Genomic DNA, 115,343 nt, shown 5'->3' on the forward strand with positions numbered 1-115,343 from the left:
ACCGACACAGGTAGGCGAGAAGAGAATTCTAAGGCGCGCGGAAGAACTCTCGTTAAGGAACTCGGCAAAATGACCCCGTAACTTCGGGAGAAGGGGTGCCTCGGTAGGGTGAATAGCCCGAGGGGGCCGCAGTGAAAAGGCCCAAGCGACTGTTTAGCAAAAACACAGGTCTGTGCGAAGCCGTAAGGCGAAGTATACGGGCTGACGCCTGCCCGGTGCTGGAAGGTTAAGGGGAGCGGTTAGGGGTTAAACCCGAAGCTGTGAACCGAAGCCCCAGTAAACGGCGGCCGTAACTATAACGGTCCTAAGGTAGCGAAATTCCTTGTCAGGTAAATTCTGACCCGCACGAATGGCGTAACGACTTGGGCGCTGTCTCAACGAGAGATCCGGTGAAATTTTAATACCTGTGAAGATGCAGGTTACCCGCGACAAGACGGAAAGACCCCATGGAGCTTTACTGCAGCTTGATATTGGATTTGGGTACGATCTGTACAGGATAGGTGGGAGCCTAAGAAGCATGAGCGCCAGCTTGTGTGGAGGCGACGTTGGGATACCACCCTGATCGTATCTAGGTTCTAACCTGGTACCGTAATCCGGTACGGGGACAGTGTCAGGCGGGCAGTTTGACTGGGGCGGTCGCCTCCTAAAGAGTAACGGAGGCGCCCCAAGGTTCCCTCAGAATGGTTGGAAATCATTCGAAGAGTGCAAAGGCATAAGGGAGCTTGACTGCGAGACCTACAAGTCGAGCAGGGACGAAAGTCGGGCTTAGTGATCCGGTGGTACCGCATGGAAGGGCCATCGCTCAACGGATAAAAGCTACCCTGGGGATAACAGGCTTATCTCCCCCAAGAGTCCACATCGACGGGGAGGTTTGGCACCTCGATGTCGGCTCATCGCATCCTGGGGCTGAAGTAGGTCCCAAGGGTTGGGCTGTTCGCCCATTAAAGCGGTACGCGAGCTGGGTTCAGAACGTCGTGAGACAGTTCGGTCCCTATCTGTCGTGGGCGTAGGAAATTTGAGAGGAGCTGTCCTTAGTACGAGAGGACCGGGATGGACGTACCGCTGGTGCACCAGTTGTTCCGCCAGGAGCATGGCTGGGTAGCTACGTACGGACGGGATAAGCGCTGAAAGCATCTAAGCGTGAAGCCCCCCTCAAGATGAGATTTCCCAATTAGTAAGACCCCTTGAAGACGACGAGGTAGATAGGTTGGAGGTGGAAGTGCAGCAATGCATGGAGCTGACCAATACTAATCGGTCGAGGGCTTATCCAAATATATTTCAATGTGCTGCAAATTCGTTTCGTATCTAGTTTTCAGGTGATCAAACATCTGAACCGTTTGGTGGCGATGGCGGAAGGGTTCCACGCGTTCCCATACCGAACACGACCGTTAAGCCTTCCAGCGCCGATGGTACTTGGACCGAAGGGTCCCGGGAGAGTAGGACGTCGCCAAGCGAACAACCATAAAGACCGTTATCGAGTAATCGATAGCGGTCTTTTTTGTTATACAATCATGAATCATTAGAAAGTAAAATTGCGGGATCCCCACATCCAGATATATTCCATGTCGATTGGTGAGGAAGTCTGTTTCTGATTCTAATTAGAGAACCTTTATCGCTTCAGCGATAAAGGTTTTTTCATGTAAGAGGGACCACGTGTTTAGATGGGGGCGAAGATGGTGAAGGCTGTAATAATCATATATAAAAATAAATTAGTACCAAGTCCTAATACTTGGTGTTATAATGGTTATAAAATTGGAGGTGGGAATGATGAGCCAATCGAAGTCGAGAATAACGGCAATCGGGACGTACGTTCCTGAACGGATCTTAACGAATGCGGATTTAGAGAAGATGGTGGAAACGAGCGATGAGTGGATCGTCCAGCGAACAGGCATGCGGGAACGCCGGATTGCGGCTCCCGATCAGTACGTGTCCGATCTTGCCATTAAAGCTGTGGAGGATATGGTTGAACGGTATGGCGTTACCGTGCAGGATGCAGATATGATTCTTGTGGCCACGAGCACGCCGGAGTACTCTTTTCCCAGTACCGCTTCCCGAGTGCAATCAAAGCTGGGCATCGCAAGCACGGGTGCGCTGGATCTGAATGCCGCCTGTGCGGGATTCGTATATGCGCTGCAGATGGCTGACGGATTGATATCCGGGGGAGCCTACCGTAAAATTCTGGTTATCGGCGCGGAAACGTTATCGAAGATTACGGATTACACCGACCGAACGACATGCGTATTGTTTGGGGATGGCGCAGGTGCCGTATTGTTGGAGAGAGACGAGTCTTCGGCTGGGATCATCGCTTCCGTCTCGGGCACTTTTGGCGAAGGCGGCATTCATCTGTATAAAACCGCGCTCTCCGAGCAAATGGACGGTACGGAATTAAAGAGCGGATGCCTTGTCCAAAATGGCCGCGAGATTTATAAGTGGGCCATTCGGAACATTCCGGACGGCGTCCGGGCCCTTTTGTCCAAAGGGGGCATGACCGCGGACGAAGTCGATTGGTTTGTTCCGCATAGCGCCAATCTCCGCATGATCGAGGCGATTAACGAGCGGGGGCCGTTTACAATGGACCGCACCTTGACCAGCGTCGAGTACCGGGGGAATACGTCGGCAGCTTCCATTCCGCTTGCGCTTCAGCTGGCCGTCGACGAAGGGCGCCTGAAAGCGGGAGACCACGCACTGCTCTACGGATTCGGCGGAGGCATGACCTACGCGGGTTCCATCGTCAAATGGACGATATGACAAATCTAAGCTATTTAAACCGCTATCGATAATCGATATGCGGTTTTTTAGTGCTGCGATTTTTCGAGATGTACGTGAATCGTAATATATTCAACTCAAATTCGAAAGTTTGCCTCCTCAAAATTTGGCTCCGCTTTCATTAGACTAAAGAAGAAAAATACGTTCCATGGAAGAGGGGTAGAAGAATGAAAAGGTTTAAATCATGGAGCTTGCTGCTCCTGAGTGTCATCATGGTGTTCACGCTGGCCGCATGTGGAGGCGGTGGCGGGAACGGAAGCAGTACGGCTGAATCTCCGGGGGGAGGCAGCAGCAATGAAGGGACGGACAATACGAAAGAAGGAACCGAATCCACAGAGAAAATCGAGCTCTCCTTCTGGTCGCTCGGAACGACCAACTATGAAGATCTAGCGAAGGAATATACGAAAGAGCATCCAAACATCACGTTCAAATTCCAGAATACGTCGGACCAAACGGCGCACCACAACAATCTGACGACGGCGTTGTCCGCGGGCTCTGGCGCACCCGACATTTTCCAGCTGGAAATTGCCTTCATGGAGCGCTTCATTAATAACCAGGATAAGTTCTATAACCTGTACGACCTCGGCGCCAAAGACTTAGAGGGCAACTACCTGGAGTGGAAATGGAAGCAGGCCACATCGGTTGACGGCACCTTCCAACTCGGGCTGCCAACAGACATCGGCCCTACGGTCGTCTATTACCGTACGGATCTGGCAGAGCAAGCAGGACTGCCAACCGATCCGGACGGCTTCAGCGCTGCGATCGATTCATGGGACAAATTCGCCAGCGTGGCCAAGGATTTCACAAGCAAAACAGGAAAGCCTTTCGCCGATTTGACGGACCTGGTCTACAACGGGGTGCGTGACCAATCCCCGGATCAAATCTACTTCAACAAAGAGGACGGCTCTTTTATCGGAGATACGAACCCGCAAGTGAGAAAAGCTTACGACTTTACGGTAAAAGGAATTCAGGAAGGCTGGATCGGCAACTGGATTCTATGGTCTCCTGAATGGCAAAAAGCGATCAATGACGGCGACTTCGGCGTCATGCTCGGCCCGGCTTGGATTGCCGGTACCATCCGCAATGCGAAAGACACTTCAGGCAAATGGCAGATTGCCCAGCTTCCTGAAGGAGCAGGCAACTGGGGCGGTTCGTTCCTGACCCTGCCGAAGGAAGGCAAGCATTCGAAGGAAGCTTACGAATTCATCTCGTGGGTGCTGAACAAGGAGAATCAGCTGAAATCGTTTAAGGACAGCGGTTTGTTCCCGTCCATCCCGGCGGTGTACAGCGAGCCTTCGTTCACGGAAGAGAAGGACGAATTCTTCGGCGGCCAGGTCATTTCCGAAGCGTATGCCAAATCGGCGGAACGCATCAAGCCGGTTTACTACGGACCGCTTCATGACCAGACCGACACGATCATCAAAAACGCGCTCAAAAACGTGCTGGAGAAAAAGGCCGACCCGCAAAAAGAATGGGAAAGCGCAATGAAGCAAATCAAGACGCTGGTCGATCGCAGCTAGCTTAAACAGACGGATCATTCCAGCTAGCCCGTTCATATCCAATAACCGTCCGAACCCGAGAAGGGATAAAGCGCCCTTCGCGCGGGTTCGGATTTATCCTTACCTACCTGGAGGTGCATCATGGCTGACACAGCAACGGCAGAATCGCCGCAGCCGGTGCCGCAAAGGCGGCGCTTGTTGACGGAGACCGTGCGAAGCCGGTTTACGGCTTATACGTTTATATCGCCATTCTTTATATTGTTCGCAATCTTCGGTCTGTATCCGATCCTGTTTACCATCTATTTGTCCTTCTTCAAATGGGATGCGCTCGGACCGATGAAATACGTCGGCTTCAAGAATTACGAGCTTATTACAAGCGACCCGACCTTCTGGATCGCATTTAGCAACACGCTCATAATGGCTCTGATGGGAACCGTGCCGCAGCTGATTGTGGCATTATTTGTTGCGGTTATGCTCAACTCGGCCTTGAACAGATTCAAGAACACGTTCCGCATCCTGTATTTCATGCCGAACATCACCTCCATCGTTGCGGTGACGCTGGTGTTCAGTACGATGTTCGGAAACAACGGGATGGTCAACTGGCTGCTGAACACCTTTGGTGCGGAAAGCGTGCCGTTCAACTCCGGCTGGTGGGGAGTCAAAATCGCAATATCGTCCATGGTCATGTGGCGGTGGATGGGCTATAACGCCATTATTTTTCTGTCGGGGCTGCAGAGCATTCCGACCGATATTTATGAAGCGGCCAAAATCGACGGGGCCACCCGAGGCCAGCAGCTGCTCTATATCACGCTGCCGCTTCTTCGCCCATTCATTCTGTTCGTCACCTTGGTATCGACGATCGGCGCGCTCCAATTGTTTACGGAGCCTTATGTATTCCTCGGTCAGTCCGGCACGGGTTCTACGCGTCAGGAAGGGGTCACGATGGTCACCTATTTGTATAACGAAGCATTTAAGAACGGATTCTTCGGTACGGCTGCGGCAACGGCGGTTCTCTTATTCATCGCCACCATTCTGTTCTCGGTATTAAATATGATATTGGGCCGCGAAGGCAAAGATTCGGGAGGTAAAAAAGCATGAGCACAGTCGCCATAAGCCGAAAAAAGCCGGATGAACCCGGTGTTGTCGCGAAATTCTTTTTCTATCTTTTCATGGTCCTTGGCGCGCTGGTCTCGGTCTTCCCGTTCTACTGGATGTTCGTCGTGGCTACCAATGACAAGGATGCGGCATTTCACATTCCGCCGCTGCTTACGCCCGGCACGCAGTTTTTCGATAACTTCGCGCGCGTGCTGGAGCGGACGGATTTTTTCAGGGCCTTGATGAACTCGGTGGTGGTGTCTACGGCCGTGACCTTGTCCGTTGTGTTCCTCTGCACGCTGGCAGGTTATGCTTTTGCCAAGTATGAGTTTCCTCTGAAAAAGACGCTGTTTGTTTTTGTCATTGCCACGATGCTGGTGCCTGCCCAGCTGGGCGTGCTCCCACAATACGTCATCATGGCCAAGCTGCACTGGATCGACAGCTACAAAGCGCTGATCGTGCCGGCCATGGTCAATGCCTTCGGCATCTTCTGGATGCGGCAGTACATCGCCTCTGCCGTTCATACCGAGCTCATCGAAGCGGGGCGGATCGACGGCGGCGGACATTTCCGGATCTTCTGGAACATTGCGATTCCCGTTGTCACCCCGGCGATGGCCACGCTCGGGATTCTGAACTTCATGAACGTGTGGAACGATTTCTTCTGGCCGCTCGTCGTATTGAAAAACAGGGAGAATTACACCATTCAAATTGCGCTGCAGCAATTGTTCACCAATAAGGACGGCCTTGATTTCGGCATGATCATGTCGGCCACCTTCACGGCGACGCTGCCGCTTCTCATCGTATTTCTGTTGTTCAGCCGATGGGTGATCGCCGGATTGACATCAGGCGCCATAAAAAGTTAACAAGCAAGGTGAAGTCGACAAGGAATGCGGCCTGTCATGAAGAATAATAGACATAGTAGAGTGGAGGGAGGAAGGATCCATGAAACTCCGCCGAAAGATATTGCTGGCTATTATTCTTCTGGTCTTCATTCCGGTCATCGCGCTGGGCGGGGTATCCTATTACAGCTTTTCGGAAGCGATGGAGAAGAAGTCGAATGATTTCTACTGGATTTCGCTCCTGGAAACGGATCGGAAACTGAAGTTCGCCTTGAACGAAATCACGACGATTTCGAACTCGGCGATTACCCAGCAATCGGTTCAGCAGATGCTGAAACAGCCGGAATACGCGGTTACCTATGAACGGCGGCAGGAGATCAACAATCTGATCAATCATCCGATGATTGCGTCGTTTGCTTTTTATTCGAATGACCGGTTGATGTATAACACGAATGGCGGAATGGAGCTTCAGGAACTGAGGCAGCAGGCATGGTATGAAGCGGTGGAGAAGGCGGAGGGGCGTCCCGTATGGGTCGGACCCGGCGAGAACGGCTCCGCGGCTGACGGCGCTCCCGTTTTGATTCAATCCAGGGTCATCAAGGACTATTACTCGCTGGAGGATATCGGAACCGTGGTGATCTACGTGAAGCCGGATCTCCTGGATCAGGTGTTCTGGGAGGCGGCAACGCTGAAGCAGGGAGATATTTTGCTGGTCAACCAGCAGGGGCACATCGTGTTCAGCAAGTCAGGCGGGCATATCGGGGAGCGGACGGAATTCCCGTTTCTCTCGGATAGTTATAAGACGAATGGAAAAGGCTACTATATCGATCAATATGCAGGCGAAAAATCGCTGATCACATATTCACCTTCCCATAATAAAGATTGGTTTCTGGTCGCCATCACGCCAAGCAAACTGATTTCGGCCGAATCGGTCCCGATTCGCAACCTGGCCTTGATCCTGGGATTGATCTCGCTCGTGTCGGCGTTCCTGTTCGACCGTTTTTTTGTGCGCAGAATGGTGCGCAGCATCATTAGCGCGGTGAACGGGATGAAGCGCGTCAAGCAGGGCATCTTCGTTCCGATCCCGTCGCATAACGTGGCGGAGGACGAGACGGATTTGTTGATCGACGGCTTTAACCGGATGAGCACCCAGATCCAGGAGCTGATTGGGCAGGTCGAGACGGAGCAAGCACGAAAAAAGGAAGCGGAGCTGCAGGCGCTGGTCGCTCAGATCAATCCGCACTTCATCTATAATTCACTGGAATCGATCAATTCGATGGCCGTGCTTCAGGGCAATAAGGATATCAGCAAGATGGTAGTTTCGCTTGGAAAGCTGCTGCGTATCAGCATCAGCGAGCATCATGAGCTTATCCCCCTCAGCATGGAGCTGGAGCATGTCCAGCATTACATGCGGATACAGAAATACAGGTTCGAGGAAAAATTCGATTACGGCATTGAGCTTCCGAATGAACTGAGGCACTACGTTACGCAAAAGCTGATCGTTCAGCCGATTGTTGAGAACGCTTTATATCACGGGATCGAGCCGATGGAGGAGAGCGGACTCATCTCCATCCGGGTGTCCGAGAACGGCGAGGATATCGTGATTGACGTGGAGGACAACGGTCCGGGCTTCGATCCGGAAACGCTGATGAAGCTGTGGAATTCGGATCCGGGACAGCTCAAAAAGTACCGCGAGAACGGGGTCGGATTGAAGAATGTCCATGAAAGGCTGCGGATCCGGTTTGGCAGCCGTTACGGCCTGATGATCTGTTCCTCCCCGGGTTACGGCTCCTTGATACGAATTCGAATACCGAAAATACTGACATGACAGGGGGGGCTGCAGGGTGAGATGGTTTTGGAATTGGGGCTGGATCGTCGGATATGCCGCTCTGTTGGCGCTGTCTGTCGTGTGGGTGACGGTACAGAATCAGGGACCGGCCCAGGAGGAACAGCCCGAGAAAATCACGCTAACGTTCCGGCATTTCTGGAACAAAGAGCATGACAAGCCGGTGCTGGCCGTATTCGAGAGCATCGTCCGCACTTATGAGAAAGCGCATCCAAACGTAAAGGTGAACTTCGAGAGCATCGATCAGACGATTCACCGGGAACAAAAGCTGAAGAGCGAGATGGTGACCGGCACGCCGCCGGATATGTTTGTTTTGTTCGGAGGGGCCGAGATCGTGCCTTATGCCAGATCCAACCGGTTGATGGATTTAACGGATTTTTTGCAGGATACCGGATTGAAGGAGCAGTTCAAGGATCTGCACCATTGGACCTTCGAGGACCGGATCTATGGCCTGCCCTTCGAGGGACACGCAGAGCCGATCTATTATAACCGAGCTTTATTCCGGCAGCTGAAGCTGGAACCTCCAAAGACGCTGGGAGAGATGGACGAAGCTATTCGTGTCCTTCGGGAGAACGACATCATCCCCTTTGCGGTCGGCAACGAAGACAGGTGGCCGGCGGGAATTTTTGCCCATTATTTCATGGATCGCTACGCCGGGCCGGAACTGATTGACCGCCTGGTTGAAGGCGATGATCAGGCCAGCTTTGTGCAAGAGTCGTATTTGGAGGCGTTTGAGCACTTGGAGCTGTGGATCGAAGAAGGGGCGTTCAGTCCGAACGCAAACGATCTTTCCACGGAAGAAGCGATTGCCCAGTTCACGGAAGGAAAAGCGGCGATGTATATGAACGGCAGCTGGGATATCACGCTGCTGCAGAATGAGGATTACCCGGATTTTCAGAATGAGATCGGCGTCATTCCCTTTCCGTCGCTTTTTCCCGGCGAAGAACGCTCCTTGGCAGGGGGATATACGATCGGCATCGGGCTGTCATCGGACTTGGATGAAACGAAAAAGCAATCGGCTCTGGAGCTGCTGGGCATGTTCTATACCCCGGAGGTGCAGACTCGGCTGGTGTATGAAGGGCTGCGCGTCCCTTCGATGAAGATTGACTATGATTCGAAGAAAACCGGGCCGGTTTTTGCCCAAGTCACGGAATTGATGGAGGAATCCGCGAGCACCTTTCTGCCTTACGACAACACGTTATCACCCGAGGTGAACAGTTCGTTCCTTAAGGTGATCGAGGATATGATTGGAGGACGGATCGATGCTGCCGGCGCATTGGAGCAAATTCAGAAGTCCTCGGTAAGGTATTGGAAGCTTAGGCGGAATACGGCAGCAGAGTAAACAGGAGACAGGGGGGAACGTCATGGGCGGATCGGAAGGCAAATTCAGAGTCATGCTGGTCGATGATGAGCCGATCATTCTGCGCAGCCTGAAGGCGGCTATTCCATGGGATGAGCTCGATCTGGAGGTCGTTGGGGAGGCCAAGAGCGGAGACGGCGCATTGAAGCTGGCGCGCGAAGTATCGCCGCATATCATTATCAGCGATATTCGGATGCCGGGGATGGACGGCATTACGCTCATGAAGGAACTGAAGGCGGATCAGGCAAGGCGAATCATTATTTTCATCAGCGGGTACGGCGAATTCGAATACGCGAGGGAAGCGCTGCGCGAAGGGGCTTTCGATTATTTGCTGAAGCCGATCGACCACGATGAACTGACCGAAACGATTGCCAGGGCGGCCAGAACGCTGGAGAAGCAGATTGCGGATGACCAGATGCTCCACTCGATCAAGGTTCTGTCGCTGCTGGCCCGGGAGCGGATGCTGACCGAATTCATCGAAGGGAACCGTAGTCCCCTGCAGCATATGCAGTGGCTGGAGGACAGCGAGCTGGAGCATGGATACACGATGGCCGTCATTCAATTGGATCAATATTTGCGGCTTAACGAGCTGTGGAGCATGGACGAGAAGCGCCTGTGGCTGTTTGCCGTACGGAACGTCCTCGAGGAGTGGTCCTTGCAGCATGGCGGGCTGACGGTATTTCCTTTCCGCAGCGGGGAATGGGTGCTGCTGTTTCCGAACCTGACGAAGGAGCGGCAGGAGGATATCGGCCGGGATCTGGTGCAATTGATCAAGCGGAACACGAAGCTTTCCTGCTCGGTCGGCTTCAGTCCCAGCATGGCCGGGATCGACCGTCTGGGAACGGCTTACGAGACGGCCGTGCGCGCATTGTACCAGCGGTTTTATTCCGGGGAAGAGGGCGTGTTTCTCGGGACGCCCGATTCGGTGCTGGAAACGGCCAGCGAAGCGAAGTATCCGAAGCATCTCGAGTCGCTCATGGTGGAAAGCATCCGCACGCTTCATAAGGAGCGGCTTTTGGAGCTTTTTGACGAAACCAAGGCTTATATCGAGGAGCATGCGTTCAGCAGGGAGATGACCGAGCGGGTGCTGCTGGAGATGAGCGTCGTGCTATATCGGCAGTTTGAGCATATGAAGGTGCTGTTTGAGTGGTCGCTGGAGGAACTGCTGCAGGAGCTTCATGCATCCGGCACGCTTCAGCAGCTGATGGACGTCATCAAGAGCCACTTCAGCAAGTGGATTGCCGAAAGCCGGTCCGGGCAGGCCAAAGACAATGTTCAAGCCGTGATGGGCAAAGCCAAGGAGTATATCGCGGAGAATTACCAGAAGGATCTGACCATCGAAGAGGTTTCGGAGCTGGCGGATTTGAGCATCAGTCATTTCTGCACGCTGTTTAAGGGAACGACGGGCTATACGTTTCTGGAGTACCTGACGGAGTGCCGGATCGAGAAGGCCAAGAGCATTCTGCTGAATACGGACGTGAAGGTGTACCAGGTAGCGCCGCTGGTAGGGTATCAGGATCCGCGATATTTCACCCAGGTATTTAAGAAAATCACGGGGAAAACGCCATCGGAGTATCGGGAAGAGGCGGTCTCCAAGACATAGAATGAACCTTGACCCCATGATATCGAAATCGGATATTTTGCGGATAGGGTTTAACATAGGAGGGAATGAATAACAGATCCATTTTTCCGGGTTCGATCGGGGAAAAGGAGTTCTGTTATTTTTATTTTAAATATCTTAATATTAAGACTTGACGATTTAAGGTTTAAATACTAAACTGAGATTAAGCAAACGTAAAGAAGGCAGCGAAGAACGAAGCTGCTCCCGAATCAGACGGCAAATATGAATATTGAAGATGGTTAACATGCTATTAATAACGAAAAAAACGATAAATGGAGGTTGAAGTCATGAAGTTTAAAGGAATTCATCACGTATCCGCCTTAACGGCTGCGGCTTCGCGGAACTTCGAATTTTATACAAAGGTTCTGGGCATGCGATTGGTCAAGAAAACGGTGAACCAGGACGATGTGTCGGTGTACCATCTGTTTTACGGCGATGAAAAAGGAAATCCCGGCACGGAGCTTACCTTCTTCGAAATTCCGATGGCCGGCCGGACCCGTGAGGGAAACAACAGCATATCGGCGACATCCCTGCGCGTGCCGAACGGCCGCGCTTTGGAATATTGGACCCGGCGGCTGGACGAGCACGGCGTAGAACGCGAGGAGATTAAGGAACGTGCGGGCCGATTGACCCTTCTCTTCAGGGATTTCGAGGGCCAGCGCATCATTCTCGTTTCGGATGAACATAACGAGGGAGTTCCAGGCGGCGTTCCATGGGAAAAGGGGCCGGTTCCGGCGGAATACGCCATCATCGGTTTAGGCCCGGTGCAGCTGACCGTGCCTAATCCCGTGCAGACCGTGAAGGTATTGACGGAGCTGATGGGCTTCCGCTACAAAGGGCACTATGCTTCGCCAGTGGACGGGCAGCCGGATATCCTGGTCTTTGAGACGGGAGAAGGCGGTACGGGAGCGGAAGTGCATGTGGAGGAACGAACGGATCTTCCGCAGGAGCGGCTTGGCCGCGGCGGCGTTCATCACGTTGCATTCCGCGTCGAGGATGAGGAAGAGCTTCGGTCCTGGATTGAACGGATCGGCGATGTGGGCTTTTCGAATTCGGGATTTGTCGATCGCTTCTACTTCCGTTCCTTGTATTTCCGGGAGCCTAACGGTATTTTGTTTGAGGTAGCTACCGATGGTCCAGGCTTTGACACGGATGAGCATATCGACCATCTCGGCGAGTCCCTTGCGCTGCCGCCGTTTCTGGAGCCGAAGCGGGAACAGATCGAAGCCAGCCTGAAGCCTCTCCATACGATTCAATGAAGATGGCGCACATCGCGCAGGCAATACACACGACACCGGGTAATCCTCCGTTTTTGGGGCGATTGCCCGGTGTTTTACTTTGATCTATTCATATAGCCACGATATGGCATTTGCCGCCATGCTGACATGCTCCCTAAGCTCTTGGGGAGCCATCACCTCGATTTCCGCCCCGCAGCTTAGAAGAAATGCCGAAGCCGATTCCAGGGTGTTGAACTCCAAATCGGCCGTTATCCACCCGTCGTGCTGGTTATCCGTATCGCATCGGAGTATTTTTACGTACCGCTCCCGCTCAAAGCGTTTGATCAGATCGACGGTCATGCGAACCTGTGCGGGATACTGCGGGAGATTTTGCATGAACCGTGCCAGCGACTCCTCCCAATACTCGGCTAGATTAAAACCGGCCGGACGCTGGAATGTATCCTCGGACATGACGGCATCCACGATTCTCGAAACGCGATAGGTTCGCAGCTCGCCTTGGGATTCGGCCACCACATACCAGGTACTCCGTTTGGCAACCAGCCCGAGCGGATGAATCCTTCTTTCGACTCGTTCCTCTCCTTTCATGTATTGGATATCCATGATGCGATCCAACCACAGCGCCTCCTGCAAAACCGTAAGATACGGATGCGATTCGCGGTAGGAGTGCCAGCCTGCGCCATCGATATGGATCTTCTCCCGAATGATTTCGGCATCCTGCCGAATGGAGCGTGGGGAGGAAGCCAATAATTTTTGATAGGCAGCATCAAATTGTTTACGGATCCCCAAATCCCCGATCAGCGGGCTGTGGCTGGATACCAGCAGGGAGATGAGCTCGTCCGGCGTCATGCCGGTCAGGTTCGTTCGATAGCTCTCCTCCAGCACCCACCCGCCCTGGGATCCTCTTTCCGCATACACGGGGATGCCCGCCGAGCTCAAGCTTTCCATATCGCGTATAATCGTGCGCTCCGATACCTCAAGCTGCTCCGCCAGATAACGGGTGTTCTTCTTCCCCCCGTTCTGAAGCATCAGCATAATGGATAATAGACGATCCGCCCTCAAGTTATGTCACCTCTCTGTATCTATAGAAGTTAATTGTATTGTAGCATGGATATAAGACAACGGATGTCATATATGTCTGATACGATGAAGGCGTTGAGATACTTTAGTATATAGTTGGAGGTAGCGCTATGAATAAGAATGATCCTAAGCCATTGCAAGGAAAAATCGCCGTCGTGGCCGGAGCGACCCGGGGAGCAGGCCGCGCCATTGCGGTGATGCTGGGTGCCGCGGGGGCAACGGTGTATTGCACGGGACGAAGCGTACGCGGCCAAGCATCGGATATCAAGCGGACGGAGACGATTGACGACACGGCGGAGATGGTGACGGAGCGGGGCGGCACCGGCATTGCCGTGCAATGCGACCATACCGTGGAAGAGCAAGTGAAAGCGTTGTTTGAACGCATTCGTGAAGAGCAGCAAGGCCGGCTGGACATCCTCGTCAATGATATATGGGGCGGCGAGAACCTGACGCATTGGAATATTCCGTTCTGGGAGCAATTTCTGTCCGATGGACTGCTGATGCAGGAGCGGGCAGTGACAGCGCATATGATCACGAGTTATTACGGCGTTCCGCTGATGGTGGAGAACGGCAGCGGATTGGTCATTGAGGTCACGGACGGCTCGACGTACCGGTATCGCGGGAATTTGTATTACAGCCTGGCAAAAATTTCGGCGATTCATCTGGCGGCAGCCATGGCGGAAGAGCTGCGTCCCTATCAGGTAACCGCACTATCCGTGACGCCGGGATTTCTGCGCTCGGAGCAAATGCTGGATCACTTCGGCGTTACGGAAGAAAATTGGCGGGATGCCATGGCACAAGAACCGCATTTCATCGAATCGGAGACCCCATATTTTCTTGGGCAGGCGGTTGCGGCGCTGGCAGCCGATCCGGATGTAGCCGACAAGAGCGGGAAGGCACTGACCAGCTGGGACTTATCGGATGAATACGGGTTTAGCGACATTGACGGGCGTAAGCCGCATTGGGGCAATTACGCGAAGAAGCAGGGACTTCCCATTACTTAAACATGTAAAACAGGGTGACCTATGCCATGATGGCGAATAGGTCACCCTCTTTGGTTACGGAAATTGTCCGTTGCACTTGCGAATACCGCTGTAAGTACGTCTAATCCATGTCATAGCGGAACATCGCAGAAACTACGCATCAACGTTCAATTTCAAGTGGTTATGAGCGGCCGCGTCTCATCGAACCCATGATCAGGCTGACGATAAAGACCAGGATGACGGCACCGATCAATGCAGGCAGGATGTAGAATCCACCCATTTCCGGTCCCCAGGATCCAAGCAGAAGACCGCCCAGCCAAGCACCGACGAAACCAGCAATGATGTTACCGATGATACCGCCGGGGATGTCTCTGCCCATAATCAAACCAGCAATCCATCCAATGATACCGCCAACGATTAATGACCAAAGAAAACTCATGTTAATCACCTCGTATAAGTTATAGTTGTTTGTGCCTTACTATTAACCAAAGACGTGACTTTTAAACCGGGTTGACCAGCAACTTGGATAAAATCATTATTTTCCATTGCAATGATATGCCTCTTCGTTCTTTGATAAATGCGATTTTTTTGATTATGCTTGAAGGGAGTGGTTAGGTTGAGAAAATAAAGGAGCTGGCATGGAACTCATGATAGACAAATGGACAGAAGAATATACAATTCAATCCGTTGACGCAGACTTTAAGGGAGACTGCCGATGGTCTTCGCTGCTCAGTATTTTGCAGAGAGCGGCTGACCGGCATATTGAGGCGCTGGGGATCAGCCGCGAGGAAATGATCGAGCGTGGCATGGGCTGGATGCTGATTACGCTGGAGCTTGAGATGCGGCGGATGCCAAGGGATATGGAAAACGTATATGTGGACACCTGGAGCCGCGGGTCCAAAGGGGCGCTGTGGCATCGGGATTATCGGATCAAGAACGGCGATGGGGAATTGCTGGGCGAGGGCCGCTCGGTATGGGCGCTGGTGGACATTCATAAAAGGAAAATTCTGCGTCCGTCCATGTTTCCGTACGAGGTGCCGATCGGTCAGGAAACGGTTGGAGAGCTGCCAAGCAAAGCCGTATTGCCGGAAGGGGTACAGCTTGATGATGCGTATACGTATTCGGTCCGGTATAGTGGAATCGATACGAACGGCCATTTGAATAACGCCCGGTATGCGGATCTGTGCTTTGACGTGCTGGATGAGCAGGAACTTCGGGAAGGGCTAGTGACCGGCTTCAAGATTACATACCATAACGAGGCCAGACTGAAGGATACGATGCTGATCAAGCGTTCGGCCGAGGAGAACAATCGGGTGTACGTGCAGGGCACATCGCCGGACGGAACCAACTTTTTTGAAGCGGCTATCGTTAGGGAATCATAAACCATCAGGTTGTTCTTTCGGAGGGGAAAGAGCGGCCTGACGCTTCATGGAGGGTGAACGGATGTACAAAATCATGATCGTTGAGGATGACCCCAAGCTGGCGGGGCTGCTGCAATCGCATATCGAACGGTACGGAAATGAAGGAAACATCGTCGAGGATTTCGATCATGTGCTGGAGCAGTTCCATGAGATGAAGCCGCATCTCGTTCTGCTCGACGTGAACCTGCCAAGCTTTGACGGATATTATTGGTGCCGCCAGATCCGGTCGGTATCGACCTGCCCGATTATTTTCATCTCGGCCCGTAACGGGACGCCGGATCAGCTCCGGGCCTTGGAGAACGGCGCGGATGATTATATCACCAAGCCGTTTGCTTACGATATCGTCATCGCCAAAATCCACAGCCAGCTGCGCCGCGTATACGGCGACTATGCGGCAGCATCCGCCGAGCGTACGGTGGAGAAGGACGGGCTTGTCCTCTATCCCGAACGGATGGAGCTGACTCTTCACGATCAGACATCCGTGCTCACGAAAAAAGAAACGGTCCTTCTGGAAACGCTGCTGAGCCGGAGCCCCCGGCTTGTGACGCGCGAGACGATTCTGGAGAAGCTGTGGGACGATACGTTCGTGGACGATAATACGCTCAGCGTGAATATTAACCGGGTGAGGAAACGGTTAGGGGAGTTAGGGATTGAGAATGCGCTGGAAACGATTCGCGGTTCGGGGTACAGGCTGCATACCGTATGGAAGAGGTAGGCAATGAAGAAGCTGTTTTGGCGTGAGCATTTGCCCCTCATTCTGTTTGTAACCGCGGCCTTGTTCGTGGTGCTGCTCGTTTTCTGGTATGACGGCTATGATCATCCGGTGACAGCGGCTTATGCCGTTTTCCTCGGTCTGACTATTCTTGGCGGGTACTTGGCATTCCGGTATTTCACGCACCGGGATTTCTATGAGCGGCTGTCGCAGCCCATCAGGTCGTTGGAGGAATCGATCAAGCATAACGAGTCGGCCCCGCTGCCTACGGCCCTTAGCGAACTTATGGAAGAGCAGTACCGTCAATACCGCACGGTCATGGAAGAGTGGGAGCGCCGGCGGAAAGAGCATATGATCTTCATGAATCAGTGGGTGCACCAGATGAAAACGCCGCTGTCCGTCATTGAGATGATCACGCAGGAGGATGACAACGACGCCTTCAAGAGTTTATCCGAGGAATCCGACCGGATTCGGCGCGGGCTGGAGATGGTGCTCTACATGTCCAGGCTCGAAACCTTCGAGCAGGATTTCAGCGTGGAGCCCGTGAAGCTTCAGGAGGCGGCAGTCGAGGCGGTGCACGAGAACAAGCGTTATTTTATTCACAGTCATGTGTATCCGGAGGTCCGGATCGATTCGGATCTCACCGTTCAGACGGATGCCAAATGGCTTCGGTTCATCATGCTGCAGCTGCTGTCCAACGCCATTAAATATTCTGCCGGAACCGGGCTTAAGGTGACGATGCAGGCCCGCCGGACGGAGGACCACCGCCATGTGGTACTGGAGATCACGGACCGGGGAATGGGCATACCGCCATCCGACATGAAGCGGGTGTTCGACCCGTTCTATACCGGGGAAAACGGCCGCAAGCTCAAGGAATCCACCGGCATGGGCTTGTATCTCGTCAAAGAAGTGGTCCATAAAATGAACCACCAAATCGAGCTGGAATCCGAGCCGGGAAGAGGAACGACGGTGAGGCTGATTTTCTCGGGGTGAGATCTGCTTTGTACAGACGTCTCATGGAGGCAGAGTTCAATTATGGCTGTTGTAGGTGACATTCACGACATTGAAATTATATAAGGCAGTAAAGCATGGGCTGGTAAGATTTGGTTTAATCTCTTATTGAACTTTGGATTGAATCACCTAAATACGTTACCGAAAGCACCTTATCACGGGTAAATGATGGATGTTGACCCATCATGAAGCCCTGAGGTAAGGTTCTTTCTTTTGTTTTAAATAATGAGTAGGTATCGGCACGCACCAGCGAAAGAGGACGAAACGATTCCGAAGAAGCGAAGCGGTCGCCTTTGCCCCCGAATTTTCACCTCGGTGTAATCGTTCAGAAAATTTGGGGGCAACAGCGATCGTAGGAACGTTACGTACTCGTAGCGGCCTGAGAATCGCAACAGTGACATACTCGTAGCGGCCTCTAGAATCGCAATCGTGACGTACACGGAGGACCTTTAGAATAGCAACAATGACGTACACGGAGCACCTCTGGAATCGCAACCGTTACGCACTCGAAGCGCCCTTTAGATTGCGACCGTGACGTACCCAGAGCGGGTCTGCGCATGAATCTTACACCGATGTAAGGTTGGCGAAAGAGTGATCGATAGGAGATGGCCCGCCGGATGCTATACACTAGCCTTACAGGAACGAAATAACGAAAGTGAGGTTTACAACAAGATGGAAATACTAAACGTGCGCAATCTGGGCAAAGTCTATAAGGCCGCAGTGTCCCACGAGGCGCTTTCCAATATCAATCTGAGCATCAACCAAGGGGAATTCGTCGGCATCATGGGCCCCTCCGGCAGCGGAAAAACGACGCTGCTCAACATGATCTCCACCATCGACCGACCTACGTCCGGGGAGATCACCATCGGCGGGGAGGACCCGTTCCGATTATCCCAGGATAAACTCGCCATGTTCCGCCGGCGTGAGCTGGGGTTTGTCTTCCAGTCCTTTAACCTGCTGAATACGCTGACGGTGAAAGAGAATATCCTGCTCCCCCTGGCGCTGGACGGCGTGGATCTGGATGAGATGAACCGCCGGGTCGGCATTTTGGCCGATAAACTGGGCATCACATCGATACTGGATAAGCGGACTTATGAAATATCGGGGGGACAGGCGCAGCGGACGGCGATAGCGCGGGCCATGATCCACGTACCGAAGCTGGTTCTGGCCGATGAGCCGACAGGCAACCTGGACTCCAAGTCGGCCCGCGACGTCATGGAAATGATGGACCGGAGAAACAAGGAAGACCAAGTGACGATGCTGCTGGTCACCCATGACCCGGTGGCAGCAAGCTACTGCAATCGGGTGGTGTTTATCAAAGACGGACAGTTGTACAACGAAATCACGTACGGCGAGAGCCAATCGGCCTTCTATCAAAAAATCATCAACGTGTTATCGCTGCTGGGAGGTTCGGGACATGAATTTTCGCCAGTTCGCCATTAACAATGTCCTGCGCAGCAAGCGCACGTATATTGCCCATTTCCTGAGCAGTGCCTTCTCCGTCATGATTTTCTTTACCTACGGGCTGCTATCGTTTCACCCACAGCTGAAGGACGGCCTGGTCTCCTCCAGCGGTACCATGTCCATGCTGGGTACGATGGGCATGACGGTATCCCAGTACATCGTGTTCGTTTTTTCATTTTTCTTCCTGCTGTATTCGGTGGGGGCTTTCATCAAGGTCCGGAAAAAGGAGTTCGGCATTCTGCTGATCCTCGGCATGTCCCGCAAGCAATTGAACCGGATGCTGTTCATCGAGAATATCCTGATTGGCGCTGCAGCGATTGTAGTCGGCATCGGAACGGGATTGCTGTTCTCCAAGCTGATTCTGCTAATCAGCGCCAATCTGCTGGCCGTGGATAAGGGACTTCCGTTTTATTTTCCGCTCGAATCGCTGATCATTACGGCTGCGGCTTATGCCGTTTTGTTCCTGCTGATTGCGTTGTTCTCCTCGTTCATGCTGCGGAAGGGCACGCTGCTCGCCCTGGTGAAAGCAGAGGAAAGCCCGAAGCCGCAGCCCAAAGCATCGCCTTGGCTGGCCGTGCTGGCTGTCCTGCTGATTGGAACTGGATACGGCATGGTGATGGCTTTTGCGATTCTCCAAATTTTCAATCTGTTCCTGTTGCTTGGAGGCGTTGTATTCGTCATCATCGGCACTTATTTTCTCTTCACCCAGTTCAGCGTGTTTTTCATGCGGTATCTGCAGAGGAAAGAGCGGTTCTTCTTCCGCCGAACCAATCTGCTGACGATCTCGGAGCTGCTGTACAGAATCAAGGACAATGCGGTGATGTTCTTCCTCGTATCGGTCATCTCGGCATCCGCCTTTACCGGGATCGGAACCACGCTTGCGATCGGAGATCCGGGCCTGTCGGCCATGGAAAATCCTTATGCCTATACGTACACCATGTATGAGGAGGACGCTGATAAAGGGAATCGTCATCTTGATATGATCAGGGAGGAGCTCAAGAAGGGCGGATTTCAGTACAAGGAGGCGGAGGTTACTCCGATATTCTCGGATAACGGGGTGAAGCTGATCAAGCTTAGCGAATATAACAGTCTCATTCAGTCGCTGGGTTACCCGGCAGAAGCATTAGACGACCTGGAAGGGATCTTGACTCCGGGAACGGTCTCGGAGAAGAACAGCTACCGAATAGACGGTCCCTTAAATGATCAGTTCGAGGTAGTAAACGGCAAGAAATCGGAAATCGTCAAGGTGCTCAAAGCCGAAACGTTTATTGCCGTACCCGCGACCTACGGCGATACGCTGGTCGTATCCGACCGCTTGTACGAGGATGTGTTCCAGACACAACAGGATCAGGAATACGGTTATGCGGCATTCCATACGTTTTACGTTCAGGATTGGAAGAATACAGGGGATGTGTCCAGATCGATTCAGGAACGTCTTAAAGAGCCGGAAGACTACAGCTATTATCTCAAGTCATTGTACTTGGATTGGAAAAGCGCTCAGCAGCAGAACGGCATTCTGCTTATGGTTAGCGGCCTGGTCGGCATCGTGTTTTTTACCTTCGCGGCAAGCTTTGTATATTTCCGGCTATACGCGGATCTTGCCCGGGACGAACAGCAGTATCGCATGATTGCCAAGGTGGGACTCAGCAAAAAAGAGCTTGGCACCATCATTACCAAGCAGCTTGTCATTATGTTCTTTTTGCCGATGTTAATCGCACTCATCCATAGCGGCGTTGCCTTTGTTGCGCTTCAGCAGCTGGTAGACTTCTCGATCGTAGGGCATAGTTTGAAGATCTTCATCTTCTTCCTGAGCATCCAGATCATGTATTTCTTTATTACTCGCTGGCGTTATCTGGAGCGTCTCAACAAAATGATTCAGTAAAAACCGCCATTTCTTCGTTGAAAAGGGCCAAAACGGGTATGTTATTACAAGAAGCACTTCACAACGAGAAATGGGGGCGATTCCATAATGAATGATCACAGCATGTTAAAGACGGGTGCCGTAGAGACCGAAGAGGTTACGACCGATATTCTTTCCTTGCGTACCGTCATGGTGAACGTCCAAATGATCGGTACGCCGGGAACCGGTGACTGGGTGCTGATTGATACGGGACTCGGAAATTTCGAAGGTTCCATTGCGGAAGAAGCGGAGAACCGATTCGGCAAGCCGCCGGTGGCCATCGTGCTGACGCATGGCCATTTCGACCATGTGGGCAATGTGAAGGAATTGGCCGATCGCTGGAACGTTCCCGTCTACGCACACCCGAGCGAACTGCCGTTTCTTACGGGACAAGAAGACTATCCTCCGGGGGATCCGAGCGTAGGCGGGGGATTGATGGCCCGCGTTGCTCCCATGTATCCGAACAAAGCCATCGATCTGGGATCGAGGATACGACCGCTGCCGGAGGACGGAAGCGTGCCCGGTCTTCCCGAATTCAAATGGCTGCCGACGCCGGGTCATAGCCCCGGACATATCTCCCTGTACCGCGAACGGGACCGGGTCCTCGTAGCGGGAGACGCGGTCATTACGGTGAAGCAGGAGTCGGCGCTTGCCGTCATCGGGCAGGAGAAGGAGCTTCACGGTCCGCCGATGTATTTTACTCCGGATTGGGATCTGGCGCGTGAATCGGTTCGCCGCCTGGCAAGCCTGAATCCCGAAATTCTGGTCACGGGGCACGGCGTCTCCATGCGCGGTGAAGAGCTAACGACTTCGCTTGCGCGGTTGGGCCGGGACTTTGACCGTTTGGCCGTTCCCGAGCAAGGTCGGTATGTGGATAAGGAACCAAATTGAATGAGAACGGATCAATCATCCGTTTCATGATATGAACGTTTTATAGGCTGAACGAGACACCGTGAGGGCGATGACCTTGCGGTGTTTTTTATATGAGACAGATGAACAGACCGGCAAAGTTAATCGCGTATTTTTTATTTTATCGATATAATTCTTATACTAGGCATGCGAGAAGATCTTATATTCATAGCTACGGAGCTTAAGAACTTGTAATACTATATGACCGTATTACAGGGTTTGAACTCGGCGCGGATGATTATATTATTAAACCTTTTGAAATTTTGGAGCTGCTTGCACGCATAAATGTGGTTTTACGTCGAAACACACAAACAACGTTTGGTGATTTATCTCAACCACTAGCCTCGGGATCTATGGCTAAGTTGGATGTTAGTGGTCAACCCAATGTATCGGAAGTGAGATATTCGTTATTTAATCGTGATCCAGATCAAATCAGAATCGTCATTGAAATGAATCGAGATAGTATAATTCAAGTTAATCATGAGTTTATCGGTGATCAACTGATTATTGATTTAAATGATACATGCGATTTCGATTCTCCTATTTAAGAACCCTTGGCAGGTGAGCGGGGGAAAAGGATTGTAGTGATCGATCCTGGACATGGAGGGAGTGATCCGGGAACGACAAGTATTTCTAATAAACATGAAAAAGATTTTAACCTTGCTTTATCTCTAAAAGTGCAAGAACTCCTGTTGAAGGAGCCTGAAATCGAAGTATTGATGACCCGCGATAGTGATGTGTACCCTACCCGAACAGAACGTGTGCAGCTTGCCAATACATTAAATGCCGACGTATTTGTATCTATACATGGAAACAGTGTTCTTGAGTCACCTCAAGCCAATGGTACATAGACTTCAGCCAAGCAGCAGTAAACAGCTGGCTAACGCTATTCACAAGCGCTTAATCAAAGCAATGGGGCTGAAAGACCGCGGTGTGAAAGATAAAATAAAAGTTTCCAAGTCATTAGAGAAACGAAAATGGCTGCGGTCCTATTGGAAATTGGATTCCTGAGTAATATCTCCGTTAAAAAAGCAATGCTATCTACCGTACAATACAAAGCTGCTCAAGCTATTGTCGATGGAATTAAAGAATATCTGAGCATCAAGTAAGGAAAACTGACGGGCTGCCATGGATCATTCAGTAAGGAGTGATACACATTAAGGAGTTTATTTCTTTACAGTATAAGAAGTTTGGACATCCTCTTGAAGTGTTGGAATTAGAACAACGAGTAGACGATAAACAACTTCAGCACGACGAAATAGTGGTTCGAATGATTCTTAGTCCAATTAATCCTTCTGACCTAATTCCGATTCGGGGTGCCTATAAACATCGAATTCAGCTGCCAGCAGTACCAGGATATGAAGGGGTTGGGGTTGTTGAAGCTGTTGGTTCATCCGTAACAGCATCCCTTTTAGGTAAACGGGTACTGCCTCTACGTGGTGAAGGAACTTGGCAACAGTACGTGAAAACGAAAGCCAATCTTGCAATTCGGGTTCCCGTTGAAATTGATAACGAAACAGCAAGCCAAATGTACATTAACCCTATGACAGCGTGGCTTATTTGTGCAGAAGAATTGCGGTTAAAGTCTGATGATGTGTTGATTGTAAATGCTTGCGGTTCTGCTATAGGACGTATTTTTGCACAGTTTTCAAAGGTGTTTGGATACAGATTGATTGCGGTGGTAAGAAATGATAGCCATACCCAGGAACTGTATTCGCTTGGTGCTTGGGCGGTAATTGACACGTCTAAAGAATTGCTTGTCCATCGAGTTTTGGAATTGACCTGTGAGATGGGGGCGACGGCGGGTATTGATAGCATTGGCGGGCAAGATGGACACGACCTGATTGAGTGTATCCGTCCAGGTGGCACAGTATTAAATATTGGTCTTATGTCAGGAACTCATTTGAATTGGGCTCGGATACACCATAAACATTCTAATATCAGAGTGAAACCATATTGGCTTAGGAGATGGATTGAAGGTATCTCCGATGTTCGGTGGCATGAAACTTTTGGTGATGTATTCCAATTGGTGATAGATGGGGAATTGACTATTCAAGCACCAAGAACGCGTTTTAGTCTACGGGAATATGAGAAAGCAATTATAGAAACACAACAAAGTGGTCACATAGGGAAAGTGATTTTGGAACCATTTTCATTTAACTAACGTGCGAAGGGTCTTCGAACGTTTCGGCTGTCACACAATATGGAAATTAACGTATTTGTGCGAAAATGAAAGTGATGGAAACACCAGATTTTTTAAAAAAAGATGAACTGGCGTGAACCTAAGCGCGCTCTCAGGCATCTAACTTATGTAAGGCCGAGGAAGCGCCACAAAGGAGGTCTCATAACGTGAACAATAACAAGAAATCCGATATAGAGCGCGATGTTCGGATTGCCCAGCAGGGGGACCCGGAAGCCTTCAGCAGGCTGATCCTTGCTAACGAGCGTAATTTGTATGGTTTAGCCCGTCTGTATCTGAAGCGGGAAGAGGACTGCGCGGATGCCGTACAGGAAACGATCGTAAAATCCTTCGCAGCTATGCCTTCCTTGAAAGAGCCTGCTTTTTTCAAAACATGGCTGAGCCGCATTCTCATTCATGAATGCCTGCAATTGCTGCGCTCCCAGCAGCGGCTGCGGACGGTTGAACTTGCCAATGGGGGTGCCGATGCACTGCCGTATGAAGCGATCGAACTCAACGAAGCCGTGATCCATCTGGAAGACGATTTACGCAGAGTTATTCAGCTTCACTATTATCGGGATATACCGATCAACCATATCGCCAAGATGATAGGTATACCGGAAGGAACGGTGAAATCCCGTCTGCACCGGGCGCGCGCCATATTGGCGGAAAGACTGGAATCCTCCACGGAAAGGAACGTGAGCCATGACCCGATAGTATGTAAGGAGTCGAGTCTGAATGACTTTGCTCCTATATATAATGCGATTCCGGCGGGAAGGCTTGCCGACTTCAACATGATGCAAGGATCATGGGGGGCAGCCGCTTAATGGGAAAGAATCCGAATGTCAGATGGATGGACGAATCCGATCTTGAGCCATGCTCCGAGCTGATGCTCAAGGTCTTTAACGGCGAACCCTGGTTCGACCAGTGGGACTCTGTGCTGCATGTACAGCAATACCTTAAGGAATTTATGGACAATCCGGTGTTCCTGGGATTCGTTATCGAACAGGAGGGCAGCATCCTGGGAGCCTCCTTTGGCCATACAAAGAGCTGGTACAGCGGCAAGGAGTACCATATCCAGGAATATTTCATCGATACCGGTTTGCAGCGCAGCGGTTTAGGCTCGGCGCTCATGAATGGAATAAAGGCCTACTTACATTCGATGAACATTCGTTGCATGGTACTGCTAACGGGAAAGGGGCTTCCGGCCGAAGATTTTTATCGGAAGCATGGTTTTGAAGTGAAGCAGGACATTATTTTTATGTCCAACAAGTTTTAAGCGGTTTGATATTTCGATTGAAATAGGGGAGTTGTCTTGATGTCGGTGCGTGTTCTTAACTAACCAAATTTTATAGGACTCTGGCAAACGCTTTGCGAAAAAACCTTACTTATGCGAGGTTTATTTGCGATGGCTCGAGCTGGAGTCCACCTGGTTAAGAACACAACAGCCATCCATAATCATATTGACTGTACATAACCGTACCCTGGGTACGGTTTCCCGCTGAAGGGGCAGAAGGTGGACGATGGTTCATGGACTTCTGTCCCTTTTTTATGTCGGTTTATCAGCACGCAGGGGGTCATGTGTGTTCTTTTCCAGGGAAATGCAACCCATACTCAGGAAGAGAGCGTGATTTCACATGATCCAATATATAGAAGAGGTAAAAAAGAAGGTTTCCCTGCAGGAAGGTACCCAGGTCATCGAACAGCTGCTGGCAGCAAGTTATATGCGTCCGGGCATATCCACCAAAGAGCTGGCACGCCATACCTGTCTGCCGATTCCGGTCGCTGCGGCGATCAAGAAGGAGCTCATCAAAGCCGGAGCACTCGTTCAAGAGAGGGGAGTACGCTGCACCTCCGCCGGAAAGCTCTATGTCGAACGAAAGCTGGGATACGAAGGCATCGATATCGATCTGTATCAAACGCTTCTGGCCGGCGAAGCCGATTGGCGGACGGAGCTTTCCGATGTGCTGGCGAGGCTAACGGAGATTCTGGAGCAGCGCCCGCAGGTCGATGTTCAAATCGACCAATCCCAATGCACGGTCGAGACGAGTCTCCGGAGGGCGATTCTGTGCCTGAGGGAGCACAGCCTGATCGGAAAAAACATCCTGTGCGTGGGCGACGACGATCTCGTGAGCATTTCGCTCGGCCTGCTGCTGAAACGGCTCTTCCCGAACGCGAAGGAGCAGAGAGCGGGCCTTACCGTGATGGATATCGATGAACGCTTCCTGCGGTTTATTGGTGACGTGGCTGCAAGGGAAGATGTATCGGTTACATGCAGGCATGTCGACCTCAGACAGCCTCTGCCCCAGGAATGGAAAGGGCAATACGATTGCTTTTTCACGGATCCGCCGTATACGCTCCAAGGCTTGACCTTGTTCTTGTCCCGTGGCCTCAGCGCGTTGAAGCCTGAGAAGGGCTGCCCCATCTTTCTCTCGTTTGCGCATAAATCACCCGACTTCACATGGTCCATGCAGCGCGAATTCGTCCGCATGGGGTTGTCGGTCAGACAGGTGCAGCTTCATTTCAATCAATATATCGGAGCGCAGATGATCGGCAATAGCGGCCAAATGATCGTGCTGACAACGACGGAATATACGGATCCGCCGATGAAGGGTTCTTTTGAGGATGAGCTTTATACAGGCGAGGTTCGGCGGACCGTCCGAACTTACCGATGCACCCAATGTCAGAGCGAGCTGCAGGTAGGCGTGCAGGGCGATTTTACCACGATTGAGGATTTGAAGAAGCAGGGCTGTCCGGCATGTGCCCATCATGCGTTCACCCGGCTGGCGAAGAAAATGATCTGATTCGTTTTTGTGGAATCAATCGCTGGGAGGTTATAATAGGGGAACAGAGGAAGGGGAGGGCTATGAAAGTATTAGTATTGGCTGAGAAGCCGTCCGTTGCGAAGGAAATTGCGAGAGTGATGGGCAGCCGCGAGAAGCAGAAGAATTATTTTGAAGGACCGAAATATATTGTGACCTGGGCGCTTGGACATTTGGTGGGGCTTGCCGAACCCGAGGATTATGATAAGAAGTATCAGACCTGGGCGCTGGAGGATCTGCCGATCCTGCCGGACAACACGAGGCTTAAGGTGTTGAAGGAAACAAGTCACCAGTTCAAGACGGTGCAGCATCTGATGAAGCGTTCGGACGTCGGCGAGATGATTATTGCCACCGATGCCGCCCGCGAAGGGGAACTGCTTGCGCGCTGGATCCTGAAAATGGCGAAGTGGAACAAGCCGTTCAAACGGTTATGGATTTCTTCCCAGACGGATAAGGCAATCAAGGAAGGTTTCGCATCCCTCAAGCCGGGGCAGCAGTTCGACAGGCTGTACGAGTCCGCACGCTGCCGGGCTGAAGCGGATTGGATGGTTGGACTGAACGTGACGCGCGCGCTGACGACCAAATTCAATGCGCAGCTGTCCGCAGGCCGGGTTCAGACGCCGACGCTCGGAATGATCATGGACCGCGAGAGGGAGATCGTGAATTTCCGCTCACAGGAATATGAGACGCTGCAGGCGGATCTCGGAAGCTTTGAGGTTTCGTGGCGTCCGGCCGGCGGAGACGGCCGTTTATTCGAGAAGGACAAGGCCGCCAAGCTGAAGCAGAAGCTGGAAGGCAGCACGGGAAAAATCGTGAGCGTGAAAAAGAGCGAGAAAACCGAACCGCATCCGCTGGCATACGATTTGACCGAGCTTCAGCGGGATGCCAACCGCCGATTCGGGTTCTCGGCCAAGCAGACCTCGAATGTGCTGCAGCGCCTGTACGAGCAGCATAAGCTGGTCACCTATCCGCGCACGGACAGCCGTTACCTGACATCCGATATGGTCGGGACGTTGAAGGAAAGGCTGTCGAGCATTGCGATCGGACCCTATGCGTCCATTGCACGCCCGCTGCTTCGCAAGAATTTGTCGCCAAGCAAACGGGTCGTGGACGACAGCAAGGTTACGGATCACCATGCCATCATTCCTACCGAACAGACCGTGCTGCTGAATCAGTTGTCGGTCGATGAACGCAAGCTGTACGATCTCATCGTGCGCCGGTTCATCAGCTTGTTCTATCCTCCTGCCCGTTACGATAACGTATCGGTAACCGTGCAGATTGAAGGTGAGCAGCTCTATGCGAAAGGGACAACGATCAAGGACAGCGGATGGCGCGAGGTGTATGGCGGCGACTATGAGGATGACACGGACGACGAGAGTGACGATGGTCAGGGCCCATCTTCTTCGGGCAAGCTCCTGCCGGAGCTGAAGGAAGGAGAATCGGTGAAGGTGGTCCGCTGCGTGCTGAAGCCGGGACGGACCCAGCCGCCGAAGCGGTATAACGAGGCGGCGCTGCTCTCCCAGATGGAGAAGCACGGCCTTGGAACCCCGGCAACCCGGGCCGACATCATCGAGAAGCTGGTCAGCTCCGACACGATCGAACGGCAGGGGCAAACCCTCCATCCGACAGGCAAAGGCAAGCAGCTGATCGAGCTGGTTGCTCCGGAGTTGCGGACGCCGGAGCTCACGGCGCGGTGGGAAGCCGAGCTCGAGCGGATTGCGAAGGGGCAGGGCAAGCCGGAACCGTTCCTGCGAGGCATACGGGATATGACCAAGAAGCTGGTCACGGACGTGAAGGGAAGCGAAGCGGAATATAAGCCGCATAATGTTTCGAACAGCCACTGTCCGGATTGCGGCACACGGCTGCTCGAGAAGAAGACCAAGCGCGGCAAGCTGCTTGTCTGCCCGAGTGACGATTGCGGGTACAAGCGCTCAGGCGAGAAACGCCTGTCCAACCGCCGTTGTCCGCAGTGCCATAAGAAGATGGAGATGAAGGAAGGCAAGGCGGGGCTGTTCGTGCAGTGCCTCGGCTGCGGCATTACGGAAACGCTGAAGAAGGATGCCAAGCACGTGAACAAACGCGAGGAGCGGAAGCTCGTGCAGCAGTACAGCAAGCAGGAGTCGATCGGTTCCAATCTGGGTGATCTGTTGAAGGCAGCGCTCGAGCAGAAGGGGAAGGAATAGTCTCTCGAGCGTTAATCTCATAGGGCTAAGATGGATTGCGTTTTTCTTGCCGTTGTTAGCATAACCTCGGGTGCAATGGCCCATTCTACGGACAGGGGGTGATTTGCATGCCGAACCATAAAGCGAGAAAGACCGAAAACCAGCAGAATAAATCAAGCATTCTGGAGGAGAGCAAAACCCTCAAGCCGAAAAAGGCTGCAGACTATGTTCCGAGCCTGAACGAAATATCCAAGAACGAATCTTGATGGCTCGTGGCGGTTAAGAAATGTTTGGGTTGTCATTATGCCGGGCACGGGCCCGTCGGATCTTACGACCGCCGGCCGGTGTCCTCGTAATGGCATCAAGGACAGCGCTTGGCGTCATGCCCCTAGGGCATGGCCGGGCATTGTCTTCATCAGCCTGCGGTTTTATAATAGCGGTAGAACGTATAGCTAATGGCTGATTGGCAAGATCGATCAGTTGAAATGGGGGTGCGTGAACCAACGTGAGACCTGCACTGATCGTTTGGTTTATTTTTATCAATGCGGTAGCCTATCTGGTCATGTCCGAGGATAAGCGGCGTGCCCGGCTGGGACGGGATCGCGTTCCGGAGAGGACGCTTTTTCTGTTGGCCGCCATAGGCGGGGCTTTGGGCGTATGGATCGCGATGTACCGCAAGCGTCATAAGACGAGGCATTTATCATTTAAAGTCGGAGTACCGCTGCTGCTAGTCGCAAACGTTGCATTGTATACGTATTTCTGGGGTTAGCCTCATTGCCATGATTTACATAGGGATGTCGCCGACAGTTAGTCGGCAAGCTCGTTTCATACCGGTATGAAGCTGTTTAATAATAAGTAGTAGGTCTTTTAACAACAGAAAGAGGTGGCCTGTATGCTTTTTACTAAAATTCTTCTAGCTTACGACGGCTCCAAAGCAGCGAATAAAGCGCTCGGACGTGCGGTGGAACTTGCCAAGGTAACGCCGGGAGCAACGCTGGATGTCATTCATGCTTACGATTTTCCTCGTTTCTTCGTTGGGGAAGGGCTTGCCCCGATTCCAGCTTCACTCAATAAAGATGTTTACGATCTGGCCGTGCAGACGACGGAGGAAATCCGCGAGCGGATCGAAAATTCGGGCGTTAACGGTCAAGTGGAGATGATCCAGGGTCCTCCGGCCGAAGTCATCCTGGAGTATGCGGATCAGAACGGGAGTGACCTGATTGTCATCGGCAGCCGCGGTCTTGGGGGCATCCGCGAGTTCGTGCTGGGCAGTGTCAGCCATAACGTGGTGCAGCATGCAACGATTCCGGTACTTGTCGTAAAATAATGGGGAAGGGACGCGAAGGCGTCCCTTTTTGATAGGAACGTATACACTTCAGTCGACTCACCCTCCTGATCTCGCAAGAAAAAAATTCCGTCAAATGCGGTCTATCTTCTTATGAGATCCGTCGATCGATTTTTTTCTTATAGCGCAGTTCATGTTGGGTGTTCGTTCGTGATTATTTGGTCAGAGGAGGCTCCTATGGAAATTATACTTCTTATCATCTTGGTCGTTCTGGTCGGACTTATGGCTTCCAGCCGAATGACGGACTTGGAGAAGCGAATGAAACGGCAGCAGGCCACGTTGAACCAAATCTCAAGCCATTTAGGAATACCCGAGCGGCCGGTGCCTGCGGAAGTCAAACGGCTGGTGCAGGATGGGCAGGATATTAAAGCAATTAAAACCGTAAGAGAAGAATTGGGATTGTCTTTGGTTGAAGCCAAACAATATGTAGATGCCATCAAGCATGGGGAACGGTAGAACAGGCATGACGGAAAATGTCCGATGCTCGATTACAAATGAGGGGTTGCATTCTCCATGGTAAGCTCCCATCGCCCGTCGCGAGACTCGATTCGGTGCAGCCCGGTGTTCGCCGCCGGAAAGAACGGATTCTTATTGGTCCATGCCATATCCTTGATTAGATGATAAATGATGTTAATCACTCCGCCGTGAGTAACCACCAATACATTTTCATGATGATTCGCCGATTCCTGATCCTGGCATAGTTTGGTGAAGGTATCCTTGATCCGCTGGAAATTTTCTAGCGGGCTCTCACCTCCAGGGTATTTCTCGTCCATCCGTAAGCTGGAAAAATACAGCCCGGGAAATTTCTCTTCCGCTAATGCGTGGGGCATTCCGGCGAGCAGACCGTTGTTGGTCTCCCGCCAATCCTCGGAGCCGCTCAAGGGCAGGCTAAGTTTATCAGCAATGATTGCGGCTGTCTGACAAGCCCTTTGCAGATCGCTGCAAATGATCCGGTGGATATTAAAATCATGCTTGTGTTCATCCAAGTACTGCCCCAGCTTCTCCGCTTGCCTGATCCCTTCATCGATGAGCCCGCGCTGGCTCCATCCTCCGCGATACCCTTCTTCGTCCTGACCATGCCTTACGAAATAGATAGCCATTGGTTCCTCCTTAGAAAATAGATTCTGATTTTGCGAGATTCAAATTTAAACGTCGGATAAGATGATTCGTCGTATTAAATTCTATTGACGGATGTTAAGATTTCGACACTCGACTCCATCTTCCTTGCAAGTAATTACAATTAGAGAGCAGAATCCGATCTTATTTTATTCTGCGATAATACTTTTCCCTTACCCTCAATGCAGCAGCAAAAAAGGTTCTCGCTCCAGCGGAGCGGACGAATCGTGGATGGAGAAGCGCCAGCGTTCGCCTTTAAACACGGGAAACATCCATTATAGTTCAATCCAGTTTCCCGTGTTTAACAGCCGATCGGAATCACGATGCGTCAGCGCAGCGCCGACTATGCTCCACATGCACAGCTCATGCCCTTTAATGTTCAGTAGTTGTCTACGTTTTTTAATGCCGCTGTCTCCCGGAAGTTTTGAATCAGCGGCTTTCATCTGCACATACTTTTTGCTGCTGCATTGCTCACTTGCCAGATACGAACATTATTTTTTCTGTAAATCCGATTGTTCGTGTTTAGGTTGACATTAGGTGTCAGAAATTGATAAACTGAGGATGTTGAGGTTCAAAATAACTTATGAAGCATGATTGATGAAATTGAATATGTCTCGTATAAAGCCGGGGATATGGCCCGGAAGTCTCTACCCGAAAACCGTAAATTTTCGGACTACGAGGGAATACAAACGGTGCGGCAACGACGGGGCTTGGCTTCATGTTTGCTTCTTAGGCGGCGGATGCGCAAGGCTCTTCTGCTTGACGCAGGCGGCAGCGTTCGTAATCCTTGTATGTCCGAGACCTGCACAGAACTTTGTGTTTACGGGATCGGACTTTTTTTTCAGCAGTCATATGAATGTCGAATTTCGCAGAAAGCGGGGGTAACTCATGACAGCACAAGTAGGAGTCATTATGGGAAGCCAATCAGATTGGGATACGATGTCCCATGCATGCCAGGTGCTAGACGAGCTTGAAATTCCTTATGAGAAAAAAGTCGTATCCGCTCACCGGACGCCGGACCTGATGTTCCGTTATGCCGAGGAGGCGGAGGGCCGGGGGCTTCGCGTCATCATCGCCGGAGCCGGCGGAGCCGCCCACCTGCCCGGGATGGTCGCTTCGAAGACGGTGCTGCCGGTCATCGGCGTTCCGGTTAAATCCAAAGCGCTGAAGGGTCTGGATTCATTGTTGTCGATCGTGCAGATGCCAGGCGGCATTCCGGTAGCAACCGTAGCGATCGGCAAAGCGGGAGCCACGAACGCGGGGTTGCTCGCAGCGCAAATTCTCGGCACCTCGGATGCAGGGATTCGCGAAAGAGTGCAGGCGCGCCGGGACCGGATCCGGGACGAAGTGCTGGAAAGCAGCGATAACCTATGATGGAGAACGGAGCACAGCAGACGCGAGCATCCGGCAGAAAGCTTTTGCCGGGTTCGGTCATTGGCGTACTCGGCGGCGGGCAGCTCGGACGAATGATCGCGCTGGACGGAATCCGGATGGGATATTCGTTCGTCACCCTTGATCCGACGCCGAACTCTCCGCTCGGCCAGATGGCCGAGCAGGTTACGGCCCGTTACGACGACGTCGAGGCTGCCCGGCAGCTCGCGGCGAAGGCCGATGTCATTACCTACGAATTCGAAAATGTCGATGCGGGCGTGGCCCGGCTTCTGGAGGAGCAGTCTTATGTTCCTCAGGGAAGCAAGCTGCTGTACACTACGCAGCACCGCTTGCGCGAGAAGGCTGCGATCGAAGCGGCCGGCGTGCCGGTTGCACCGTATCGTGAAATAACAAGCTTGGAAGATTTGTTGTCCGCCGCCTCTGAACTTGGACTTCCGTGCGTGCTAAAGACCGCCACGGGAGGTTATGATGGTAAAGGGCAAGCGGTTCTCCGCAGCGAAGATGAACTCGAATCGGCTTACAAGGAGCTGGCTGCCAGCGGGACTGAGCTGGTATTGGAGAAATTCGTCAAGTTCGCATGCGAGATCTCCGTCATTGCGGCGCGTACGCCCAGCGGCATCGTGAAGAGCTTCCCGCCGGCAGAGAACGTGCACGTCAACAATATTTTGCACTTGTCGATTGTGCCTGCGCGCGTGCCGAGCGAAGTAAAGCGCAAAGCATGTCAGCTCGCGGAACGCGTGGCAGAAGGTTTGGGAGCTGTCGGCCTGCTGGCCGTCGAGATGTTTGTGACCGAGCAGGGGGAGCTGTTCGTGAATGAGCTTGCGCCTCGTCCGCATAACTCGGGGCACTACACGATGGAGGCATGCTCCACCTCTCAATTCGAGCAGCATGTGAGAGCGATTTGCGATCTGCCGCTCGGGGATACGACGCTGCTGAGCCCGGTCGTCATGGTGAACCTCCTGGGGCAGCATCTGGAGGAAGCGGTACGGCGTTTTGGAGAGCACGACGCGCTTGCAGAGTCTCTCGGCGTTGTGCCTAAGCTTCATCTTTACGGCAAGAGCGAGGCGAAGGCTAACCGCAAGATGGGACATATCAACCTCTTGTGCGGGGACGTCGATGACGCGCTCGAATGGGTAGAGAAAATAAATATTTGGAGGCAGGATTAAACGATGATTGAACGTTACAGCAGACCGGAAATGCGGGCGATTTGGACCGAGGAGAACAAGTTCAGAGCATGGCTAGAAGTGGAATTGTGCGCATGCGAGGCATGGGCCGACCTTGGCGTCATTCCGAAGGAGGACACCGTTAAGCTTCGCCAGAATGCGACCTTCAATATAGATCGGATTTATGAAATCGAGCAGGAAACCCGCCATGATGTCATCGCTTTTACCCGCGCCGTGTCGGAAAGCCTTGGCGAGGAGCGCAAATGGGTCCACTACGGCTTGACTTCGACGGATGTGGTGGATACCGCGATGGGATATCTGCTCAAGCAAGCCAACGATATTTTGGAGCAGGACATCCTGCGCTTTATCGGTATTTTGAAAGAGAAGGCACTGGCTTACAAGCATACCCCGATGATGGGCAGAACGCATGGCGTGCATGCAGAGCCGACGACCTTCGGTCTGAAAATGGCGCTGTGGCATGAAGAAATGATCCGCAACCTGGAGCGTTTCCGCCATGCGGCTGACGGCGTGCAGTACGGCAAAATTTCGGGTGCTGTCGGCACGTATGCCAATATCGATCCTTCGGTCGAAGAATTCGTTTGCCGCAAGCTCGGCACGAAGGCGGCGCCGATCTCGACCCAGACGCTGCAGCGTGACCGTCACGCGGAATATATGGCGACGCTTGCCCTTATCGCTACTTCGCTCGAGAAATTCGCTACCGAAGTACGCGCGCTCCAGAAGAGTGAGGTTCGCGAAGTAGAAGAGGCATTCGCCAAAGGACAAAAGGGTTCCTCCGCGATGCCGCATAAACGGAATCCGATCGGTTCGGAGAACATCTCGGGCCTTGCCCGCGTCATTCGCGGCCACATGGTTTCCGCTTACGAGAACGTGTCGCTCTGGCATGAGCGGGACATTTCCCACTCCTCGGTAGAACGTATCATCCTGCCGGACGCTACGATGCTGCTGAACTACATGCTGAACCGCTTCGGCAACATCGTGAAGAACCTGACGGTCTTCCCGGAGAACATGAAGCGCAACATGGCCCGCACATATGGCGTTCCTTTCTCCGGCCGGATCCTGACGAAGCTGATCGACAAGGGCTTCAGCCGCGAGCAAGCGTACGACACCGTTCAGCCACGCGCCATGCAGGCATGGGAAGAGCAGCGTCAATTCCGCGAGATCGTGGAATCCACGCCTGAGATCACCGAGGTACTCAGCGCCGAGGAGATCGAAGATGCCTTCAATCCAAGCTGGCACCTGAAGCATGTGGATACGATTTTTGCCAAGCTGGGGTTGGAGTAGGGTTAGAAACGGATAAATCCGCATTCATAAAAGATCTTGAGAAGATCATTTTCTGCAACGGAGAAGGCGGAATTATTTTGTAGAAGCGTTAGCGGTCCCCTTTGCCCCCGGATTTCAACCTTTGAATCATATTTTCAAGGGAATCTGGGGGCAACAGGGATCGGATAAATAATCCGCATTCGTAGTGATGATATGCAGACAATCTCTGGTCTAAGGGGAGGAACACATGACATTACCGGCATTATCGACCGCCACTCATCTGGTCAACGTACCGCTGCTGTACAAGGGCAAGGTTCGTGAACTGTACGACCTGGGCGAGCACGTACTCATTGTAGTAACCGACCGCATTTCCGCTTTTGACTATGTGCTGGAGCCGCCCGTGCCGGCTAAAGGAACCGTGCTGAACAAGCTGAGCGCCTTCTGGTTCGAACAAACGGAGCAGCTCATCCGCAATCATGTCGTGCATACCGACGTGAACCTGCTGGGCGATGCCGTCAAGGACAAGGACCTGCTGGACGGACGCATCATGGTGTGCCGGAGGGCCGAGCGCATCGATATCGAATGCGTCGTGCGCGGGTACATCACCGGCGGAGGCTGGAGGCAGTATCAGTCGTCGGGGGAGGTCAACGGCATTCAGTTGCCGGAGGGCCTGCGCAAGAACGAGGCTTTTCCGGAGCCGATCTTCACGCCGGCGGCCAAGAACGATGTCGGTCATGACGAGGACATCCCGCTTTCCCGCATGAAGGAGCTTGTCGGCGAGGAACTGGCATTGCAGCTGCAGGACAAAAGCCTGATGCTGTACAAGTTTGCCCGCGATTACTGCCGCAAGCAAGGCATTATTTTGGCCGATTGCAAGTTTGAGTTTGGATTGATCGACGGAGAGATCGTCCTGATCGACGAGATCTTCACGCCGGATTCCTCCCGTTTCTGGGATGAGAACAATTATGCGCTCGACATTGAGATCGACAGTATGGATAAGGAGCCGGTACGCACGTATCTTGCTTCGTCCGATTGGGATAAGAACAGTGCGCCGGATCCGCTGCCGCAAGCCGTGGTGGAGGAGACAACGCGCCGCTACAGCGATATTTACAGCCGAATCACGGGTGTTAGCCTGTAAGCTTTGATAAACCATTTCATTCATATATACCGAGGAGGAACAGGATACAATGTTGAAAGCAAAGGTCTACGTCACGATTAAGCAGAGCGTATTGGACCCTCAAGGGGTAGCGGTGCAGGGGGCGCTTCATTCGATTGGGTACAAGGAAGTGGAAAGCCTGCGGATCGGTAAATATATGGAGCTTGAGCTGGGCACGGACAACCGTGAGGAAGCCGAGCAACGAGTGAAAGAAATGTGCGAGAAGCTTCTGGCCAATACGGTGGTAGAGAACTACCGTTATGAATTGGAGGGCTAAACCAATGAGATTTGCAGTGCTGGTCTTTCCTGGCTCCAACTGTGACATTGACTGCTATAAGGCGGTAGAAGAGACGATCGGTCAGCCGGTGGATTATGTATGGCATACGGCAACGGACCTTTCCCCATACGATTGTATTTTGGTGCCCGGCGGATTCTCCTATGGAGATTATCTGCGGTGTGGTGCGATTTCCCGGTTCGCCCCGGTCATGAACGAAGTGGCGAAAGCGGCGGAAGAGGGCAAGTATATTCTGGGCATTTGCAACGGATTTCAGATCTTGACGGAGGCCGGACTCCTTCCGGGAGCCCTGCGGCGCAACGATTCGATGAAATTCCGCTGCCATGACACGGTGCTTAAAGTGAACAATAATACAACGCCGTTTACCCGTGATTACGCGGAGGGACAAGAGATTGTCATTCCGATCGCGCATGGCGAGGGCAACTATTACTGTGATGAAGAAACGCTTCAAAAGCTCCGGGACAACCGGCAAATCGTATTTACGTATCAAGACAATCCGAACGGCTCGATCGAGGATATCGCGGGCATCTGCAACGAGCGCGGCAACGTAATCGGCATGATGCCGCATCCGGAGCGCGCGGTGAGCAGCCTGCTCGGCTCGGATGACGGTAAAGCAATGTTTACATCCATATTACAGGCATGGAGGGATACTCATGGCGCAGCAAACGTCCGTTAAGGAACCGACGGCAGAACAGATCGCAGAGCATCAGATTTACAAGCAGATGGGAGTTTCGGACAGCGAGTATGAGCTGATCTGTTCCTTCATGGGACGCAAGCCGAATTACACGGAAATCGGCGTATTCAGCGTCATGTGGTCCGAGCACTGCGCCTACAAAAACTCCAAGCCGCTGCTTCGCCGCTTCCCGACAAGCGGCCCGCGCGTCCTGATGGGACCGGGCGAAGGTGCAGGGATCGTCGATATCGGCGACAACCAAGCGGTTGTATTCAAAATCGAAAGCCATAACCACCCTTCCGCTGTAGAGCCTTACCAAGGCGCAGCTACGGGCGTAGGCGGCATAATCCGCGATATTTTCTCCATGGGGGCTAGACCGGTAGCGATTCTGAACTCGCTTCGTTTCGGCAAGCTGGAGAGCGATCGCGTTAAATATTTGTTCGAACACGTGGTATCCGGCATAGCCGGCTACGGAAACTGCATCGGAATCCCGACGGTAGGCGGCGAGGTGGTATTCGACGAGAGCTACGAAGGCAATCCGCTGGTCAATGCGATGTGCGTAGGCGTTATCGACCATGACAAGATTCAGCGCGGCGTTGCAAAAGGGGTAGGCAATCCGGTCTTCTATGTCGGGCCTCCGACAGGCCGAGACGGCATTCATGGAGCAACCTTCGCTTCCGTTGAGCTGACGGAGGAATCCGAAGCGAACCGTACGGCCGTTCAGGTCGGCGATCCGTTCATGGAGAAACTCGTGATGGAATCCTGCCTCGAGCTGATCGATTCCGGCATCGTGCTGGGCATTCAGGATATGGGCGCAGCCGGATTGACTTGCTCCAGTGCCGAGATGGCAAGCAAAGCAGGCAATGGCCTGGAGCTGTACCTGGATCAGGTGCCTCAGCGCGAAGAGGGCATGACGCCTTATGAAATGATGCTGTCGGAATCCCAGGAGCGCATGCTGTTCGTCGTTGAGCCGAAACATGAAGCGCAAGCGCGCGAAATCTTCGAGCGTTGGGGCGTTATCTGCGCCAAAGTCGGCAAGGTAACGGACGATGGCCGCTTGAAGCTGATCCACCACGGCGAGGTGGTTGGCGACATGCCGGTTAAAGCGCTCGTCGACGAGTGCCCGATTTATAACAAACCATCCCAAGAACCGGCTTATTATCAAGAGCAGGCTGCGGTGGATACGCTCCGTTATGAAGAAGTGAAGGACTTGGGCGGCGCCCTCAAGAAGGTGCTCGCTTCGCCAAGCCTAGCGAGTAAAGCATGGGTCTACAACCAATACGATTACATGGTTCGCACCAGCACGGCCGTTCGTCCGGGCTCGGATGCAGCCGTCGTAACGGTGCATGGAACGCGTAAAGCCTTGGCGATGACAACGGACTGCAACGGTCGTTACGTCTACCTCGACCCTGAGCTCGGCGGCAGAATCGCGGTCAGCGAAGCGGCGCGCAATATCGTGTGCTCCGGTGCCGAACCGCTGGCAATTACGGATAACCTGAACTTCGGAAGCCCGGAGAAGCCGGAAATTTTCTGGCAGATGGAAAAAGCCGTGGACGGCATGGCGGAAGCTTGCCGTGAGCTTGAAACGCCGGTCATCGGCGGAAACGTCAGCCTCTACAACGAGAATGCCAAAGGCGCGATTTATCCGACGCCGGTTGTCGGCATGGTCGGCCTGATCCATGATACGGATCATATTACGACGCAAGCCTTCAAGGCGGAGGGCGATGCCATCTACGTTCTGGGCGATACCCGTGCCGAACTGGGAGGCAGCGAGTTCCAAGCGATCCTGCACGGGGTGTCGGAAGGCAGACCGCCGGAGCTGAACCTGGATACCGAGAAGAAATTGCTCGGCGGCGTACTGAAAGCCATCCAATCGGGTCTGGTCCAATCGGCGCATGACGTGTCGGAGGGCGGACTTGCAGCAGCGCTTGCGGAAAGCTGCATCAGCGGAGGCATCGGCGCGAGCGTGAAATGGGCAACCGATCTGCGCAACGACGTGGCGCTGTTCAGCGAGAGCCAATCCCGGATCGTGCTGTCCGCGTCTCCTGATGACAAGAATGCGCTGGAGAAGCTCCTGCAAGAAGCGGGCGTTCCATTTACCGCGCTTGGCGTAGTCGGCGGAAACAAGCTTAGCATTAACATTAACGGTGCTTCTGCGCTGGAAGAATCCGTGGAGGCTTTGAAATCCGTCTGGGAGGATGCCATTCCATGTCTCATGAACTGATACCCGAAGGACTGTGGACAGGGGATTACTACAATGAGGGAACAGGTCAGAGCGATATTTTCGATACCTTAAAAGAAGAGTGCGGCGTATTCGGGGTGTTTGGGCATCCCGATGCCGCCTCCCTTTCCTATTACGGGCTTCACGCCCTCCAGCACCGCGGCGAGGAGAGCGCGGGAATCTGCGTGGCCGACGGCGAGAATTTCAATTATCACCGCGGTATGGGGCTGGTAAAAGAAGTGTTTGATAAAGACAAGCTGGAATCGCTGCAGGGCAGCATGTCGATCGGGCATGTCCGGTATTCGACCAGCGGGGACAGCAGGCTGACGAATGCGCAGCCGCTCGTCTTTAAATATCGTGAGGGCAATCTGGCGATTGCTACGAACGGCAACATCGTCAATGAGCCGAAGCTTCGACGCGAGCTGGAGATGGAAGGCTCCATTTTCCAAACGACCAGCGATACGGAGGTCATTGCGCATCTGATCGCGCGTTCGCCGAAGGATTTTGTCGAGGCTGCCAAGGATGCCTTGCAGCGCCTGGTGGGCGGCTTTGCGTTTCTGCTCATGACCAATGACAAGCTGCTCGTCGCCTCGGACCCGAACGGACTCCGTCCACTCACGATGGGTCGTCTGGGCGATGCGTACATCTTCACCTCCGAGACCTGTGCGCTTGAAGTTATCGGAGCTGAGGCGATTCGCGACGTCGCTCCCGGGGAGCTGCTGATCCTCGATCGGAACGGGCTTCGGGAAGAGCGGTACACGGAAGCGGGACGCAAAGCGTTGTGCGCGATGGAATATATTTATTTTTCCCGTCCGGACAGCGATCTGAACGGCTCCAACCTGCATTCGGCCCGCAAACGGATGGGCAGCAAAATGGCCCTGGAATCGTTCGTGGATGCGGATGTGGTCACGGGCGTACCGGATTCCAGCATCTCGGCCGCCATCGGTTATGCCGAACAGACGGGCATTCCTTACGAGCTGGGATTGATCAAGAACAAATACACGGGCCGGACGTTCATTCAGCCGAGCCAGGAGCTGCGCGAGCAGGGCGTGAAGATGAAGCTGAGCGCGGTACGACGCGTGGTCGAAGGCAAACGGGTGGTCATGATCGATGATTCCATCGTACGGGGAACCACGTCCCGCCGGATCGTCAACCTGCTTCGCGAAGCGGGCGCGACCGAAGTGCATGTGCGGATTACGTCGCCGCCGTTCAAGAACCCATGCTTCTACGGCATCGATACGCCGGACCGCAGGGAATTAATCGCCTCCGAGAAAAGCGTCGAGGAAATCTGCCGGGAGATCAATGCGGATTCCCTGTCGTTCCTGAGTCCGGAGGGACTGATATCCGCCATTGGCGGTTATGATGAGCACAGCCCTAAAGGCGGCTTGTGCATGGCATGCTTTGATAATGAGTACCCGACGCAGATTGATTTCAACGGGGAAGAGAAGATGGGCTGCAGCTGCTGATTCTGCGCAGCGGACAGCCATTTTTTCTCGGATACACCCTTTAAGTGAATATTCAAAAAGGTCGGTTTTCAGCACCGAGAAGGTTGGTTTGAACAACCTCTTTAAGCTGATTATTGATTAAGCCCATAAATGATGTGTGAACTGTTACTTTCGTCATAACGAAAAAGGAGTGTTGAGCGCGTGTCTGATACTTACAAACAAGCAGGCGTGGATATCGCTGCAGGCAACGAAGCGGTAGAGCGGATGAAAAAGCATGTCAAAACGACTTTCAGGCCGGAAGTCATGACGGACCTCGGTGGTTTTGGCGCACTGTTCAAGCTGAATAAAGACCAATATGAAGAGCCGGTACTCGTCTCAGGCACGGATGGCGTCGGCACAAAGCTGAAGCTTGCATTCGCGATGGACCAACATGATACCATCGGCATCGATGCGGTAGCGATGTGCGTGAACGATATCGTGGTGCAGGGCGCAGAACCGCTCTTTTTTCTCGACTATTTAGCGTGCGACAAGGTCATTCCGTCCAAAATCGAATCCATCGTCAAAGGGATCGCCGACGGATGCAATCAAGCGGGCTGTTCCCTGATCGGCGGGGAGACGGCGGAGATGCCGGGCATGTACAGCGAAGGCGAGTATGACATCGCGGGCTTTACCGTGGGCATTGTCGACAAAAGCAAAATGATCAACGGGTCGAATATCGCGGCAGGCGACACGGTGATTGGTTTGGCATCCAGCGGCGTGCACAGCAACGGCTTCTCGCTCGTCCGCAAGCTGCTTCTGGAGGATGCCGGCTACTCGCTGCAGCAGGAACTCCCGGAACTGGGCGGACGTCTTGGCGACGTATTGCTCGCACCAACCAAGATTTATGTGAAGCCGCTGCTCGGACTGCTGAAAGAGATCGAAGTAAAGGGCATGGCGCATATCACGGGTGGCGGATTTATCGAAAATATTCCGCGCATGCTGCCGGATGGCGTCAACGTCGATATCGAATACGGCTCTTGGCCGATTCTGCCGATTTTTAAGCTGATGCAGGAAAAAGGCGACATTTCGAACAAGGACATGTTTACGACATTTAATATGGGGATCGGCATGGTGCTTGTCGTTAAGGAGCAGGATGCAGACGGGGTGCTTCAATTCCTCCGCTCCGCAGGCGAAGAGGCTTATGCGATCGGCCGCGTGACCGAAGGCGAGCGCATCGTAACCTTCACGGGAGCTGAGGTGTAATGAGAGCGTTTCGGATGGCGGTGTTCGCTTCCGGAAGAGGCAGCAACTTTCAGGCTTTGGTCGATGCGCAGCAAAGCGGAGCCATGGGCGGCGAGATCAGCATTCTGGTATGCGACAAGCCTCAGGCTCCCGTAGTGGAGCTGGCTAAAGCAGCGAATGTGGATGTATTCGCCTTTCAGCCGAAGGAATATGCCTCAAAGGAAGATTACGAACGGGAAATTGCGGCAGAGCTTCAGCAGCGCGGTGTCGAATTGATTGTCCTTGCAGGATATATGCGGCTATTGAGTCCTTCCTTTGTCGAGTTCTATAACGGACGGATTATCAATATTCATCCTTCGCTCCTGCCTGCTTTTCCAGGCAAAGACGCGATCGGCCAAGCGCTTGCGTATGGCGTGAAGATGACCGGCGTCACGGTGCATTTCGTGGATGGCGGCATGGATACCGGGCCGGTTATCGCTCAGAAAGCCGTTGAAATCAAGGACGGCGATACGGCGGAAACGCTGGCAGAACGCATTCACGCCGTGGAGCAGAAGTTATACTCTGAAGTCGTTTCCTGGTTTGCCCAGGGGCGGATTTCGCTGAACGGGCGGAATGTGACGATTGCCTGATAGGCTTTTGTAATAAAAGCGGACAAGGTCTTACAGTGAATCGACATGTTCGATATTTCTCGGGAAATAATTTGCAATTATGGATCTTCGACAGCATCTACGGTATCAAGACAGGCCTAACTTAGTAGATTTTCATTCAAAATAGGGGGTATGAACGTGGGTATCAAAAGAGCTTTGGTCAGCGTGTCGGACAAAACCGGCGTCGTGGAATTTTGCCGCGAGTTGTCTTCATTGGGTGTAGAGATCATTTCGACAGGAGGGACGAAGAACCTCCTAGCAAAAGAAGGCGTTCCTGTCATCGGCATTTCCGATGTGACCGGATTCCCGGAAATTCTGGACGGACGCGTCAAAACCCTCCATCCAGCGGTGCACAGCGGCTTGCTTGCCATTCGCGACAGCGAGGAGCATCAGCGTCAAATGCAGGAGCTGGGCCTCGATTACATCGATCTGGTCGTGGTGAACCTGTACCCGTTCCAGGAAACGATCGCGAAGCCGGATGTCGAGTATGAAGACGCGATCGAAAATATCGACATCGGCGGGCCGACGATGCTGCGTTCGGCTGCGAAAAACCATGCTTTTGTGAGCGTGGTTGTCGATGCGGCGGATTACGGCAGCGTGATCGAGGAAATCCGCGGCGGCGGCGATACGACGCTGGAAACCCGGAAGCGCCTTGCAGCCAAGGTATTCCGTCATACGGCTGCCTACGATACGCTCATTTCCGATTATTTGTCGAATGTGACAGGGGATCCGCTTCCTGAGCGCTTTAGCGTCACCTACGAGAAGATCCAGGATCTTCGCTATGGCGAAAATCCGCATCAAAAGGCGGCATTTTACCGGAAGCCGCTGGCTCCTGCGGGAACGTTGACGACCGCCGAGCAGCTGCACGGCAAAGAGCTCTCCTACAACAATATCAATGACGCAAACGCGGCTCTGCAGATCGTGAAGGAATTCGACGAGCCGACCGTGGTGGCCGTGAAGCATATGAATCCTTGCGGCGTCGGCATCGGGACGAATGTATTGGAAGCTTATCAAAAAGCTTACAATGCGGATCCGACGTCCATCTTCGGCGGCATCGTGGCCGCAAACCGGACGATTGACGCTCCGACGGCCGATCTGCTGAAGGATATTTTCCTTGAAATTATCCTGGCACCGGACTTCACGCCGGAGGCACTGGAGATTCTGACGAAAAAGAAAAACATCCGTCTGCTGAAGATGGGCGAGTTCGGCTCGGCCAAGGAGCGCCAAAGCACGCTTGCCGTAACAACCATCGAAGGCGGCATGATCGTGCAGGAAAGCGATGTGCATTCCCTCGATGCGGCTGACCTGAAGGTCGTGACGGACCGCGAGCCGACCGAAGCCGAGCTGAAGCAGCTGCTCTTCGGCTGGAAGGTGGTCAAGCACGTCAAGTCGAACGCAATCGTATTGGCGGCTGACGACATGACCGTCGGCGTAGGCGCAGGTCAAATGAACCGTGTCGGTTCCGCGCGCATTGCGGTGGAGCAGGCGGGAGAGAAAGCCAAAGGCGCGGTTCTCGCTTCCGATGCCTTCTTCCCAATGGGCGATACGGTGGAGCTTGCGGCGAAAGCCGGCATTACCGCCATCATTCAGCCGGGCGGCTCCATTAAGGATGAGGAATCCATTAAGGCTGCCAACGAATACGGGATCGCCATGGTCTTTACCGGCGTGAGACATTTCAAGCACTAATTCATGAGCATATAAAGGGAGCTTTGCTACAGCCGTCAGGCTGCTGCTGAAGGATCACCTTTGATTCAGCAACATATAGAGGCGACGCCGCGCTTAGCGCGCGCCGCCTTTACGTTTAAGGGGCGAAAGGTCGACTTATCGCTTTGCCCCGTAAATGATTCATGCGGTGAAACGATATCGCGGGCAATATGAAATGATTCGGGAGGGGTAAACCATGGATATTTTGGTTATCGGAGGCGGCGGAAGAGAGCATGCCATCGTATGGGCACTGGCAAAGAGCCCGAAAGCAGGCACCATTTACTGTGCGCCGGGCAATGCCGGAATCGGGCAGCTGGCCGAAAACGTGCCGATTGCGGTATCGGAATTTGATAAGCTGGCGGCTTTCGCCGTAGAGAAGCAGGTGGGTCTCATTGTTGTCGGTCCGGATGATCCGCTGGCGGAAGGCATCGTGGATGCGTTTGACGCTACGGGCATCCCGGTATTCGGTCCGCGCAAAAACGCGGCCGAAATCGAGGGCAGCAAAACCTTCATGAAGGATCTGCTCCATAAATACAGCATACCGACAGCGGCTTACGCGAAGTTCGACAATTACGAGGAGGCGCTTGCTTACTTGCGCCAGCAAGGCGCGCCGATCGTCGTGAAAGCGGACGGGCTCGCAGCAGGCAAGGGCGTTACCGTTGCGCGGACCATCGAGGAAGCCGAGCAGGCACTCAGCGACATCATGCAATCGAAGGTGTTTGGCGATGCCGGAAGCCGCGTAGTTATCGAGGAGTTCCTGGAAGGCCAGGAAATGTCGATCCTCGCCTTTGTGGACGGAGAAACCGTGAAGCCGATGTCAGCCGCGCAGGATCACAAGCCGGCCTATGACGGGGACCAGGGGCCAAATACCGGAGGAATGGGAACGTATTCGCCATTGCCTCATATTCAGCCGTCCATCATCGAAGAGGCCATTGAGACGATCATCAAGCCTACGGCAAAAGCGATGGTTGCCGAAGGACGTCCGTTCCGCGGCGTTCTGTTTGCCGGATTGATGATCACGCCGGACGGCAGACCGAAGACCATTGAATTCAATGCCAGATTCGGCGATCCGGAAGCGCAGGTTGTATTGCCGCGCCTGAAGACCGATCTGCTTGACGTTTTCCTTGCTGCCGTGAACGGAACCCTGGCTGATCTTGAGCTGGAGTGGGGCGATGAAGCAGCCGTATGCGTCATTTTGGCTTCCGGCGGTTACCCTGCATCGTATCCGAAAGGAATCGCGATCACTGGTCTGGACAATGAGCAGGACGGGACGATCGTATTTCACGCGGGCACTTCTCGTGATGCTGATGGAACCTGGAGAACGAACGGGGGACGTGTCCTGGGCGTTGTCGGTTTAGGCGCAGATATCGCTGCGGCACGCGCGAAAGCCTATGAACGGGCAGAAGCGATTGCGTTCGAAGGCAAGTTTAACCGGACGGATATTGCACTGAAAGCACTGCAATAAGCAAGCTCATTCACTAACAACCATACGTAAAAATAAAGGACTGCCGCAGATCGGTTTCTAAAGATCACAAGCGGTAGTCCTTTCTTGCTGTTATCGGAAATGCATGGGGAAGCCAAGCTTAGAGGCAAGATCCGCTCATGGCAGACCCGGGCACATCTGTTTCTATTTCCCACTATTGTGCAAACGTTTGTTCAACAAGCAGGCATTTATGATGGCTTCTTGTCTCAAATAACGTGCAGAATGACCGGATTGCACAGTATCTGCACAACTATTTTTATGATAACTTACGAAATACAGTGAATACCGAAGGTAATAGAAGATTATATGCCTAAAACGGGGAAAAATGATCTGTGCAAACGTTTTTACATTCGATATTAAATGTTGTATGATGTTTTCAGTGAATGAAGCGCTTTCTCAACGAGATTTTTCCTAAGTATCTCGCCAGATGCTACATAGAAAAAGAGACGCTGAAAATTTTCTGAAATCGTTTGCGCAGATTTCCAACATTTTCTGATCATTTATTGAGAGGGGTAATCATGGAATGAAGATGAAGAAGTTACTTACGCTAGCTGCAACCTTCACGTTGGCGTTCTCCATTACAGCGTGCGGAGGAAATACGGCCGCTCCAGCTACGGAGGCACCTGCTGAGACTCCGCCAGCACAGGAAACGCCGGCCGAAAATACAGAGACACAGGAACTTAAGCCAGAAGAAGGCGCGAAATTGGTCGTATGGGAAAGCCGGGACGAAAGAGCTTACACCGATGCGGTCGCCAAAGAATTTACCGAGAAATACGGCGTTGAAGTGACCATTGAAGAATTGTCCCCAACTGATCAAGTAACCAAGCTTGCGCAAGACGGACCATCCGGCTTGGCTGCCGACGTCGTACTGTTCCCTCACGATAACCTGGGTAAAGCCGTAGCGACAAACCTGGTTCTGCCTAACGATTTTTATGAAGAAAAAACGAAAAGCAACAACACGGAAGCTGCCATCCAAGGCGTAAGCTATGACGGCGTTCTGTACGGATACCCTCGCGCTGCGGAAACTTACCTGATGTACTACAACAAGGACTTGGTAAAAGAAGTTCCGACAACGATGGAAGAGGTTATCGAATTCAGCAAAACCTTCACCGACAAATCCAAGAACAAGTATGGATTCATGTTCGAGACAGGCAACCTGTACTTCGCTTATCCGTTCCTTGCTTCCAACGGTGGATACATCTTCGGTAACGGCGGTGCCGACGTCAACGATATCGGCTTGAACAACGAAGGCGCAGTGAAGAGCATGGAAGTATATGCAAGCCTTAAGGAAATCCTTCCGGTTAAATCCGGCGATATTACGCCTGATATCAAACGCGGATTGTTCACGGCCGGCGATCTGGCGATGGACATTAACGGACCATGGGAGCTTGGCGGATACAAAGAAGCGCTTGGCGACAAGCTCGGCGTTGCTCCAATCCCGACGATCGGCGGTCAGCCTGCCGTATCGTTCTCCGGTATCAAAGCTTGGTACGTAAGCTCGTTCACGAAGTATCCGCAAGCAGCTCGTCTGTTCGCCGACTTCGCAACGTCCAAAGAAGCACAATTGCAATTGAGCGCATTGGTTGGTTCGGTTCCGACCAACAACGAAGCTCAAGAAGACGATCAAATCAAGAACGACGAGTATGTATCGGCATTCACGGAGCAGTTCAAATCTTCCCAACCGATGCCATCCGTTCCGGAAATGGCTAACGTATGGTCTCCTGTAGGCGCTGCGCTGGCTGAGATCTGGGACAACAACAAAGACGTGAAAGAAACGCTGGATAAAGCTGTAACTCAAGTGAAAGACCTCAACAGTGGTGGAGCTGGCGAGTAATAGCGTTCTTATATAATACGAGACAGATGAAGAAGTTCACCCGCCGAACAACCGGCGGGTGATTCCTCGATTATACGGAGAGGAGAATGGAGGGAGCATGCGTCAACATCGTATCACAGCGGCCGTATTATCAGCCATCTGCATGGGTCTGGGTCAGCTTTACAATCGGCAATGGATCAAAGGCGTTATTTTACTTATCGTAGGCGTATTCAGTCTGTATTACTTCATTAACAACCTGGGTGATGCCATCTGGGGAATGGTAACATTGGGAGAACAGGGGAGCCATTTAGAAAAAGTCAACGGCTTGACCCAAATGGTAGCGGGTGACCATTCCATCAATCTCCTGATTGAAGGACTTATCACCTTAATTATGTTTGCGCTCTTTCTTATTGGCTACTATGCCAATATCAAAAACGCATATAACGCTGGAAAACTAAGGGAAAAGGGTGTAACGCCCAACAATTTCAGACAGACCCTTTACTATATTTTCGAATGGAAATTTGCGCAATCTTTCCTGACACTGCCGGCAATCGGTATTTTGTTTTTTACGGTCATGCCGATCATCTTCATGGTCCTGCTGGCGTTTACGAACTATTCCGCTCCAAACAATCTGCCGCCTGCAAGCCTGGTGGATTGGGTTGGCTTCAAAACCTTTACCAATCTCGTTGCACTAAAATCGTGGAGCCACACCTTTTTCGGGGTTCTGACCTGGACGATCATCTGGGCGGTACTCGCAACGGTTACCACGTATTTCGGCGGCGTGCTCGTGGCGCTGCTTATCCAACAAAAAGGAATTCGCTTCAAAGGCGTATGGCGCGTCATCCTGATCATTCCATATGCGATCCCGCAGCTGATCTCGCTGCTTGTCATGCGTAATATGTTTAACGGACAGTTCGGCCCGATCAACCAGTATTTAAGGTACTTCGGTTTGGAAGGACTGCCTTGGCTGACCGATCCGGTCTGGGCTAAAGTGACCGTTATTGTCGTTAATATGTGGGTCGGTATCCCTGTATCCATGCTTCTCGTGATGAGCGTTCTGACCACGATTCCGAAGGATCTCTATGAAGCGGCGGACGTGGATGGAGCGACCGGCTTCCAGAAGTTCAAGATCATTACCCTGCCGATGATTTTGTTCTCGACGGCACCGGTGCTGATTACGCAATTTGCCGGTAACATCAACAACTTTAACTTGATTTTCCTCCTGACGAACGGTAACCCGGTGGTGGGCGACTATCAATACGCGGGAGCGACGGACCTGCTCGTCACCTGGCTCTATAAACTGACGCTGGATCAGCAGCGTTACAGCATGGCATCGGCCATCGGTATTATCATCTTCATGATTATTGCGACCTTCTCGATTTACAATTATCGTCGTACCAGATCATTCAAAGAGGAGGATATGATCCAATAATGGGAATTAAAATGAGAAACGCGATCCGCCTGACGGCAAGCTACATCACGCTTGTCATCATCGCGATCGGCTGTATTTACCCGGCGCTCTGGATTGTTCTGGCCTCTTTCCGTCCCGGAAAGTCGTTGTACAGCAAATCCTTGATTCCAGAATCCTTCACGCTCAGTCATTATAAAGAGCTGTTTACGTCCCAAAGCTTCCTGTTTGGCACATGGTACATGAACACGTTGAAAATTGCGGTGTTCTCCATGATTATCGGGACCATTCTTGTCCTGCTTACTAGTTATGCGGTATCCCGCTTCCGGTTCAAAGGCCGTCAGAATGCGCTATCGGTCATTCTCGTGCTGGGGATGTTCCCGGGCTTCATGAGCATGATCGCCCTGTATATCCTGTTGAACTCCCTCGACCTGCTGAATACGCATGCCGCGATGATCATCGTGTATGCGGCCGGGGCGCCGCTTGGCGGAACCCTCATCATGAAGGGCTTCCTGGATACGATACCGCGAAGCTTGGATGAAGCGGCGAAGATTGACGGAGCCACCAACTTCCAGATCTTCCGTAAAATCATTCTGCCGTTGTCGAAGCCGATGATCACGTATATGGGCCTGACGCTGTTCGTCGGCCCATGGGTAGACTTTATCTTTGCCCGACTCGTGCTCCGGACCAAGGAAAACTGGACGCTTGCCGTCGGTCTGTGGGACCTCGTCAACTCCACCCAGGACAGTAACTTTACGTTGTTCGCGGCGGCATCGGTGCTGATCGCACTGCCGATCACCCTGCTGTTTGTGTTCCTGCAGCGTTTGCTGGTCGACGGCATGACGGCCGGCGCAAGCAAAGGGTAAGCCCAAAAAACGGTTAGCCCAACGCACCGATTTCATCATAAGACACATAGATAGAGAGAACAGCGAAGAGACACAGCCGGTAATTGCCTTGCTGTGTCTTTTTGCATGTATGCATGCAATCAGGGGGTACATAACATGAACATGACAAAGCGTTTTCAATTCAAGGCGGTCGGCATGAAGCTGTTTGTTATTTTTTTTACAACGATCGTGCTGTTATCTTCGGCGCTGGGGTTATTGTCGTATTCGATCTCCAAGGACACGGTAATGGATCAGGTATCCGAAGCGACCTCGGGGCAGATGAAGCAGGCGGCGGACAAGCTGGATTTTCTGTTAGCCCAGTATGAAGCCGCCTCTCGCCAGTGGGCGCTGGACACGGTGCTTCGCGAAGATCTGGTGACGGTCAGCACGGCGGATATCGGCATTCGGGACAAAACCCAGGCCGAGAACCGGATCCGTGAGAAGCTGAACGGGATGGCATCTTCGGATAAACGTCTGCAGGGCATGCGTCTGGTCGCGCCCAATCTTCAGGCTCAAAGCTCCTATAACTCCACGGGCTATTCCGGAATGTCTTCTTCGGACGGGGTGAAGGCGAAGATCGACCGGATTATTCAGGCCGATGGCGAACCGGTATGGTTCCCGACAGAGATCAAGGGTTTTATGGAGAATGAGAATACCGCCACCATGACGATGGGGAGATTGCTGAAAAACCTGAAAAATCCGAATGCGCAGTACGTCCTGCTGATGGATGTCAAGGATGAGGCGGTCGGCGAGGTGCTGGCGAATCTAAAAATAGGGAATAACGGACAGATGCGGATCGTGGCCGAGGATAACCGGATCGTGCACGACATGGACCCGGCCCAGCTGATGCTGCCGTCCGTCATTACGGTTCCTTCAGACGCCGAGGAAGGGGGGATCTATTATACCGCCGACGAGCAGATGGTGGTATATACGCCTTTGAAGACTGCCCCATGGCATATGGTCGGCTTTGCTCCCGTTAGCGATTTCGTGCAGGCCACTGACAAATTGCTTGCCGTGACGCTTGCGGTCATTGTGGCAGCGGTTCTGGTTGCTGTTCTGATCGGCTACTATATGATGCGTACCGTCGGCCGACCGCTGAACCAGATGTGCAGCCTGATGGAAGAGGGAGAGCAGGGGAACTTAAGGGTGCGGACGGAATTCCGCCGTGCCGATGAGATTGGCCGTCTGGGTCAGAGCTTCAACCGGATGATGGGGCAAATCTCCGCTTTGGTCGATCAGACGAATGCGTCGGCGAAGGAAGTGCTGGTTACGGCCGAGGAATTGGCCGAAGCCTCAAGAGGAACGTCGCTTACGGCCGGCGAAATCGCGGCCGCCATGGAACAGATTGCCCAGGGAAGCGGAAGCCTGGCCATGGAGGCCGAACGCGAGAACCAGCTGGCCGAGAACATCGGCGTCCGGATGAGCAAGGTGTCCGATACGAATCAGGTGATTGCGGCCGCGGCGGATCGCGTGCTCCGGGTAACGGGGGAAGGTGCGCAGCATATGGACAGCCTGGTAGAGAAATCGACGCGGATTAACCAGGTGAACCGGGCGATCGTCCAGAATGCGGAGAAGCTGAAGGATAATACCGCATCGATTCACAAAATATTGGAGCTGATGTCGGAGATCACGCATCAGACCAACGTGCTGTCCATTAACGCGACGATTGAAGCGGCCCGCGCCGGAGCGGCAGGCAGCGGCTTCATGGTGGTTGCCAATGAAGTGCGGAGCCTCGCGGATCGTTCCAAGGAGTCGATCCAGACCGTAGGCGCGATGATTCTGGACATTCGGCGCGAGGTGCAGGGCTCCGTGGATGCTTTGACGTCGGCATCGCCGCTCTTTGACGAGCAGCTGCATTCGGTGCAGGAAGCTCAGGGCGTCTTTGATAACGTGCGTCACGAGATGGATGCGCTCTTAACCGAGATCAGCGAGTCTACCCATGCGGTGGAGGTTCTGATCGATTCCCAGCTGGCGCTGACCGACTCCATCTCGGAGGCGAGCTCGATTGTCCAGGAAACCAGCGCCGCCACGGAGGAGGTCGCTTCGATGTCGTCCGAGCAGTTCAAGGTGAGCGAGAAGCTGGTCGGCCTGTCGTCGCGATTGGAGGAGCTGTCGGAGGGCTTGCGTAAGTCTTTGGTGATGTTTAGGACGTAAATGGTTTTCTCTATAGTGAGACGCTGCGAGTACGTATCGTTCCTCCAATCGCTGTTGCCCCCAATTTTCTTTGAACGTTGATTTTTCGGTAGAAAATCGGGGGCAAAGGCGACCACTATCGTTTTTCCGGAATCGATTCGTCCTCTCCGCTAAGTCGTGCTTTGCGAACAACCATTTACGCTATAGTTGGGGGATGGAAAAAAGCCGATGAAGGGGAACATCTTCATCGGCTTTTTTGCTGGTGTGCGTGGTGCTCGGATGGCTGGAAATTAGCGCGGGTCCGTTGAGTTTCCTCGTGCGCTTGGTGAGTTACTACCTGCTGAGCACGCTCACCCTTTGGGAATCGCTCATGCAGTGCAGAGGAAATGTTGAGGTGCTTCCTGCGTAACTAGCTACTGCCTGCTGGAATTATGAACTGCATGAATAAAAACCAGCTCCGGGATCATATCCGGAGCTGGTTTTGTTTAGGTGCCGCTCTTCTATAAGAGCTAGATGTTCTTGTACTTATGGCTGCCAGTTTACGTTAATGGTGGCCGTGCCGCTCGTTGGTGCGGTAAAGGTATGGTTCGAGCCGCCTTCCCATGTTACCGTCGAGCCCTGTTTTTTCAGGAATTTGAATTCGATGGTTTTGCCGGCGGGAACGCTGACGTCATAGTACCAGGTTGGGTATTGGTAGATGACCTGGTTGTACAACGGACCGATGGCTTTGGCCGGGTCCCAGTTGCCGAGCTCGCTTACGCTGCCTGCCAGGTACACGTTCTGGCCGAGCGCGGTGGTGGCGTTGTTCACCACAAAGCGCACGCTGACTTGATCCCCTGTCAGCACTTCGAAGTTGTCATGCACATTGCTTGAAACACCGGCGCTGTTGGTGATTTTGATGTTATATATGCCTCCGGCAACGGCAGGGATTTTCACTTTGATCTGCGTGTCTTCCCAAGCCGTAATGTTAGCGCCGGTAACTGCCGTCGTGCCAAAGTATACCGTGCCTTTGGTTGCTCCGAAACCGCGGCCGTCAATGGTGACGGTTGCGCCCGGTTTAGCCATCATCGGTCCTACGTGCCCGATGGTTGGCGTAGTCACGGCCGTGGTGTACTGCCATACGGCCGTACCGCCCGCTGCCAGCGTAAAGTTGGAAGCGGATCCGCCGGAGCCGACGGTCAGGCTGTTACCGTTCAGGAGGCCGCCCAGCACGTCGGTGTAGCTGCCGGCCGGCAGTGAGGTTACCAATCCCGTAATGGAAGCCGGCGTGTTCACGTTGCGGTTGACGGCGATGACGGCCACGTTGTTGCCGAACTTGCGCTCGTAGATCAGCACGTCGTTGTTGATCCAGCGCTCCTGCGTCGTTCCATAGGCAATGGCCGGATTGGATTTGCGCAGAGGCGCCAGCTTTTTAATTACCTGATAAGCCGTAGTCGAGGTAGAGAAAGAAGGAATTCGGGCCCGGTTGTCGGGATCGTTCCCGCCGGACATGTATTGCTCGGTTCCATAATAGATGGCTGGCACGCCGCGGGAAGTGAGCGTGAAGGCGAGCGCTTGCTCCAGCTTCCGGCGGTTGGCGCTGTTATTGTGGAAACGTTCCATGTCATGGTTATCGATGAACGTGACCTGATCCTCCACCTGGAGGTAATCGGCTGCAGAGCCCTCCAGCATGGATTTCAGTCCGTACATATTGTCGGTGTTGTCCCTGAATACCTGGCGAACCTTCTGCGCGAAACGGAAATCCAGCAGGCTCATGCCGGATTCATTGGCGAACTTATGGTTCTCGGCACTCACTTCGTTCACCCCGAGGAACCATTCGCCGAAGGTGAAGACCGGCTTGTAATTGTTGACGGTGGCCATGAAGCTCTTCTGCCAGCCGAAAGGCATATGTTTTACCGCATCCATCCGAATGCCGTCAATGCCTAGATCAAGCCACATTTTAATGGCATCCTTCAGGTAGGTATCCACCGTGCTGTTGTTGTGGTTCAGATCGGCAAGATCGTACAGGTTTTTGTAAATCCCGTTCTCTGTCGTCGAGAAATCGGTTCCCCCGTTATGATGGAACAAATTCTGCGTATCGCCCGTGTATCCGCCGAGGAGGGTGCCGTTGTTGTACAGCTTGCCGTTCTCCGCGAACGACGGCTGGTCCGAGGAAGCGGGAGACGTGTGGTTCGGCGCGAAGTCGATGATGACTTTGATGTTCTTGGCATGGGCGGCAGCGATGAGATTCTGGAAGTCGGCGATTGTGCCATACGCCGGGTTCGTTTTTTTGAAGTCTCTAGCCCAATAGCCGTGGTATGCGGTGTTGTTCACGCCGGAATAGTTGATGACGCTGTAGATGTTCTCGACCGGCTGGGAGATCCAGATGGCGGTAACGCCCATGCCGGTCAGGTAGCCGTCGTTGATTTTGTTGATGATCCCTTGCCAGTCGCCGCCGCAGTACAGCCGCAGGTTGGTGCAGGTGCCGTCAAAGGCCGGGCCGGTCGGGTTGTTGGCAGCATTGCCGTCGGAGAAACGGTCCGTAAAGATTTGATAAATGACATCCGTGCTGAAATTTTGCTTGTTGGATACCGAGGTATCCGGAGCTGCATGGGCTGGGCCGAGCAAGCTCAGCGCCAGGGACAAGCTAAGGGCAAGGGCGGTTGTCAGTTTGTAGAATTTTTTCATCGTATTCCTCCTATGTAACAGTTATTGAATGGGGGGTGGTTCAATGAGCAAACCGAAGCTGCGGGGAATCACCTCCTGTACCAAAGATAGGGCAACAAAAAACCCCGGCATCTCCTGAAGAGAAACCGGGGTTGTTCCATACCGGGTGTGCGGTGACGGAATGCATAGCCCTTAAATTATGCGAGTGTTTGATTTCAACAATATTGTAAATGAAAGCGTATTCAGGTGTCAATATGTAATATCCAAATAAAAGGAAATTAATATTTTATGATATGAAATTAAATTTTATAGTCCTTATTTATTATTGAAACAAAATTTTACAGGCCATATAATAGGTTTAGCAAGCGTTTACAATTTGAAGATCAGTTCAGGCGAAACTGGCGTGTTTGTTGTTCAGTTGATCCAACTCAAGGCTTGGAAGCAAAGGAGGGAAGTTCAGTGGAGACTCATGTGAAGGCCGGTGCAGAGCAGCTGGGCTTGGGAATCAAGGGAGTGAAGGCGGCGTGTGCTGCCATTGAACGCGAAATAGCCGCGGGTACGATGCCGGGTGCCGTACTGGGCGTTCTGCATGAAGGCAGGACATGGTTCTACACAGCAGGTTATGCCAATCCTAATCCGGTGCAGGGCCAGCCTGTGCCTGTTTGCGAGGATACGTTGTACGACTGTGCATCCTTGACCAAGGTGGCGGTCACGCTCCCGTTGATTCTGCAATTGATCGATGATGGAGTTCTGACCTTGAGCACAAAAGCGAGCGATATGCTGCCTTCATTCGGAACGGCAGGCAAAGAAGAGATAACGGTAGGCCAGCTGCTGACGCATACTTCCGGGCTCCAGGCGGATATGAACCTGCATTCCCATGGCTGGGACAGGGAGCAGATGTGGGATGCCGTTTTTTCAGCGCCGCTTGCAGCCAAGCCGAATACCGAAGTGATTTACAGCGACTTGGGATATCTGACGCTTGGTCGCATCATAGAACGGTCGCTCGAACTGCCCTTGGACCAAGCGTTTAAGCGATGGGTGGCGGATCCGCTGGGCATGCATCACGCAACGCTGACTCCTTCGCCGGGTCAGGCGCACCGTTATGCCGCAACGGAGCATGATGAATCCATCCAGGATCATCTGTGCGGGATCGTCCATGACGAGAAGGCGCGGGCTTTGGGCGGCGTGTGCGGCCATGCGGGATTGTTTGCCACGGCAGGGGACCTGCTGCAGTATGCCCGAATGTGGCTTGCACAGGGCGCGGTTCCGGCGGTGGAAGCTGCGAAGGCGAAAGCCGGCGAACCGAGGCTCCTATCTCGGGCTGCGGCGGCTACGGCCACCCGTCCCCATACGAGTCATATTCAGGGCTCGAGCCGTGGTTTGGGATGGGTGCTGAAAGGGGATAAGATGGACGCCTCGGGAGATTGGATGAGCCCATACTGTTACGGGCATACCGGCTTTACCGGAACCAGCCTGTGGATCGATCCCGAGTCTGATCTTGCGGTCGTTCTGCTGACCAACCGCGTATATGGGGGGCGAAGCAGCAGCGTGGCTCAGCTGCGCGAACAGGTCCACAACGCTTTGAAGGGAGCCGTGTCATGGTAAGACTGGAATACGGCATATGGTTGTCCAGCCATGTCCAGCCATCCAAGCATGCCCCGACTGACGTACCGTTTGCATAGAGAGCAGTGCGCACGATGTACAAAATATGTGTCGTTCGATTCCGCAGCGGCAGCAATCCGAAGCCGAGCTAACGCCGGATGGACATTAAGCAACACCACCTGATGTCGGTACATTTATGGTAGCTGCTGCATAGATATTCCGTCCAGCCTGGAGGATTGGTGAATGGAGATCAACCGGTCGCATGCCGTTAAGCGGCAATCGCTGCCGATCCAAGATTTACGACTATAAGGAGGGATAACGCAATGGCGAGTTTAACCTACAGGTCTTACCGGCCTGGAGACGAGGAAGGGATAACGGCTCTGTGGAACGCCTGTCTGCCGGGAGATCCCGTCACCCGGCTTCGTTTTCGAAATCTGGTGCTGCTCGACCCGAACTTTGATCCGCAGGGACTGCGGATCGCGGAGCAGGAGGGCCGCATAGTGGGCGTCCTGTATGCGGTGCGCCGGAGATTGCCGATGATCGGCACCGAGCTGGACCCGGATCACGGCTGGATCACCTTCTTCTATACCGATCCATCGGTTCGAAGATCGGGGGTTGCGTCGCGGTTGCTGCAGGAAGGCGAAGATTATCTTCGTCATCATGGGCGCAGCAAAGTCTTTTTCTCCTCGTATGCCCCGAATTATATCGTTCCGGGCATTGATGGGGAGCGCTATCCGGAGGGCTTGGCATGGCTTGCGGCCAGCGGGTTTACCCGCAATTACACGGCGGTTGCGATGGACCGCTCCCTGGTTGGTTTCCATATGCCGCCGGAGGTTGCGGAGCTGAAGCGGCAGCGGGAGCATGAAGGCTTTACTTTCAAGCCGGCTCAGGACGGCGATCTAGTGGAGCTGATCGAGTTCGCGACGGACGTGTTTAACCCGGATTGGGGCCGGGCGATTCGCGAAGGATTGCTGCAGCGATTAACAACGGATCAGATTCTGATCGCGCGCGATCAAGGGAAGCTGGTGGGCTTCTGCCTGCATGGCGGATATGAGGGCGTAGCTGAACGATTCGGTCCGTTTGGCGTGGATCCGTCGATGCAAGGGAAGGGTCTCGGAAAAATTCTCTTGTATGACTGCCTTGCCCTTATGCGTGCTCAAGGACTTCACGGTGCCTGGTTCCTCTGGACGGGCGAGCAGAGTCCCGCAGGCCATCTGTACCGCAAAGCTGGCTTCGACGTGACGCGCCGGTTCGATATTATGAGCAAGCCGCTTCAATAGATAGCTTCGACTACATGGATATACAAAGGAGAGATTATATTGACGGAAGCAAAGCAGCATCACATTTTGGCGATTGGCGGGCATGCGGGCGACATGGATCTTACGGCAGGGGCCGTGATCGCCAAATACACGCAGGCTGGCCACAAAGCGACGTTTCTTCATCTAACGCCGGGAGAGAAGGGACATCCCCGTCTGACGCCGGAGGAATACGCAAAGCAAAAGATTGACGAAGCTCACCAATTTGCCGATATCGTCGGCGCGGATGTGCGGTTCCTTGCTTACAAGGATGCCGAGCTTCCGCTGGACGAGGAAGTGAAGTATCAGGTCGCCGACGTCATACGGGAAGTGAAGCCGGATATCATCATTACGCATTGGAAGGAGAGCATTCATAAGGATCATTCCAATACGCATTATATCGTGGAGGACGCCCGCTTCTACGCGGGCTTGAAGACGATTGAGCGCGAGCTTCCGTCCCACTATGCCCAGCATTTATACTATGCGGACAATTGGGAGGATCCGTACGATTTTCATCCCGAGGTCTTCATCGACATTCCGGACGAAGCCTATGAAACGTGGGTGAGAGCCATGAACGTGTACGCTTATGCGCGCGGGGAAACCTACGGCTTCCCGTTCATTGAATACTACAAGGCGCTCACGATCGTACGGGGAGCGCCAATGAACTTCAAGCGCGCGCAGGCCTTCGCTGTTCCGAGAGGCGCGTTGACCAAACGGTTACAATTTTTCTAAATATATGGTTTTTCATCCAATCAACTGGAATAATCGCTAACATTCTCACAAAAAAATTGTGAGAAATACCAAAACATCCACTGACATTATACCTATCTTTTGATATAATGAGTGATGTTACGGGGGAACACGTACGGAATCATATATAGAGAATACAAACAGGAGAGGAAGTCTTCCATAGTGGAGGCTTCCTCTCTTTTCGTTTCGTTCGTCAAGAATTGCGAAGAATGGGGACATAGCGTTTCCGAATGCAGCTCTGGCGGGAAGGCGAGACGGAAGGGCAGCTGTTGCATTTTTCAAAATCCATGGTATGATGTATTTAAAGAATCTTAAATTAAAGATATTTAGGCAGGTTTCAGGGCAGCCTATGATGGGGTTCCCGCCTAGTTTATGATGTGATTTTTAGGGCAGCCTTTGGTCCTATTGAGCTATTCCAGGGTATTCTAACTAACATTAATGGTGTCAAACGGATTCGAAATTGAACCATATAACCAATCGAAAGGAGACAATATAAATGGAACATACGCATATTTACCGCCAGGGAACTTCTTCCGAGGCACCAACCTTACTATTGCTGCACGGTACCGGGGGGAATGAGGAGGATTTGCTGCCGCTGGCCGAGATGGTCTCGCCCGCATCGAATGTGCTCGGCGTCCGCGGAAATGTACTGGAGAACGGTATGCCAAGATTTTTCCGTCGTCTCGCTGAAGGCGTATTCGACGTAGAAGATCTCGTGAAACGCACGCAGGATCTGAATGAATTCCTGAATTGGGCAGCTGCCGAGTACAGTTTTGACCGCAGCCGTATCGTAGCGGTTGGTTATTCGAACGGCGCCAATATTGCCGCAAGCCTGCTGTTCCACGAAGGGGACGCGCTGCAAGGGGCCATTCTCCACCATCCGATGGTTCCGCTGCGGGATAAAACCTTGCCGGATTTGACCGGCGTTCCGGTCTTTATCGCGGCCGGCCGGCGCGATCCGATGTGCACGCCGCAGGAGAGCGAGGATCTGAACGAACTATTGAGCGGGGCAGGCGCGGACGTGAAGCTGCATTGGGAGAACGGGGGACATCAGCTCAGCCGTGCAGAGGTCGGGATGGCCGCTGCCTGGTTTAAGGAGAAGTTCCTGTAATACCGGGCATGCCAAGATCCATGATGCGTTCCCTGTCTAATCAAGTAAAAATGAAAGCGAATATGATCAAAATACCGTCAATACGTTGGCGGTATTTTTTTTATACTTAACCCATCGAATAAGAATCGAGGGGGTCCGACATGGCACAGACAATGGAGACGATGAAGAAGCCTGGCGCCCAGCCGACTCGGGAGGACAAGTCCAGGGGATCCTTGCAGCGGGGAGAGAACCTATGGGGGATCGCATTCGTAAGCCCGATGCTGATCGGCGTTATCATTTTGGTGCTGTTTCCGATATTGGCTACGCTCGTGCTGGGTTTTGCTGATTGGAATTTCGTGCAGGGCTGGGACGGCATCCAGTGGGTCGGGTTTCAGAATTTCCGCCAGCTGCTGGAGGATGACATGTTTATCAAGTCGGTACGCAACAACATCTTGTTTCTCCTGACGGTTCCGGTCTACATGATGATCTCGATGACGCTGGCCATTTTGATCGACCGGTTTGTCTATATGAAGGGCTATTTTAAAGTGGCTTACTTCATGCCCTACATATCCAACATCGTGGCAGTAGCCGTCGTATGGCAGGTACTGTTCCAGCCGTCCTACGGTCCGATCAACGAAATACTCCGGACGCTCGGGATGTCCGATCCGCCCAAGTGGATCGCGGATCCCAATTTCGCGCTGATTTCCATCATGCTGATATCGATCTGGATCTCCATCGGCTTCAATCTGATTATTTATATCGCCGGCCTGCAATCCATTCCGAAGGATCTGTACGAGGCGGCGGACATCGATGGAGCCAACGGCTGGACCAAGTTCAGGCGCATTACGCTGCCCCTGCTGTCGCCGACGTCATTTTTCCTGCTGGTAACGGGGATTATCTCCACGTTCAAGGTCTTTGATATCATTGCCGTCATGACGCAAGGGGGACCGATCGGCTCGACGACCATGATGGTGTGGTATTTGTACGATACGGCATTCGTCAACCTGAAGGTCGGTTACGCATCGTCCATTGCCGCGGTTCTGTTCGGCTTTGTCATGCTGATCACGCTGGGGCAGTGGGCCGCTCAGAAGAAGTGGGTCAACTACTAAGAGGGAGGGTGCTATATGGGGACAAGAGTCGGCGTCGACTGGCGCAAGCTTATCGTCACGATCGCGATGTTCGCGGTGAGCATTCTGTTTCTCCTTCCTTTTATCTGGATGCTGGTGACATCCTTTAAGGTGGAGCGTGACGTATTCGTATATCCGATTCAATGGATTCCGCGGGAGTGGAACGCGATTCAGAATTACAAGGAGGTATGGTTCGGGGATTATCCCTTCTATCTCTATTATTGGAACTCGATCAAGGTCAGCATACTGACCACGATCATCTCGGCCATGGTATCCGCCCTGGCGGCCTACGGCTTCTCCAAAATCCGGTTTGCCGCCGGCAATTGGCTGTTCATCATCGTGCTGGTGACCTACATGATTCCGGGCCAGGCTATTCTAATCCCGCAGTTTATTCTGTACCGCAACATCGGGCTGTTCGACAACCATTTCGGCCTCATTATGCTGGGAAGCTTCAGCGTGCTGGGAACGTTCATGCTCAGGCAATTCTTCATGGGGGTGCATCAGGAATTCATCGAATCCGCCAAAATCGACGGCGCAAACCATCCGCGGATCTTCTGGTCGATTGCGCTGCCGCTGGTGAAACCCGCTGTTGCCACGTATGCGATCCTGCGGTTCATCTGGACGTGGAACGATTATCAGAATCCGCTCATCTTCCTGCGGACGGACCGGCTGTTCACGATTCCGCTGGCGATGCAGAAATTCACGTCCTTGAGCGGAGAATTCTATTCCCTGATCATGGCGGCAGCCGTGTCGGCGATATTCCCGCTGCTGATCGTTTTTATCATCGGCCAGAAGAGCGTCATCGAAGGCATTGCGCTGGGCGGGGTCAAGAGCTAGGGATCTCGGGAATGAACGGGGTAAAAATAGTTCCAACATCAGTAAAGATTGTTTTATGGTTATGATGTAAGCGCTCTATATAATGTGGATAGTCACAGCTAGAATCGTCACGACCTTACATACCGATATCAATGGGGAGGGTTATAGACAATGATGAACAAGAAATGGTGGTCAGGCGTTCTCGCGGCCGCGATGGTGATCGGCTTGCTGTCCGGCTGCGGCGGAGCGAAAGAGAATGCGGCGCAAGGTGATTCCGCGCAAGGCGGGGGCAAGACCAATCTGAGGCTGTACACCTATGGCACGGAGGAAGCTTACAATTGGAAGAATACGATCCAAGCCTATGAAGAGGCAACGCCGGGCGTGACCATTGAGCTGGTCCAGCTCAGCGAGAAGGGGGATACGCAGGAGGCATTCAAGAAGCTTGACCTGGAGGCGGCATCCTCGGCCCAGATGGACATCCTGATGTTCAGCGATCCGGCGGGTTATGCGCAGCGGGTGGCGCTCGGCATGGCCGAGCCGCTGGACGACTTTATCGCGAAGGACGGCTACAGCGTGGAAACGGATTATAAAGTGGATACCCGCCTCGACGGCAAGGTCTATGCGCTGCCCGGCAAGTTTAACCCATGGTATGTGCTGCTGAACAAGGATCACCTGGAGGAAGCGGGGCTGTCGGTTCCGACGGACTGGACCTGGGACGAATATGCGGATTATGCCAAAAAATTGACCCAGGGCGAAGGAGCGTCGAAGCGCTACGGGACGTACTTCCACGGTCCGCAAGGGGGCGGATGGCTGGAATTTCTGAAGCTGATGATGGCCAATCAGCCTCAGGATACCGACTATTTGAAGGCTGACGGCTCTTCCAATCTGGATAACCCGACCTTCAGGCAGACGCTGGAGCTGCGCGTGCGGATGGAGAAGGAGGACCAATCCTCGGTGCCTTATACGGACATGATCTCCCAGAAGCTGAATTACCGGACCCAATTCTTCAATCAATCCGCGAGCATGATCACGATCGGCAGCTGGATGAACACGGAGATCGGCGGAACGGATAAAGTGCCGCTGGACTTCAATGTCGCCGTAGCCCCATTCCCGAAAAACGAGGCAGGCGATCCGACGGGACTTACGCCGGTCACCACGGATTACGTGGCGGTGGCTGCCAAGTCCAAGCATAAGGAAGAGGCTTATAAATTCGTCCGCTGGTACACAACGGAAGGGCAGATCGTGCAGGGCAAGAACATTCCGGCCTGGCAGCAGGTGAAAACCGAGCAGGTGGAAGAGATCATCGACACCATTCTTTCGGCCACGAAAAGTCCGGAGAAGGTAGACAAAAAATCGCTCGTGGACACATTGGTTGCCTCGAAGGCCTCGGCCATCGTGCCGCCGGCGCCTTATCAGGCGGAAGTGTACGAGGCGGTGAACGAGGAATACGAGAAACTGATTCTGGGCAATCAGGATATTGATCAGACCATTGCGAATTCGCAGGAGCGAGTGAACAAAATTATAGAATCCAACAAAAAATGATCTGGTATAATAGACAAAAAAATCGGGACGGAACTCTTCGTCCCTTTTTTTGAATTCGCGTACATCATTCCCGTCACGCCATACCCGAGGTGGATCCTATGCCCGCACGATTGAAGAGCCTGATCCCGAGATCCATCAGGCATAAGCTGATATTGGCTGCGATAACCTGTATCGTCGTTCCCGCCATCGTCAGCTTGATCCTGTATAATTCGTTAACGAAAGAAGCCTTGCGGCAGCAGGCGGTGTCCAATGCAAGCGATGCCCTTCAGCTTGTCCGAGGATCGGTCACGAATCTGCTTCAGAGCAAAATCAATATCGCCAACTACATCCAGATGAATTCCGGTTTGAATTCCTATTTCAAGCAGGTGGTCTCCGGCAATGAAGACCCGGATCCTTATCGCAGGTTCATGGAATCCAACCGGGTATTGGAGCATCTGGACAGCTTGACGGTCGTCGGCGAGAAAAGTTATGTGACCGTCATCCTAGAGAACGGCTCCTATTACATGAATTATTCCGTAAGCGATTACAATCCGCTCGATTACAGGCAGCGCCCCTGGTTCAGCCAGATTTTGGAGCTGCAAGGCTTGGAGTCCCTATGGACGGAGCCGGAAGCCACGATGTTCCGCCCCGACCAGATCGATCATCCGACGCAGCTATCGATGGTGCGCACGCTCCGGCTGCCGGATTCCGAGATATACGGCTACGTGATCGTGACGTTCATGGAGGATCAGATCAGCGGGATCTTCAACTCCCTTTCGGAAGGCAACGATATGGTGCTGCTGGATGCCAAGGGAACCATCGTTTCCGGCACTCATCAGAGCCAGATCGGAACGACCTTTGCATATCACGATGACTTGGATCAAGAAAAGCCGTATTCGATCGTGCCGATGAAAGGGGAGAAGCAGCTGATGGTACACCAGGACATTCCGTTTGCCGGATGGCGCCTGGTGCTGATGCAGCCGTACAAGGATGCGATCGTCAATATCAACTCGATTTTCAACCGGGTGTTTTGGTTCCAGATGTGCTCCTTCCTGATCTTTCTGCTGCTGCTCATTGGACTTGTCCGCGCGTTTACCAAGCCGTTAGTCAAGCTCGGCAAAGTGGCAACCGCCGTACAGCGCGGAAACCTGGAAGTCAGGTCGAATGTTCATGGCAATGATGAGGTTGGACGGCTGGGTCATTTATTCGACGACATGCTGGACCGGTTCAAAGCCATGATCTCGGAAATATCCGAGAACCAGGCGAGAAAACGCAAAGCGGAGCTCCGAATGCTCCAAGCCCAGATCCATCCCCATTTTCTGTTCAATGTCCTGAATTCGATCCGGATGAAGGTCATGAAACGAGGCGATCCCGAAAGCGCGAAGATGATCGGCTCCCTGTCCGTGCTGCTCCGCATGACGATCAGCCGCGAGGAGGACGAGATTGCGCTTCACGAAGAAATCGACCTGATCTCGCATTACGTCGCCCTGATGAACCTTCGGCAGAAGGAGGAGGTCAGGCTGGAGCTGGATATCGCGCCGGAGGCTTTCCTCTTCAAGGTGCCGCGCTTCTTTCTGCAGCCGATCGTGGAGAATGCATTAATCCATGGGCTCAACCAGCAGGCAGGGACGATTCGGATTGCAGCCGCCATGAAGGGCAGGCATCTCGTGCTGGCGGTGAAGGACGACGGCATCGGCATGGATGCTGCGATGAGGGAATCGATTGCCCGGAGAATCCAGGGCGGCTCCGCCGGATCTTCGATGCAGGAGGAGGCAAGCGGAGGCAGCTTCTCCCATATCGGTCTGCAAAATGTGATGGAACGGATGAGCATGGTGTTCGGCGAGGCTTTTCAATGTCGCGTCTACAGCGAGCCTGGCCAAGGAACGGTGATCGAGATGTATATACCGGAAAGAGGGAATGCGGATGTATAACGTGATGCTGGTGGACGATGATTACCCGGTCATTGAGCTGTTGTCGGAGGCCATCTCGTGGAATGAGCTGGGCTTGAATCTGATGGGAAGCTATGAGAACGGAATGAGTGCTTGGGAGGAGGCGAAATCTTCGCCCCCGGACATTCTGATTACGGATATCGGCATGCCAAAAATGAACGGGCTTGAGCTGTCCGCACGCATCAAAGAAGTGAAGGCCGATGTGCGGATCGCCATTTTGTCCTGCCACAACGAATTCCAATATGCCCAGCAGGCCATGCGCCTGAACGTGCAGGATTATCTGCTGAAGGATACGCTCGACCCCGAGGAGCTGGCACAGCTGCTGAGGCGGTTCAAGCAGGCAATGGACGAGGAGGCCCAGAAGGGCTGGGAGCGGTCGCGGATGATCCATCTGGTGGACGAATCCAAGGAGCTGCGGAAGGAACAGAGCCTCAAAAATTTCATACACCAGCCCTTGCTGTCCCCCGAAACATGGCGGCATGAGCTGTCGGAGTACGGAGTGCTGAAGCCGGGTTATCACTGCCTGCCCGCGGTCGGACATCTGGAGGATGTCCGGGATATCAAACACCGCTTCGCCTCCAACCAGACGCTGCATTTTGCCCTGGGCAACGTGCTGCGGGAGGTGCTGGAGCAACTGAATCCGAGTGCGGTGCATGTCATATACGATGCAAAGTCTTCGCTGCTCCTCTTCGCGTATCGGCCCGGCTTGGGCAGCAACATTTACGATGAGGCCGCCGCCTGCCTGAAGGAGGTGCAGCGAACGCTCGAGCGCGTGCTGCGAATCCGCATGTCGTTCCTGATCGGCCGGGGCTGTGCCGATCCAGAAGGTTTAAAGGCAGGGCTCAATGAACTGCTGGCCAGCCGGCATCAACGATTCTATCTGGAGCCGCTTGAGATATCCAAACTGAACGGAGCGCTTGAACAGAAAAGTCTGCATGGGGATCCCGATCTCTTCGTTTATTATGACCGGGCCAGCTCGGAGCTGCGGGAATCGCTGCTCGGCAAAGAGGGCTCCGGCGCGGCGCGCGATACGGTTGATCGGTGGATCTCATGGATTCAAGGCAAGCGGTACGCACCGGAATCGGTCAAGGACTGGGTATTGAAGCTGCTGCTGGATCTGAAGCTGAGGCTTCATCTCCTGCATTCGCTGTCACCCGCCTATACGGCGGATGCGCTGCACAAAGAGATCATGGACATGGATTCCCTGAACGAGCTGAAATCCTGGCTTCACGATTATTTGGAATCCACCATGCAGGCTATGGATCGAGGATTCGGGGGCAGCAGAAGATCGGAAGTAGCGGAGGCCTGCAAATACGTGTCTCTTCGGCTCGACCAGAGGATCACGCTGGATGACGTTGCCGGCTGCCTGCACCTGAATCCGAGCTATTTCAGCCGCATGTTCAAGAAAGAAACCGGCGTCACCTTCATCGAATACGTTACCCGGATGAAGATGGAGCGCGCCAAGGAGCTGCTGCAGCAGACAGACCGCACGGTCGGGGAAATCTGCGAAAGTCTGGCCTACGACAATGTGAGTTATTTCAGTAAGACATTCAAGGCGTATGCGGGAGTAACCCCCGTAGAGTTCCGGAACGGTTGAACGGGAGTTGAAACGGGCGTCTGAACGGGCGTCGAAATGGGGAGGAGGTTTTAGTCCGATGAACAGGATGCAGGAGCTAACAACGATTGCGAACGGGATGGCTCCCGCCGATCTGCGGATGTATTACCTAGGCGGGGACCAGAGGTCATTCTGGGAAGGCATTCAGCGAAGCGGGGATTACGAGCAGGACATATCCGAGATTCGGGAGGAAGGGGAGCGGCTGCTGTCTGTCCCGAACCCGGCGCTGACGTATGACTTATTCACCCGGTTTGCCCGGCAGGGAACGAGGCTGGATTATGAGAAGGTGTATTTCGAGCGTAGGCGCCGGCTGAATACCTTTGCCCTGCTGACACTTCTCGAGCCGGATAAGGAAGCGTACCGGATTGCTCTCCAGGAGATGATCTGGTCCATCTGCGATGAGTATACCTGGTGTTTGCCGGCGCATCTGAACGCGGAATCGCCCGGCGGCATCAAGGGGACGATTGATCTGTTCAGCGCCGAGACCGGGTTTACCCTCAGCGAAATCCGCGTGCTACTGCGGGACCGTCTGCCTTCGCTGCTGATCTCGAGAATCGGGGAGGAGGTTGAAGCGCGGTTGTTCCTCCCTTTCCTAAGCCGTGAGCACGGCTGGGAGACGGCGACGCATAATTGGTCTGCCGTCTGTGCCGGTTCAATCGGCTCCGCGGCGCTGCTGCTTATGGAAAGCGGGGAATCTCTTGCGAAGGTTCTGCTGAAGACGGAGCGGTGCATGGACTATTACCTGCAGGGCTTTGGCTCCGATGGAGCCTGTCTGGAAGGGCTGGGATATTGGAATTACGGGTTCGGGTATTTCGTGTATTATGCCGATTTGCTGCGCAAGCGCACCCGAGGCGAGATGGACTGGTTCCGATCGGAGAAGGTCGGCCGCATCGCCTTGTTTCAGCAGCAGGGCTTTTTGGGAGGCAAGGCCGTCGTCAACTTCTCCGATTCGCAGCCGGAAAGCACGGTACATATCGGCTTGTCTCATTATCTGGCCGGATTGTACGGGGACTTCGAGTCTCCGCCGCAGTCTCTCCGGTCGGGTTACCGCGACGACCATTGCAGCCGCTGGGCTCCGGCTTTGCGCAACCTGATCTGGCGGAACCCCTTGCTGGCGGGAAGCGATTGGGAAGAGGCAAGTTATTATTTGCCCGATGCCCAGTGGCTGATCTCCCGCATTTCCCATGGAGGCGAGGTGTACGCGTTTGCCGCCAAGGGCGGCAGCAACGGCGAGCCGCACAATCATAATGATCTTGGGCATTTTATCCTGTACGGCGCCGGGGAAGTTTGGTGCTCGGATCTCGGCTGCGGCGAATACACGGCAGAGTATTTCGGCGAAGGACGGTATGGCTATGATTGCAACGGCTCCCAAGGCCACTCCGTGCCGATCATCGACGGCCATGTTCAGCAAGAGGGCCCGGATAGCGCCGCGGTTGTATGGGAAGCGGTGACGGGTGAAGCCGTGGATCGGCTTGCGCTTGAGCTGACCTCGGCCTACCGGGTTCCTGCGCTTCAGTCATTCACGAGGACGCTGGAGTGGAACAAGCAGGGGAACCGGCCGGAACTGACGCTGAGCGACCGGTTTACGTTCGGTTCGCCCCCGGAGAGTCTGGTGGAGCGGATCGTCACCAGGATACGGCCCGAGCTGGTACTGATCGATGGCCGGCAGGCTGTTAGGTTGCGGGCACCGGGTACTTATGAGCAAGCAGAGGCAGGAGGACCAGAAGTCGTTCAGGCCTTAGAAAAGAAGAAGGAGCCGATTGCAGCTGAAGAAGGGACCGGGGAGCAGCCTAAGGTACAGGACACAAAGCCGGATCCTGCCTTTTCCGTGGATGACAGGCCCGGCCTGCTGATCCACTATGATAACGACCTTGTGGAGCCTGAGCTGACACGCCATGTTTTCCGTGATCACTTCGGCAAGGAAGCAGCTTGGTATGCCGTGGATTTTAAAGTGAAGGCCCTTGGCTTGCATGCGAATATCGATTTCAGATTTCAATTCATATGAACAGAGGAGTGGAGAGGAATGAAAACGGAGGTCGCTTTGGATTGGTTGACGGAGGCATGGGAAAAATCGCTTGCGAAGACGCGGCGGAACGTAGCGCGGATCGGCGCGAGGTTTCCGCATGCCAGCCAGAATGGCGTCTACCAGCTGGAGCCGCCGCATTGGTGGACAGCCGGCTTCTGGCCGGGCATGCTGTGGCTTCTGTACAACGATAGCGGGGTGGCGGAGCTTAGAACAACCGCCGAGCAGTGCGAGGTCATTCTGGATGACGTACTGAACCAATATGTGCGTCTGGACCATGATCTCGGCTTCATGTGGACGCTGACCAGCATGGCTTCCTACAAGCTGACCGGCAGCGAACAGTCCAAGGTACGCGCGCTCAAGGCAGCCAACTACCTGGCTGCACGCTTCAACCTGAAGGGACAGTATATCCGAGCCTGGAATCCGTGGTCGGAAGGGGAGGATAACTCGGGCCTCGCGATCATCGATTGCGCCATGAATACGCCCCTGTTATTCCTGGCGTCGCAGATCAGCGGCGATCCCCGCTACCGGCATATGGCCGAAGCGCATATGGACACGGTGGTCCGGGACTTCGTCCGGCCGGACGGTTCCGTCTATCACATCGTACGATACGATCCGGTTACCGGTGAGCGCCTGGAAGGGATCGGCGGGCAGGGCTTTGCGCCGGAATCCGCCTGGTCCAGGGGAACGGCGTGGGCGATTTACGGCTTGACGCTTGCCTACCATCATACGGGCAAGTCGATATACCTCGATACGGCCAAAACGGTGGCGCATTTCTTTCTGGCGAACCTGCCGGAAGACCATGTGCCGTTCTGGGATTTCCGCGCGCCGGACGATGCCCGCATCTACCGGGATTCGTCCGCCGGTGCCTGCGCCGCCAGCGGGCTGCTGCTGATGGCTGACAAGGTGGAGCCGGGACAGGCGGCCGTATACCGGACATCAGCGGTCCGGATTCTGAAATCGCTCTACTGGAATTACGGCACATGGGACAACGATGGGGAGGAAGGGCTGATACTCCATGGAACCAGCCACTATCCGGAGGGCAAGAATATCGACGTGCCCCTGATTTACGGCGACTTTTTCTTTGTGGAAGGACTGGCGCGGCTGAGAGGGAAGGGGCCGTTTTACTGGGAATAACGGAGATTGAAGCGGCGCTCTGGAAGGAAATAGTAGAAGTAAGGCAAGGAAGAGGATAAGGGAATTAGAAGAAGCATTCCGGAAATGGAGTGAGCATTTAAGATGAGCATTCAGGTTACTTGGAATTCCGAGGACGGCTTGATCCATCCGGTCGCGCGGAATCCGCTGCGAACAAGACGGGACGTGCAGGAGGCGCTCTCGCAGCTGCTGGAGCCTTTAAGCAAATGCTACAGCGAGGGCAGCGCACGCTTGATCCTAGAGCGTTCGGGCGCCGATGCCTATGCCGATATTGCGGAGATGGAGGGTTTCTCTCGCGTCTTGTGGGGGCTCGTTCCCGCCGCTGCCGGCGGCTCCCATGACGAGCTGTGGGAGCTGTGCCTGCAAGGGATACGCGCAGGGACGGATCCGGAGCATGCGGAGTACTGGGGGCAGGTTAATGACTATGATCAACGGCTGGTGGAGATGGCGGTGTTCGGATTGGCCTTTGCCCTGATTCCGGACCGCATCTGGCAGCCGCTGAGCGAGAAGGAGAAGGCCAACCTCTATCAGTGGCTCGATCAAATCAACCATCATCCTTGCTATGATTGCAATTGGCTGTTCTTCCATGTATTTGTCAACGTTGGTTTCCGCAAAGCAGGCTTACCCTACGATGCCGGACAGCTGGAGAACAATCTCCAGCGCATTGAGGAATTTTATCTGGATGCAGGCTGGTATAGCGACGGGATCGGGGGGCACTGTGATTATTACGTGCCGTATGCTTTTCATTTCTATGGCTTGATCTATGCGCAGCTGATGGGAGACGAAGATCCGGAACGCGCCGGGCGCTACAGGGAGCGGGCGGCATTGTTTGCACGCGATTTCATCCAATGGTTTGCTCCCGACGGGGCGGCCGTTCCTTACGGACGCAGCTTGACGTACCGCTTTGCGCAGTCGGCCTTCTGGTCGGCTGCGGCTTATGCCGGGCTGGACGGGTTTAGTCCGGGCCAGCTGAAAGGACTGGTCCTTAGAAATCTCAGATGGTGGTTTCAGCAGCCTATATTCGACCGGGACGGCGTGTTGACGGTGGGCTACGCTTACCCGAACCGAATCATGTCGGAGAACTATAACGCGGCTGGCTCCGTGTACTGGTCGCTGAAGACGTTCCTGATCCTGGCTTTGCCGGACGGGGATCCGTTCTGGTCGGCAGAGGAGCAGGAGCTGGCGGAGACAGGACGTATTTCGGTACAGGAGCCTGCACATCTGGTGCTTTGCCGCGAGCCGCAGACCGGCCACGTGGCTGCGTTCAATACGGGCCACCCGTCTACCAACGAGCATACGCATACTTCCGCCAAGTACGAGAAGTTCGTCTACTCTACCGCCTTTGCGTTCAGCGTGCCGAGGGCGGAATGGGGACTGGCCCAGGGAGCTTTCGATTCCATGCTTGCCCTTAGCGAAGGCGATCGGCTGTTCCGGGTCAAGCGCTTATGCGAGGAGACGCGGATTCAGGAGCATGTGCTGTACGCAAAATGGAAGCCGTGGAGAGACGTCGAGGTAAGGACCTGGATAGCGGCAGGGCTGCCATGGCATATTCGCATCCATCGGATCAGTACGGAACGAATGCTCGATGCTGCCGAGGGCGGGTTTGCTTTAGGCTTGGGATTACTGAACAGCTCCCGAACGGGAGACGGGGCAGCATCGGCTTCCGGCACCTTCGGCACGAGTGCCATCTATGGCATGCTTGGTTACGATACGGCAGAGCTCATCTATCCCCATGCCAATACCAATCTCCTGCGTCCCCGCACCGTCATTCCTACGTTGAGGGCGGCGCTCGAACCCGGAACCCATTGGCTCATCGCGGCCGTGCATGGCACCCCCAGCGCTTCCGGCACTCCCTCCATTGAGGAGCCTTCCATGGAAGACGTGAAAGAAAGGCTGGGCGTAGAGATAGGACAGCGTGAGATTAAAATTACGACGCAGACGGGGAATATCATCGTGATTCCGATGGACTAACGGGCTTGCCGTCATACGCCTTCAATATTAATTTAAACCACGAAAGCCGGGGGAATGATGACCCCCGGCTTTCGTGCGCTTCATATAAGCACCTCATCCTCCCTGATCGTGGCGATGGGCTGCAGAAATTGGTGATCAAAGGGCCGCAGCTCTGTCCCTGCCCGAGCTTTATTCACCCAATCCGGGTTGACCAAGGCGCTGGTGCCGATCGCAACGAAATGCGCATGGCCAGAAGCCAAGATTCGTTCTGCGACCGCCGGCTCGCCGAGTTTGCCGTTCGCGATGACGGGAACGCCGCCGTATGTTGCGGCAAGCTCGGCCAAGGTGGTCTCGCCCTCAGCGAAAGCGGGGGCGTAAGCTTTGTACTCCGTCGTGTGAATGTAAGATGGCGATGCCCCGCTCAATTTACCGAATATCGTTTGGGCATCCTCCACTCCCTGTGCCCACTTATGATGGAAATCGTTCACTTTGCCTTGGGAAACCCGAACGCCCACGATATAATCCGGGCCAACGGCTGCCCGAATGGCTTCCAACACCTCAACGACAATTCGAATCCGATTCTCCGTGGCCCCGCCGTATTCATCCGTTCTGCGGTTGGTGTAATCGGTTATGAATTGATCGAGCAGATAGCCGTTTGCCGCATGGATTTCAACCCCGTCGAATCCAGCAGCCTTGGCTCGGAGTGCCGCTTGCGCAAAATCTTGGATCGTTTGTTTAATCTGAGGCTGCGTTAACTCCCGAGGGGTGGCGAATTCGCCGCTTCCTCCATGATCCTCAAGCATGGCGCCCACCGGCTTCACCGCAGAAGGCGCAACCGGGACGAATCGCTCATGCTGAACCAAGGCGCCGGCGTGCATCAGCTGCGCGATGATTTTGCTCCCCTCCCGATGAACAGCTTCGATGACAGGCTTCCAGGACGCGGCCTGCTGGTCATTGGCCATGCCGGGTTGGTTGAGATAGCTCTGGCTCTGTACGGCATCCGGATAAAGGCCTTCCGTAATGATCAGACCGAACCCGCCTTTTGCGAATCTCTGATAGTATCGGATCATTCGGTGGTTAGCCAGGCCATTCGGATCTGCGCTCGTTCTAGTCATAGGGGAGAGCACGGCCCGATTGGGCAGTTTCAAAGATCCTAATGAAGCTTCGGTTAGCAGGTTGGGATATGAATGCATGGTTTTGTCCTCCTCAATTGCTGATCAGTCTTATGGCGACCGACGCTTGTAAGTGTATGATCTGATTGTATTTCGCATGGTCTATACTGTAAAATGATAGAAATTAATATATGTATCAATAAAAATGATACCGAGAAGGTGAACTGGATGGACTTAACGGATCTGAGGATGATTGCCGCCATTGTGGAGGAAGGCAGCGTATCAGGCGCTGCCGAGAAGATGGGGTATGTGCAATCCAACGTGACGGCGCGCATACGCAAGCTGGAATCCGAGCTGGGTGTTCCTTTGTTCGATAGGCATCCCAAAGGAGTCTCGCCCACGGAGAAGGGGCTCGTTCTCTACCGATATGCCAAGCAGATTCTTGACATGGCTGAGGAAGCTGTTGCCGCCGTGAAGGAGCCGCTCTATCCAAGCGGTCCGCTTGTGATCGGCGTCGTGGAGACGATGGCGACATCGCAATCCTTTATTCAGGCCTTGTCCCACTTTCAACGAACCTATCCGGAGGTCGCGCTATCTCTCGTTAGCGGAACATCTCCACAGCATTATGAAGGCATGCTCAGCCGAAGATTAGATGGTGCGTTCATTACCGGTGATTATGATATGTCGCTGCTGGAGAGCGAGCTGGAAATCCGGGAGGAGGTGTCGCTGCTTGTTTCGTCGGAGGAATCCGAAGCAGAGGGGGCATTCGAGGCATTCGCACTAACGGGCGCTTCTTGGATCGTATTTCCTAAGGGATGTCCGTTCCGGAAGTCTAACGAAGAATGGCTTAGCAGCGAAGGGATCGCCGCAGCGAACATGATCGAAATCAGCACCTTGGAAACGATGCTCAGTTGCGTACGGGCCAAACTGGGCTGCGCGCTTCTACCGGCATCGGCGATTCCTTGGTCCGATCCAGGATTAAGGACCTACCCCGTACCGGAAGAGTATCGCAGCGCCACGACCCGGCTGCTCCGTCGCAATGAATCATTCCGCAGCAAGGCGTTTGCCGCTTTCGCGGAATGCGTCAGAGAAGCGGGCGGTCTGAATTCCACTGGAATTCATGCCTCCTGAACTTGAAAACATCACCAGTTTGCGAAAGCTTGCCAGAAAAGGGCGGGATATTTTCATGAAAAGTGATACAATGATAGAAATACGTAAATAAGGGTAGCGGATGGATCAACGTTTACCTGGCAGCGAAGTGGGAGTGTGATCGAGAGAATGGAAGAGACGTATACGGCAAAACGGGCAGTCAGCATGGAGGACATCGTGCGCGCACACCACGTGCTTCGCGAAGTGATCGTACGCACGCCGCTGCAGCGGGATGCAGTACTGTCAGCCAAGTATGACTGCGAAGTCTATCTGAAGCGCGAGGACCTGCAGGTGGTTCGCTCCTTCAAGATCCGCGGCGCTTACAATATGATTCGCAGCTTGTCGGAGGAAGAACGCAGCAACGGCATTGTGTGCGCAAGCGCGGGCAACCACGCGCAAGGGGTGGCTTTCTCCTGCAACGCGCTGAATATCAAAGGCAAGATTTACATGCCGAGCACGACCCCGAACCAGAAGGTGAAGCAGGTGAAGCGTTTTGGCGGGGGCAGCGTCGAGGTCATTCTGACAGGGGATACCTTCGATGATGCATATGCCGAAGCGATTAAGGCATGCGACGAGTACGGCATGACCTTTATCCACCCGTTCGATGAAGCGAAGATCATCGCGGGCAACGGCACGATCGGGATGGAGGTTATGGAGGAGCTGGACGCGCCTGCCGACTATATGTTTGTCACCATCGGCGGCGGCGGTCTTGCAGCCGGCGTGGCAACGTACGTCAAAACCGTCAGCCCAACGACGCAAGTCATCGGCGTTGAACCGCTTGGCGCAGCGTCCATGATCGAGTCCAAGAAGCAGGGCGAAGTCGTCACCATGCATGAGATCGACAAATTCGTGGATGGCGCTGCAGTGAAACGCGTCGGGCAGCTGACGTATGACATCTGCTGCGAGTTGGTGGACGATATCGTGACGGTACCGGAAGGCAAGGCCTGCACCACCATCCTGGAGCTGTATAACGAGAATGCGATCGTTGTGGAGCCGGCGGGGTCGCTGGCCGTCGCGGCCCTGGATATGAACCGGGACCGGATTCGCGGGAAAACGGTCGTCTGCATCATCAGCGGCGGCAATAACGATATCGACCGGATGCAGGAAATCAAGGAACGCTCCTTGATTTACGAAGGGCTGAAGCATTACTTCATGATCAACTTCCCGCAGCGTGCGGGTGCACTCCGCGAGTTTCTGGAGGAAGTGCTCGGTCCCGACGACGATATCGCGCGCTTCGAGTATACGAAGAAGCATAACAAGGAAGACGGGCCTGCCCTGGTGGGCATCGAGCTCTTGAGGCCGGAGGATTACGGCCCGCTGGTGGAGCGGATGCAGCGCAAGGGACTGGATTACACGGAGCTGAACAAGAACATGAACCTGTTCAATCTGCTGATTTAAGAGGTACATGGAACACCATAAAAAGCCGGATTCCCCTAACGGGAACTCCGGCTTTTCTAGTTATTTCATGTATGGCCCTCTTGTGGTCCATGGCGTCACCCGCCGTTAACGCCAGGATGGCTCAGTCAATCGGAACCGCCTTGGCACGGTACCGCTCCACTTCCTGGTTCAGCTTGTCATTGTTGCTTTCCAGCACGTCGGACCAGGACTTGAGCTTTTTGAGAAGCGCGCTTTTGGAAACGGCGTCGCTGTCCTTCAGTACTTTACCGAATGCTTGCCGCACTTCCGGGTCCAGCAGATTGTCCTCGTATTTGAACAGCGGCGTGTTGTTATAACCGTAGTATAAGCTAAGCTCGGTGAATCGAAGCTTCAGCTTCACGTCCGCAGTCCGATTGGATTTGGGGTGCGCACTGATAAAGGCCTCTTGCGTTAGTCCCCGATCGATGACCTCGCTCCATGGGATCACCAAAGCGGCATCACTGACGGCAGGCTTCTCGGATTCAACGACCATGATGTCGATATAGGCCTGAATATCCTTGTTGATATAAGGCTTGTATGGCTTCAGCGTGGTATAGTCGATGATCGGGAAGATCACGCCCTCGGTCGTATACAGCCTGTAGCCGCTGTCGCGCAGGTTGATGAGCACCTTTCGGAGCGTTTCATCCTTGGTTTTGTTAATGGTGGTATTAATCGGCTCCCCGAATTTGTACAAGTTCATCAGTTTATCCTGAATGCCGATTTCGTACACCTTGTCGGTTTTTGCCGGGAGCGCATCATTCATCGCATTCTCCAGCTTAAGCACCAGCATGGTCGCCTGATACGCGGTCACGCTGCGGATATGCTTGGTGATGTAAGACTTGGCATAAGCCACGTCGGATTCCTTTAGCAGTTTATTGGCTTTGTTGTACACGGCATTGCCGAAGGCGGTAGCTTTGCTTGAAACTGCATTTGAGCCAGCTTGGGATGCAGGTGCTGCGCTAGCGATAACGCCGGTCTGGATCGATAGAATAAGTGCAAGGATGGCAGCAATCGCGGATTTTTTCGACTTTAACATGGTTTTTCCTCCCTTACCACACATTACCCTTATCCTATCATCTTCTATAGAACATTAGTTTACAAAGAACGAAAAAATATTAAAGATTTTGTTAAGCGCCGCCCGCGAATTCATGACGAGTTTGTATTATTTGCTCGAAAAAAGAAGTTTGGTCCCTGCGATTCCGATCAGGAATATGACGAGGCTGATCCATGGCGCAACCGTCAGCACCGGCAGCAGCCGTCCCAGCCACACGCCCGCTACCAATATCACTACCGTGATGGCGACATAAATCCCGATATTGCGAGCATTCACCTTGCGTTTGTCTGCGTCCGGCTTGAAGGTGTCGTTCTTCATCCATCTCAGCAAAGCGTGGATCAGCACATAGGAACCGCCTGCGATCAGAATCAGGGTCGATATGCGTACCTGCGTCATGCGCTCGACCGGACCCCCGGCCCACATCGTGATGAACCCGACCAGAGCCTGAACGAAGAAAAACCAGGTTAAGGCCACCCACGGGATCATGAGATGGAATTGGAGGCTGCTGAGGCCTTTCATTTTTGGCAGCTGCTCGACCAGCTCCTTGCAGTAGGATTCGGGATCGCTGCCGAATACCTCCTCGGCGCTTTTGCCTTTGGCTTGCGCGTCCAGCAGGTGCTGGGCGATTTCGAGCAGCAGCTCCTCGCCTTTTTGCTCCTGCACGGAGCTGCTGCGGATATAGACCACCATGTCTTGGTAATAGCTCAGGTTGTTTGGCTTCATGGCATCCTGGAGTCGGTTGTTCTCTTTGATCATCTGTTTGGTATTCATCTTTACTGTCCTCCGCGGGTTAAAATGTGGTCCACACTATCTTTAAGCGTTCCCCAATGTTCCTTGAATTGTTGAAGAACCTGCCGGCCTTTATCGGTCAGATTGTAATATTTGCGTGGCGGTCCCCCGGCACCGGGCGCGGGCCGTAGGGTGCCTTCGATGAGCTGCTCTTTCTGCATGCGCAGCAGCAGGGGATAGATGCTGCCTTCGCTCACAAACGTTAGCCCGCTGTCTTCCAGCAGCGTGCTGAGCTCGTAACCGTAAACCTCCCGATGCTCCATGAGCGAGAGGATGCAGCCTTCGAGAATGCCTTTTAGCATTTGACTTTGGGTGGTCATGAATGTGGGAATTCCTCCTTCAGGTATATTGCAATGCAAGGTAGTGAGGCGCAAAGGGCTGGGCTGCGAGTAGGCACGATAGCAGACTACCTTGTTATGCAATATATGATAGCAGACAACATGCTTGCAATGCAAGGTAGTGCTGCTGAATCTTGTCACCTTCGTGAACAAGGTATAATTCTCCGGCTCCTATTTCACAATAATAAGCATTCTGAATCTATACACAACGCCCTGATCATTCAGGGATAAGAAGGAGGAGTTCTCAGATGAGCGCTAGCTTTTTTGACGATGAATTGCACGGAGGAGACGCTGTGCCGGTACAAGGGCAGGAGGTAATCGCAAACAGCGGTGCTCTGGATGTGACACCGGCCCAGCCTGAAGGAGAATTCGTCTCCGAGCGTGAGGACCATGATCTCTCCGCCGCATCCTTATGGGAGAATGATCCGGTCGGGAAGACCTGGATGAACGATTGGAGCGGGCGCGAAGAAACTCATGCGATGTTTCGCCAGAGTTACGAGTAAGGCTGGAGGTGCGGGCGTCAGCGGGATGAACGACTTGGCAAACGGATGCTACGTTAGTCCGTAATACAGGTAGAGGGCAGAATGGCCGTTTCTTAACCGCCAGCTTTAAATAGGCTGAATCTCGCTGCATACCGCCAATTCAGCGTTCATCGCACCGTCACACCTATGCTCAGTTTGCGTTTGCCGATGCTCAATTGCGTTGACAATCCATAATCACGATGCTAAGATAAGTTTAATTAATTCATATTAATCTTATCGGAATTATTAATATTATGATTACGGCGCGTTATCGCAAGGAGGAATCGGCATGGAGCGGCAAATTACAATCCGGCATAATCAAGAGGAACTTACGGCAACCATCCATTACCCATTGAAGGAATCGGCTCACGGAAGCCGGTGCAATCGGGTCCCGCTGGTCATCATCTGCCATGGCTTTGTGGGAAGCCGGATCGGCGTGGATCGGTTGTTTGTCAAAACGGCGCGCGAGTTTGCCGAAGACGGGTACATGGTGATCCGTTTCGACTATATCGGATGCGGGGAAAGCTCGGGCAATTACGGCAGCGAAGGACTCGACTCGATGATTGCCCAGACGCGTTCCGTTCTTGATTACGGACTCAGCTGCGCGGATGTCGATCCGACGCGAATCACGCTCCTCGGACATAGCCTGGGCGGCGCCGTCGCCCTGCAGACGGCCGTTCGCGATCGCCGGGTGAAAAATCTGATTCTGTGGTCTGCGGTAGGATACCCGTTCAACGATATCGTCAAAATCACCGGTCGCGACGTGTACGACACCTCGGTTAAGTCGGGTTCCGCCGATTATTTGGGATACTCGTTTACCCCGGTCTTTTTCGATTCGCTGGCTCAGGGGCAGCCATTCCAGGAAGCGATCAAGTTTACGGGCAATGTGCTGGTCGTCCATGGTACCTCGGATGAGGTGATTCCGGTGGACTACGCTTTCCTGTTTCAAAAGGTGTTCTGGATGCGTCAGGAAGGCCGCTGCGACAAGGAGATTATTTTCCAGGCCGATCACACGTACTCTGCCGGACCTCAGCGCCAGCTGCTCCTTGAGCGGACGCGGGATTGGTTAAACGGGCAGGAGAACATTCAGCAGGAATGGCAGAACTGGATGATTTAAGGGAGTTATTTGGCATAATGGGCGATTTAACGGTACAATAGAGTTGTCCCTTGATTTTGAAGCTGGAGGTGGCATCGATGACGTTACCTGCTTTATTTATTGCCCATGGTTCGCCGATGATGGCCCTGGAGGACAACGAGTACACCCGCTTCCTTGAGCAGTTGGGGCGGGAGCTGCCTGCACCTAGAGGTATTGCGGTATTTTCTGCCCATTGGGACGATCCGGATCAACGGTTGACTGAGGACGCCGAGCATGGAACCATGCATGATTTTTACGGATTTCCGGAAGAAATGTACAAGATCACGTACCCTGCCCGAGGCAGTGCGGAGCTGGCAGCTCAGATCCGTCAGCGTTTTGAGGCAAAGAATCTGCACGCCAAAGCCGTAACCGGCCGCGGATTGGACCATGGGGTATGGGTCATTCTGCGCAAAATGTACCCCGATGCGAATATCCCTGTGGTGGCCTTGTCCGTGGACTCCAAGCGCTCACCAAGCGAACAATATTCCATCGGTGCGATGCTGTCCGATTTGCGTGATGAAGGCATTCTGATTATCGGCAGCGGCGGCTTGGTGCACAATCTGCGGATGGTGCATCAGAGCGATGAGCCGGATGCATGGGCAGCTGAATTCGACGAATGGGTTGCGGAGCAGCTGTCGAATTGGGACCTGCACAATCTGTTTGCGTATGACAAAAAAGCGCCTCATACCAGCGACGCCGTACCTTCCTACGGACGGGAGCATTTTGTCCCCTTGTTCTATGCGATGGGGGCTGCGGACAACGGCCGCAAGGCAAAGCGATTGTTTCAATCTTACCAATATGGCAGTTTGAGTCTGAACTGCTGGTCATTCGAATAATGAGAAGCCGAGCTTGGATCACAAGCTCGGCTTTTGTTGTGTTTGGGCTGTTTGAGCGCGTGAAACGTGTGAAACAAAAAACACCCGCTGTGCGGGTGCTGGAGAACCAGAACGTAGCGCCATAGGTCTTATACACAAGCCCATGCAGTCTGAAATAAGATTGCATGTTTTTTTTTGCCATGATCCGCAGGCGCCTCGGCTATTTTTTGTATTCAACCAAACCCAAAAATTTTTCTGCACAAACCGTGTTGACATTATTGAACTACAATTGTAGTATTGATTTGTAACTACAGCTGTAGTTTATTAATGAAGATTATAGGAGAGGAGCATTACCAAATGAAAGCAGCAACGAAAGTAGCAATCGCGACCTTAAGCAGCATTCTATTATTGGGTTCTTCCGCAAACCTTGCGGCGGAGGCACAATCCGTCAAGAAAGCCCAAGCATCCGCTGTTAAAAAAACAGCCGCAACAGCCAAGTCTATATCTGCAGAGGAAAAAAAGTTTATCGAAAAAGAGATCCAGAGAGTAAAGGAGTTAACCCAAGAGTCGGGTGATATGTATGTTTTGTATCATAAATACCCACAGTTAAATAGCGGATTTGATATTAGCTATTGGGGAGGGGTGCATGAATTCACTACGTACGAGGACTACATGAAAAAAGCTTCAACCCTAAAAGGATCCATTCTGCAGCAGCCTGCGAACCTGCCAAAGGGATATAAGTTCTTAACAGCGGTCATTGAAGCCCCGATCGAAGGGAAGTTCGTTGATGAAGTAAGAGCCGAAGGCAAGAAGAGCGGAAAGCCCATCTACATGAAAAAGATAGATTGGAAAGAAGTGGCAACCATCCGTCTTAAATATACGAACGGAGAAGACACGCTGGGCTTTTCCAAGTATGCGGTAGATTCGGTGGGAAGCAAGAAAAAAGGTTTCTTTAACGATAAGCTGCCGGCGCATGTTTTTCCAAAATACGTTTTTTGGAATGATGGCGGCAAATTTGAATACAGTATTTCACTAACCTCATTGGATCTGTCCAGGAAACAGAAGATCGAGATTCTGAAAGCAGCGGTGAAAAAATAACTTCTGCGTCTGCTATAGGTCTTGCGGACAAGCCCATACAGCTCTAGAAATAGGATGGCATGAGTTCTTTTGCAGATCAACATGCCCACAAGCGGTACAAGTATACTGCATGTAACTAAACCAAGAAAATTTTCTTCACCAAACATGTTGACATTATCAAACTACAATCGTAGCATTAACATAACTACACATGTAGTTTGATTGAATTAACATTGGAGGTTTCATGCATGAATCATCAAATACCACCGATTACGGATGCAGAACTGGAAATTATGCGCGTATTGTGGGCTAATCCGGACTGCCCTTCCAGCGAGGTCGTAAAGAAAATGACGGATCTGATGGGGTGGAACCCCAATACAACTCGGACGCTCCTCAGTCGTCTGGTGCAGAAGGAAGCAGCGGGTGCGAAACTGGAAAAGGGTTCAAAGCGCACCCAACTATTTTATCCGATCATCAGCGAGCAGGAGTATCTGCAGTCTGAAACCAAATCCTTCATGAAAAAACTTTATGGGGGGGCCTTAAAGCCAATGCTGGCCAACTTTTTGCAGGATAAAAAACTGAATGCGCAAGAAATCGAGGATCTGAAGGCTTTGTTTGACGAGAACAGCAGCGACGGGGAAGCAGAAAAGAGAGAGCCCTGATGAGTCATACATTGCATGAAAATTTATTATTGTTTTTCGGCTGGGTCATTCGCGGATCGTTCATGGCCGGCATCATGATCGTCCTTGTCCTGATCCTGCAATTTCTACTAAAAAACAAGATTGAAGCCAGATGGAGATACTGGCTTTGGTTTCCTGTGGCCATTCGCTTGCTGCTCCCTTGGGCCCCGGAATCTTCGCTTAGCCTATACAATGTGTTGTCTCTGGAGGCCATCGTGCCCGGCATTCATCAACAAACTCAAGTTCCACCGCTCTGGATGGAAACGGGGAGAATAAGCGAAGCGCTGGTTCGCGCTGAGAGTTCTTTAAATCTGGAAGCAGGCGGAACTTCGGAAGTACCTGCTCCATCCCTTGAATCAGGACCCGTGCAGGAGAGCCGCTTTGGGTGGAATGGGTTCAAGCAAATAGGTTTCACCAATATATTGATGTCGGTTTGGCTTGCGGGCGTGCTGATTCTTGCCGCGAAAACGGTCTACGACCAGCTTCGATTGAAACAAGCCCTGCGCGCGGGCCGAAAAATGGATACGCCTTATTTATCGGCAGTGTTTCACGAGACGAAACAGCAATTAGGCGTGAAACGAAAAGTTCAGTTTTTGGCCAGCGAGCGAATTTCCGGACCTGCCGTCGTCGGTTATAGTAAGCCGGCGATCGTCATTTCGCCAAGTCTGCTCATCACATTGAAACAGGAGCAGCTTCAATATATTCTTGCGCATGAGTTCGCGCATATTCAGCGGCGGGATGTGGCAGTGAACTGGTTGATGCATATCATCCTGATCATCCACTGGTTTAATCCGTTATTATGGCTAGCCGTACATAAGGCAAGGCAAGACCAGGAGATGGCTTGCGATGCATGCGTCTTGGATCGGATGAGCCCGCAGCAAAACCATGCATACGGACAAACGATCATCCATGTGTTGGAGCATTTTTCAGGATACCATCGCCAGCCGGGGCTTGCCGGCCTGTCCGCCACGCATAAACAAATGAAAAGGAGACTTAAAATGATTAAGCATTTTAACAAAAAATCCTACCGCCTGTCCATTTTGGGGCTGGGAATGATTCTCGCGCTTGGAAGCGTGACGTTGGTTAATGCAAAGGAAAGCAATGCGGGGAACGTACCGCAAAAAGCTCCAGTGCAATCGGAACAGGATTCAAAAGCTGCCGTGAATAATGATCAGGATATGATCTATCCCGAGGGGGATATAGACCGCGAGCTTTACAAGAAAGAAATGGAACAGGCCCGGAAAAAAGCAGAAGCCGCAGCCAAGGCTCTAACTCCAGAGGAAAAGAAGTATATCGAAGATGAGACCAATCGAGTGAAGAAACTAAGTAAAGAGACTGGTGATATGTACGTTCTGTATCATAAATATAAGGATCTTAACAGCGGATTCGACCTAAGTTATTGGGGAGGAATAGAAAAATTCTCTGCTTACGAGGACTACCTGAAAAGAGCTTCCACGCTGGAAGGTTCCATCCTGGAGCAGCCTGCCAACCTGCCGGAAGGATATAAGTTTGCCAAAGCGAGAATTGAAGGTCCAACCGAAGGAAAGTTCCTTGATGAAGTAAGGTCCGAAGGCAAGAAGAGCGGAAAACCCGTCTACGCGAAAAAGATAGACTGGAAAGAGGCGGCAACCATCCGTCTTGAATATACGAACGGGAAAGACACGCTGGCCATTTCTAAATATACGTTGGACTCAGAAGGAAGTAAGAAAAAAGGTTTCTTTGAGGATGACTTACCGGCGGATATCTATCCAAAATACGTTTTTTGGCATGAAGGCGGCTTCGAATACAGCATTTCAACCACATGGGATATGTCCAAGGAACAGAAGGTTGAAATTCTGAAAGCAGCGGTGCAGAAATAACATTTTGAGCTAGCTATTTTGCGCGATAGGCCCATGCAGTCCTGTAAATAGGATTGCATGGGTTCTTTTGTTGATCATGATTTTTCTGCAGTCCGAAAGAAGAGAATCCAAACTGGGAAAGGAATATATAATCAACTTGCTTTTCTGGATTGAAAACGGCAAGTCATTTAGCATCACAACCGATCCGGGACATCCGTTGACGAATGAAGACCTGATCCCATTGGCTTTATTTGCGGTCAAAAAATAGAGCCCACTTTTCAATTTTGAGGAATTTAGCGGTTCGTAAATCATGATTCGAAATGCCAAAAATGCGATTGCATGAAAAAGCCTGGCTTTCCAGGCAGCGCTCTGAGAGTGTTCGTAGGCTCCCAAGTTGTATGTCACACGAGTTACGGCCTGGCCGTATCGGACCTCAGATCCGCTATTTTTGCTTTTTGCTCGCAATTGGGGGATCTATCGGACACACGATCCGTTAAATAGCGGATATCACGTAATATGAAGGCCAAATTCGGAGAATAACGGATCTCTGGTCCGTTAGCATTAAAGAAAAGGTGGTTTTGATCAAAATAAGGTCCGCTGAGTCCGCTAAAATTGTAAGTAGTTAGTTAGTGCCGTATAAATTAACGTTCGAACGTAAGCACAACGCTCGAACGTATACTCTCGAACGTATACTAAAGCTCGAACGTATGTTAAAGCTTAAACGTAAGCTAAAGCTCAGCAGTATGCCAAAGCTCAGACAAATGCCAAAGCTCAGACGTATGCCAAAGCTCAAATAAAACCCTAAGCTCAGACATATGCCAAAGCATGAGCAGCATGCCAAAACCCAAACGTATGCTAAAACACGAGGTGATATGCCGTAACTCCAACGTGCCACAACAAAAACAACCCGGCTTGATTGCTCAAGTCGGGTTGTTTAATCAATAGGTTAGTTGTTTAGGTTTCAGTTGCTTACAATGTTATGCGGTTTGTTTTTTGAAAGGTGTGTGGGTGGTGCCGTCGCCTTTCGTTGTTCTGTGCGTCATTTTGTTCCACAGGCCGCGGAGGTAAGGGAGAACCCAATGGTCTAGACCGATTTTACCGGCGTTGGCAGCAGCGACGATGATCAGCACTTCAAGCAGTAACATTTGGGCGTTGGTGCTCACCGTACCCGAGAAGAGGAACGCGGCGTTCATGACCAGACCCATCAGGGCAGCGAAGGTGGTGAAGGTACCGAGGATCAGTCCGACACCGACGAGGAACTCACCGAGCGGGATGATGAAGTTGAAGAGCTTCACGCCCGGCAGTGCCGCGTGCTCCAGGAACGCTGCCCACCAGCCTTGGACGGCGGGGTGATCGCCGGCAGCTTTGGCAATCGCGCCTTGCAGGAAGCCGCCTGCTTCGAAACCGCCCGTCAATTTACCCCAACCTGCGGTCATCCATTCATACCCGATGTAGACCCGAATGAATGTCAGTAACCACATTGCCACTTTGTTTGTTCTCAGCCAGTTGTTAAACATATAAACCACTCCTTAAAAGTATGATTTTCTTTTTTATGAAAGCTTCCTTGCCAATTCTCGGATGTTGAAGTTCTGTGATGTTGTTCTTTAGGAAGATGATCATCTCTTTCATGTCTTTATTATAAGTGAAATAAATCACAATATATGTGATTTAAATCACATTAGTGATAAAAATCATAAAAAACTTTAAATTCGTGAGTTGGCAGGGGGAGTGACAGGTGAAAGGGGTGGAGAAATAGGAGCAGTATATGTAGAGGCTTAGGAGAAAATACGGGGTGTGATGGAGATTAACCAGTATGATACGTGATGTTAGCATGGTTGTTTGGAGTATTGTAGGAGGGAAATAAGTAGTAAATAGTAAGAAATGTGCAATGAGCAGAACTGTATGTAGTGGCAGTAACCAGTATGTAATAAGTAAGGCAAAGTGTTCAAATGGCAGAAGAAATAGAATAAAGCAAAAGACATCAAACGGTAAGAAACACACGCACAACCAATATCAATCAGCAGAGCATAAGTAAGTTTTACGTATAAAGCCAGTAAGTAATAAGCAAAGCAATATGCAGTAGACGTAAACCGGTAAGTGATAAGAAAAAGCTGCATGGAGTAGGCACATATCCAGTAAATGATATGCAAAATAGGAAGTGGTAAATGCAAAATCAGCAAGCGGAGTAGTAAATCGTCAGCGAAAACTCAGCTAGCTGTTAGCAGTAAGCGTAAAAAAGCACCTAGTACCTGGAGCGAGTAGATAATGCGTAACGCATTGGGAGATGCCATTCCCTGGACCATGAGGTTCGTCGTGAATGTATTACTAGGCAAAACCGCTTATAAAACACGGATGACCGGTACCGGTGGCCGCGGTCACCCGATGACTTATTGAAAAGGCAAGCAGAAAAAGTACGGATAGAGGAGAAACATTCAAATCTTACTGTTAGGAAGAAGAAACGAGATGGATTTAGCTATGGGACGCGAATTTAGCTGACGAGAAGCGTATGACCGGATACGATCTAACTTGAGATCACTCTGAATTACTTTTTAATTCTATTTTACTCCCGCATTCCTTATAAATCAGACTGCCTGATTCTGCAGAGGGGAGGAGTCGCTGCTGATTTTCGCTTTGCGCGTGAATTTATTCTGAAGATAAGGCATGAGCCAACGGTCGATGCCGATCTTACCGCTGTTTGCCGCTGAGAGGATAATCAGGAATTCGAGCAGCAGAAGCTGACCGTTGATGCTGATCGAACCGGAGAAGAGGAACGCCGAGTTCATCACCAGTCCCATCAGTGCCGCGAACACGGTGAACGAGCCGAGGATCAGGCCGAGCCCGACGAGGAATTCGCCCAGCGGAATGATGACGTTGAACCATTTGACCCCGGGGAGTGCGGCATGCTTGAGGAATACGGCCCACCAATCTTGAACCGCCGGATTTTCGCCGATGGATTTGGCGATGGCCCCTTGCATAAATCCGCTCGCATCGAAACCTCCCGTTAACTTGCCCCAGCCTGCCGACAACCACTTATACCCGACGTACACCCGAATGACCGTCAGCAGCCACATCGCGATTTTGCTGGATTGCAACCATTGAATAAACATCAACACCACTCCTCCAATGAATAATCATTCTCTTTTTTGTTTTCAGATTTTTGCAAATTTGAAATTCGTAAGCGCGACGGAAGCTGAAAAAACAGCAACGATCTATATAATGTCGCATCATCACAAATTATTCATATTTGCAAAAATCTGTATTTAAATACAGTATTCGCATAGACTGTGATTTGGCATAGGTTCTTGGTATGAAAAAAAGACGATGGAGAACCGAGTTCTCCATCGTCTTGCATGGATCGTTACGAAGTTAAGCGGTGCGTTTTTTTAGATGAGTCGTCGGCGCTTTTGGCTCATGATCACGGTGCGTCATTTTGTTCCACAGGCCGCGGAGGTAAGGGAGAACCCAACGGTCGAGACCGATTTTACCGGCGTTGGCAGCAGCAACGATGATCAGCACTTCAAGCAGCAGCATTTGGGCGTTGGTGCTCACGGTGCCCGAGAAGAGGAACGCGGCGTTCATGACCAGACCCATCAGGGCAGCGAAGGTGGTGAAGGTACCGAGGATCAGTCCGACACCGACGAGGAACTCACCGAGCGGGATGATGAAGTTGAAGAGCTTCACGCCCGGCAGTGCCGCGTGCTCCAGGAACGCTGCCCACCAGCCTTGGACGGCGGGGTGATCGCCGGCTGCTTTGGCAATCGCGCCTTGCAGGAATCCGCCTGCTTCGAATCCGCCCGTCAATTTGCCCCAACCTGCCGTCATCCATTCATACCCGATGTAGACCCGGATGAATGTCAGTAACCACATTGCCACTTTGTTTGTTCTCAGCCAATTGTTAAACATATAAACCACTCCTTAAATGAGTTTTAATTTTTTGGATTAACATAATTGCTTGTTTCTGATGCCGATGTTGTTTGTTCATGTTGCCTTGGGAAGTGATCACCTTCTCTATGTCTTTATTATAAGTGAAAATATTCACAATACACGTGATAAATATCACAAAGTTGTGAACATTCAATCTAATCCTCCCATTGACTAGATTAGTCAATCGTTTTCGTTTTCAGGAGTGCAGGGATTCTCTCGCTGTGGTTATTCGATCCGATGTGCCCGCTTTGAGGGTCAAACTTCAATCATTTTTGATTCTCCGGCTCCAGAAAAGCTCGAAGGGCGCTGCTTAGTGGCACGTCGCGGTGATAGATAAAATATACCACGACCTCGCGGTAGGACTCCGGCAGTGTCATGGCTGCAATGTTTTTCTCGTTGGAAAGCGAAACGGCATTGGACCTTGGGAGAAGCGCTACGCCGAGACCCGAAGCAACCCCGCCTAACACGGCCTCGAGCGAACCGAACTCTATGATTTGCGGATGTTGAACGCCAGCTTCGGCCAGGAGGCGCTCCACTCTGGATCGGTGAGTGCAGCCTGTCGACAAAATAAGCATCGGCTTCTGCAACTGCTCCTGCTGGCTTGCCGCTCCGGATTCGGAGATGAGTACCAGTTCCTCATTATACGAAGGAATCTGTTTCAGCATAGGGTGCGTCAAAGGTCCGTACACGAAAGCGCCGTCCAGTTCGCGGTCCAGCACTTGCTGCATCAGCACGCTGGAGTTGCCCGTGGTGAGGGACAGGCTGACCTCGGGGTGACGGGCATAATAGTCGGCCAGGCGTCCTGGCAGATATGCAGCGGCGGTGGATTCAATCGCACCGATTCGTAGCGGTCCCCGCGGCGTATCCTCAGCCTGCACGGATTTCTCCGCTTCATCCAGCAAATTTAAAATTTGACGCGTGTATCCAAGCAGGCGCTCGCCGGCCGGGGTCAGATCCATCCCTCGATTGCTTCGGATAAACAGGGCTGTCTGGAGCCTGTCCTCCAGCTGGCGGATCCGGCCCGTGACGTTGGAGGGAACATACTTCAGGCGTTGGGCCGCCCGCGTAATGCTGCCTTCCTCCGCTACTGCGCGGAATATCCGTAAATCTCCGCTTTCCATTAGTCTCACCATCCTGACTTCATTCTGACTGAATGCCATATTCAATACTACTCATTTTACATGCTCCGAGGCGATCTATACAATTGAACCTAACATGGCCTACACAAGCCGGAAGAAGGGGAGAGATTCATGTGAAAGCAGCCATTCATCGCGGCCGGAGCGGACTGGACGGACTTCGGGTCGGCAATATGGAATCGAAACAACCGGGCCCTGGTGAGATCCGGGTCCGTTTAAAGACGGCCGGACTCAATCACCGCGATCTGTTTCTGATGAAGGGACGTCATGCGGCGGATGCACCGCTCATTCTGGGCTCAGACGGCGCAGGCATCATTGATGCCGTAGGTGAAGGAGTGGGGAGTCTGACGGTCGGCACGGAAGTCATCATCCATCCGACGATCGGTTGGGATAACACCGAAGAGGTCCCGGTGGTGCCGCAGATCCTGGGCGGACCCACGGACGGTACGTTTGCTGAAACGGTCGTCATCCCAGCGGACAATGCCTTCAGAAAGCCAACATACCTGACATGGGAGGAAGCGGGAGTACTGCCTTTATCCGCGCTAACGGCCTACCGTGCGCTGTTTACGAGGGCGCATATCAAGCCTGGCGAGCATGTGCTTATACCAGGTATAGGAGGCGGGGTTGCAACCTACGCCATGCTCATGGCCCAGAATGCGGGGGCTGTCGTCAGCGTCACTTCCCGAAGCCAAGCCAAGCTCGAAGAAGCGCGGCGCTATTCCGTGCATAGGGCTTTTTCGAGCGGCGGGGATTGGAACGAAGAGCTGCAAGGGGAGAAGGTGGACGTGATTCTGGATAGTATCGGTCCGGCAACCTTTCCCCGATACTTGGAAGTGATCAAGCCGAATGGGCGGATCGTCAGCTTTGGGGCCAGCTCCGGCGACGCGGTCGAGGTCCCGCTGAGGGCTTTATTTTTTCCGCAGCTGTCCTGGATCGGTACGTCGATGGGGAGCCGCGAGGAGTTCGGAGAGATGCTTCGGTTCATGGAGGAGCACACCATTGCGCCCCTGATCGACCGGATGTACCCGCTGGATGAGATTCTGGATGCGTTCCGGCGGATGACGGCGGGCGAGCAGTTTGGCAATATTGGTTTGCGGATCGAATGATAGTCGGCTTCTCGTTTCCCTTCGGAAACTTCTGCGGCTAAATAAATGGATGGAAGCAGGAAGTCTCTTAGAAGGCATACGCACTGTACGTATGCCTTCTAAGAGACTTTTTTATGTCACAAACCGGGTCATTAAGAACCTCACCATGGTTTGAGTTGGAACTGCTGCCAAGGCCATGCTGTCAAGGTGATTCATTAAAGGATAGTATCTCTTCTATATACAGACAAAGCACGGATTTTGTGATTAAATGTAAATTAAAGTTGAAACGTCGGTTGGAAAATTCGGGTAAGTGGGTTGGAAATTTAGGGTAATAAGTAATGGGAGCGTTCATAGGGGGAAACAATATGTTTAGCAAAGGGTCTTTGTCTTTCCGAAAATATGCGTGGAGGACAAGCTTGTTGTCCATGGCGACAGTATTGCTGTTGTCCGGTTGCAGCGGCGGTAAACAGCAGGCGGAACCAACGCCAGCACCAGTGGTGGAAGCTCCGGTCGAGCAGCCGGTCGAAGTGCCTCAGGAGGAAACCTCTTCTCCATATAAGGCACCTCTGACGGGATTGCCGTTAGAAGCGTCACTGACGCAGCGTCCGCTGGCCGTTATGATCAATAACGCACCAGCCGCTAGGCCGCAGTCGGGTCTCAGTCAAGCGGACATGGTGTATGAAGTGCTGGCGGAGGGAGGAATTACGCGGCTGATCGGCATTTTCCAAAGCCAGAGCGACATTGAGAAGATCGGGCCGATTCGCAGCATTCGACCGTATCTGATCAATCTTGGCGAGAGCTACGGCGGCGTTCTGGTGCATGCGGGAGGAAGCCCGGAAGCCTACAGCATCATTCAGAGGCAAGGCAAGCAGGACATGGACGAAATCGGGAATGCAGGCGCCTACTTCTGGAGAGCCAAGGACCGTAAAGCGCCGCATAATCTGTATTCCAGCGACGAGAAGCTTCGTGAAGGAGCCGCTAAGCTGAATTACGGCAACGATGTGAAGGTGCCAGAGTATACGTTCTATCCGGAGGCGATCGCTGCAAGCGCCGATGGTGAAGAGGGCACTGAACCGGTTGAGGTTATTTCGGGGGAGGCTGCCGAGAAGGTAGAAATCAAATTTTTATTGGACAGCTATGTCGTGGATTATCAATATGACGGTTCCTCCAACACGTACAAACGGTCGATCAACGGATCGCCGCATGTGGATCTCAACGATAACGTTCAGCTGGAGGCCGCGAATGTGATCGTGCTGGGGGCGGACCATAAGGTGCTGGATGACGTGGGCCGGCTTGCCGTGAACGTGGAAGCGGGCGGGGAAGCGATGCTGTTCCAGCGCGGGGAAGTCATCAACGGGCAGTGGGTACGCGCTGCGGGCGATGCGATCCGTTTCGTGAAGGACGGCAAGGAAGTGCCGCTGGTTCCGGGAACGACATATTTCAACATTGTGCCCAACACGCCTTCTTTTGAAAGCCACGTGACGATCTCGAATCCCTAGAATTCGAGGCAGCGAATCAGCCTGCCGTTTCGGGATAATTTGCACGCATACGGAGATGTTAATAGGCAAGGGAATCGAAGGGATATCCATGCATCTTCTGTTTTGTTAGTTCCTTACATTTTTGAGTGTTACTTTTCTATACACACCCTGCCATGGATGTGATAAGATAGTCAAGGTTGTCTATCTTTTCAGGGCGTTCGCGGCAATTTATCGAAAAAAGGGGTTAAGAGTATGAAAATGAAGAAAAAGGATATATTCTTCCAAACGCTGGAGAATATGGCCGATACGGTGGTACAAGCCGCAGACTATTTTTCGCAGCACGTTTCCAATCTTGAAGATGTGCTTGAATTTGCCAACGAAATGAAGAAGTACGAGTCGCAGTGTGATACCTACACGCATACCATCATTACTGAACTCAACAAAACATTTATTACGCCAATCGAACGCGACGACATCATGGACCTGACAACCAGCATGGACGATGTAATGGACGGATTGGAAGCGACCGCATCCCGTTTCTATATGTATCAGCTGGGCAAGCCTGACGAGTACATGGTGCAGTTTGCAGAGATTCTGCGTCAATCGGCTTATGAAATCCAGAAAGCCATTCATTTGCTCTCCCAGAAGAAACTTCTGGCGATTCGTGAATACACGATCCGCTTGAACGATCTGGAGAACCAAGGCGACGAGCTGCTGCGGATCTGTATCAAGGATCTGTTTGCCACCGTCTCTGACCCGATTCTGCTGATCAAAAAGAAAGAGATTTACGAACGTCTTGAGACGACCACGGACACCTGCGAAGACGTGGCAAATATGCTGGAATCCATCATTATGCGCAACTCGTAAGGGAGTCCTGAACAATGGATACAACGATGTTAGTATTAGTAATAGTTGTTTTTTTGGCGCTTGCATTTGACTTCATCAACGGGTTCCACGATACGGCGAATGCCATTGCAACGTCGGTATCGACCCGGGCCCTGAAGCCGCGGGTAGCCATACTGCTCGCAGCGAGCATGAACTTCGTCGGCGCGATGATGTTCACGGGCGTTGCCAAAACCATCGGCGGCAGCGTCGCGGATCCGACCAAGCTGGATAACGGGATCGAGGTTGTTATTGCAACATTGCTTGCAGCAATCATCTGGAACCTGGTTACCTGGTGGTTCGGATTGCCTTCGTCCTCTTCCCATGCCCTGATCGGGGCATTGGCCGGCGCAGTATTCGTCGGTGCGGGAAGCGACATGCTGAATTACGGCGGATTTAAGGACATCGTGCTCGCGTTGGTCCTGTCGCCGATTATCGCATTCGTGATCGGTTATCTGGTCATGCAGCTGCTCAAGGTCATCTTTGCCAAGCGCAGTCCGCATACGGTAAACAAAGGCTTCCGTACGATGCAGATCTTTACGGCAGCGCTGCAGTCCTTTACGCATGGTACCAACGATGCGCAGAAGGCGATGGGTATCATCACCTTTGCTCTCGTGACGTCCGGTCAATTGCAGGAGATGGAAGTGCCCTTCTGGGTTAAAGTCTCTGCAGCCACAGCCATGGCGCTCGGTACGTCGGTAGGCGGCTGGAAGATCATCAAGACCATGGGTACGAAAATATTCAAAATCGAGCCGATCAACGGGTTCGCCGCTGACTTCTCGGCCGCTTCCGTTATTTTCTCGGCAACATTGCTTCACTTGCCGATCAGTACGACGCATGCCATTACGTCGGCAATTCTCGGCGTAGGCTCGGCGAAACGCTTCTCCGCCGTAAAATGGTCCTTGGCAGGACGCATCGTGGTAACCTGGTTTATTACGATTCCGATTACGGCCGTACTGGCAGGAGTCATCTTTAAAATTCTTTTCTAGACATGAATCATTACACATAGAGAAACGGATAGTTGTGGGGCCAATCAGGAATCGATTGGCTTTTTTTGTTTAAAAGAATCGATGGTGCAGGGGAAGGGGACAGCCAATCATGATACGCGTACTGGCGATTACGCCAAGCTATGAACCGGTGACCGGGCTTACGCTGGAAGAGATCCGAATGGAGGACTATGCCTGGATCTGGGCCGATTTCAGCAATCCTACGCCGGAGGAAGCGCGGAAGCTGGAGAGCTATTTTCACTTTCATCCGCTGGCGGTGGAGGATTGCCTGCACGTCCTGCAGCGGCCGAAGCTGGATTATTACGACAACATGCAGTTCTTTGTCCTGCATGCCCTTCAGCCGGATACGCTGCAGGCGGTCGAGGTGGATGTGTTCCTGGCCCCTTCGTTCGTGGTCTCCTTCCACCAGCAGGCGCTGCCGGAAATGGACGAGGCTTGGGAACGCGTGCTCTCGGCTGCCGGCAAGGGGCCGCTGGGCCAGGACGGCCCGAGCTTCACGGCGTATACGATTATGGATAAGCTGGTGGACCAGTATTTTCCCAGCCTGTTTGCCATCGAGGACGAGCTGGCCGAGCTGGAAAGCCAAGGGGAGAAGGATTCGGTCGAGGATCTGATGAATCAGGTCTTCGCGCTGCGTTCAAGGCTGCTCCGCCTGCGGCGCACGGTGGTGCCGATGCGGGATCTGCTGTACCGGATCGTGAACTCGCAGCATATGGAGCATCACGCGCACCATGCTTATTTTTCAGACATTTATGACCATCTGCTGAAGCTGGCGGACATGATCGAGGCGGACCGCGAGATGACAGCGGATCTTCGGGATAGCTACATATCGGTGAATTCGAACCGGATGAATACGATCATGAAGACGTTAACCGTCATCACGACGATCTTCATGCCGCTCACCTTGATCGCCGGGATATATGGAATGAATTTCGAGAACATGCCGGAGCTGGGGTGGCATTACGGTTACTTCTTCGTGCTCCTTCTCATGTTCGTACTGGGCGGCGGCATGGTGTTGTGGTTTATGCGCAGAGGCTGGTTTAAATAAGGAGGTTCTAAGGCGGTAAATACTGTTAAGCCAACGGAAGCAGGGATTCAGCTGGTGGATCTGTGTCGGCCGAAGTTCTGGGTTAGCGGTAGTTTGAAGAGAGATAAAGCGGGGAAGGTTGTCCCATACAAGAAGAGCGAATGCTAAATAGCTGTCGTTTCTTGTTCTTTCGTAAAGGGTAAAGGCTTGCTGAGGAGGGACTGCATATGAAACTCGGGCTCAAACAACATCCTAAGAAGCGTTCATCGCGTCAACCTGACGAGCCTTTGCGTTCCCGGCTGCTGCGCCGGATGCTTCGCTTAGCTTGGAAACGAAAACGAAAGCTCGCCGTCACGAACCGTTACGAGGTGGGCATGGTCATCAGCGAGATCGCCACGGGCCTGCTGTTCATTGCAGGCAGCATCATGATGTTCTATCCCCAGATGAAACGAATCCCGACGGTGCTGTACCTGCTCGGCAGTATCACGATGCTGCTGCGTTCCGGTTTGCGCGGATCATATTGGTTCCGGTTAAAATCGCTGGAAAACGTCGAGAATAAAGAAGCCGGTCCCGAAGGGGATTGGACGCGATGATGATTATATAGGCTGAAAAAAAAGATAGGGCTCCAGTCTGGGGGGACAGACTGGAGCCTGCGTGATGTATGAGGGTTCCGTGCATACCGCCATGGTGGGCCCTAACGTATCTGATGGACCCATCCCGACAGATCTGATACTTCGCTGATCAGAACCTGCACTGTTTGATTAAAATTGCACGGCATATAAAGGGTCGTGTGCACCGATTACATAGGTTAACGGCGCCGTCTTTTGCCGGAAGACGATTTGCGCGAGCCGGAGCGGCGTCTGCTTCCCGAGGACCGCCGTCTTCTCGGTCTGTATTCGTAGCCGTCTTCATTCTGATCCGTATAGGCAGTCGAAGACGATCCGCTACCCTTCTTCTTAAGTGCGCCTGCCAGCACGGAGAACATGGGCGCAAGCTGCTGGAAGCCCTGCATGACCTTTTGTACCTTGCCGATGTTGTTGACGATGCCGTCGATGCCGCCCATCCGGTCGATGAGGCCCTTGATGTCGCTCATATTGTTGACTCCGAGCCCGCCGAGGAGCTTGCTTAATCCACCGCCGCTGCCGCCTCCTCCGCCGAGGAGACCTGCCAGCCCGCCGCCGCCGGAATTCGTGGAGGGAGCGAGAGCCGAAGCCGAAGCCGAAGCCTCCAGATCCGTTACGCCGTCGGTATATGGATATAACGCAGTTTCACCGACTTCCGGATAATCGCCGTATGGCGTGATGCCAGGGTACGGTGTTGGATCCTGCGGCAGTGATTCATATGAATTGAGGGAGCGATGGTTATTCGTGGGTCGGCGATGATAATAGTGAGAATGACGCGTCATGATATCACTTTCCTTTTTGAGTTAAGATACTATACTGTATGATACGGGCGGGCGATGGGTTTAGGCGGATGTCCCGATTTTCGGGATAGGAGCGGAATCGGGCGATGGCCCAGGAAGATTTTAGCGCGCCTCTTTCGGCCGTGAATGAGAGCGTTTATGCGGGATGAGCCCCCCTAAGGGGTGGTTGTCCTGTAGTGCGTGAAATCGTTAATGCTTGAAAATACTATATCCGCTCGGGTACAATGGGAGTGCGAGTGTTATACACACAGTAACAATAGGGGATGATCATCCAGTGCAATTAAAGAAGCTAAATGATAAAAGCATCGATCAATTATTCGAAGCGATATTAACCCTGGACAGCGTGGAGGAATGTTATGTATTCTTCGACGATCTCTGTACCGTGAACGAAATCCAATCCTTGTCGCAGCGGCTGGAAGTGGCGCGCATGCTGGGCAAGGGATGCACATACAACCAGATTGAAGCAGAAACGGGAGCCAGTACCGCCACGATTTCGCGCGTGAAGCGCTGCCTGAATTACGGCAATGACGGTTACAAAATGACGCTGGAGCGTCTGGGACGTTAATTCATGACGAAGCCGGGTGTGCTGGTCATCAGTCATGGCTCACGTGAACGGAAATGGGTGTCGCTTGTGGACGAGGCCGTCCACGAACTGGCTTCCCGTATGGATATACCGGTCGTATCTTCGTACCTGGAATTGGTAGAGGGCCGTCTGATTCAGGACGGCATCACGGCCTTGGAAGACCAGGGTGTCACCGACATTGTGGTCATTCCTCTATTTGTCTCGTCCGGCAGCACACATGTCGACGAAATAGCTTATGCTATAGGAGCGAAGGCCGTTCCGGACATGGAGACGGACCTGGCGCCGTATCGGGTTCGGTCCCGCGTTCATTTCGGTACGCCGATGGACGACGATCCCGAGATTGCGGCCATGGTATGGGATAAGGTGAAAGAGCTGTCCGCGAACCCGGCGAAGGAGGTCATTCTCCTCGTCGGACACGGCAGCAGGCATGATCTGTTTCGCAGCCGCTGGGAAAAGGGTATTAACTCTTTGGCACAGCGAGTTAGCGAGGTAAGCGGAACCGGCGCGGATTATGCCTTACTCAGTCCCGGCGATGTGCGGGACAAGGTGACAGCATGGATGGAGCGCGGCTGCGATGTGATCGTAGCTCCGCTTTTTTTGAGTGAGGGGTATTTTACGGAGAAGGTAATACCCGATCGGCTCCAGGGGCTGGAATGCCGGTATTCCGGCAGGACCTTGCTTCCGCATCCGCTGCTGCCGCAGTGGATGGAGTCGCAGGCCAAACGTCTTCTTCAATCCTTGAAATCATAAGTAGGTGGCGTATCGTTAATGAGAAATGCAAGGTTAATCTATAACCCAACCTCCGGCCGGGAGGAAATGAAGCGTCGGCTTGCTGATATATTGCACCGTCTGGACAGTGCTGGCATCGAAACCTCCTGTCATGCAACGACCGGAGAGGGGGATGCGACTCGCGAAGCGGCGGATGCCGTCGAGCGCGGGTACGATCTTGTGATCGCGGCCGGCGGAGACGGTACGCTTAATGAGGTCATCAACGGGATGGCCGGCAGGGATAACCTCCCGCCGCTGGGCATATTCCCGCTGGGGACCACGAACGATTTTGCGCGGGCGCTCGGCATCTCGAAGAACTGGGAGGAGTACTGCGATCTGGTGATTCGGGGAGAGACGCGTCCGATTGACGTGGGCAAAGCGAATGATCGTTACTTCATCAACATCGCGGGCGGCGGCACGCTGACCGAGCTCACGTATGAGGTACCAAGCAAGCTGAAGACGATGATCGGGCAGCTGGCGTATTATTTGAAGGGGATCGAGAAAATGGTCAGCCTCGCGCCGCAGGAGCTCATCATTAACGCCAGCGGTCATCCGGCGATCCATGACGAGTTCATGGTGTTCCTCATTGCGAACAGCAACTCGGTTGGCGGCTTCGACAAAATCGCGCCGGGCGCGAGCATCGACGACGGCTTGTTCGACGTCATTGCGCTGCGAAAGTGCAATCTGGCGGAGTTCGTGCGTGTGGCTACGCTAGCTCTTCGCGGCGAGCACATCAACGACAAGCGTGTCGTGCATTTCCGCACCGACTATATGGAGGTCGTCTCCCCGGGACCGGTTCAGCTGAACCTGGACGGCGAGTTCGGCGGCGTTCTGCCGGGCACGTTCCGCGTTCTGCCGCAGCATTTGCGGATTTTTGGCTGAGATGGTGGATGGTAGAGACGCGGAAGGCAACGGGCGCCTAAGGCGTAATGGTTGCTGCCGAAGGCTCAGCGGGGACTGACCGTATTAGCGATGATAGGCGATTATGGCGATGGGCCATGGGACGAGATGGAACGGGCCGAGGATCGCCGCTTAGGCTCCAGACTCTTGTAAGTAAATGATTGGATTTGCAGGCAGAATGGATTGAATAACATACGAGGCTCCCGTATAATGATGGACGTGAGCTTGTGCGCTAAGCTCCCTTGGGGGAGCTTTTTGTTGTTTAAGCGAGTGAAGGTTAACGGAAGATCATTCATTTCGATTATGGATGGGACTCCGATGGGGAATATAGAGTGGTAAGGGACAAGTTGAACGGAAAGAAGTGAACAGCACATCATGAAGAAGAACCGCAAGGGAAGCGACACGCGCCGCAGCGGCAAGCCGGCGGCTTCGGCGGCCCTCCTGGACCTGCCGGTGGCCAAGAACGACGAAGTCGTGATCGATATTATTGGAATGAACCATGACGGGGAAGGGGTTGGCCGTGCCGACGGCTACACCCTGTTCGTTCAGGGTGCCCTGCCTGGCGAGAAGGCCCGGGTGAAGGTGCTCAAGACCAAGAAGCAGTATGGCTATGCCAAGCTGCTTGAGCTGGTCGAGCAGAGCCCGAACCGCATCGCGGCCCCATGCCCGATCTACGACCAATGCGGCGGCTGCCAGCTGCAGCATATGAATTATGCCGGTCAACTGGAGTGGAAGCGCCAGCTGGTGGTGGACAATCTGGAGCGGATCGGGAAGCTGCGGGTGGTGCGTGAGTCGGCAATTGCTGGAGAGACATGTGTGGACGACAAGCGGAGTGGCACAGATGGTGGAGGGGACATTGAGATTTCTGAAACCAATGGGACCAATCCTGCCGTGTCCGGCGTTGAATCAGATCAAGAGGGGATCCTCGTGCGGCCGACACTCGGTATGAGCGAGCCTTGGCGCTACCGCAACAAGTCCCAGGTGCCGATCGGCGTAACGGAAGGCGGCCTGGTCGGCGGCTTCTACGCCCGGGGCAGCCACCGGATCGTGGACATGGAGACGTGCCTCATCCAGCATGAGCAGAACGACGAAGTCGTCAGCCGTGTCAAAGCCATCGGACGGAAGCTCGGCATCACCGCCTACAATGAAGAGACAGGCCAAGGCCTACTTCGCCATGTCGTGGTAAAGATCGGTTTTGCTACCCGGGAGATGATGATTGTGCTCGTCACGAACGGCGAGCGGATACCGCGCGTGAACGAGTGGATCGCTGCCATCCGTGAGGAACTCCCTGCTGTGGTAAGCGTTTGTCAGAACGTGAACACACGCAAAACAAACGTTATTTTTGGAGAGGTGACTCGCGTCCTGTGGGGTCGTGAGGTCATCCATGACTATATCGGCGATGTGAAGTTCGCGATTTCCGCACGTTCCTTCTACCAAGTGAATCCGGCTCAGACCGAAGTGCTCTACGGTAAGACGGTGGAGTATGCGGGATTAACTGGGGAGGAGACCGTGATCGATGCGTATTGCGGCATCGGGACGATATCCCTGTTCTTGGCCCAACATGCCAAGAAGGTGTATGGGGTCGAGATCGTGAAGGAAGCGATCGAGGATGCGCGTGCCAATGCAGAACTGAACGGTATGAAGCATGTGGAGTTTGAAGTCGGCGCGTCCGAAGACGTGATCCCGCGCTGGAAAGAGCAGGGCATCGAGGCGGATGTCATCGTGGTTGATCCACCGCGTAAGGGCTGCGATCCGCAACTCTTGGAGACGATTCTTGAGATGAAGCCGGAGCGCGTGGTATATGTGAGTTGTAATCCGTCTACGTTGGCAAGGGATTTAAGGATACTCGAAGATGGTGGGTATCGGACGGTGGAGGTTACGCCGGTGGATATGTTTCCGCATACGGTGCATGTGGAGAGCGTGGCGGTGTTGGTTTGGAAAGACTAATAGTTGAGATGTATTGGCGGACATAGCATAGAGGGGGTGAACCCCTCTCTTTTTTTTGCACATGAAGGAAAGTTGGTCATAGGAGGTTAATCTTTAATAGCGAACCGCCGTCCGTCCACGAGTCCTTCTCAATGATTGGTGGTTGACTATCGTTGAGTTTCCCTCCTATGAAGGATATCAATTCTTGAAGTCCCGTATCCGCCAGTTCAAGAAGAATGGAAAGCCTGAACTACAGCACCGGTTTATTTCCTGACAATCAACATTTAAACTTTAAGGCTACATAGATAGGAACAAAGCAACCCAGGCATCTTTTGGACCAACTTTACTTCGTCCGAAAATGATTTCTAGGAATAAGATATTCCATCAATGGAAAATTCACAATCCGTAGGACATCCTAGGTCCTCGAAAACTTTACGCGCGGCAGCATCGACCGGCAGGAAAACCGCGATCTGCGGATATAAACGGCTGCCTGCAGAAATTGAAATCTGTCTGTAGCGAATGGGAACAAGCTCGCCGGAGCTTTCGATTCTGGCTAGTATGGTTTGCACATGATCAATTTCTTCCCCTGCATCCAGCACATTCGGATATTCGTCCACGTTATATTTCTGGAATTTATGAAACAATTTTTGATACCACGCATCGTAACGGGAAAGTATGTGTTCTCGCTTAAACGCATTTATCCCGTTTTTGGCGTGTGCTTCCCACTGCTCGAACGAAGCTTTATCGAAAGTTGAGCGGGACCGGATAGGCAAATCGGAATTAAAATGTAAATCAATCCTGTTCATTAATCCATCGTAATTACGGTCCAATGGGATATCGAACAAATGGCGAAACGGCTCGTTAACCCCCTTGATATCCTGTGTGTGTGTTACAATCATCGCAGGAAAAGGAATGCTTCTCATCGTTAGATGCGACCATTCCAATGCACGCTCCAGCGCCCGTCCCTCCAGTTCAGTCTGGATCGGAAGGTAACCGGCTGCCATTAGCAGATCGTTACGCTCGTCGGAAGTACAATCAAGATATTCTGCAATATTTATGATCGTCTGACGATCCGGTATGCGCCGGGAACGCCCAACCAGCAGATTTTTATACGATGGAAATGCCTCGTCGTTCAGCTCTTGTTGGGTAAATCGTTTTAAGTACGGGTGAGGCCGGTCGGCAAGCTCGTGCTGGCGTTTCATCCGCAACGCTTCGATCTCTCCGATTACGATTTTAAGTCTGGAATTCTCCGTAGTAGGTATATCCATCTTCTCTCCCCCTCTTTATGAAGTGTAGTTCTGCACTTGGGATAATCATTTAGTTAAATTATACTCCTCAATGAAAACGAAAGTCATCTAATGACGCATAACGAATGGAGGAGATACAATATGATTCGTGCCATAGTAGTTGATCCGCTTGCTCCGTCACATTTGGCGTTCAAGGAAGTTGAAGCACCACAGGCCCAGCCTTGGGAAGCACTCGTGCAAGTGAAAACCGTCTCTCTTAATCGCGGAGAAGTGAAAGACGTCAAGGAGCAGGAAGCATCTAGGCGCCCCGGCTGGGATTTCGCCGGAATTGTCATCGAGCCGGCCAAAAACGGTGCAGGTCCGCAGAAAGGGGCCCGGGTTGTCGGTTTGCTCCCGATGGGAGCTTGGAGCGAGCAGGTTGCTGCTCCCGTGTCGATGTTGGCCCAAATCCCGGACAAGCTCACTTTTACGGAAGCGGCTACCTTACCCGTAGCGGGCCTGACGGCGCTTTATGCACTTAGAAAAGGCGGCATGCTGCTCGGAAAGCGCATTTTCATTACAGGATCTACTGGTGGGGTTGGACTGTTCGCTCACCAGCTGGCGGCACAGTCCGGCGCATACATTGTAGGTACGGCCAGCACGGAAGAGAAGGCCGAGCTTGTTCGAGAGGCGGGAGCTGAAGAAGTTATCATTGGATATTCGGCAATTTCATCAGCCCACCAATTCGGTCCGTACGATCTGATCATCGATTCGGTAGGCGGGGATACACTGGCTGCCTTGCTGCCGCAGCTTGCGCCGCAAGGCATTTGCGTTGCTTTAGGATTTTCCTCTTCAAATATCGCGACGATTGATATGAGTAATCTGGTGACGAGAGGAGGAAGAACATTGTACAGTTTCTTTCTCGGAGACGAACTTAATCGTCAATCAGCTGCGGACGATCTGAGCTTGCTGGCCGGATTGGTCGCAGATGGGCGGTTAACGCCACGGATCGAAGTGGAGACGCCTTGGACCGAGATTGACAGCGTGGCCCGCAGTCTGATGGAACGGAAATTCTCAGGAAAAGCCGTGCTTCACTTGGGTTAATTGGTAAAAATATTTGATCATCAGCATGTAACCCTGATTCTTTGCCGAAGATATAGCTAATATCGCAAATCTTTCGCACACGATTCATGTGGAGTGTTGCGCACTGTTAGTGCGTTAGGAGTAGAACGCAATTAAAGTCATCTCAAAGCCTATAAAGTCGTGTTAAAGCCTAAAGTTGTGTTACAAGCCGGGCGAAATTCAGGTATCCACTCCTGTTTTTCCTCGGTTTTTTTATTGAATCAGGGAGGAGCTTCAACTCGTCAAAATAGTCTTTCTTCTGTTTAGTACGACTTTAATTGCTTTTGGGTCCCGATCTACATATATTCCTACCGTAACATCAAAAAATTGCGGAATTAATTTAGAAAATGTAAATAAAGTAAGATAATAGCACAGTAAAAATCTGTGGCATGTCTCATGGGAGCGCTACAGATAAATAAAGAAACAAGGAGGTTTGAAAATGACTAATAAAAGGTTTTCTTTTAAGCCCCTATCACTTTTGCTAGTTCTAGTAGTATTTCTATCTACATTTTGCGCAGCCTTACCGTCAGTAAACGCAGCCGCTAGAGGGACATGGGCTCCAAATACGGCATATGCAGTAAATGACACAGTAACCTATAGTGGAAGCACTTATACCTGTCTTCAGGCACATACTTCTCTCGTAGGTTGGGAACCGTCCAATGTCCCTGCTTTATGGCAGAAAGGCGGTAGCGGCGGAACTACGCCACCAACGACACCACCGACAACGAACGGAGTAACATTCTATGCAGATATAAACTATGGAGGTAAAGCAGTGACACTCGGAATAGGGAATTATACACTGTCTCAGTTGAACGCAAACGGAATTCCGAATGACTGGATGTCGTCTCTTAAGGTTCCAAGCGGTTGGACGGTTGAAGTATATGAGAATGATAATTTTGGAGGAACCAAGTGGACCTTTACTTCAGATTCTTCCTGGGTTGGCAACACGATCAATGACAAAATGTCATCGGTCAAGATTTATACGGGTTCACCACCTCCTACAGTAACAAAGCCTGCCGAGGTTCCAAGCCATATATGGACATATGTCATGAATGCGGACAATGCCTATGGGAAAGGCGGAGATTTTGCTTTATTGCTAAGTGCTGTTATCAAAAAGGAAAGCAGCTTTGGAGCAGGTTTACCAGGTAGTCCATCGGCCGGCGACGGATTGATGCAGGTAGAACCAAACACACGCAATGCGTATTTATCTCAATTCAGCTCAAAATTTGGCCGTGCGTATAATCATAGCAGTGAACAAGATCAGGTATATCTGGGCGCGTTGATTTTAAATGAGAAGATTACGAAGTTTGGAAATATCTACAACGGATTATTACACTACAACGGTGGAGATAACTGGTATCCGGGAGCTACGGATTCTTATGGCCGTCCGATTCTGGCAGATCAATATGCAGATGCAGTTTACGCTACTTATAAGGGCTATGGCGGTAAGAATTAAGGTGTTACATTGATAGGTAAATTGAAAAATAGCGAGACGTGGAAGGATTTTCTTGTTGAGTGGAAGCGGCTTATTTAATTTGAAAGGGCATGAGTTACCAAGCAGATCATTGCTTGCATAACCCAAGCCCTTTTTTCTTTATCAGGTTTTCTTCGACTACTAATTAGGCGCCAAGGAACATCTTCATGTCATCTTCCACATTGGTAATGCCGCCGATGCCGAAGTTTTCCACGAGGACTTTGGCAACGTTAGGCGACAGGAATGCAGGGAGCGTAGGGCCCAGATGAATATGTTTAACGCCAAGATATAGCAGGGCAAGCAGCACGATCACCGCTTTTTGCTCATACCAGGCAATGTTATAGGAAATCGGCAGATCATTAATATCCTCAAGGCCGAATACTTCCTTCAGCTTCAATGCAATCACGACGAGGGAGTAAGAATCATTGCATTGACCAGCGTCCAGGACCCGCGGAATACCGCCGATTTCGCCTAGATCCAGTTTATTGTATTTGTATTTGGCACAGCCTGCAGTTAGAATGACCGTGTCTGTTGGAAGTTCAGCCGCAAAATCGGTGTAATAGCTGCGGGATTTCATCCGTCCATCGCAGCCGGCCATGACGAAGAAGCGGCGGATCGCCCCGGATTTCACGGCATCAACGACTTGATCGGCCACGTTCATCACAGCGGCATGAGCGAAACCGCCGATGATCTCACCCGTTTCAAGCTCCGTTGGAGCGGGGCATCCTTTCGCTTGCTCGATTAGTAGGGAGAAGTCTTTGGGAGCACCGTTTGTTCCTTCTGGAATATGGCGGACACCCGGAAACCCGGTGTTGCCTGTTGTATAGATCCGGTCCTTATAACTGTCTTTCGGCGGGACGATACAGTTGGTCGTCATTAATATCGGTCCGTTAAAGGCAGCGAATTCACTATTCTGCTTCCACCAGGCATTCCCGTAATTGCCTACAAAATGCTCATATTTCTTGAATGCCGGATAATAGTGGGCAGGCAGCATCTCACTGTGCGTGTACACGTCCACGCCGGTTCCTTCCGTCTGCTTCAGCAGCTCCTCCAAATCCTTCAGATCATGGCCGCTGATGAGAATGCCGGGCCGGTTGCTTACCCCGATATTGACCTTCGTAATTTCCGGATTTCCGTAAACCGAGGTGTTCGCTTCATCCAGCATCGCCATGGCGTTTACGCCGTATTTACCGGTTTCCATCGTCAAAGCGACCAGATCCTGCACTTCAAGGCTGTCGTCAAGCGTGGCGGCAAGCGCACGGCGCATAAAACGGTTTAATTCGTTATCATCCTTCTCCAGATGAAGCGCGTGGTACGTATAAGCAGCCATCCCCTTCAAGCCGTACGTAATCAATTCGCGCAGCGAGCGGATGTCTTCATTGCGGGTCGAGAGGACACCAACCGTTCGTGCTTTTTCATCAAAAGAAGCTTCGTTATCCGCTTGCCAGACGGCAGCATCAGGGAGATTGGCGGTTCCTTCCGGATATTGTTCGTTATAATAGGTGCGCACCTCGCCGCGGAGCTCGATCGCTTCCCGGATTCTTCCCACAAAAACCTCGCGGTCAAAGTTGGCGTTCGTAATCGTTGCAAACAAGGAGTCCATCATAAACAGCGATACGCGCTGTTCAAGCACCTCCGGCAGCCGGACATCCAGACTGAGAAAAGAGATACCTTTCAGCAGATAAATCAGCAAATCCTGCAGGTTTGCCACATCATGCGGTTTGCCGCATACGCCGACAATGGTGCAGCCTGTTCCTTTGGATGCTTCCTGACATTGAAAGCAGAACATGGACGGCTGATGCTGTAAGCTCTCTTGGGCGTTATTATTCATGATTTCTCCTCCAATTTTGTGATTATTAGTCGTAAGGTCAGTAAATGATTGCCTCGCAATTGGACTGTTGAAGACAGTATACTTCGCTCCCACAACCGACATAGTGATTGGAATCACAATTTTTTGAGTAGTGAGTTTAATCACAAACCCGGTCCGTTTCTTCTTTTAAACTGGAATTAATGACCTAAGAAGAAATGAGGAGAGAACATGTCGATTTTACCTCAAAAGAATGAACTGGGATTTTTCGAGATCCGTCTCGAATCCATCGGCGGGCTTGGCGCCAATCTGGCCGGAAAAATGCTGGCCGAAGCTGGGGTTACCGGTTCCGGACTTAACGGTTCGAATTTTTCCAGCTATGGTTCGGAGAAAAAAGGGTCGCCGGTGAAGAGCTTCGTAAGGTTCTGCGATTCCGAGGTGGAAATCCGCGATCACAGTCCCATTGAGCAGCCGCATGTCGTCGGCGTATTTCATGAAGCCTTGTATAAGACGATCGATGTCATAAGCGGATTACAGCCTGATGGAACGGTACTTGTGAATACGGCGCGAGCCCTTTCCGAAGTGGCCGTGGATCTGAACATGAAGCAGGGAACGCTGGCCGTAGTTGATGCGCTGAAAATTTCCGTTGAGGAAAAAACCAAAGTGAATACGGCCATGCTGGGGGCTTTGTTCCGGATTTGCAGCTTTCTAGACCCGGACGATATGCGGCAGGTGATCCGCACAACATTTGAGAAGAAGCTGCCCCACCTCGTGGAAGCGAATGTGCGGACCTTTGACAGAGGATATAACGAAGTCCGGTTCCTTTCCTTAGGAAATGGCTCAGCGCTTATAGACCCAATCGCTTTTGCAAGACCGCAGCCGATTCTTGGATATGACACGCAGGAGCTGGGCGGGATTCTGAACGTTACGGCGAACAGTGTCCTGAAGGATCTTAGCGGCTCTCGGCAGGGATATTTGCCAGAATACAAGATCGAGGACTGCATACACTGTGCCGCCTGCGATACGGTATGTCCGGATTTCTGCATCGTGTGGGAGAAGAAACCGGATAAGCGCGGCAACATGCAGATGTTTATGAAAGGTATCGATTATCAGTATTGCAAAGGCTGCTTGAAGTGTATCGAAGCTTGTCCGACCACCGCTTTAGCTGCCATGTTAGAAGAGCCGCATTATGCGGAGCAGCACCGTGTGCCGCAATCATTTCCCTATATAACTGCGGAGGGAGTCCGATCATGAATATGCAAATTCAAGAAACAACGGAGAACAAGCTGGCGGCCGCTCAAACGGCAGTTTTCGAATCGGGAAACGAAATGGCTGCCATGGCGGCTGCCCAAATTAATTATCACATTATGGGTTATTTTCCGATTACTCCTTCTACGGAAATCGCCCAATATCTTGACATGATGCGTACACGCGGCGAACATGACATCAAGCTCATTCCAGCTGACGGCGAACATGGATCGGCGGGGATTTGCTACGGTGCGGCCGCAGCCGGAGCACGGGTATTCAATGCTACCAGCGCAAATGGTTTCCTGTATATGATCGAACAGCTTCCTGTGCAAGCGGGCACACGTTTCCCGATGGTCATGAATTTGGTGACGCGTGCAGTCAGCGGACCGCTGGATATTCGCGGTGACCATTCGGATCTTTACTACGGCCTGAACACCGGCTGGGTGATTTTGACCGCCCGTTCACCGCAGGCCGTGTATGACATGAATATTATGGCGCTGCGAATCGCTGAACATGAAGACGTACGCCTGCCGGTCATTGTAGCTTATGACGGATTTTTTACATCGCACCAGAAACGCCGGGTACAAATATTCACGAACCGGGAAACCGTTCAGGGGTTTGTAGGGGAACAGGCGCCTGAATATCCGCATGTGCTGGACGAGAACAACCCGATCGTTGTTGGGGCTTATATGAACGGCGACGATTTGATGAACAACCACTTCCAACAGTCAAACGCCATGTACCGTGCGGGCGAGGTATTCAAGGAAGTGGCAGAGGAATACGCGGCTTTGTCCGGAAGATCCTATTCGCCGCTTGATCTGTACCGCATGGAAGACGCGGAGGTGGCTTTATTCCTCCTCAATTCGGCGGCCGAATCCTCCAAAGACGTCGTGGATCGGCTGCGGGCGAAAGGAATTAAAGCAGGCATAATCAGCCCGAATATTCTTCGGCCGTTCCCGGCAAGAGAAATCCGCGAGGCGTTGACAGGTGTCAAAGCGCTGCTGGTTGGCGAACGTGCCGATTCTTACGGCGCACATGGGGCCAATCTGACCCATGAGGTCAAAGCGGCCCTGCAGGAAATCCGTGGTCCGCAGCCTATTGTGCTGTCGCGCATATTTGGACTTGGGGGGAAAGACTATTACGCGGATGACGCGGAAGCTTTTTTTGCCTTGACGATCGAGGCCATGGAGCTCGGTTATGCCAAAGTGCCGTTTGATTATTACGGCCAAACACCAGGAGCTGAGGAGCAAAGACTGCAGCCGGTCATTGCCCCGATGAATGGAGACAGCTTTAAATCTGGACTGATCACCGTAAAGGTGGATGAAGAGACAAGTAAACTAGCCGTTAAAGTGCCGCCGATGCGGGCGCTTGCCGCGAAACCGAAACGGTTTGCTTCCGGCCACGGAGCCTGCCCGGGCTGCGGTATTTTCCCGGCGCTGGAGCTCTTTTTCAAAGGGATTGAAGGCAATGTCGTTACTTTATTCCATACTGGCTGCGCTTATATCACAACAACGGGGTATCCGTATAACTCGCATAAGCAGAGCTTCATTCATAATTTGTTCCAGAACGGACCGGCTACTTTATCCGGCACGGTAGAAGCGTTCCTTGAGAAGAAACGCCGCGGGGAAATCGAAGTTCCTGAGGATTTCGCTTTTGTGATGGTGACCGGCGACGGCGGCATGGACATCGGGATGGGCTCGGCCATCGGGACGGCGCTGCGGGGCCATAATCTGATCATTCTGGAATATGATAATGAAGGCTATATGAACACCGGTGCACAGCTTTCGTATTCTACGCCATTAGGGCATATGACCAGTACGTGCGGTGTCGGCAAACAGCAGCAGGGCAAAGCGTTCCATCATAAAGATACGGTGCAAATGATGGCAGCGGCACATATTCCATACGTATTCACGGGGACGGAAGCATTTCCGCAGGATCTTGTGAAAAAGGCGGCCAAAGCGCAGTGGTACGCTCAGAATGTAGGTACCGTCTACGGCAAGCTGCTGATCACATGCCCGCTGAACTGGAAATCGAGCGACAAGGATGGGGAGAACATCGTCCGCGCGGCCGTGAATTCAAACTTCTTCCCACTGTATGAAGTAGAGCAGGGAGAAACGAACATTACGTACGATCCTGAAGCGAAGAAGAAACAGGTGCCGCTCAGCGACTGGCTGAAATATATGGGCAAATCAAGACATCTGCTCAAGGAAGAAAACAAAGAAATGCTTGGCGAATTTGAAAAAGAAGTGGAGCGGCGCTGGTCGATTCTGAAAGCAAAACACGAGAACTCGCTGCTATAAAATATTCAATTCAGCATACTAGGTTTACAACAACGGAGCGGGCATTGTCCCGCTTCTTTTTTGGTTTAGGTATGGGCGTATCGTTATGGCTATGGAGAACTATAACCCAAAAGGTGCTTTTTAAGTTATAATAATTAAAAATTTGTGAAAAAACGGTGGGAGGGTTGATCATGCAGAGATCCTGGTACAAGCGTCTATTGCTCTCCTATATGCCTATTTTTGTCATTGTGATTACCTTTATATTTTTTGTTTTCTTTCAGTTGTTCAGCGAACAGAGCCGGCGGGAGGCCCTTAATGCCAATAAATCGCTCTCCTTGCAAGCGATGCGCATGGTGGATACGTCCCTGAAGGTGATCGACAATATGATCGTCCTCGAAAGCATCAACAGCAAGGCTTTGAATGATTTTTTCCAATCATCTGCCGTTGGCGATCCATATATTAATATTCAAGCTGTTCAGAAGCTCAAGGAGATTATTAATTATTATCCCTTGATCGATTCGATTTATCTGGTGAGAAATTCGGACGGCTATGTGCTCAGCAATGCCACGAATGGATACGTAAGTACATATCCGGACCATGAGTTTATTGAACAATATCAAGTATCGAAAACGCCGAAATGGACAGGCGCAAGAAATTTCGAACAATTTAAAATGAAGGGCGGCAAACAGGTGGTCAGCCTGGTCAGAGGATCGCCTTATATGAAAAACGACTTAGGCATGATCGTTGTCAATGTGAGCACGGAATCCTTGAACAAGCTTACCGAAGAGATGCTGGATTCCAACATGAGCTTCATTCAGGTTCAGGATATCTCCGGAAATCATTTGTTCGGCACCACAGCGGATCGTCCGCCATCCCAAGTCAATTCCCAGTATGTATCAAGCTATACGAATTGGAACTATGGAAGCGGTTTGTTGAACAACGGTTTTGTAAGCGCTATCTCTTATCTCTATAATCTTTGGTTTATCATAGGTCTTGGCATGATTGCCATCGGCTTCCTATGGATGATTTATGTTTCCAGGCGAAATTCCAAGCCCATTGAGGAGATCGCTGCCCGTTTCAGCAGCTATTCGCTTCCGGTGGTGAGCAGTAACCGACGTAAGGGGAAGCTGGATGAATTCGCATTTATCGAATCCGCCTTTGACAACATACTGGAACAATCCAAGGAATATCAGGAGAAATACCGGGAGGATCTCCATGTCAGGACCCGGTTTATGTTCCGCCAGCTGATCGAAGGGGACTCGCCTCTATCTGTATCCGAATGGAAGTCTGAAGCGGCTCGACTGAATTTGCCGCTGCCACTGGATCGATATCGTATTCTTATCCTGGAGATTGATAAGTACGGGGATTTCTGCCGGGATTATTCCAAGACCGATCAAGATCTGCTTAAATTCACTCTGCGGACGGTCGTGGATGAGATCGCTTCCAAATGGGACTGCCGGCTGTGGTCGGAATGGACATCACCTTCCAACCTGTCCATTATTCTGTTTGAAGAACGGGATCAGGACAAGTTTGAGGAGGCCGTACTGGTTCCGATTGCGGAACAAATCCTGGCATGGACGCACCAAAACTTGAAATTTACAATTACGATGGGAATGGGTCGGTCGACAGATCAGATTGGCGATATTCCGCAATCCTATAAAGATGCGATGCAAGCCTTAAAGTATAAAATCGTGCTCGGTGAGAATCGTTTGATCCGCAGCGAGGATATTTCGAGCCATGGCATTGTCGAGGTTTATACGCATTTAGGTGAGATTCGTGCAATCATCCAGTCCTTCAGAATGCAGAAGGAGCAGTGGAGCGAGGATTACGATCAATGGTTTGAACAGCTGAAGAACAGCTTCTTGACCAATGATGAAATATTCAGCCTGATGAATTATCTGGTTTATTACACCGGCCGCGAAATGTCGGGACTCGGCAAGGAAATTTACAACAAGTGGATACAGGAGGGATTGCCGAAGCTGACGGTTAAGGTAGATAATTCCCATTCTCTGGAACAATTGAGACAGGAAATTAAACAAGTGCTGACGGAGCATTATGAACAGATGAAGCAGATTCATAATGACAACCAATACTCCAGCATCATTAGAAACATATGCGATTTAATTGAGCGTGACTATGCGAATCCGGATCTGTCCCTTGAAATGCTGGGCGATCGGTATCAGCTGAACGCCAAATATGTGAGCAAATTGTTTAAGGAAAATACCGGACAAAGGTTCGTTGATTTCCTGATTGATATCCGTATGAAGGAAGCGAAGCGGCTGCTGACGGAAACCGATTATTCCGTGCAGGAGATCGCAGAGCGGGTCGGATATGCCCATGCTATTTCGTTTACCCGCGTTTTCAAGAGGACGGCTGGAGTTACCCCGGGCGAATACAGGAATGGCCGGAAGGCCAAGGAACGGGGAGAAAATGATTCAGCAGTAGAAAACGGTTAAGGCGGCGATCATGGATCGCTGCCTTTTTTGATTGAGAACGAACCCGTTGTTAAGGCGTTCCGTCCGCCTGGAATGAACCCTGATTCGCTTTTTATGAGGAGGCCCAGGCGAAAATGGTTAATCGTTTTTATTTTTGTTTCTTGTTGCCGGGCGTCGTTGTTGTATACACTCGGTTTACATCGCAAGGACCTGAAAGTAGGAATGGACGAAAGGAGTTAACCCGCATGCCGAGACTGAACGCTAGGCTTCAAACCGAACCAAGCCTGGAACCGAAACTTCCCATAATATTGAAAGCGCTGCCAGAAGTGAAAAAAGGAAGGTCCAGAGGAAAACAAATTAAGCGTCATTGGCAGTTGTATCTCGTTCTCTTGTTACCCGTTCTTTATTTGATTATTTTCAAATACATACCGATGGCCGGTATTGTAATCGCATTCAAGAATTATAACGTCATCCAGGGAATCTGGGGCAGCGACTGGGTCGGGCTGAAATATTTTCGCCAGTTCTTCGATTCGCCGAACTTCTGGCTCTACATTAAGAATACGCTTGGCATTAGCTTCTACGGATTGATTGTAGGCTTTCCCGCACCGATCCTGCTGGCACTCGCGCTGAATGAAATCCGCAACGGCCTATTCAAGAAGACGGTACAGATGGTTTCATATGCCCCTTATTTCATATCTACGGTGATTATGGTTTCGATCATTATCGTCAACTTGACGCCAAATGTGGGGATGATCAGTAAATTTTTCGAGATGTTAGGTATGAGTAATACGAATTTTATGGGTATACCGGGCCTGTTTAAGTCCATTTACGTCTGGTCCGATGTTTGGCAATTTACAGGTTACGGAGCGATTATATACATCGCAGCACTGTCCGGCGTTAACCCGGAGCTGTACGAATCAGCCAAAGTAGATGGCGCGTCCCGCATCCAGAAGATTCTGAACATCGATATACCAAGCCTTATTCCCGTATCGGTCATTCTGCTCATTCTCAATCTGGGCAACATCATGAAACTAGGATTTGAAAAAATATACCTGATGCAAAATCCGCTTAATTTAAGCACGTCGGAAGTCATATCCACTTATGTGTACAAGGTTGGCTTGCTGGGCTCCAGCTTCAGCTTCTCAACGGCGATCGGTCTCTTCAACTCGGTCATCAATCTTATTCTGCTGGTGTCCGTCAATTACATCGCCAGAAAGCTGTCGAACAGCAGCTTGTGGTAGGCCTGTTCTACGCAGCCAGTAAACAATAGCAACTTTGGAAAGAGAGGAGACCCTATGTTCAAAAAAGCCGCTATACGTGAATCGAAAGGCGACCGCCTCTTCATGTTCTTGATCTATCTGTTCTTGACCCTGGTTCTTATTGCCGTAGCTGTACCATTAATCTACATCGTAAGCTCGTCCTTCAGCTCGCCTCAGGCGGTTACATCGGGCAAGGTTTGGCTGTTTCCCGTAGATTTTACGCTGGACGGCTACAAGGCGGTATTCAATAATCCGCAGATCGGCGTCGGCTATCTGAATTCCCTCTTTTATACCGTTGTCGGCACCCTCATCAATGTAACGCTCACGATTATGCTGGCTTATCCGCTGGCGAAGAAGTCGCTTTACGGCCGCAATTTCTTCATGGTTCTGCTGGTGATCACGATGATGTTCGAAGGAGGACTGATTCCTTATTACCTCGTCGTTAAGAATCTCCATCTGCTGGATACGCGGTGGGCCATGATATTGCCGGGGGCACTGGGGGTATTCCAGGTTATCGTCGCAAGGACGTTTTTCCAAACCACGATTCCCGATGAATTGGCGGAAGCCGCGGAGCTGGACGGATGCAGTGACATCCGGTTCATATTCAGCATTGTCCTGCCGCTGTCCAAACCCATTATTGCGGTCATGACCTTGATGTATGCAGTCGGGCATTGGAATGCTTATTTTGATGCACTGATCTTCTTAAGGAATCCTGACTTGTTCCCGCTTCAAATCATTCTCAGAAACATTCTAATTCTGAATTCGGTCGATGCTTCCATGATGGCGGATGTGAGCCAGATGCAGGCGCAGCAGGGGCTCAAGGATTTGCTGAAATATTCCTTGATCGTGGTTGCCAGCTTGCCTGTGCTTATCATATATCCTTTCGTCCAGAAACATTTTGTCAAAGGCGTCATGATCGGCTCGCTAAAGGGCTGATCATGACAGAGCGATCATGGTTTCAAGGAGGTGAGGCTGTACATTATTCAGATACGGCAAAAGCTGGTGGAGGCAAAAGCATAGGAAAGGGCCAAACGCCCGAAATACGGATGATAAACGGGGGGTATATTCGATGGAAAAGAGCATGAAGAAGAAAAACTGGCTAGGTATCATTAGCTGCCTAATGGCTTGCATGCTGCTGCTTAGTGCCTGCGGCGGAACCAATTCCGGCAATCAGTCAAATGGCAAGACGGCCGACAACGGTGCTGCCAATGAAGAATTATTTAATGCTGTTGGTTCCTATCCGATCGTGAAGGAGCCGATGACCATTAAAATGTTCGCGCCTCAGTTTGCGTCAATCGAAAACATGGATACCAACCTATTTACCAAACATCTTGAAGAGAAGACGAACATCAATATCGCTTGGGACCTTGTACCGGAAAATGCTTTGAACGACCGCAAGCAGCTCATGCTGGCCGGCGGCGATTATCCTGAAGTCATTCTCCAAGCGAATTTGACCAAGGAAGAGCAGATGAAGTATGGCTCGCAGGGCGTGTTTATCCCTCTGAATGATTTGATAGACCAATATGCACCCAATATCAAGAAAGCGATGGAGGATATCCCTTACATGAAAGCCTCCATCACGACTCCGGACGGCAACATCTATGCATTGCCGCAGGTCAATGAATGCTACCATTGTGACAATGCGCTCAAAATGTGGATCAATAAAGAATGGCTCGATGAAGTGGGACTGCCTGTTCCAACGACAACCGACGAATTTTATACGGTGCTGAAAGCGTTCAAAGAGAAGGATCCGAACGGCAACGGCAAACAAGATGAAATCCCGCTGACAGGCTCGGATGAAATGTGGGCAGGCAACGTCTCCGCCTTCCTGATGAACTCGTTTATCCTTGATGATTACGTCGACAAGGGTTCGGGTACGTTCCTCCGCGTCATGGATGGCAAAGTTGATTTTACGGCAAACAAAGAAGAGTGGAAGCAAGGCCTCCTTTATCTGAATCAATTGTACAAAGAGGGATTAATTGATCCCGCAGCCTTTACCCAGAATGCCGATGCGGTTCAGCAAATGGCCAACCGGGAACCGGACAATATTATGGGTACGCTTTCAACGGCATTAATTAGTTATGCTTACAGCATGGATGATAAGGCGCCGCGTCATAAAGATTATGTTGCCCTGCCTCCGCTGAAAGGCCCGAATGGTGTGCAGCAGACGCTGAATTTTGCGGGAATCGGTGTCTCGCAATTTGCGATTACGAATAAAGCGACGAAAGAGCAGCAGATTGCCGCCATCCGGTTAGCGGATTATCTGTATACGGAAGAAGCGATCGTGTTGCAGGAACATGGCCCTGAAGGCAAAGGGTGGCGGAAAGCTGAATCCGGAGAAAAGGGTATGGATGGAAAGCAGGCTAAATATACAGCTATTCCTATCCCCGACAAAAAGCCGACGCATAATGACGGTTGGGAGCAGATCGGTCCATCACTGAGAACCTACGCTTATCGCGCGTCCTGGACAGCTCCTCAGGATCCGCTCGCTCCCGATGGATACGGTACCCGTCTGAATCAAGTCTCCGAGGAATATGAACCGTATCAATCCAAGGAGCAATATCCAGGGGGATTGTTCATAGCACTTGAAGATGCCGAGCTCGTAGC

At 52.3% G+C, this 115,343-nt stretch carries 93 protein-coding genes, 2 rRNA genes, 1 pseudogene and 1 riboswitch (2 of these 97 running past the window's edge); of the genes and pseudogenes, 81 read left to right on the plus strand and 15 right to left on the minus strand.

What is annotated here, in order from left to right:
* From MHH82_RS04650 to MHH82_RS04695, 10 genes are all read left to right on the plus strand, one after another.
* Positions 1-1,271, plus strand: a 23S ribosomal RNA gene (locus tag MHH82_RS04650) (it extends 1,659 nt beyond the left edge of the window).
* A 65-nt stretch (positions 1,272-1,336) separates the two neighbouring features.
* Positions 1,337-1,453: ribosomal RNA gene (gene rrf, locus MHH82_RS04655) — 5S ribosomal RNA — on the plus strand.
* 314 nt (positions 1,454-1,767) lie between these two features.
* Positions 1,768-2,748, plus strand: coding sequence for a ketoacyl-ACP synthase III (locus tag MHH82_RS04660; protein ID WP_176502472.1), 981 nt, complete (start codon positions 1,768-1,770; stop codon positions 2,746-2,748).
* Between the two features lie 185 nt (positions 2,749-2,933).
* A complete protein-coding gene (locus MHH82_RS04665) occupies positions 2,934-4,286 on the plus strand; it encodes an ABC transporter substrate-binding protein (RefSeq protein WP_012819067.1) in 1,353 nt (450 codons plus the stop codon).
* Positions 4,287-4,406: 120 nt separating this feature from the next.
* Entirely contained in the window at positions 4,407-5,363 is a 957-nt protein-coding gene (locus tag MHH82_RS04670) for a carbohydrate ABC transporter permease (RefSeq protein ID WP_009592284.1), read from the plus strand.
* Complete coding sequence (locus MHH82_RS04675; RefSeq protein ID WP_009592322.1) at positions 5,360-6,223, plus strand: carbohydrate ABC transporter permease; 864 nt, start codon at positions 5,360-5,362, stop codon at positions 6,221-6,223. Before MHH82_RS04670 ends, MHH82_RS04675 begins: the two co-directional genes overlap by 4 nt.
* 79 nt (positions 6,224-6,302) lie before the next feature.
* A complete protein-coding gene (locus MHH82_RS04680; protein ID WP_340963764.1) occupies positions 6,303-8,027 on the plus strand; it encodes a cache domain-containing sensor histidine kinase in 1,725 nt (574 codons plus the stop codon).
* Positions 8,028-8,043: 16 nt separating this feature from the next.
* Positions 8,044-9,387: an ABC transporter substrate-binding protein gene (locus MHH82_RS04685; protein ID WP_012819071.1), complete on the plus strand. Its 1,344-nt coding sequence runs from the start codon at positions 8,044-8,046 to the stop codon at positions 9,385-9,387.
* Positions 9,388-9,409: 22 nt separating this feature from the next.
* Entirely contained in the window at positions 9,410-11,008 is a 1,599-nt protein-coding gene (locus MHH82_RS04690; RefSeq protein WP_036661985.1) for a response regulator transcription factor, read from the plus strand.
* Between the two features lie 305 nt (positions 11,009-11,313).
* Positions 11,314-12,285 carry a ring-cleaving dioxygenase gene (locus tag MHH82_RS04695; RefSeq protein WP_340963773.1) on the plus strand — a complete coding sequence of 324 codons (972 nt, stop codon included), beginning with the start codon at positions 11,314-11,316 and terminating at the stop codon, positions 12,283-12,285.
* Between the two features lie 84 nt (positions 12,286-12,369).
* Here the strand turns inward: MHH82_RS04695 and MHH82_RS04700 are convergent, their stop codons facing one another.
* The gene (locus MHH82_RS04700; protein WP_340963776.1) at positions 12,370-13,323 is read right to left on the minus strand and encodes a helix-turn-helix transcriptional regulator; all 954 of its coding nucleotides are present in this window, start codon (positions 13,321-13,323) and stop codon (positions 12,370-12,372) included.
* Positions 13,324-13,451: 128 nt separating this feature from the next.
* Here MHH82_RS04700 and MHH82_RS04705 point away from each other — a divergent pair, with 128 nt between their 5' ends.
* The gene (locus tag MHH82_RS04705; protein ID WP_340963779.1) at positions 13,452-14,345 is read left to right on the plus strand and encodes an SDR family oxidoreductase; all 894 of its coding nucleotides are present in this window, start codon (positions 13,452-13,454) and stop codon (positions 14,343-14,345) included.
* A 160-nt stretch (positions 14,346-14,505) separates the two neighbouring features.
* Here the strand turns inward: MHH82_RS04705 and MHH82_RS04710 are convergent, their stop codons facing one another.
* Positions 14,506-14,763, minus strand: coding sequence for a GlsB/YeaQ/YmgE family stress response membrane protein (locus MHH82_RS04710; RefSeq protein ID WP_009592319.1), 258 nt, complete (start codon positions 14,761-14,763; stop codon positions 14,506-14,508).
* A 208-nt stretch (positions 14,764-14,971) separates the two neighbouring features.
* On the opposite strand from MHH82_RS04710, the gene MHH82_RS04715 reads away from it, so the two are divergent.
* The 16 genes and pseudogenes from MHH82_RS04715 (at position 14,972) to MHH82_RS04795 (ending at position 30,705) form a co-directional block, all read left to right on the plus strand.
* On the plus strand, positions 14,972-15,706 hold the full coding sequence (locus MHH82_RS04715) for an acyl-[acyl-carrier-protein] thioesterase (RefSeq protein WP_340969817.1): 735 nt from the start codon (positions 14,972-14,974) through the stop codon (positions 15,704-15,706).
* Between the two features lie 61 nt (positions 15,707-15,767).
* Entirely contained in the window at positions 15,768-16,460 is a 693-nt protein-coding gene (locus MHH82_RS04720; RefSeq protein ID WP_096774954.1) for a response regulator transcription factor, read from the plus strand.
* Between the two features lie 3 nt (positions 16,461-16,463).
* Positions 16,464-17,450, plus strand: a complete 987-nt coding sequence (locus MHH82_RS04725; RefSeq protein ID WP_012819078.1) for a sensor histidine kinase — start codon at positions 16,464-16,466, stop codon at positions 17,448-17,450.
* Between the two features lie 690 nt (positions 17,451-18,140).
* Entirely contained in the window at positions 18,141-18,911 is a 771-nt protein-coding gene (locus tag MHH82_RS04730) for an ABC transporter ATP-binding protein (protein ID WP_119849954.1), read from the plus strand.
* On the plus strand, positions 18,886-20,814 hold the full coding sequence (locus tag MHH82_RS04735; RefSeq protein ID WP_145039131.1) for an ABC transporter permease: 1,929 nt from the start codon (positions 18,886-18,888) through the stop codon (positions 20,812-20,814). Before MHH82_RS04730 ends, MHH82_RS04735 begins: the two co-directional genes overlap by 26 nt.
* Positions 20,815-20,901: 87 nt before the next feature.
* Entirely contained in the window at positions 20,902-21,723 is an 822-nt protein-coding gene (locus MHH82_RS04740; protein ID WP_145039129.1) for an MBL fold metallo-hydrolase, read from the plus strand.
* A 602-nt stretch (positions 21,724-22,325) separates the two neighbouring features.
* A pseudogene (locus tag MHH82_RS04750) lies at positions 22,326-22,850 on the plus strand (N-acetylmuramoyl-L-alanine amidase family protein).
* 38 nt (positions 22,851-22,888) lie between these two features.
* Positions 22,889-23,905 (plus strand): zinc-dependent alcohol dehydrogenase family protein, encoded by a 1,017-nt coding sequence (locus tag MHH82_RS04755; protein WP_340963794.1) that lies wholly within the window; start codon positions 22,889-22,891, stop codon positions 23,903-23,905.
* A 185-nt stretch (positions 23,906-24,090) separates the two neighbouring features.
* Positions 24,091-24,747 (plus strand): sigma-70 family RNA polymerase sigma factor, encoded by a 657-nt coding sequence (locus MHH82_RS04760; protein ID WP_340963795.1) that lies wholly within the window; start codon positions 24,091-24,093, stop codon positions 24,745-24,747.
* A complete protein-coding gene (locus MHH82_RS04765) occupies positions 24,747-25,199 on the plus strand; it encodes a GNAT family N-acetyltransferase (protein WP_012819084.1) in 453 nt (150 codons plus the stop codon). The genes MHH82_RS04760 and MHH82_RS04765 overlap by 1 nt, the downstream gene beginning before the upstream one ends.
* A 358-nt stretch (positions 25,200-25,557) precedes the next feature.
* A complete protein-coding gene (locus tag MHH82_RS04770; protein ID WP_145039123.1) occupies positions 25,558-26,724 on the plus strand; it encodes a bis-aminopropyl spermidine synthase family protein in 1,167 nt (388 codons plus the stop codon).
* Positions 26,725-26,786: 62 nt separating this feature from the next.
* Positions 26,787-28,925: a DNA topoisomerase III gene (locus MHH82_RS04775; protein ID WP_036661964.1), complete on the plus strand. Its 2,139-nt coding sequence runs from the start codon at positions 26,787-26,789 to the stop codon at positions 28,923-28,925.
* A 107-nt stretch (positions 28,926-29,032) separates the two neighbouring features.
* A complete protein-coding gene (locus MHH82_RS04780) occupies positions 29,033-29,170 on the plus strand; it encodes a hypothetical protein (RefSeq protein WP_012819087.1) in 138 nt (45 codons plus the stop codon).
* A gap of 239 nt (positions 29,171-29,409) precedes the next feature.
* Positions 29,410-29,673: a DUF1294 domain-containing protein gene (locus MHH82_RS04785; RefSeq protein ID WP_340963804.1), complete on the plus strand. Its 264-nt coding sequence runs from the start codon at positions 29,410-29,412 to the stop codon at positions 29,671-29,673.
* 123 nt (positions 29,674-29,796) lie between these two features.
* Positions 29,797-30,231: a universal stress protein gene (locus MHH82_RS04790; protein ID WP_012819089.1), complete on the plus strand. Its 435-nt coding sequence runs from the start codon at positions 29,797-29,799 to the stop codon at positions 30,229-30,231.
* Between the two features lie 195 nt (positions 30,232-30,426).
* Positions 30,427-30,705, plus strand: a complete 279-nt coding sequence (locus tag MHH82_RS04795; protein ID WP_036661960.1) for a hypothetical protein — start codon at positions 30,427-30,429, stop codon at positions 30,703-30,705.
* 32 nt (positions 30,706-30,737) lie between these two features.
* On the opposite strand, the gene MHH82_RS04800 is transcribed toward MHH82_RS04795, so the two are convergent.
* On the minus strand, positions 30,738-31,349 hold the full coding sequence (locus tag MHH82_RS04800) for a histidine phosphatase family protein (protein WP_012819091.1): 612 nt from the start codon (positions 31,347-31,349) through the stop codon (positions 30,738-30,740).
* A 610-nt stretch (positions 31,350-31,959) separates the two neighbouring features.
* Positions 31,960-32,061: riboswitch (purine riboswitch) on the plus strand.
* Between the two features lie 192 nt (positions 32,062-32,253).
* On the opposite strand from MHH82_RS04800, the gene purE reads away from it, so the two are divergent.
* From purE to MHH82_RS04880, 16 genes are all read left to right on the plus strand, one after another.
* Positions 32,254-32,739: a 5-(carboxyamino)imidazole ribonucleotide mutase gene (gene purE / locus MHH82_RS04805; RefSeq protein WP_009592351.1), complete on the plus strand. Its 486-nt coding sequence runs from the start codon at positions 32,254-32,256 to the stop codon at positions 32,737-32,739.
* A complete protein-coding gene (purK, locus tag MHH82_RS04810) occupies positions 32,736-33,923 on the plus strand; it encodes a 5-(carboxyamino)imidazole ribonucleotide synthase (RefSeq protein WP_036661956.1) in 1,188 nt (395 codons plus the stop codon). Before purE ends, purK begins: the two co-directional genes overlap by 4 nt.
* Positions 33,924-33,926: 3 nt before the next feature.
* Complete coding sequence (purB, locus tag MHH82_RS04815; protein ID WP_009592336.1) at positions 33,927-35,222, plus strand: adenylosuccinate lyase; 1,296 nt, start codon at positions 33,927-33,929, stop codon at positions 35,220-35,222.
* 226 nt (positions 35,223-35,448) lie between these two features.
* The gene (locus MHH82_RS04820) at positions 35,449-36,339 is read left to right on the plus strand and encodes a phosphoribosylaminoimidazolesuccinocarboxamide synthase (RefSeq protein ID WP_340963816.1); all 891 of its coding nucleotides are present in this window, start codon (positions 35,449-35,451) and stop codon (positions 36,337-36,339) included.
* Positions 36,340-36,388: 49 nt separating this feature from the next.
* On the plus strand, positions 36,389-36,634 hold the full coding sequence (purS, locus tag MHH82_RS04825; RefSeq protein WP_006208285.1) for a phosphoribosylformylglycinamidine synthase subunit PurS: 246 nt from the start codon (positions 36,389-36,391) through the stop codon (positions 36,632-36,634).
* A gap of 4 nt (positions 36,635-36,638) precedes the next feature.
* Positions 36,639-37,328 carry a phosphoribosylformylglycinamidine synthase subunit PurQ gene (purQ, locus tag MHH82_RS04830; RefSeq protein WP_012819095.1) on the plus strand — a complete coding sequence of 230 codons (690 nt, stop codon included), beginning with the start codon at positions 36,639-36,641 and terminating at the stop codon, positions 37,326-37,328.
* On the plus strand, positions 37,306-39,549 hold the full coding sequence (purL, locus tag MHH82_RS04835) for a phosphoribosylformylglycinamidine synthase subunit PurL (protein WP_036661946.1): 2,244 nt from the start codon (positions 37,306-37,308) through the stop codon (positions 39,547-39,549). Before purQ ends, purL begins: the two co-directional genes overlap by 23 nt.
* A complete protein-coding gene (gene purF / locus MHH82_RS04840) occupies positions 39,534-41,012 on the plus strand; it encodes an amidophosphoribosyltransferase (RefSeq protein ID WP_009592356.1) in 1,479 nt (492 codons plus the stop codon). Before purL ends, purF begins: the two co-directional genes overlap by 16 nt.
* Before the next feature lie 180 nt (positions 41,013-41,192).
* A complete protein-coding gene (purM, locus tag MHH82_RS04845) occupies positions 41,193-42,233 on the plus strand; it encodes a phosphoribosylformylglycinamidine cyclo-ligase (RefSeq protein ID WP_340963824.1) in 1,041 nt (346 codons plus the stop codon).
* Complete coding sequence (gene purN / locus MHH82_RS04850) at positions 42,233-42,841, plus strand: phosphoribosylglycinamide formyltransferase (protein WP_340963827.1); 609 nt, start codon at positions 42,233-42,235, stop codon at positions 42,839-42,841. The genes purM and purN overlap by 1 nt, the downstream gene beginning before the upstream one ends.
* A 156-nt stretch (positions 42,842-42,997) precedes the next feature.
* On the plus strand, positions 42,998-44,545 hold the full coding sequence (gene purH / locus MHH82_RS04855) for a bifunctional phosphoribosylaminoimidazolecarboxamide formyltransferase/IMP cyclohydrolase (RefSeq protein WP_036661938.1): 1,548 nt from the start codon (positions 42,998-43,000) through the stop codon (positions 44,543-44,545).
* 214 nt (positions 44,546-44,759) lie between these two features.
* Positions 44,760-46,028 carry a phosphoribosylamine--glycine ligase gene (purD, locus tag MHH82_RS04860; protein ID WP_340963830.1) on the plus strand — a complete coding sequence of 423 codons (1,269 nt, stop codon included), beginning with the start codon at positions 44,760-44,762 and terminating at the stop codon, positions 46,026-46,028.
* A 541-nt stretch (positions 46,029-46,569) separates the two neighbouring features.
* On the plus strand, positions 46,570-47,880 hold the full coding sequence (locus tag MHH82_RS04865) for a sugar ABC transporter substrate-binding protein (RefSeq protein ID WP_009592303.1): 1,311 nt from the start codon (positions 46,570-46,572) through the stop codon (positions 47,878-47,880).
* Positions 47,881-47,977: 97 nt separating this feature from the next.
* Positions 47,978-49,291 (plus strand): sugar ABC transporter permease, encoded by a 1,314-nt coding sequence (locus tag MHH82_RS04870; protein ID WP_009592315.1) that lies wholly within the window; start codon positions 47,978-47,980, stop codon positions 49,289-49,291.
* Positions 49,291-50,133, plus strand: coding sequence for a sugar ABC transporter permease (locus MHH82_RS04875; protein ID WP_009592355.1), 843 nt, complete (start codon positions 49,291-49,293; stop codon positions 50,131-50,133). The genes MHH82_RS04870 and MHH82_RS04875 overlap by 1 nt, the downstream gene beginning before the upstream one ends.
* A gap of 135 nt (positions 50,134-50,268) precedes the next feature.
* Positions 50,269-52,305, plus strand: a complete 2,037-nt coding sequence (locus MHH82_RS04880; protein WP_340963836.1) for a methyl-accepting chemotaxis protein — start codon at positions 50,269-50,271, stop codon at positions 52,303-52,305.
* Positions 52,306-52,809: 504 nt separating this feature from the next.
* Here the strand turns inward: MHH82_RS04880 and MHH82_RS04885 are convergent.
* A complete protein-coding gene (locus MHH82_RS04885) occupies positions 52,810-54,951 on the minus strand; it encodes an alpha-amylase family glycosyl hydrolase (RefSeq protein WP_340963838.1) in 2,142 nt (713 codons plus the stop codon).
* A gap of 438 nt (positions 54,952-55,389) precedes the next feature.
* Here MHH82_RS04885 and MHH82_RS04890 point away from each other — a divergent pair, with 438 nt between their 5' ends.
* The 12 genes from MHH82_RS04890 (at position 55,390) to MHH82_RS04945 (ending at position 71,844) form a co-directional block, all read left to right on the plus strand.
* Entirely contained in the window at positions 55,390-56,535 is a 1,146-nt protein-coding gene (locus tag MHH82_RS04890; protein ID WP_036661931.1) for a serine hydrolase domain-containing protein, read from the plus strand.
* 320 nt (positions 56,536-56,855) lie between these two features.
* Positions 56,856-57,812, plus strand: a complete 957-nt coding sequence (locus MHH82_RS04895) for a GNAT family N-acetyltransferase (protein WP_036661929.1) — start codon at positions 56,856-56,858, stop codon at positions 57,810-57,812.
* Between the two features lie 39 nt (positions 57,813-57,851).
* Complete coding sequence (locus MHH82_RS04900; RefSeq protein WP_009592358.1) at positions 57,852-58,559, plus strand: PIG-L deacetylase family protein; 708 nt, start codon at positions 57,852-57,854, stop codon at positions 58,557-58,559.
* 514 nt (positions 58,560-59,073) lie between these two features.
* Complete coding sequence (locus tag MHH82_RS04905) at positions 59,074-59,688, plus strand: alpha/beta hydrolase (protein ID WP_251499901.1); 615 nt, start codon at positions 59,074-59,076, stop codon at positions 59,686-59,688.
* 140 nt (positions 59,689-59,828) lie between these two features.
* A complete protein-coding gene (locus MHH82_RS04910; protein WP_036661923.1) occupies positions 59,829-60,776 on the plus strand; it encodes a carbohydrate ABC transporter permease in 948 nt (315 codons plus the stop codon).
* Positions 60,777-60,791: 15 nt separating this feature from the next.
* Positions 60,792-61,631, plus strand: coding sequence for a carbohydrate ABC transporter permease (locus MHH82_RS04915; RefSeq protein ID WP_340963850.1), 840 nt, complete (start codon positions 60,792-60,794; stop codon positions 61,629-61,631).
* 150 nt (positions 61,632-61,781) lie between these two features.
* On the plus strand, positions 61,782-63,152 hold the full coding sequence (locus tag MHH82_RS04920) for an ABC transporter substrate-binding protein (RefSeq protein WP_340963852.1): 1,371 nt from the start codon (positions 61,782-61,784) through the stop codon (positions 63,150-63,152).
* Positions 63,153-63,250: 98 nt separating this feature from the next.
* On the plus strand, positions 63,251-65,062 hold the full coding sequence (locus MHH82_RS04925; protein ID WP_340963853.1) for a cache domain-containing sensor histidine kinase: 1,812 nt from the start codon (positions 63,251-63,253) through the stop codon (positions 65,060-65,062).
* Positions 65,055-66,677, plus strand: a complete 1,623-nt coding sequence (locus tag MHH82_RS04930) for a response regulator transcription factor (RefSeq protein WP_340963856.1) — start codon at positions 65,055-65,057, stop codon at positions 66,675-66,677. The genes MHH82_RS04925 and MHH82_RS04930 overlap by 8 nt, the downstream gene beginning before the upstream one ends.
* Before the next feature lie 58 nt (positions 66,678-66,735).
* On the plus strand, positions 66,736-68,700 hold the full coding sequence (locus MHH82_RS04935; RefSeq protein ID WP_340963859.1) for a heparinase II/III family protein: 1,965 nt from the start codon (positions 66,736-66,738) through the stop codon (positions 68,698-68,700).
* An 18-nt stretch (positions 68,701-68,718) separates the two neighbouring features.
* Positions 68,719-69,855 carry a glycoside hydrolase family 88 protein gene (locus MHH82_RS04940; RefSeq protein WP_340963862.1) on the plus strand — a complete coding sequence of 379 codons (1,137 nt, stop codon included), beginning with the start codon at positions 68,719-68,721 and terminating at the stop codon, positions 69,853-69,855.
* 102 nt (positions 69,856-69,957) lie between these two features.
* Positions 69,958-71,844, plus strand: a complete 1,887-nt coding sequence (locus MHH82_RS04945; RefSeq protein WP_340963864.1) for a DUF2264 domain-containing protein — start codon at positions 69,958-69,960, stop codon at positions 71,842-71,844.
* 80 nt (positions 71,845-71,924) lie between these two features.
* On the opposite strand, the gene MHH82_RS04950 is transcribed toward MHH82_RS04945, so the two are convergent.
* A complete protein-coding gene (locus tag MHH82_RS04950; protein ID WP_012819114.1) occupies positions 71,925-73,016 on the minus strand; it encodes an oxidoreductase in 1,092 nt (363 codons plus the stop codon).
* Positions 73,017-73,163: 147 nt separating this feature from the next.
* Here MHH82_RS04950 and MHH82_RS04955 point away from each other — a divergent pair, with 147 nt between their 5' ends.
* Together MHH82_RS04955 and ilvA are read left to right on the plus strand one after the other, a co-directional pair.
* Positions 73,164-74,066 (plus strand): LysR family transcriptional regulator, encoded by a 903-nt coding sequence (locus MHH82_RS04955; RefSeq protein ID WP_012819115.1) that lies wholly within the window; start codon positions 73,164-73,166, stop codon positions 74,064-74,066.
* A gap of 147 nt (positions 74,067-74,213) precedes the next feature.
* Entirely contained in the window at positions 74,214-75,482 is a 1,269-nt protein-coding gene (ilvA, locus tag MHH82_RS04960; RefSeq protein WP_009592278.1) for a threonine ammonia-lyase IlvA, read from the plus strand.
* Positions 75,483-75,603: 121 nt separating this feature from the next.
* On the opposite strand, the gene MHH82_RS04965 is transcribed toward ilvA, so the two are convergent.
* The 3 genes from MHH82_RS04965 to MHH82_RS04975 form a co-directional block, all read right to left on the minus strand.
* Complete coding sequence (locus tag MHH82_RS04965; protein ID WP_340963872.1) at positions 75,604-76,536, minus strand: hypothetical protein; 933 nt, start codon at positions 76,534-76,536, stop codon at positions 75,604-75,606.
* Between the two features lie 126 nt (positions 76,537-76,662).
* Positions 76,663-77,325: a DUF1129 family protein gene (locus MHH82_RS04970; RefSeq protein ID WP_036661906.1), complete on the minus strand. Its 663-nt coding sequence runs from the start codon at positions 77,323-77,325 to the stop codon at positions 76,663-76,665.
* A 2-nt stretch (positions 77,326-77,327) separates the two neighbouring features.
* Positions 77,328-77,663, minus strand: a complete 336-nt coding sequence (locus MHH82_RS04975; protein WP_009592352.1) for a PadR family transcriptional regulator — start codon at positions 77,661-77,663, stop codon at positions 77,328-77,330.
* Between the two features lie 266 nt (positions 77,664-77,929).
* On the opposite strand from MHH82_RS04975, the gene MHH82_RS04980 reads away from it, so the two are divergent.
* From MHH82_RS04980 to MHH82_RS05005, 6 genes are all read left to right on the plus strand, one after another.
* Positions 77,930-78,184, plus strand: coding sequence for a hypothetical protein (locus tag MHH82_RS04980; RefSeq protein WP_012819119.1), 255 nt, complete (start codon positions 77,930-77,932; stop codon positions 78,182-78,184).
* 307 nt (positions 78,185-78,491) lie between these two features.
* Positions 78,492-79,319 carry an alpha/beta hydrolase gene (locus MHH82_RS04985; protein ID WP_012819120.1) on the plus strand — a complete coding sequence of 276 codons (828 nt, stop codon included), beginning with the start codon at positions 78,492-78,494 and terminating at the stop codon, positions 79,317-79,319.
* Positions 79,320-79,396: 77 nt separating this feature from the next.
* Positions 79,397-80,173, plus strand: coding sequence for a DODA-type extradiol aromatic ring-opening family dioxygenase (locus MHH82_RS04990; RefSeq protein WP_340963883.1), 777 nt, complete (start codon positions 79,397-79,399; stop codon positions 80,171-80,173).
* Between the two features lie 336 nt (positions 80,174-80,509).
* On the plus strand, positions 80,510-81,250 hold the full coding sequence (locus tag MHH82_RS04995) for a hypothetical protein (RefSeq protein WP_340963885.1): 741 nt from the start codon (positions 80,510-80,512) through the stop codon (positions 81,248-81,250).
* A 227-nt stretch (positions 81,251-81,477) separates the two neighbouring features.
* On the plus strand, positions 81,478-81,891 hold the full coding sequence (locus MHH82_RS05000; protein ID WP_012819123.1) for a BlaI/MecI/CopY family transcriptional regulator: 414 nt from the start codon (positions 81,478-81,480) through the stop codon (positions 81,889-81,891).
* Positions 81,891-83,768: a M56 family metallopeptidase gene (locus MHH82_RS05005; RefSeq protein WP_340963890.1), complete on the plus strand. Its 1,878-nt coding sequence runs from the start codon at positions 81,891-81,893 to the stop codon at positions 83,766-83,768. Before MHH82_RS05000 ends, MHH82_RS05005 begins: the two co-directional genes overlap by 1 nt.
* A 956-nt stretch (positions 83,769-84,724) precedes the next feature.
* On the opposite strand, the gene MHH82_RS05010 is transcribed toward MHH82_RS05005, so the two are convergent.
* From MHH82_RS05010 to MHH82_RS05025, 4 genes are all read right to left on the minus strand, one after another.
* A complete protein-coding gene (locus MHH82_RS05010; RefSeq protein WP_009592282.1) occupies positions 84,725-85,264 on the minus strand; it encodes a DoxX family protein in 540 nt (179 codons plus the stop codon).
* A 1,065-nt stretch (positions 85,265-86,329) separates the two neighbouring features.
* The gene (locus MHH82_RS05015; RefSeq protein ID WP_036661895.1) at positions 86,330-86,854 is read right to left on the minus strand and encodes a DoxX family protein; all 525 of its coding nucleotides are present in this window, start codon (positions 86,852-86,854) and stop codon (positions 86,330-86,332) included.
* A gap of 259 nt (positions 86,855-87,113) precedes the next feature.
* Positions 87,114-87,650 carry a DoxX family protein gene (locus tag MHH82_RS05020; RefSeq protein WP_012819127.1) on the minus strand — a complete coding sequence of 179 codons (537 nt, stop codon included), beginning with the start codon at positions 87,648-87,650 and terminating at the stop codon, positions 87,114-87,116.
* A 287-nt stretch (positions 87,651-87,937) separates the two neighbouring features.
* Positions 87,938-88,792, minus strand: a complete 855-nt coding sequence (locus MHH82_RS05025; protein ID WP_036661893.1) for a LysR family transcriptional regulator — start codon at positions 88,790-88,792, stop codon at positions 87,938-87,940.
* A 131-nt stretch (positions 88,793-88,923) separates the two neighbouring features.
* Between MHH82_RS05025 and MHH82_RS05030 the strand changes: the two genes are divergently transcribed.
* From MHH82_RS05030 to MHH82_RS05055, 6 genes are all read left to right on the plus strand, one after another.
* Positions 88,924-89,913 carry a zinc-binding dehydrogenase gene (locus MHH82_RS05030; protein WP_340963899.1) on the plus strand — a complete coding sequence of 330 codons (990 nt, stop codon included), beginning with the start codon at positions 88,924-88,926 and terminating at the stop codon, positions 89,911-89,913.
* 404 nt (positions 89,914-90,317) lie between these two features.
* Positions 90,318-91,391: a DUF3048 domain-containing protein gene (locus tag MHH82_RS05035; protein WP_445661990.1), complete on the plus strand. Its 1,074-nt coding sequence runs from the start codon at positions 90,318-90,320 to the stop codon at positions 91,389-91,391.
* Positions 91,392-91,622: 231 nt separating this feature from the next.
* The gene (locus tag MHH82_RS05040) at positions 91,623-92,237 is read left to right on the plus strand and encodes a DUF47 domain-containing protein (protein ID WP_012819132.1); all 615 of its coding nucleotides are present in this window, start codon (positions 91,623-91,625) and stop codon (positions 92,235-92,237) included.
* Positions 92,238-92,251: 14 nt separating this feature from the next.
* On the plus strand, positions 92,252-93,241 hold the full coding sequence (locus MHH82_RS05045) for an inorganic phosphate transporter (RefSeq protein ID WP_012819133.1): 990 nt from the start codon (positions 92,252-92,254) through the stop codon (positions 93,239-93,241).
* A 109-nt stretch (positions 93,242-93,350) separates the two neighbouring features.
* Complete coding sequence (gene corA, locus MHH82_RS05050; protein WP_090912271.1) at positions 93,351-94,307, plus strand: magnesium/cobalt transporter CorA; 957 nt, start codon at positions 93,351-93,353, stop codon at positions 94,305-94,307.
* 206 nt (positions 94,308-94,513) lie between these two features.
* Positions 94,514-94,879: a YrhK family protein gene (locus MHH82_RS05055; RefSeq protein ID WP_340963910.1), complete on the plus strand. Its 366-nt coding sequence runs from the start codon at positions 94,514-94,516 to the stop codon at positions 94,877-94,879.
* 215 nt (positions 94,880-95,094) lie between these two features.
* Here the strand turns inward: MHH82_RS05055 and MHH82_RS05060 are convergent, their stop codons facing one another.
* Positions 95,095-95,691: a hypothetical protein gene (locus tag MHH82_RS05060; RefSeq protein WP_340963912.1), complete on the minus strand. Its 597-nt coding sequence runs from the start codon at positions 95,689-95,691 to the stop codon at positions 95,095-95,097.
* Between the two features lie 292 nt (positions 95,692-95,983).
* Between MHH82_RS05060 and MHH82_RS05065 the strand changes: the two genes are divergently transcribed.
* The 4 genes from MHH82_RS05065 to rlmD all read left to right on the plus strand — a co-directional run bounded on the left by MHH82_RS05065 (position 95,984) and on the right by rlmD (position 99,907).
* Positions 95,984-96,274: a YerC/YecD family TrpR-related protein gene (locus MHH82_RS05065; protein WP_009592310.1), complete on the plus strand. Its 291-nt coding sequence runs from the start codon at positions 95,984-95,986 to the stop codon at positions 96,272-96,274.
* Between the two features lie 3 nt (positions 96,275-96,277).
* Positions 96,278-97,042, plus strand: a complete 765-nt coding sequence (locus MHH82_RS05070; RefSeq protein ID WP_340963916.1) for a sirohydrochlorin chelatase — start codon at positions 96,278-96,280, stop codon at positions 97,040-97,042.
* An 18-nt stretch (positions 97,043-97,060) separates the two neighbouring features.
* Positions 97,061-97,942: a diacylglycerol kinase gene (locus MHH82_RS05075; RefSeq protein ID WP_009592325.1), complete on the plus strand. Its 882-nt coding sequence runs from the start codon at positions 97,061-97,063 to the stop codon at positions 97,940-97,942.
* Positions 97,943-98,335: 393 nt separating this feature from the next.
* Entirely contained in the window at positions 98,336-99,907 is a 1,572-nt protein-coding gene (rlmD, locus tag MHH82_RS05080; protein WP_340963920.1) for a 23S rRNA (uracil(1939)-C(5))-methyltransferase RlmD, read from the plus strand.
* Between the two features lie 344 nt (positions 99,908-100,251).
* Here rlmD and MHH82_RS05085 read toward each other — a convergent pair whose 3' ends face one another.
* Positions 100,252-101,154, minus strand: coding sequence for a hypothetical protein (locus tag MHH82_RS05085; protein WP_251499858.1), 903 nt, complete (start codon positions 101,152-101,154; stop codon positions 100,252-100,254).
* Between the two features lie 120 nt (positions 101,155-101,274).
* Here MHH82_RS05085 and MHH82_RS05090 point away from each other — a divergent pair, with 120 nt between their 5' ends.
* Together MHH82_RS05090 and MHH82_RS05095 are read left to right on the plus strand one after the other, a co-directional pair.
* Positions 101,275-102,216 (plus strand): zinc-binding dehydrogenase, encoded by a 942-nt coding sequence (locus MHH82_RS05090; protein ID WP_012819141.1) that lies wholly within the window; start codon positions 101,275-101,277, stop codon positions 102,214-102,216.
* Between the two features lie 457 nt (positions 102,217-102,673).
* Positions 102,674-103,690 (plus strand): carbohydrate-binding protein, encoded by a 1,017-nt coding sequence (locus MHH82_RS05095; protein WP_012819142.1) that lies wholly within the window; start codon positions 102,674-102,676, stop codon positions 103,688-103,690.
* Between the two features lie 163 nt (positions 103,691-103,853).
* Here MHH82_RS05095 and hcp read toward each other — a convergent pair whose 3' ends face one another.
* Positions 103,854-105,539 (minus strand): hydroxylamine reductase, encoded by a 1,686-nt coding sequence (gene hcp / locus MHH82_RS05100; RefSeq protein WP_340963930.1) that lies wholly within the window; start codon positions 105,537-105,539, stop codon positions 103,854-103,856.
* Between the two features lie 207 nt (positions 105,540-105,746).
* Between hcp and MHH82_RS05105 the strand changes: the two genes are divergently transcribed.
* The 6 genes from MHH82_RS05105 to MHH82_RS05130 form a co-directional block, all read left to right on the plus strand.
* On the plus strand, positions 105,747-106,769 hold the full coding sequence (locus MHH82_RS05105) for a 2-oxoacid:acceptor oxidoreductase family protein (protein ID WP_036661879.1): 1,023 nt from the start codon (positions 105,747-105,749) through the stop codon (positions 106,767-106,769).
* Positions 106,766-109,063: a thiamine pyrophosphate-dependent enzyme gene (locus tag MHH82_RS05110; protein ID WP_340963934.1), complete on the plus strand. Its 2,298-nt coding sequence runs from the start codon at positions 106,766-106,768 to the stop codon at positions 109,061-109,063. Before MHH82_RS05105 ends, MHH82_RS05110 begins: the two co-directional genes overlap by 4 nt.
* A gap of 170 nt (positions 109,064-109,233) precedes the next feature.
* The gene (locus MHH82_RS05115; RefSeq protein WP_340963936.1) at positions 109,234-111,498 is read left to right on the plus strand and encodes a helix-turn-helix domain-containing protein; all 2,265 of its coding nucleotides are present in this window, start codon (positions 109,234-109,236) and stop codon (positions 111,496-111,498) included.
* Positions 111,499-111,722: 224 nt separating this feature from the next.
* A complete protein-coding gene (locus MHH82_RS05120) occupies positions 111,723-112,718 on the plus strand; it encodes an ABC transporter permease (RefSeq protein WP_340963938.1) in 996 nt (331 codons plus the stop codon).
* Between the two features lie 54 nt (positions 112,719-112,772).
* Positions 112,773-113,672 (plus strand): carbohydrate ABC transporter permease, encoded by a 900-nt coding sequence (locus tag MHH82_RS05125; RefSeq protein WP_009593409.1) that lies wholly within the window; start codon positions 112,773-112,775, stop codon positions 113,670-113,672.
* A gap of 133 nt (positions 113,673-113,805) precedes the next feature.
* Positions 113,806-115,343 carry the 5' portion of an ABC transporter substrate-binding protein gene (locus MHH82_RS05130; protein ID WP_340963939.1) on the plus strand. The gene runs 169 nt beyond the window's last position, so 1,538 of the gene's 1,707 nt are visible here — the first part of the coding sequence; it begins with the start codon at positions 113,806-113,808; its stop codon lies beyond the right edge, outside the window.

Source organism: Bacillus sp. FSL K6-6540, assembly GCF_038007545.1.

What these genes read in the sequence shown, in the direction of transcription:
- MHH82_RS04820 (WP_340963816.1), top strand. Translation starts at nt 35,449, where the DNA reads ATGACATTACCGGCATTATCGACCGCCACTCATCTGGTCAACGTACCG.
- MHH82_RS04985 (WP_012819120.1), top strand. Translation starts at nt 78,492, where the DNA reads ATGGAGCGGCAAATTACAATCCGGCATAATCAAGAGGAACTTACGGCA.
- MHH82_RS05085 (WP_251499858.1), bottom strand. Translation starts at nt 101,154, where the DNA reads ATGGATATACCTACTACGGAGAATTCCAGACTTAAAATCGTAATCGGA.
- MHH82_RS05055 (WP_340963910.1), top strand. Translation starts at nt 94,514, where the DNA reads ATGAAACTCGGGCTCAAACAACATCCTAAGAAGCGTTCATCGCGTCAA.
- MHH82_RS04995 (WP_340963885.1), top strand. Translation starts at nt 80,510, where the DNA reads ATGAAAGCAGCAACGAAAGTAGCAATCGCGACCTTAAGCAGCATTCTA.
- MHH82_RS05025 (WP_036661893.1), bottom strand. Translation starts at nt 88,792, where the DNA reads ATGGAAAGCGGAGATTTACGGATATTCCGCGCAGTAGCGGAGGAAGGC.
- purN (WP_340963827.1), top strand. Translation starts at nt 42,233, where the DNA reads ATGAGAGCGTTTCGGATGGCGGTGTTCGCTTCCGGAAGAGGCAGCAAC.
- MHH82_RS04975 (WP_009592352.1), bottom strand. Translation starts at nt 77,663, where the DNA reads ATGACCACCCAAAGTCAAATGCTAAAAGGCATTCTCGAAGGCTGCATC.
- MHH82_RS04905 (WP_251499901.1), top strand. Translation starts at nt 59,074, where the DNA reads ATGGAACATACGCATATTTACCGCCAGGGAACTTCTTCCGAGGCACCA.
- purK (WP_036661956.1), top strand. Translation starts at nt 32,736, where the DNA reads ATGATGGAGAACGGAGCACAGCAGACGCGAGCATCCGGCAGAAAGCTT.
- MHH82_RS05060 (WP_340963912.1), bottom strand. Translation starts at nt 95,691, where the DNA reads ATGACGCGTCATTCTCACTATTATCATCGCCGACCCACGAATAACCAT.
- MHH82_RS04990 (WP_340963883.1), top strand. Translation starts at nt 79,397, where the DNA reads ATGACGTTACCTGCTTTATTTATTGCCCATGGTTCGCCGATGATGGCC.
- hcp (WP_340963930.1), bottom strand. Translation starts at nt 105,539, where the DNA reads ATGAATAATAACGCCCAAGAGAGCTTACAGCATCAGCCGTCCATGTTC.
- MHH82_RS04935 (WP_340963859.1), top strand. Translation starts at nt 66,736, where the DNA reads ATGAACAGGATGCAGGAGCTAACAACGATTGCGAACGGGATGGCTCCC.
- MHH82_RS05110 (WP_340963934.1), top strand. Translation starts at nt 106,766, where the DNA reads ATGAATATGCAAATTCAAGAAACAACGGAGAACAAGCTGGCGGCCGCT.
- MHH82_RS04965 (WP_340963872.1), bottom strand. Translation starts at nt 76,536, where the DNA reads ATGTTAAAGTCGAAAAAATCCGCGATTGCTGCCATCCTTGCACTTATT.
- MHH82_RS04925 (WP_340963853.1), top strand. Translation starts at nt 63,251, where the DNA reads ATGCCCGCACGATTGAAGAGCCTGATCCCGAGATCCATCAGGCATAAG.
- MHH82_RS05015 (WP_036661895.1), bottom strand. Translation starts at nt 86,854, where the DNA reads ATGTTTATTCAATGGTTGCAATCCAGCAAAATCGCGATGTGGCTGCTG.
- MHH82_RS05090 (WP_012819141.1), top strand. Translation starts at nt 101,275, where the DNA reads ATGATTCGTGCCATAGTAGTTGATCCGCTTGCTCCGTCACATTTGGCG.
- MHH82_RS04765 (WP_012819084.1), top strand. Translation starts at nt 24,747, where the DNA reads ATGGGAAAGAATCCGAATGTCAGATGGATGGACGAATCCGATCTTGAG.
- ilvA (WP_009592278.1), top strand. Translation starts at nt 74,214, where the DNA reads ATGGAAGAGACGTATACGGCAAAACGGGCAGTCAGCATGGAGGACATC.
- MHH82_RS05075 (WP_009592325.1), top strand. Translation starts at nt 97,061, where the DNA reads ATGAGAAATGCAAGGTTAATCTATAACCCAACCTCCGGCCGGGAGGAA.
- purE (WP_009592351.1), top strand. Translation starts at nt 32,254, where the DNA reads ATGACAGCACAAGTAGGAGTCATTATGGGAAGCCAATCAGATTGGGAT.
- MHH82_RS04885 (WP_340963838.1), bottom strand. Translation starts at nt 54,951, where the DNA reads ATGAAAAAATTCTACAAACTGACAACCGCCCTTGCCCTTAGCTTGTCC.
- MHH82_RS04720 (WP_096774954.1), top strand. Translation starts at nt 15,768, where the DNA reads ATGTACAAAATCATGATCGTTGAGGATGACCCCAAGCTGGCGGGGCTG.
- MHH82_RS04680 (WP_340963764.1), top strand. Translation starts at nt 6,303, where the DNA reads ATGAAACTCCGCCGAAAGATATTGCTGGCTATTATTCTTCTGGTCTTC.
- MHH82_RS04920 (WP_340963852.1), top strand. Translation starts at nt 61,782, where the DNA reads ATGATGAACAAGAAATGGTGGTCAGGCGTTCTCGCGGCCGCGATGGTG.
- MHH82_RS04660 (WP_176502472.1), top strand. Translation starts at nt 1,768, where the DNA reads ATGAGCCAATCGAAGTCGAGAATAACGGCAATCGGGACGTACGTTCCT.
- MHH82_RS04730 (WP_119849954.1), top strand. Translation starts at nt 18,141, where the DNA reads ATGGAAATACTAAACGTGCGCAATCTGGGCAAAGTCTATAAGGCCGCA.
- MHH82_RS05035 (WP_445661990.1), top strand. Translation starts at nt 90,318, where the DNA reads ATGGCGACAGTATTGCTGTTGTCCGGTTGCAGCGGCGGTAAACAGCAG.
- MHH82_RS04895 (WP_036661929.1), top strand. Translation starts at nt 56,856, where the DNA reads ATGGCGAGTTTAACCTACAGGTCTTACCGGCCTGGAGACGAGGAAGGG.
- MHH82_RS04735 (WP_145039131.1), top strand. Translation starts at nt 18,886, where the DNA reads ATGAATTTTCGCCAGTTCGCCATTAACAATGTCCTGCGCAGCAAGCGC.
- MHH82_RS04865 (WP_009592303.1), top strand. Translation starts at nt 46,570, where the DNA reads ATGAAGATGAAGAAGTTACTTACGCTAGCTGCAACCTTCACGTTGGCG.
- purL (WP_036661946.1), top strand. Translation starts at nt 37,306, where the DNA reads ATGGCGCAGCAAACGTCCGTTAAGGAACCGACGGCAGAACAGATCGCA.
- MHH82_RS04870 (WP_009592315.1), top strand. Translation starts at nt 47,978, where the DNA reads ATGCGTCAACATCGTATCACAGCGGCCGTATTATCAGCCATCTGCATG.
- MHH82_RS04940 (WP_340963862.1), top strand. Translation starts at nt 68,719, where the DNA reads ATGAAAACGGAGGTCGCTTTGGATTGGTTGACGGAGGCATGGGAAAAA.
- MHH82_RS04670 (WP_009592284.1), top strand. Translation starts at nt 4,407, where the DNA reads ATGGCTGACACAGCAACGGCAGAATCGCCGCAGCCGGTGCCGCAAAGG.
- MHH82_RS04875 (WP_009592355.1), top strand. Translation starts at nt 49,291, where the DNA reads ATGGGAATTAAAATGAGAAACGCGATCCGCCTGACGGCAAGCTACATC.
- MHH82_RS05070 (WP_340963916.1), top strand. Translation starts at nt 96,278, where the DNA reads ATGACGAAGCCGGGTGTGCTGGTCATCAGTCATGGCTCACGTGAACGG.
- MHH82_RS04740 (WP_145039129.1), top strand. Translation starts at nt 20,902, where the DNA reads ATGAATGATCACAGCATGTTAAAGACGGGTGCCGTAGAGACCGAAGAG.
- MHH82_RS05020 (WP_012819127.1), bottom strand. Translation starts at nt 87,650, where the DNA reads ATGTTTAACAATTGGCTGAGAACAAACAAAGTGGCAATGTGGTTACTG.
- MHH82_RS04945 (WP_340963864.1), top strand. Translation starts at nt 69,958, where the DNA reads ATGAGCATTCAGGTTACTTGGAATTCCGAGGACGGCTTGATCCATCCG.
- MHH82_RS04770 (WP_145039123.1), top strand. Translation starts at nt 25,558, where the DNA reads ATGATCCAATATATAGAAGAGGTAAAAAAGAAGGTTTCCCTGCAGGAA.
- MHH82_RS05095 (WP_012819142.1), top strand. Translation starts at nt 102,674, where the DNA reads ATGACTAATAAAAGGTTTTCTTTTAAGCCCCTATCACTTTTGCTAGTT.
- MHH82_RS05105 (WP_036661879.1), top strand. Translation starts at nt 105,747, where the DNA reads ATGTCGATTTTACCTCAAAAGAATGAACTGGGATTTTTCGAGATCCGT.
- MHH82_RS05120 (WP_340963938.1), top strand. Translation starts at nt 111,723, where the DNA reads ATGCCGAGACTGAACGCTAGGCTTCAAACCGAACCAAGCCTGGAACCG.
- MHH82_RS04775 (WP_036661964.1), top strand. Translation starts at nt 26,787, where the DNA reads ATGAAAGTATTAGTATTGGCTGAGAAGCCGTCCGTTGCGAAGGAAATT.
- MHH82_RS05000 (WP_012819123.1), top strand. Translation starts at nt 81,478, where the DNA reads ATGAATCATCAAATACCACCGATTACGGATGCAGAACTGGAAATTATG.
- MHH82_RS05010 (WP_009592282.1), bottom strand. Translation starts at nt 85,264, where the DNA reads ATGTTTAACAACTGGCTGAGAACAAACAAAGTGGCAATGTGGTTACTG.
- MHH82_RS05125 (WP_009593409.1), top strand. Translation starts at nt 112,773, where the DNA reads ATGTTCAAAAAAGCCGCTATACGTGAATCGAAAGGCGACCGCCTCTTC.
- MHH82_RS04690 (WP_036661985.1), top strand. Translation starts at nt 9,410, where the DNA reads ATGGGCGGATCGGAAGGCAAATTCAGAGTCATGCTGGTCGATGATGAG.
- MHH82_RS04915 (WP_340963850.1), top strand. Translation starts at nt 60,792, where the DNA reads ATGGGGACAAGAGTCGGCGTCGACTGGCGCAAGCTTATCGTCACGATC.
- MHH82_RS04970 (WP_036661906.1), bottom strand. Translation starts at nt 77,325, where the DNA reads ATGAATACCAAACAGATGATCAAAGAGAACAACCGACTCCAGGATGCC.
- MHH82_RS04725 (WP_012819078.1), top strand. Translation starts at nt 16,464, where the DNA reads ATGAAGAAGCTGTTTTGGCGTGAGCATTTGCCCCTCATTCTGTTTGTA.
- MHH82_RS04980 (WP_012819119.1), top strand. Translation starts at nt 77,930, where the DNA reads ATGAGCGCTAGCTTTTTTGACGATGAATTGCACGGAGGAGACGCTGTG.
- MHH82_RS05115 (WP_340963936.1), top strand. Translation starts at nt 109,234, where the DNA reads ATGCAGAGATCCTGGTACAAGCGTCTATTGCTCTCCTATATGCCTATT.
- MHH82_RS04705 (WP_340963779.1), top strand. Translation starts at nt 13,452, where the DNA reads ATGAATAAGAATGATCCTAAGCCATTGCAAGGAAAAATCGCCGTCGTG.
- purQ (WP_012819095.1), top strand. Translation starts at nt 36,639, where the DNA reads ATGAGATTTGCAGTGCTGGTCTTTCCTGGCTCCAACTGTGACATTGAC.
- MHH82_RS04710 (WP_009592319.1), bottom strand. Translation starts at nt 14,763, where the DNA reads ATGAGTTTTCTTTGGTCATTAATCGTTGGCGGTATCATTGGATGGATT.
- MHH82_RS05005 (WP_340963890.1), top strand. Translation starts at nt 81,891, where the DNA reads ATGAGTCATACATTGCATGAAAATTTATTATTGTTTTTCGGCTGGGTC.
- MHH82_RS05040 (WP_012819132.1), top strand. Translation starts at nt 91,623, where the DNA reads ATGAAAATGAAGAAAAAGGATATATTCTTCCAAACGCTGGAGAATATG.
- MHH82_RS04800 (WP_012819091.1), bottom strand. Translation starts at nt 31,349, where the DNA reads ATGGCTATCTATTTCGTAAGGCATGGTCAGGACGAAGAAGGGTATCGC.
- MHH82_RS05045 (WP_012819133.1), top strand. Translation starts at nt 92,252, where the DNA reads ATGGATACAACGATGTTAGTATTAGTAATAGTTGTTTTTTTGGCGCTT.
- purF (WP_009592356.1), top strand. Translation starts at nt 39,534, where the DNA reads ATGTCTCATGAACTGATACCCGAAGGACTGTGGACAGGGGATTACTAC.
- purB (WP_009592336.1), top strand. Translation starts at nt 33,927, where the DNA reads ATGATTGAACGTTACAGCAGACCGGAAATGCGGGCGATTTGGACCGAG.
- MHH82_RS04665 (WP_012819067.1), top strand. Translation starts at nt 2,934, where the DNA reads ATGAAAAGGTTTAAATCATGGAGCTTGCTGCTCCTGAGTGTCATCATG.
- MHH82_RS04955 (WP_012819115.1), top strand. Translation starts at nt 73,164, where the DNA reads ATGGACTTAACGGATCTGAGGATGATTGCCGCCATTGTGGAGGAAGGC.
- MHH82_RS04950 (WP_012819114.1), bottom strand. Translation starts at nt 73,016, where the DNA reads ATGCATTCATATCCCAACCTGCTAACCGAAGCTTCATTAGGATCTTTG.
- MHH82_RS04910 (WP_036661923.1), top strand. Translation starts at nt 59,829, where the DNA reads ATGGCACAGACAATGGAGACGATGAAGAAGCCTGGCGCCCAGCCGACT.
- MHH82_RS04675 (WP_009592322.1), top strand. Translation starts at nt 5,360, where the DNA reads ATGAGCACAGTCGCCATAAGCCGAAAAAAGCCGGATGAACCCGGTGTT.
- rlmD (WP_340963920.1), top strand. Translation starts at nt 98,336, where the DNA reads ATGAAGAAGAACCGCAAGGGAAGCGACACGCGCCGCAGCGGCAAGCCG.
- corA (WP_090912271.1), top strand. Translation starts at nt 93,351, where the DNA reads ATGATACGCGTACTGGCGATTACGCCAAGCTATGAACCGGTGACCGGG.
- MHH82_RS04790 (WP_012819089.1), top strand. Translation starts at nt 29,797, where the DNA reads ATGCTTTTTACTAAAATTCTTCTAGCTTACGACGGCTCCAAAGCAGCG.
- purS (WP_006208285.1), top strand. Translation starts at nt 36,389, where the DNA reads ATGTTGAAAGCAAAGGTCTACGTCACGATTAAGCAGAGCGTATTGGAC.
- MHH82_RS04780 (WP_012819087.1), top strand. Translation starts at nt 29,033, where the DNA reads ATGCCGAACCATAAAGCGAGAAAGACCGAAAACCAGCAGAATAAATCA.
- MHH82_RS04930 (WP_340963856.1), top strand. Translation starts at nt 65,055, where the DNA reads ATGTATAACGTGATGCTGGTGGACGATGATTACCCGGTCATTGAGCTG.
- MHH82_RS04795 (WP_036661960.1), top strand. Translation starts at nt 30,427, where the DNA reads ATGGAAATTATACTTCTTATCATCTTGGTCGTTCTGGTCGGACTTATG.
- MHH82_RS04695 (WP_340963773.1), top strand. Translation starts at nt 11,314, where the DNA reads ATGAAGTTTAAAGGAATTCATCACGTATCCGCCTTAACGGCTGCGGCT.
- MHH82_RS04880 (WP_340963836.1), top strand. Translation starts at nt 50,269, where the DNA reads ATGAACATGACAAAGCGTTTTCAATTCAAGGCGGTCGGCATGAAGCTG.
- MHH82_RS04715 (WP_340969817.1), top strand. Translation starts at nt 14,972, where the DNA reads ATGATAGACAAATGGACAGAAGAATATACAATTCAATCCGTTGACGCA.
- purD (WP_340963830.1), top strand. Translation starts at nt 44,760, where the DNA reads ATGGATATTTTGGTTATCGGAGGCGGCGGAAGAGAGCATGCCATCGTA.